The organism is Chitinophaga sp. (assembly GCF_039596135.1).
Lineage (GTDB): Bacteria > Bacteroidota > Bacteroidia > Chitinophagales > Chitinophagaceae > Chitinophaga.
The window spans coordinates 1-115,343 of record NZ_JBCNKH010000012.1; the positions used below are offsets into that span (position 1 = coordinate 1).

Consider the following 115,343-nt stretch of genomic DNA (forward strand, 5'->3'; position numbering starts at 1 on the left):
GGTCGCTGGAAGCAGGTACTGAAATAAGGTTACTGAAAGACAGGATCAGCTTTGACTTCACCTGGTATAAAAACAATAATTACCAACAATACATGGAGGTGCGCGCACCATCCGGCTCCGGGTATCTCTACTACTACCTGAACCTTGGCAATATCCAGAACAAAGGCGTGGAAGCCACTCTCACCGTTGTACCTGTACAACATAGTAGCCTGCGCTGGTCTACCACTGTCAACTGTACCGTAAACTGTAACAAGGTGGTTCAGCTGAGCAGCAATACCATTCCCGGCGCGGGGCCTGACAACTACTATATTCTTACTGACTTCAACACCAACATGTATGGTTCCTTCATCAAAGAAGGTGGTAGCTGGGGAGATATCTATACTAACAAGGAACTCTATAAAAACGAGAAAGGGCAGTATGTGATAGATGAACAGGGAAATCTTGTAACGAGAAATGTATTTAAAAAAGTAGGCAACCCTAATCCACGATTGATCACCGGGTGGAGTAATACCGTGGAGTACCGGCACTTTACGCTCAGTTGCCTTATAGATGGCCGCTTTGGTGGCGACGTGATGAGTGTGACCAGTTCTGTGCTGGACAATTACGGCGTAAGTGAACGTAGTGCAAAAGCGAGAGATAACGGCGGTGTGACCCTGAATGCCGTGTATGAAAATGGGACGCCGCTCACCGTACCATACGATGCCCGCAAGTACTTCTCCACCATTGGAGGCAGGGCCGGCATCGGGGAAATGTATATGTATAATGCTACCAATATAAGATTGAGAGAATTGTCATTGACTTATGAAGTACCGCTTAAGAACAAGTACATCAACCGCCTGCAGATAGGATTGCTGGGAAAGAACCTGTGCTTCTTCAAACTGAATGCACCGTTTGACCCTGAAGTGGCAATGAGCAGTGGAAATTCCCTGCAGGGCATAGATGTATTTGGGGTATCGGCTACAAGAAGTATAGGTATTCACGTGAAGGCTGCATTTTAAAATGATTCTATGCGTAACACAATTCTGATGTGTATGGTGGTTTTGCTGCTGACTGCCTGCACACGTAAATTTGAAGAAATCAACACGAATCCTTATGACCTGTATGACGATGAGCTGAAAGGAAATTTTAAACTGCTGGGCGATCCGCTTACACAATCCATGCTGAATATATTGTCCAGCAGCGATGTGAGCGTGGCACAATTACAGCAGAACCTGATGGGTGACGTGTTCTCCGGATACATGATGACACCCAATCCCTTTCAGGACAACAGGAACAATATGACATACGACCTGCTGGATAGCTGGAATGACGATGCATGGCTGACTGCCTATGGCAGTGTGATGCCTAATTGTAAGTTTGTAATGGACAATGCCCGGGGAAAGTATACGGACTTTTATGCATGGGCGCAGCTGTTGAAAGTGGTTGCCATGCACCGCATCTGTGATATTTATGGACCGGTAATTTATACACATTATGCTGTGATCAATGAAGACCATAGTATTGATTATGATTCACAGCAGGATGCTTATACTGCTTTCTTTCATGACCTGGATTCTGCGATTACCACACTCACCCATTTTGCAGATAGTACAGGTACGAGGCGGTTCGCTGACTTTGATCTGTCTTATAAAGGGGATTATACCAAATGGGTAAAGCTGGCAAATACATTGCGGTTGCGGCTGGCCATCCGCATTTCGAAAGTAGATCCTGTGAAAGCACAGGAGGAAGGTGAAGCGGCCCTCTCCCACCCTTATGGATTGATCAGCACAGTAGCAGATAATTTCAACATTGATATCAGTCCGGCCACACACCCTGTAAATGTGATCTGTAATTCATGGAACGATATCCGGATGGGGGCACCGATGGAATCTATCCTGACCGGGTATCATGATCCCCGGCTACCATTTTACTTTATTTCGACAGATGCAAACGATTCTGTTTATCATGGCATCAGGAATGGGATCGCGATTCCGGGCAAAGACATGTATACAGGCTTTTCAAAGCTGGCCTTGCTGCCTTCGCACATTCAGTTGCTGACAGCTGCAGAGGCTTATTTTTTAAAGGCAGAAGCAGCGTTGTATGGATGGAAAGGTGCTGGCGATGTACAAGATAATTATGAACAGGGAGTGTATCTCTCCTTTCAGCAGTATGGAATTACAGCAGCTTATCATGATTATATCCACAATAGTACTTACGTACCCAGGCGGTATGTTGATCCTCAAAATGCATTGAATAATGTTGACTCCGGCTTAAGTAAAATTACCATTCAGTGGGACCCTGGTGCAACTACTGCCTGTAAGCTGGAAAGGATTATTACACAGAAATGGATTGCGATGTTTCCTGACGGGCAGGAAGCGTGGTCTGAATTCCGGCGCACAGGGTATCCTAAGTTATTTCCCATTGTGGTGAATAATAGTGGTGGCAAGATACCGACGGAAACATTTATAAGACGGATCCCTTTTATACAGTTTGAATACACCACGAACCAGGCCGGAGTGAACAGGGCGGTAGCGACATTGAAGGGAGCGGATAATGGAGGCACGAGATTGTGGTGGGACAAACCTTAATTTGCGTCAGCAAAGCCGGCCGCAGGCCATCTGCCAAATTGAATTTTTCACATACCGAAGGCAGATGAAAATATTTTTTTCACTTACGATGGTACTATTTTAATTTCCGCACGACACCTCATTATGCACCTGAAAAAATCCTGTAGACACTAAGGGGGAATCAAATCAGGGCAGCACGTATTGAACATGTTAGTAAAGCATCACAATGGTATAGGTGAAATGCGTCCGTAATGGCGCACCGTATCACATCATTTCATTTCTGCTACACGGGCCCATAGCTGAAAAGATTATGTCATACTGCTTATCAACCAGAATCTAAAGTCGACAATCAAAATTCACTAACAGTTACGCTGGAATGCTTGGATGTACTACATCCACTGGCATTCCTATGGGAAACAACATCCATTAGGTCAATTTTTAAAGGCAGTATCTATGAAACGTACACTACGTTTGGCAAAAGCATGCAGTGCCGCAGGCATTGTGCTGGGCCTCATGCTCGCAAATGGCATACAAACCGCGTTTGCAGCTCCTTCTCTTTTAACTTATGCTGCAAGGCAACAAAGAGACATTACGGGTATTGTGCGCGATGCCCAGGGCAACCCTTTGCCCGGTGTGACCGTAACGCTCAAAAATAGTAATAAGGGTACTAAAACAGATGCCGGCGGAACTTACCGCATCGCTGCAGGTACAGGCGATGTACTGGTATTTTCTTACGTTGGCTATACCCCTAAGGAAATCACAGTAGGTCCTGAAACGACCGTCAACATTGTTCTGGAAGAAACTGTAAAAGGTCTCAACGAACTGGTGGTAACTGCACTGGGCATACGCAGGGAAGCCCGTAGCCAGGGTTATGCCGTATCCAAAGTACAAGGTGCAGATATGACCAAGGCACGCGAAATCAGCGTGGCCAATGCACTGGAAGGTCGTGTAGCCGGGGTAAACAGCGCTCCTCCTTCCACAGGTCCCGGTGGCTCTTCACGAGTGACCATCAGGGGTAACTCTTCTTTGAGTGGCAACAACCAGCCTCTCTATGTAATAGATGGCATTCCCATGAACAATGCAAACCTCGGTTCTGCTACCATGTGGGGAGGCGCTGACCTGGGCGATGGTATCTCCAGCATCAATCCTGATGACATCGAAGATATGACCATCCTGAAAGGCGCCGCTGCTTCTGCCCTCTATGGCCAGCGTGGTGTAAACGGGGTGATACTCATCACCACTAAATCAGGTAAAGCCGGTCAGCTGGCAGTAGAACTGAACAGCAACATTACGGTGGATAAAGTCAACGACTTCCTCGACTTCCAGGAAGTATACGGACAGGGCATCCAGGGTGCACACCCTACAGACAAAGCCTCAGCCCTGAACAGTGGTCTTTCCAGCTGGGGCACCAAACTGGATGGCTCCGCGGTGACCCTCTTCGACGGACAGACACATCCCTACTCCAAACAAGGTAACCATTTAAAAGATTTCTATAAAACAGGGAATACGCTCAGCAACACCATTTCTGTAGCAGGTGGTAATGATAAAACCACTTATCGCGTAGCACTCGGAGACCTGCGTAGCAACGGTATTTACCCGAATACGCAGTACATCCGCGACAACGTGAACCTGGATCTCAATTACAAAATGTCTGACAAATGGAGCGGGCAGACCAACATCACATACGCCAAGGAAGTGACCAACAACCGCTCTAACCTGAGTGACGCTCCCGGTAATGGTAACTATGCCATTGCCTTCCTGCCGGCCAATGTGAAGGCGTCTTACCTTGCACCAGGCTATGATGCGCAGGGCAATGAAACCGTATTTAGCAGTGACCTGTTCAGTACCAATCCCTACTTTGCAGCATACCGATTTATCAACAATACGAAGAAGGACCGCGTGATTGGTATGACCAGTCTGCGCTATGCGCCTACTTCCTGGTTATACATCCAGGGTCGTGTGGCAAATGACTTCTTTAGTTTCAATGCTACCTCCATTACGCCGACTGGTACCGCTTACCGCCCCGCGGGTAGCTTAGACCTGGAGCGTAACAGGCAGTTCAATGAAATGAATGCAGACGTGCTGATTGGTGTGAATAAAAATATCACCTCCAAACTGAGCATGAACCTGAATGCCGGTGCCAACCTTCTGCAAAAGACTGATAAGGTGAACGACGTGACTGCATCTAACTTCGCTTTCCCATTTGTATACAACCCATCTACTGCAGGTACCAAAAACAGCACCATCATAGAATACAAAAAAGAAGTTCACTCTGTGTATGGTGCACTGGAACTGGCTTACAGCAACATTCTCTACCTGAACCTGACAGATCGTAATGACTGGAGCAGTACCCTGCCTATGGCAAACAACTCCTACAATTATCCGTCTGCTACCATCTCTTATGTTTTCTCTGAAAATGTAAAAGCAAACTGGCTCAGCTTCGGTAAGCTCCGTGCGGGTTTTGCACAGGTAGGCGGCGATGCGGATGAGTATAAAACAGCGCTGTACTACAGCACACTGGGTAGCACCATCAACGGTGCCCCGATCGGAGACATTGATAACAAAATTCCAAATAAAGCGCTGAAACCACTGAAAGTAAAAGAACTGGAAGTGGGTGCTGAGTTCAAGCTGTTCAACAACCGCGTGTTTGGTGACTTCAGTTACTACAGCAAGAAAGCAACGAACGATATCGTGACTGCTACCGTATCGTTAGGATCTGGCTATACCAGTGCGCTGGTGAATGTAGGCGAATTGCAGAACCAGGGTATTGAAGTAATGATCGGTGGCACGCCTGTAAAATCTGGTGTGTTCACCTGGACCACGACCGTGAACCTTGCCAATAATAAAAACAAGGTCATCCAGCTGGCGCCGGGTCAGACTGAAATGGTGGTAGAAAACGGAGAATCCAGGACTCAGGCCGCCTTCATAGAACATGTGGTAGGTAAGCCGTATGCGCAGATCATGGTGTACGATTATAAGAAAGATGCCAAAGGTAACCTGGTGGTAAATGCTTCCGGTCTGCCTCAACGTACAGATGCACTGGTAAGTGCAGGCACGGGTGTAGCACCTTTGAGCGGAGGCTGGAGCAATGACTTTGCTTATAAACAATTCCATCTCTCCTTCCTCATCGACTTCAAATCAGGCGGCCATATTTACTCAGGTACCAATGCGAATGCTTACGGATATGGGCTGCAAAAAGAAACGCTGCCCGGCCGTGAAACAGGCATTTCTGTGACAGGTGTAAATGATGCAGGTGCACCGGTGACAACCAACATCAGTGCACAGACCTATTACAGCCAGCTGGCCACTATCTCTGCCCTGCATGTGTATAAGACAGACTTCATCAAGTTCCGTTCTGTAAGTCTCACGTACGACTTTAGCAGTGCAGCCCTGCACAACAAGCTGCATGGCCTGAGCGTATCGCTGGTAGGACGCAACCTGTTCTACTTCAAGAAGTCTACACCTAACATTGACCCTGAATCCAACTATAGCAATAGTAATGCACAGGGTCTTGAATATGCCGGTCTGCCTACAAGCAAATCCTTTGGCGTTAACCTGAATGTTAAATTCTAAAACCTGCTGCAATGAATGCCATATATAGAAAGATAATTGCTTTTTCATTTTCTGCTATCATGCTGTTGCCAGCTTGTACCAAAGATTTTGAAAGCATTAATACAGATAAAAATAAATCCAGCGAGAACAGCGGTGTGCCTGAGTACAACTTTACCCGTGCGCTGCTGGAATATACAGGCAACAGTGATTACAGTTACGATACCTGGCGTGTGAACATCATCTATTGTGCGATGATGATGCAACAGTTGTCAAACGTATCATGGTATGCAGGTGATAAGTATATACAAAATGATGCCTGGTCCAATGCCCTGTTTGATAAGGCATATACTGACCAGGTAAAATACATCGCGGATGTGGTACGCCTCACCAAAAATGATGAATACTATTCAAACCAGTACAACATGGCACGTATTGCCAGGGTACTGATCTTTCAGCGCCTGACAGATGTGTACGGAGATATTCCTTATTCTGAAGCAGGTGCAGGGTATAGTGATCAGAACTATGCACCTAAGTACGATGCCCAGCAGAACATTTATACCGATATGGTAAATGAACTGGATGCGGCGGCCAAAGCTTTGGATGCTACGAAAGCCATTCCAGGAAAGGGCGACCTCATTTACAATAAAGGGGGTAGCTCTACTGCCGAGGTAGTGGTGAAGAACTGGAAGAAACTGGCTTATTCACTGATGCTGAGAATAGGGATGCGCCTCACAAAAGTAGATGCAGCCACTGCACAACAGGTAGTAGAAAAGGCATATGCAGGTGGTGTAATTGCCGACAATAGTGAGAACGCTTATATCCTGCATGATGCAACAGGGGGCAGAACAACTGTGAACAGGAACAGTAATATCCTGTCTGGTGAGTGGAATGCGATTGGCAATGCAGGTGAGGCTAGTTTAGGAAAGACTTTCGTTGATTTTTTAAGAACTACAAACGATCCACGGCTGGCCTATATCGGTACAGTGCCAGCTACAGGTAGTACAGCAGCGGCAGATCAGCTGGGTATGCCGAATGGATTTGATACCAATGGAGAATCAAGTGCCACCGATATTACGAAGGCGCCCAATTATCCCGGTGATCTGAAAAAATATTCTGTACTGAACAAGAACGTGTTTCTGAAACTGGACGGACCTACTTTTTTAATTACTTATGCACAGGTAGAACTGCTGTTGGCAGAAGCCGCCAAAAGAGGCTGGAATGTGGGAGCAAATGCCGCGACACATTATGCCAACGGGGTGAGCGCTGCAATGGGTCAGCTGGCGCAGTACGATGCGTCAGCGGCCATCAGCAGTACCACTATTCAGACTTACCTGACAGCACATCCTTATGATGATGCTGATGGTTACAACCAAATTAATACACAGTATTGGGCTGCGAGTCTGCTGGATTGGTACGAGGCATGGGCGAACTGGAGGCGGAGTGGATACCCGGAATTAACGCCGGTGAACTATGTGGGGAATGCAACTGGTGGGCAGATTCCGAGGAGGATGTTGTACCCGGCTTCAGAGGCAGCGAGCAATGCAGCGAATTACCAGGAGGCGATTGGAAGGCAGGGAAGTAATTCGTTGATGACGAAAGTGTGGTGGGATAAATAAATTTTGTATAGCCATCTATACCGCTATAAAAAGCAGCAATAACAAGCCGGACCTGTTCAGGTCCGGCTTTTGTTTATTTATATCTTATATCCGCCCGCCACCGGGGTGGCGGGATATGAAATTATTTTAACAACCACATTGATCCATTGATATCATCACTGCCCAATCCCTGATTGTTTAAAGCTGCTTTCCAGTTCGCTCCATTCAGGTTCTGCTCAGTACTTGGGTACCCCCATCTTTTCGGAATCATTCCATTATTCCCGATACCAGTGCCTTCATCAAAAACAGGTACTCCTGTTCTGCGATAGTTAAAATAAGCCTCCCAACCAGAATTCTGGAACATAGCCAGGTATTTCTGTGTCAGGATCTGTTTCAGTCCTTCATCAGCACCAGCATACTTCACTGAAGACTGGGCTAAATAGGTGCTTAAATCGAATGTAAAGGGATAAGTAGTATAATCACCCAGCGAACTACCAAACTTCAGGAAATAAGCTGTATAACTGGTTTGTGAAGCAGTGATACCATAGAACTTAAATGACTCAGTGATACCGGTATTGTACCAGGTCTCTGCATCACCACCGATCCAGCCTCTGTTAATCGCCTCTGCGATGTTGAAACACATCTCTTTGTAACCTACCAATACATCCGGCTCACCGGTATAAGTATCATAATAACGCTTACGATTGATCAGGGAAATGTTACCTGCGATCGCATCAGAATACATGGTAGCAATAGATTCACCGGTGCTGGCACCTACAAATGAACGATAATCTACTGCGCTGTAACCTTTTGTAGCTATGATATTCCAGGCCGGTTCACAGGTGATGAACACGCGTGCATCATTCAGATTAGTCAGGTTATGCACATATGTATTTGCCATGTTGTAACGCTGTGCATCAGATCCGAAGTTGTTAGGACTCTGTGGATAAACGTTATAGGTTTCTACATATGTGAATTTGAAATCATCATCTACCGTGGTGAAAATTGGATAAGTAGAAGGGTTGTTGATGATAGTAGCAAATTGAGCAACGATATTCAACTCATTGTCCGTCGCTTTATTACTCAGGCTGAGCAGCACGCGCAGCTTGAAGGTATTCACCAGCTTACGCCATTTGGTGAGGTCACCGCCATAATAGATATCCTGTGTAGAATTGGAGATGGTATTATCACCATCATTGATCAGCTGGGTCAGGTGGTTATTCACAGTATCGAGTGTATTCAATACAAATTTGAATACATCTTTCTGCGATGCATAAGCCGGAGTCAGGTTGTCTGTCCCCTGCAGTGCCCCGTCCAAAGGAATATCACCCATCATGGAGGTCATATTGTAGTAGTAATAAGCACGTACAAATTTACCAATTGACTCATAGGGATTGATAGAATCCGCACCACGGCTGGCTGCTTCTTTCTCCATCTGTACTACGTTTTTCAGTACGATATAGCTGTCAAAGCTACCGCTTGCCCAACCATACTGGTTATCACCATAATATTCATAGTTGCGGCAATAGTACTGGTTCCAGCGTTGTACAGCACCCCATGCTCCATAACCCTCCAGCGAACCGTTGTCCTGCGTACCCGACATATCTGTCAGTATAGCGCCCAGCAGTAACTCTGCTGTTACACTACCCGGCTGATTTGGATTCGCCTGTAGTTCTTCAATTTTTTTATTACAAGCTGTCATGATCAGACAACTCAATGCGATGATTAATATATGTTGATATCTTCTCATTGTGTTCGGGTATTAAAAAGTGATATTCAGGTTCACACCATAGCTGCGTGTAGTAGGCGTTTGCAGGCCAGAACCACTATCCTGTGTGTATTGGTCTACGTCCATATCCTTGTAGCGGTTGGGGAAGAAATACAACAGGTTGCGACCTACAAAAGACACTGATGCGTTCTGGAATACCGCATGGCTGCCAAAGAGGTTGGAAGGCAAACGGTAAGTCAGCGTTACTTCTCTCAACTTGGCATATGTCTTCTTGATATTGTCCAGGTCATTGATAGAAGCCATCCTGGTTACATACTGCTGTACAGAAGTTTTGGTAGCATTCTTAGATATTGTCAGTTCTTTTTCGTTGACGATCCTGCCAGTGATTGGATCCAGCTGAATGGTACCACCCGTGAGGTTTACACCTTCACCTACGTAAGAGAAACCAGCAGCACCCAATGCATCGTTAGGACGTGCTTTACCAAAATTACCCTGTGTGCTTTCGATATGACGGCCACCCTGTAAAGATTTCTGACGTACATAGTCGTGTACCACACCACCTACCATACCATCGAATCTGAAGCGGAAGGAGAAGTTCTTATAACTGAAGGTATTGGTGATACCCCATTGCCAGTCAGGATCTGAGTGCCCATATACTTTCTTGGCGTTCACACCCAGGTCAGAATAGCGCAGCAGCAAACCTGAAGACTGGTCAATGACTAACTGGCCGCCAGATGTACGTACAAATGCATTGTCGTATACCAGGTCGGTACGGGTACCACTATGCAACCAGTTGTCACCACTTGGGTTATCTACCCATTTTCTTACGAATTTGAACCAGTTTACATTCACATCCCAGTTCAGGCCATTTTTGTTACGGATCGGGGAACCACCCAGGGTTATTTCCCAACCGTCATTCTGTGTCTTACCCTGGTTCTTGATCAACTTTGAATAACCGGTTGATTCAGATACATCTGCTGTATAAATCAGGTCATCTCTGTAACGATAGCGGGTTACATCCAGGCTCAGCCTGTTCTCGAGGAAACGTACATCCAGACCTGCCTCGTAAGCTTTTCTTTCAGCAGTTCTGATATTGTTACCCACCAGTGTATTGGTATAGGACGCACTGTTTTGATTGCTATAATAAGGCTGCAGGGTATAAGTCTGGGAGAAATCGTATCCCGGACCGTCGTATGGAGAATAGTAAGTATATCCATAACCACCACTTACCAGGTTAGATACATTTGGTGCAAAGTAAGTATCAGTACCACCTGACTTGCTGCTGGCAAATGAACCACGTACTTTCAGGAAGGAGATAACCTTTGGCAATTTCACATAGTCAGAGATCACAGTAGCCAGGTTGAAGGAAGGATAGAAATAGGTATTGTTTTCAGCCGGCAGTGTGGAAGACTTATCGAAACGACCGGTGATATTGGCAGTTACATAAGATTTATAACCCAGATCCAGGGAATAATAACCGCTCAGTACCAGCATTTCAGCATTGTAAGAAGATGCCTGTACAGAGTTGAGTGAGTTAGAGAAAGCATACACACCTGGTACGTTCAGGTAATTGGTGGTGGTATACTCTGAATTGAAACGGAAGTTTCTGGCGTTACCACCCAACATACCCTGTACATCGAGGAAACCAAGGATGGAGTTTTTGTGGTATTTAGCCTGGAACTCGACGTTCGATTCGAAGAGAGAGCGGTTGTCTACACGGTAGTCTCCTTTGTGCTCAGGTCTGTCGTATACTGTGGCAGAATAAGGCAGTTTCTCTGTATTGGTAAAGTTGTAGGTAGTTAAGCTGGGACGTAAAGTGAGGTCGATATTATTATTCACATTATAATTCAAAGCAGCATAACCGCTTACATTGTTTACATAGTGACCTCTCAGCCACTCGTAGCTCATGAACCAGGGGTTGTTGTAACGGTAGTATTCAGCATACTTTTGCTGAACTCCTACTTTGCCTGGCTGCCAGTAGTCGCGCATATCATCTACACTCCAGTCAGCACCACCCCACAGGATCATATTGTAGATGATACTGTTTGGACCATAGTTTACATCCGGGATATTTGGAGTTGACTGGCGGCTATAGTTAATATATGTACTGATAGAGAAACGCTTGGTAAATTTATAACCAATGCTGGCCGAAGCGTTGAAGTTGTTCAATTGTGTATTGGGAACAATACCTTTCTGGTAGCTGTTGCCCATAGAGAAACGGAGGTCAGCTTTGTCAGTAGAGGAGCTGAGTGCTACGCTGGTGCTGTTCAGGATACCTGTTTGCAAAAAGCGTTTCAGGTTATTTTTACCCCGGGCGGTCCAGGCTGTTGGTTTGATATGACCATTAAAGGTGGTACCGTCTTCGAATTTAGTAGTATAAGTAGTATTAGCATCGTATTCACCATCGTACTGTGGCAGCATACGGCCATCCAGCTTAGGGCCCCAGATGTCGTAGTCATAGTCGTTTACACCACCACCCTTACCATCGCCAAATGCATATTTACCATATTCACCAGCGCCATAGTCATCCTGGTATTTAGGGAGTGCTATGAAGCCGCCATTCCATTGGGTACTGTTGTTCACGTCAATGGAATAGCCACGTTTATTTTTAGTGCCTTTTTTAGTGTTGATGATAATCACCCCATTCTTACCTCTGAAACCATACAATGCTGCTGCACTTGGGCCTTTCAGCACGGTAAAGCTTTCAATATCATCCGGGTTGATGTTGTAAGTATCAGAGCTCAATGGAACACCATCTACCACATACATAGGGTTGCCGTCACCGCGCATAATGACACCGGGAGAGTGACCGATTTCAGGGGTGATATTGATAGAGAGACCAGCTACGTTTCCTTTCAGGGAGTTGAGTACACTGGGTTCACGGGCCTGGGTCAGGTCATTGGCTTTTACGTCCTGGATAGCGTATCCAAGGCGTTTTACCTCTTTCTTTACCCCGGTCGCGGTCACCACCACTTCATTGAGGTCTTTGGTGCTGGCATCTACAAGGATGGTGATGTCCTCACCATTTATAGTAAATTCCAAAGGTGTGATACCGAGGCCAGAAATAGCCAATATATTTCCTTTTTCAGCTTTGATAGCAAAGCTACCATCTACGCTGGTTACTGTTCCGTTTTTTGTGCCTTTTACAATCACAGTCGCACTGGGGATGGGCGTCTGATCTGATTTAGCCAGGATATGGCCGGTGATTAGTTTTTGCGCAAAGGAGGAAAAAGGCAACAATAGCATTACCATTAACATCCCTGCGAATGCGTTACATCTTTTTGGCATAACTGTTTTTTAGTTGATGAGAATTACTACTATAAAGCGATTTAATTGATTTAGAGTTCTTTTGACGGCTAGCTACTACAATCCCAATAATGGGTGCAAATATCTAAAAGGAGTTTTAACAATTTGTTTAGTATACCTTAACTAATTGTTAAGTATTTATAAATGAGGTTACTTTTTCTGTTTGGGTTAAACAAAAAAAATCGCTTTTGCCTTCGGCAAAAGCGATTTTTTTTAAAAGGGATCGGCTATTATTTATGCTGTTGCTGCATAGGGTTACCACCTGTGGAGGTACCTCTTACAGCCTGCTCACTGCGGAACAATTCAAACCTGGTAGGAGTCAGTGCCCTTGGCCAGCTGTTATTCGCTTCGTCTATATCACCTGTTTCTCGCAATGGATCCAGTTTAATAGCTACCACTTCCTTATCTTTCGCAAACACTTTGGTCACGTGATTCTCATCATGGCGCCAGATATATGCTGAAATACGATCTGTTTCTTTCGTACCATCTGCATATGTCCACTCAATAATCAGTGGCATTACCAGTCCGCCTACGTTGGTGAATGATACCTGGTAGAAATTCTTCTTACTGTCATACAACCTCTTCTCTTCAGGGCTCAGGTTTGCATAATAATTACCATAGGCCTGCTTATCTTCTTCACTTACATTAAAGCGATTCCATTTATAATAGAAATCCTGCAATGCTGTATCCTGTTCAGCCGCGAATTTCATGCCCTCAGCTTTGTTGCGTGCACGGGAAATATGGTCTGCATTGCGATCATATGCTGCTTTCGCTTCTGCCTTTGTTACCTGTGGTTCTTTTGTATCCAAACGGAACATCTTCACACTATCGATAGAGATATCCACCGGCTCAATACCATAGAACCATCCTCTCCAAAACCAATCCAGGTCTACTGCAGAAGCGTCTTCCATGGTACGGAAAAAGTCAGCAGGTGTAGGATGCTTAAATGCCCAGCGACGTGCATATTCACGGAACGCGAAGTCAAACAGTTCACGACCCATCACCGTTTCACGCAGGATGTTCAGCGCGGTAGATGGTTTTGCATAGGCATTCGGACCGAATTGCTCAATGTTTTCAGAGTTGGTCATGATAGGCTCCAGCTGATCTTTGGGCATGCGCATGTAATCTGCAATCTTGTAGGCAGGACCACGGTTGGAAGGGAAGTTGTTATCCCACTCCTGCTCTGCTAAGAACTGGCAGAAAGTATTCAGCCCTTCATCCATCCACGTCCACTGTCTTTCGTCAGAGTTTACAATCATGGGGAAGAAGTTGTGCCCTACTTCGTGGGTAATCACACCGATCATACCATTCTTCACTGCTTCTGAATAGGTACCGTCTTTTTCGGTACGGCCATAGTTAAAGCAGATCATCGGGTATTCCATACCATTGGCGGCTTCTACTGAAATCGCTACAGGGTAAGGGTAAGGAATGGTATGTTTGGAATACACTCTCAGGGTGTTTGCTACTACCTTGGTAGAGTAACGTTTCCACAGCGGGTATGCTTCCGGACCATAGTAAGACATGGCCATTACTTTCTTACCTTCTACATTCGTTGCCATTGCATCCCATACCAGTCTGCGGGAAGATACCAGTGCAAAATCACGTACGTTTTCTGCATTGTATACCCATGTTTTACGGGATGTGGCATGACTGGCCATGTTATTCTTCATCTCATCAGGCGTCACAATTTCCAGCGGTTCTTTGGCACTCTGTGCCTGTTGCCAGCGCTGGTATTGAGCACCTGTCAGCACTTCTTTATAGTTCTGGCATTCGCCGGTAGCACCTACAATGTGGTCAGCCGGTACATTCATGCTTACATGGAAGTTGCCGAATGTGAGTGCGAACTCACCACGACCGGTGAACTGGTGGTTCTGCCAGCCCTGGAAGTCAGAATACACTGCCAGGCGGGGGTACCATTGGGTAATGGTGTAGAGATAGTTTTTATCTTCCGGGAAATACTCGTATCCACCACGACCACCTTCGATCATACGATCAGAGATGTTGTACCACCACTCCACCCGGAACCGGAACTTCTGGCCTGGTTGCAGCGTTTGTGGCAGGTCCATACGCAGCATGGTCTGGTTAATGGTGTACGGAATATCCTTCCCGTTTTCGTCAGTGATCTTTACGATGTTGGTACCGAAACCAGGGCGTGGGCCGAGTATCTGGTTTACATCCCGCATCGTCATTCTGCTCTTAATGGCACTACCGTCAAAGCTGTTGTTATCGCTTTTGGGATTGTGCTCATTTTCATCCAGTTGTAACCAGATGTACGTCAGCGGATCGGGAGAGTTGTTGTAGTAGGTAACGGTCTCCTTCCCGGTCAGCTTTTGTTTGTCATCGTCCAGGGTAGCGGAGATGTCGTAATCGGCTCTTTGTTGCCAATACTTAGGTCCTGGTGCGCCGGATGCAGAACGGTATTCGTTAGGCGACTGGAGGATGGTACCTAATTGCTCAAACTTGTTGCCATGGTTAGAGCCGGTAGGTGGTAAGGATTGCGCGCTGGCCCCGGCTGTGATACAACAGGCCGCCAGAGCCAATTTGATTGCTTTTTTTCTCATAAGAAATCTACTGACAGTTGGTTGTCCCTGTCTATTTTATTATAAATTCTTTACATCTTTCAATAGTTATCAGGACGGCCACACCAAAGATGGCTGCAGAGAGGTATATATTCCAGTCTCTGCGCTTTACACCTGTAACATTTACGATAATACCGGCCAGTAATAATACTCCTGCCACGACCATCATCTGCCCTACTTCCAACCCCAGGTTGAAGGCCAGCAAGGGTTCAAGGATGTTTGCCTGTGTACCGATCAGGCTTTTCAGGTAGGCGGAAAAGGCCATGCCATGAACGAGGCCAAAAAACAATGCGAACAAATAGTTCAGTTGAACCTTTTGTGGCGACAGCTCCCTTTTAAACATGTTGAAAAGAGCGGTCACCCAGATAGTGATTGGTATAAGCAGCTCTATCAGGCTGCTGCGGATATATACGACGTTTGCGACACTTAAAGCCAGTGTGATTGCGTGACCGATGGTAAAAGCTGTGACAAGTACCAGCACTTTTCTCCAGTCCTGGAGCATATAAACAGCGGATAAGGCCATGATAAACAGGATATGATCGTAGCCATCCCAGGCAATAATATGCTGCCAGCCCATTTGAAAATACATCCCGAATTCGGTGCTCACAATTTCCTATTTTTGGTAATTATACAAGGATACTGCTAATATTTAAAATTTTTTAGGCAAGTGGGGTTAATATTATATAAATGGTTATTGCCGGCTTTTTTCGCCTTTCACCCATTCTATGTGAGTGTTACTGAAATCGAGCATGTAAAGGCTAAAAACGAGATCCAGGTCAGCTGCCGGATCTTTGCCGACGACCTGGAAAATGTACTGAAAAAGGAATCAAAACTCCCCCTGGACATCATCCACCCATCCAACAAGGCGCAAATGGATAGCCTGATCGCAGGTTACATCAATAAACACTTATACATCAATGTCGATGGGAAAGCGGTGAAACTCACCTATCTCGGCTATAAAATCGAAGAAGAAGCGGCCTGGTGCTTTCTGGTAGCCCAGCAGGTCACTCCTTTTAAACAGGTGAAAGTCAAAGACGATATCCTCTATAGCGAGCATCCCAACCAGATCAACATGATCCATGTGATCCGGGATGGTGTAAGAAAAAGCAATAAACTGGATAATCCAAAAGCCACCGTGGCGGTGAGCTTTTAACCGCGGTTATCCACAAACTTTACTGGTTTGCGCTGCCCTTCCGGCATTTGCATCTTCAGTATTTCCGTTTGCCCTACATACCTGATCTGAGGTATTACCCTCAGTTTGGCCTGTAAATAGGAACGGATCTTCCTGTCTATATCTTCTGATTCCTGTACCGGCCACAGATGGAGTAAAATCTCGTCTGTACCTATTTCGTTGGAGAATACTTCTACCACAAATTCGTTCACCTCTTCCATATCATTCAGCAGATCAAACAGTGCAGGTGGATACAAAGTAGTGCCCTTATACTTGATCATCTGCTTGCGACGTCCGATCACGGGTGATAAACGCTTTGTATGACGGCCACAGGAACAAGGCTCTTCAAAATAACGGCAGATGTCACCTGTCTTGTAGCGCAGTAATGGCATCCCTTCTACGCCCAATGTAGTAATCGTGACTTCGCCATCCTGGCCAGGGCCTACAGGTTGATTATTATCATCCAGCAGTTCCACATACAGCAATTCAGGATGATGGTGGCCACCGTGACCTGCATTACACTCCGTAAACGCCGTTTGCATTTCTGTGCTGGCATAGGTAGAATAGAGCTTGATATCCCATTGCTCTGTAATCTTCTTGCCCAATACATTGTAGGTGAAATCCGCATTACGGATATTCTCCCCTATACATACCGCCTTCTTTACAGAAGAGGCATTGATATCGATATGATGTTCCTTTGCAAATGCAATCAGCTTCACGATAAATGAAGGCACCGCTACAATTGTAGTAGGCTGTATACGCTGTATATTCTCCCATTGCAGAGAAGGTACACCCGGTCCCACACGCAGCACACCCGCACCTAACTTCCGGATACCATTGTAATACGCCATCCCTGCCATAAACTGCCTGTCCAGCGTGAGCATCAGCTGGAAAATGTCATTCTCTGTACCATCGGCACAGCAAAAAGAAATATATTCATTATACGCCAGGCGCTCCTGGTCTTTCTGTGTCAGTGCAATGATCACAGGTCTGCCCAGGGTGCCGGAGGTAGTGGTATATTCAGCAATCTTGCTCTTATCCACGCACAGGAATTCCCAATTTTGTTGTTGCAGGTGCTCCTTCGTGACAGGAGGAATACGCCAGAGGTCATCCAGCGATTTTACATCGGAGGGCTGTATGCCATGTTCGGCAAACCAATTCCGGTAAAAAGGTGAAAACTCCCGCAGGTAGCCCAGCAGGTGAAGGACTTCTTTTTCCTGAAATGCCCTGATGGAGGAAGAGGGCTGCAGTTCTATATTGGGTATGTACATGGTATCAGGTTTTCAGACTTCTATCATCACTGTGGCCACCGCGGTGGTGTTGATATGTGACAATGAAACCAGTATCTGTTTAATCTGTAGCTGTTCATAGCGGGAGCTGGCATTACCTGTCAGCCGTAACAATGGCTTACCGGTTGCATCATTGGTAATCTCTATTTCATTGAAATGTACACCGCCATGCATGTAACCGGTACCCAGTGCTTTCAATAGGGCTTCCTTGGCTGCAAACCGGGCGGCATAGTGCTCGTCGCTATGTACCTGTTGTTCACAATAGGCAATCTCGTGGGGAGTAAACACAAGCTCTTTAAAGCCATTTCCTTTGGCTATTTTGGCGCCTATGCGTGCCACATCCACGATATCTGTTCCTATGCCGTAGATCATGATTTTTTATTACACAATTCTATTTGTTTCCGGATATGGATCTCTTCTGATTTATTGGCAATCACTTTGGTGAGCGCTGCTTCATAGTATCCTTTTGCCGCCTTAAAGTTACCACGCCTGAACTCATAATCACCCGCCACTACATAAGCATGGTAAAACTGGGGATCCAGTGCTGGTATAAGTTGCGGATCGAGCTGCTGGCCTTCCAGTGCTGCTGCTTTTAAGTTACGGTATGCTTTGAAGTTAAAGAAAGCCTTTGTTTGCAGGAATGGATCAGGCGCTATCATACGGCTACTGTCGTACACCTCATGATCCGTTTGCAAACCGTGCATGCTAAAGATGGAATCCAGGTTGTAGCATACATACTCGCCCAGCTGCCAGGGCGCTGTCGACACCCATACCAGCTTCTTCTTCGGTTCGAATACTACGGAGTGATGTGCAATGAACTGGTTAATCGCTTTCTCATTACCTACGCCAATATCTTCGCCATGCAGACCAAAACGGTCACGCAGGATGTCTACAGTGTTTTGAACAGTATTTGGACCTTTCTCTTTCAGCAGTTCGGTCAGGCGCTCAAAGCGGTAACCCGAAGCTGTTTCATCTCTTTGTTTGATATTCTCAGGCGTTGCTTTAAAGTTCTCACCCTGGAAGTGATTAGTACAGGTGATGAAGTTCTTTTTAGGATCATACAGTTCCATGCTATCCGGTGTCTTTTCGATGATGGCTGCACGGTTGTCAAATGCAGAACCGATCAGGAAAGACTCAGATACGAACATTGTATGCTTCTTTGCGATGGCATATGCTTCGTCGATGTTCTTTGCATATTGCAGGATCTCTCTCGCTACCAGCGATACAGGAGTAGCTGAACCGGTAGGGATTTTACTCTTGTCTGCATTGATAGTCACTGTCAGACCAGCCTGGTTCATACCTGAAGCACAACCGGTGAAAGCAGCCCAAGTCACAATCATAAAGTTGAAACCTTTGTCAGGATGATAGAAGGCAATCACCTTGTCCTCTGCAAACTTATCACCTACATAGAAATCGAAATTACGGCCTATGATCAGGCTACTATCTGCAGAAGCATCATTCCAGGTAGCGAAGGAAGTACAACCTACCAGCGCCATATTCTGTAAAGCGTGACCAATGTCGTGCGCGGCATGGTAGTTGAGCAGGCGCTCATAGTTGGTACCAATGTAATCGTATTTATCAGAAGCCGAGAAAGAGATACCGTATATTTCTTCCTTGTTTTCCTCTTCAATATTCTTAGCCAGGTTACGGTTAAAGAAGCCTACAAAGTAGCGGAGAAACTTAAGATAAGACGGGGAAGGAATCATCCTTTTGATCTGATCCGTGAAGTTGTCTTCCTGTCTTTTCACCAGTTCTGCAGAAAGCTTGCCGTAAACCACCCCCCTGTCAAAAGGCTTTCCTTCTATATACATTTCATACAGGCCACTGTTACTTTTCCGAAACCAGTTATTACCAATGGTATAAGCAGTTGAATCCAGTTGTTTACGCTCTAGTTTCAGTGCACTCTTGTCAGCAATATCCGGTGGATTGATATGACCTACACTCACCACATAAATGATCAGCGCTATCAGCAGCAATAAAAAGCCGCCAACAATAAATAACAGCGCTCTCCCTAATTTGCGCCATCCGCTTCGTTTTTTCCCCTTGTTCATATTATAAATGTCTTAACTCCTGTTTATCTCTTCCACGATCGTTTCTATATCTACCAACCCTCCGCAGGTCAGCACCGCACTCATCGTCACGCCCAAAATACCATGCAAGTTCAGGTTTTGGCCTGTAAGATACAAATTAGGTAGCCTGGTAGCTGCGGGAATCATAGACTTTAACGGTTCTCTAGCATCTTTAACAATGCCGTACATGCTTCCTTCCGGAATATTCAGATAGTCGCGGTATGTAAGTGGTGTGGCCACATACATGGCATGGATACAGCTACGCAGGTGTGGATATTGTTGCGAGACCATATCCAGCAGCTTTTCAGCTTTCTCCTTTTTAAATTCCTGGTAACTGGCATCCCGTTCGTGTGGTTTGTCGTCGGTATTGAAGGTATCATGCCATTGCGCCACGTCTTCGTAACGCATATAGGTCATAATTGACAGGTTATCAGCATACTGCTCCTTACCGGTACCTGCAGATACGAACAGGGCGTAAGTCTGCGGCCAGTTGTCCGCAGTATAATTAATACCATCCCATGCATTGGATGTAGCATGATGATATACGTTGTGATTCAGGAACGGGAAAGTATTCGGCTTCAGTACCACATTGATCATGAAGGTACCCGGCGTATTTTCCAGTGAGTTAATGCGGGATTTGTAGGCATTTCGCAACCCGTCTCCCTTTACCATACTGATCGTACGGGCAGGGTGCAAACCAGAAATAAAATATTTCCCCTCTACTTCCCGCCCGTTTTCCAGCACGATATGGCTCACTTTACCATCCGTCTCTACTATTTCCTTTACTTCTGTATTGCGAATGATCTCGCCACCCTGTGCACGAATCGTTTTGTTCAGGCTACGGGCAATGATGGAACCACCGTCTATACATTTCCAGGCACTTTCTATATAGCTATGTTGTACCAGGGCGTGTACGTACAAGGGGGTTCTTTCAGGATAACCGGCATAGAGCATATTATTCCCTGCCAGTACATGCTGCAGGCGCTCATTGTTTGTAATGCTACGCAGAAATGAGGAGACCTCCTCTCCCATCACACTTTCCTTTTCAGCTGCACTGCCCATTCTCAGGTTGAAAAGCGGAAATTTACCACATACATCCTCAAGTTTATCCACATAGGCATGCAGGGCATCCTTTTCTTTTGGGAAAGCGGCTAACAGTTGCCGGATAAAATTATCACGTCCCTGGGCCATCCTGTATACCTGCGGCTCATTGCCGAAATGGATATGGTCGAAACCATCCATATCCATACGAAGCAGCTTCATGTTGTTCAGTACCCCCAGGTAACGGAACACTTTGTGAAGGGTTTGTCCGTCTTCCAGGCCACCCAGGTAGTGAACACCGGAATCGATAATTGCCTTGTCGCGCGAATAAGTTTGCAAACAACCACCTATCTGCCTGTTCTTTTCAAATAAACAAACGCGATAACCATACTTGCCGAGGATGGCGCCGCAAACTAAACTGCCCAGGCCACTTCCGATAATTATGACATCATATTGCTGCATCTTCAGGGGGTAACTTTTTGATGATAAAAATGACATTCGAGGTGTAACGCGTGTTATCAATTTTCTCCATCACCGCACCATTAGCTGCTACTATGCTGGCAATCGCCGATGAGGAGAAGAAAGACAAAGGTTTATCTTTTGTCTTGTTGAACCCGAGTAGTTTGGTAGAAAAGAACTCTGTGAGGCGGGTACCTTCATGCCTTTCGGTGAGGTCACTGTCTCCATCCCTCACTATGATCACACCGCCTGGTTCCAGTTGATTGATGCACGCTGACAGTACTTTTGCCTGCTCGTCCGCCTGCAGGTAGTGCAATACATCTGTGATTACAAATGCATCGTACCTGTCAAATGTATAATTGGTTACGTCTACGCATTCAAATGACAGCTGCTCCCCTTTCAGGTAGCCATGCTGTGCGGTGATGATTTTTTCTTCATCATAATCAATGCCCTTAATCACCCTGTCTGCCGACATCCAGTGGAGCATATAACTCAGGAATCCATATCCACACCCTACATCGAGTATACGGCCTTTCTTTGGCAACAGTTTATCGAACAGTTCATAATTGCCTTCCAGCTTTGTTTTGATACGCATGTACCATTCCAATACCGGGCCTTTGTAGATATAGTTATAGATCATCTGCTCACGATAGTAAGCAGGTGTTTCAATCGTTTGGCGCAGGGCCTCGTGCTCTGCTTTGAAGTAACGACTGATCTCCTTGGTACGCGCTGCATAGTTATCACCAGGCGCTATACGGGGCAGGTATTTCACAGTGATCCGGCCATCCTTGAGCAGGAAGTCATTCTTGCTCATTGTATAGCCTGTACCATGAATGATGATGGGTAAGATATCCAATCCTAACTGTTCTGCTATATAGAAAGCGCCTTTGTGGAAGCGTTTCATTTTGCCGTCAGGAGAGCGGGTGCCTTCTGGATAGACCACGATAGAGTAGCCATTGTTTACCTGCTCTCTCAGCTTCTCAATACTACCTTCCGCACCTTCTGCCACCGGGTAGTAATCCGCCATTCTTACCACCGCACCAAATACAGGTGAGTTCCAAACCCACTCACTGGTGAGCAGCACCACATTTGGATGCAGCATGGTAGACACCAGGATATCGAGGAATGACTGATGATTGCTGATGATGACCGCTGGCTTATCAAGCTTTTCACCCAAAGGATTAATGATCTTCTTTTTCACATTGCCCATGATGTATATCACAGACCATGTGTATTTTGACAATAAGCGATGATACAATCGCTTACCTACTTTTCTATTGAACGGATTGATACGGAGCAGGAACCATCCTATAACCGTCATGAGCAGACAACCAAATGTGAAGTAGCTGAAAGAGAATACTGACTTCAGCCATCCATGCAGTGTCCATGGCGCCCTGCCTTTACTGACCCTGTTTGTAATGAGCCAGTTGAACAGGAACGGAATCAGTACCTGCGATACCAGTACCACAGAGCTGATACCGATGATGGAGATCAATGCCAATGACTTCAGGGAAGGATGTTTTGCAAAGATCATCACACCCAGGCCGATAATAGTAGTGATAGCAGAAAGGAAGATGGAAGAACGGAAAGAAGAAAGGTTCTCTTCCTTACCCGTCTTGTACCGTTGCAATAATCCATCCATGGTAAAGATGCTGTAGTCGTCACCCAAACCAAAGATGAATGTACTGAGAATGATATTCACAATATTGAAACGGATACCAAACAGCCCCATAATACCCAATATCCACACCCAGCTGATCGCCATAGGAATAAAGGTGATGATGGTGAGTTCTATTCGGCCATAAGAAAGTAATAATGCAAAGAAGACCAGTAATGAAGTCATCCAGGCAATACTGCTGAACTCACTTTGTAATACGAATACCAATCGGTTCGTTACATATTGCTTATCGAGGATTGTAGTATTGGGATCGTGTTCCAGCTTTTCGTAGACTGTTTTTTTCTGGGCAGGATCTATTTTCAGCAGGGTAACGAGCGATACTTTACCGTGTTTTTCTGTAATAAAATCGCCTAATGTACCAGTACGCAAATCATGTAAAGTCGCATCCGGTATATGTTCAAAATCCTGTGTAAGCCAGTGTGCAAATGCATCGAAGGCAGCAGGTTTAAACCCGACAGCAGGACCATGCTGCTGCAGGTATGTAATGACCTTTTGTTTCTTTTCAGGTGTCCAGTAAGCATTCCATCGCTGAATGCGGCGCTGTTGTTCCTGGTTGGAGAGCAACAGTACATTTACACCCGTATACTTTTTCACAACACCCTGTTGTTGCAACTGGCTTACCTTTGGCAACAATGCTTCACTTCGTTGCAAGGCTGTTTCCAGGTCAGGGCCTTCCGTAATCACGTATACTGATTGTGCGGTGTAAGCATTGACCCTATTGAGGGTAGCTTCTGCTGCTTTCAGCTCAGGACGCATAAAGTTCATACGCATCATATCGCTTTCGAAAGCTACATTCTTCATGGTGAAGAAAAAGATCACTGTCAATATCAAAATACCACCTACCAGGTATTTATTCTTCTCCGGTTTATATGTAGAGATCTTATCTAACCAGGTATCATGATGCACAGTAATCTCTTCTTTCTTACCCAATACGATCAGGTGTGGCAGGAAGATCAGGGAGAACAATGCAGCGCCTATCAGGCTGAATGCAGCAAAGATACCCACATCCTGCAGGATAGGTGATTCTATAAACTGTAAACACAGAAAACCACCGATCGTTGTAAAACTCCCGATCGTCATCGGTGTCGCAAGATCATTGATCACTTCACGAATGTCAGGGAAATGCCGGTAGTGATTAAATACATGGAGGGAGTAGTTAATCGCAATACCTAATACCACAGCACCTACCCCCAATGCAATACCAGAGATACTACCCTGTACCAGCCAGATGCAGGCCAGTGAAAATAAGCCACCGAATATCACCGGCAGCATCAACAATACCGCCGCTCTCTTCTTACGGAAATACAGCGGTATCAATATCACAAACACAACAATAGTAATGCTTAGTGTCAGGATCAGATCTTTCTTTAACTGTATCGCATTGCCTGCTGATACAGCTGTGCCACCAAAATAAGAAGCGGTTGTAAAAGAATGATGACCTTGCAGCGAATCGATCTGGGCCTGTAATGCATCTAAAAACACTGTATTTTTTCCCGTTGCACTGGGCGGATATTTGGGCGTGATGAACAGCAGGATGTGCTGATGGTCCTTCGTCATGATGTAACCATCATACAGCTCAAAATGATCGTCGTATTGTAAGTGTTGTAATTTCTTGATACCCAGCCAGGACATACCGGTAGGATCTGTAGCTATTACCTTTTTCACCACCAATCCTGCTGGTGAGATCAGGGTGTTATAATTGTTTTGCAGTGATTGTTGTAAACGCTCTGGCGTGATGAGTGAATCGATGCGTTGGTAATCCTGTTCTTCCAGGAATACAGGTAAATGGTCCTGCATCACCTGCATCATATCCAACACTGTACTATCCTGTACCTGTGCCTGGATCTGGTTCATCCAGGGGGCCAGGCGTGCTTTTGCACTATCAGCCAGCTCTCCTGCAAAGGCAGTGAGACTATCCGGTTGGGCTATAGCCGTACTATCTTTTTGTGAAATAGTAATCACCAGCTTATCAGCAAAGTGCGAATCATTGAACACCTGCTGTAGCTTATCGAGGGTTTTATCCTGGGGCAGAATACGGGTAATATCCTCTTCCAGCCGGATCTGCCACGCCCCAATGCCTACCAGTACAAAACTGAATAGCATACAGGCCCAGCACCATGCTTTGTGACGATCAAAGAAATTGTATATGCCTACGAATAATTTGCCCATACTGATAATGCTTAACTAAATTGGCTGGTCTTGTTTTACAGGATCGTTCCTGAATATAGAAAGTAACGCATACACAATCAATCCCGCCAGCAAGCCAGCCACGATCGAAAGCGTAATGCTACCGTAGAGATATTGTTCAAGGTTCAACTTCACCGTTTCAACGCTCAGTTGCCTGCTGAAGTTAATGGTCATACTGCCGTTCTTCATCCAGAGCTTACCTGTTACAAAACTGGCAAAGATGATAAAAGGAATCATAGGCGGCACACTGATATTACATGCTATCAGTACCAAAGCCTTGTTCAGTTTAAACTTCGTTGCCAGCAGGTAAGCACTCAGCAGCTGAAAGCCCCAGATGGGGACAATGCCCAGGAACACGCCCAACCCGATGGCTGCCGCCTTCTTTGCATTGGATTCATTCCTGTTCAGGATATGATCATTCCAGATACTCTTCCAGTTCTCTCTCTTGAACAGGTAAAGTATAAAATCGCGGGGCTTGATATACAGAAAAGTAATCAGCACCAGTACCGTATTCAATACACTGATACGGGAAAAATCGCGCAGCGGGCGGAAGTGAGAAACCCTTTCATCTGCTGGCGGATAGTATACCTTCACAGGCGCCGAATCAATACCAATACCCCTCCAGGCACTGCGCACCATTACTTCTATTTCAAATTCATACTTTGTACACCAGAAGTGCATTCCCTTCATGGCATATACCGGGTACAGGCGATAACCGGACTGTGTGTCCGGCATTTTCAACCCTGTTTCCACATAAAACCAGAAGTTGGAAAACTTATTGGCAAAAGTGTTTTTGCCAGGCATATTCTCCTGTTGCAGGTTACGTGCACCAATTACAATAGACTTAGGATGCGTGCTCACTTTTTCCAACATCACCGGCAGGTCCGAGGCAAAGTGTTGACCGTCCGCATCCATCGTGATCACATAGTCATACCCCTGCTGTACAGCGTATTTAAAGCCCCTGCGCAGGGCAACACCCTTTCCCCTGTTAGGGGTGTACTCCACCCGTTGAATATGCGGAAACTCATCAAGAATAGCAGCGGTATTATCCGTGCTGCCATCATTCACCACGATGACGTGGTGGGTATAGGAAAATACATCCTGCAGCACACCTTTGAGCGTGCCGGCATTGTTGTAGGTAGGAATCAGTACGGCTACTTTGTGTGCCGAAAACTGATCGTTGTATGTTGGCTGGTCCGTCATGAAGCGGCTACAAATGTTCCCTGAAATTTCATAAATGTGAGCACCTCAAATTTCAGCGAGGCTGTCACCTTAATTTCTCCTTCCTGTTCCTTGTGCTGAATGGTCACATCTACCTGTGGGTTCGCATTAGGATCGATCATGTTCAGGAACTTCATCTGGCTGGCTTTTTTCAGCACCACTTTCTGCTGTAATTTGCTTTCCAGCAGTTCCTGGATGGTTTGCATCATCGTTACACCAGGTACCACAGGGCGACCGGGAAAATGACCTTCAAATACAGGATGCTGTGCATTCAGCACTATACGATAGGTGGCGCTGTCTGCTGCCTCCTGTAATGTCTGTTCCAGTGTATATAATTTTCCTGCTAACATTATTTCTGTACGCGTTGTAGTGAAATATTAAATTTGAATCCCTGATGCCTGATCAGGATAGTATCTGGCACACCGTTTTTATAATCCGTGAGCCAGGCCTTTACTACCGGTTTGCGGGAAGATGATTTCTCAATTCTTTCCAGCTTGGTACAGGCAGTATCGGTAATATAATAGTTGTTACCTTTTGCTGTAGGCACGACTACGTAGCGGAACCTATCCTCTTCCATCACCGTTGCCTTTTGCAGATCAGGATGTAATAATACCAGCTCAAAGTCGCCTCTCAGTGTCTTCACTACGGCCTTCTTATCCATCTTGTCCATCATGTAATGTTTGATGAACTGACCGTCTTTGGTAAACTCAAAGTCGAAGAACTTAAAACCCATCTCATTTGCAAACACCACACGCTGACTGCTGTCCGGCATTTGCTTAAAAAACAGCAGACCACTCAGGTGATGCTTCATCACATCTACCTGCGTACTGTACAGGGTATTGTCAAACTGTGGCCTGAACTGCGTGATGCAGGCAGGGTCGCCTGTTGTATGCCGCAGGTTCCTGTAAACGTTGGTACAGCTGGTCAGTATGCACAGTAGCAGCAGACTATTTAGCAGCAAAGGTCGCATCCGGTATATTTACATTCAGTTGTTTGTGCAGGAAGCTGATAGTGGTATTGTCGCCACCGGCTTCGTACATTTCAATCTTATTCACAGTCAGATCTTTCCTGTCTACCAGCAGTACGATGGTTTTAAAGTACTGTGCCAGCTGCTTGTTCACAGGTGTCATTTCCAGCAGGTAACCAGCGGTGTTTTCAAAGATGGTAGTTTTGAATTCTGCATTGTCCACTACATTGCCCTGTACACAATCCACGGTGATCTTGTTAATCTGCTCAAACAGTTTGTTGCCTTTGGTAGATACATGACTTTCTTTCTGGCCGTCTTTGGTCTTGATGTCTTTGCCATTCATCACCAGCAGGTAGTACGACGGAGTGGTGTACTCCATTCTTACCTTATTCTCTTTCTTGAACCAGAATTTGCCTTTGGAGGTAATCTTGTCTGCCAGCATGCTCAGGTTCTTTTCCTGCACAAAATCACATTGTATAGACTGTGTCTGACGGGAGGCAGTGGCAAACTGTTGTTTGAACCCAGCTACATCTGCTACCGGTTTGTATCCCGGATGCTGTTGGGCATTTGCCTGCACCACACCACACATCATTATCAATGCTATTATCCATCTACGCATATGCGGGTATATTTAGTAATTGATCAATTCTTTTGATAGTATATCCCTGTTCACGGATGTGCGCAATCAATGCCGGCAGTATTTCTACTGTGAGGGGGATTGAATCGTGCATGAGGATAACGGCTCCCGGTTTTAACGCAGCCGTAATCCTGTTCATGAGTTCATCTGCCTGTTTGGCCACTGTATCCAGCGAACGGATGTTCCAGCCAATGGCTGTGTATTTTCCTCTCTGTACAGCTCTGCGTACATTCGGGTTGGTCACACCGTAAGGTGGGCGAAAGAGGCGGGGCCTTTTGCCTGTCACCTGCTCGATGGCAGTGTCTACCTGTTTTAATTCTGCCAGCATCTTCGATGCGGGAAACAGGTCAAACCAGAAGTGATGTGAAAAGCTGTGATTGCCGATCACATGTCCTTCTGCATCTATTCTTTTCAGCAAAGTTTCCTGTCCTGCTATCCTGTTGCCAATGCAAAAGAAAGCCGCAGGTGCCTGTGCTTTGTGTAAAATATCAAGAATTTGCGGGGTAAATTCAGTGCGGGGGCCATCGTCAAATGTGAGGGCTACTACTTTCTCTGATGTATCTGCACCACATACTGCTTTCAGAAAAAAGCCCGACTGAATCCGCATAGCGCCCCATACCAGTGCGCCGGAATAAGGAATGAACAGCAATACAAATGCCCACCATGGCAATGACAGCCATAGAAACAGTGCAATAAGAGCGATCAGGGCGATATTTGTATTCCGGTGTGTCAGCATATAGATAAGAGGATCATCGAGTGATGCGAGGCATTATGATGATTGTACAACAAAACCTTTTTTATAGATGATGGTGCGTTTCCTTTGAATAATACAGCGGGTGTCACTTCCTGGCCGGCAATGATCCTGCCCGCCATCCAGGTACCGAATGCACTGGCAGTAGGATACTCTCCACATAAATGCTTAAAACGTGCAACAGGCACCCCTGCAAAAACATTGTTTTCCACATGCTCATACCACGCATCGCCCGCCGGGTCATCATTACGACCTGTAACCACCAGGTCTACATCTTCCTGGCTGCAATTGTGTGCAGCAAGGAACCCTACGATATCAGCTGCTACTTCTTCAAATGAACCCGGTTTATACAACACGGATACTCCTTTCAGTCTGGCAATAGCATTCGGTCCTTTCTCTGTGCTCAGCACAAAGCAGGCAGCGCCTTCACCTGCATGCGCATGTTTAAATAAATTGAAGCGGGAGAGGATATTGAAGCTGTGATTCGTCAGCTCATCCATGGCTCCTGCCAGTATATTTGATACCTTTCCCTCACGCAGCTGCATGATACCATCTAAGAGTGCATGTTCGAAAGAAAAGCCTTTGTGTACAAAAGTATTATTGTAAGCATGACATTCCAGGAGGAGGGCAATCTGTCCGGCCACTGTATTGTGGGTAGACTGAATGAATGCTGTTGGTGTGAGCATATCCTCATGCTGGTTAATCATTTTGGTGAGGAAAACGCCCGTATCGTCCAGGCAACCATACGCAGTGCCTGTAATGATGCCTTCCGGTTTGGATATACCCGCTTCCTGGAGGCTCAGTTGTGCTGCAGCTACGCCCATTTTAATGACACGGCTCATCCTGCGGATCATCTTGATGTCGATCCATTGTTTATAATCAGGTTCTACCGCTTTGAGACGGATATTATCGAAGAGAGGCGCGGCCGATGGCAAACGCCCTTCTACCGCTGTTTCCAGCGGCGATACACAACCCGTTCCGTTTATATAAATGTTCATAGTTCCTAACTATTTTCCTTCGAGAAGACAAGGCTGGAGCAGTTTCCGCCGAATCCAAAAGAATTTGACATGACATTGTTGATAACGTTGCCTTCAGAAAATGAGGTCACCGGCGAAAAGCTCAGTTCCTTCATCTGGTGGCTGAACTGCGCATTGGGATAAAGATAGCCTTCTTTTACAGCCAGTGCGGCAAATACGGCTTCTATACCCCCACTGGCACCCAATGTGTGACCAGTGAATGATTTGGTGCTGCTGGCCGGAGGCACGGCATTCCCAAATAAACGCTGGATGGCTGTACCTTCTGACAAATCGTTGTTGAGGGTACCTGTACCATGCAGGTTGATATAACTCATGTCTTCAGGGGTAATGCCGGCCATTTGCATAGCTTGCTGCATGGCCAGGTAGTTCCCTATACCATCTGGCGAAGAAGCCGTCTGGTGGTAGGCATCATTGGCATTGGCATACCCGGTCAGCTTACACCATGGGTGAATGTCCATCTTTTGTGCAATGGCATCGCTAACCATCACAATGTAGCCGGCGCCTTCGCCAAGGTTCAGACCAGTGCGGGTATCGTCGAACGGACGGCAGGCTTGCTGGTCGAGAATCATGAGGGTGTTAAATCCATTGAGGGTGAAACGGGTCAGGGCATCTGTACCACCTGCAATCACCACATCGACCAGGTGGTTTTTGAGCAACCTGGCGCCATACATAATAGCGTTTGCAGAAGAGGAACAGGCCGTGCTGATAGTAGATACATGATGGCGGATGCCCAGGGTATCGGCTACCAGCTCAGTGATGCTGCCGCACTCGTGGTTAACTACATCGCGTAGTCTGCCGGATTGGTTATCCTGCAGGTATTCGGCAAAGAAGTCTTCCGTTTTGTCCATACCGCCTACGGTGTTGGCAGAGACGAGGCCCACCCGGTATTCGCGGATATTGCCCAGCTTTGCGCTTTCCCAGGCTTCCTTCACAGCTATGGCACTGAGCAGTGCAGTTCTGCTGATGTGGGCAGGGAGTCCTGACTTTACAGCCAGGGTAGCGTTGTCAGCTTTTACTTCTACTACCGGAAAGCTGTCGCGATGTGCGGAGGTCAGGTATTGCATAGTGGTCATACCCGGCTTCATTTGCCGGAAAGCCGCAATGCACTCCGGTACGTTGTTACCAATACCGCATATGACGCCGCCACCTAATACCCAAACATCGTTTCCGCTCATGGTCTATTGATTTTGTTGCTGGTGTGCTGTGATGAAATTGGCAATTGAGCGTACGGAATGAAAGATTTCAGGTCCCTGCTCAGGATTGGCAATGCGGATACGATAGTGCTGTTGCAAAAGAACGATCAGTTCCAATGCATCGATGGAATCCAGGCCCAGTCCGTCTTTGAACAGGGGCATATCGTCACCGATATCCTCCGGTTTTACTTCCTGCAGGTTCAGTTGCTCTACGATCTGGGCTTTGAGTGTAGCCATCAAATTTTCCATGTGTTTGCTGTTTATTTATTTTTCGATCTGATGAAGGATCACTTCGTACTCACTACCCATCACCTCTACCCATCCACACAATACGGCACTCACCGCCCCTTCTGTCAGTAACTGTTTTGTATAATTCATGAGCAGCGTCTCATCATACCTATCCGAAGTAAAGAACACATTCTCTCCTTTAAATCCATGACGAATGCTGATCTCTCCCATCACTATGTTTGCCAGCGTGTACACAAACAACGCCGGACTGGGAAATTCCTTAATAGAATCAAAATAGCGCAGGTCTGTATCCAGACTGGCGCTACGATTGGCTAATACTAACCCGACTTCCTCAGGTGCATACCCGGTAAACGGTCGGTGCTGTAACAGGACCTCTGCCGCCAGCCACCCCAGCTTGCTGAGATGATCCATCTTATGAAATTTGGGATACTGCCCTGAAAAATGATCATACGCCGCCCGCAAAAAGTCGGGCAATGGCTGATCTTCTCCTGCCTCCCAGATCACTACATTGTTCCTGTAGATCCGGTTGTTCCGGATCGCAACACTTCCTGTAATATTTAGCCCGGTGCTATCCAAGTTCTTCGCTATTAAATGATACTATGCAAGGTTTTTATCTCCTTCCTCAATCTTTTCCATCAGCTCGATAGTACGTGCCAGACGTTGCAATCCCGTATCATGGTTCTTTACATACGGATTGGTTTCGTCCCATACGTAACCAGCCAGTACAGAACAAATCTGGTTCTTCACTTCCTGCTGAATCTTCTTTGCAAAGAAGATCTTATCCAGGGTACCCTCATACCATGCCATCACATACGAGCGGAAGGTATTCACACCCTGCATGGTGGGCTGCATGTATTCTTTTTCCCAATCTATATCTTCCCCTTTCAGCTTGCGGATCACCAGTTTAGATGCCGTCTGTGCAGACACACAGGCCAAAGTTACGCCAGATGAGAAAATTGGATCCAGGAATTCAGTCACATTGCCTGTCAGCACAAAACCTTCTCCATAAAACTTATCGGTGGTAGCAGACCAGGATTCCAGTACCCGTGGCTCAAATACCAGCTCTACGTCTTTGAAACGCTCCCTGGTATATGGTTCTGCGTCCAGCATGGCCCTAAATTGCTCTTCCGGAGTACCTGGAAACTCATCATGGAAAGATGGATCACTCACAAAACCTACTGACGTATTGCCGGAGCTAAATGGAATAATCCAGATCCAGGTACCCGGCCTGTGTACAACCGCTGTAATACGGTTAGGCTCGTCATATTTCAGTCGGTTTACATCCACAGTGTGGGCAAACAATGCCTTGCGTGGTTGTAAGTTAGAGTTCTTTTCCAGGTTAAAGAGACGTGGAATCACGCGGCCATAGCCACTTCCGTCCACTATAAAACGAGCTTCGATCTGGTACTGTCTGCCATTGGCATCTTCTACCGTGGTAACAGAATCGGAGCCATTGAATTCGATATTGGTCACAGTGGTATTGTAGCATACCGGCACCCCCATCGCTTCTACAGCATCTGCCAGTGCTTTATCGAAATCGGCCCTGGTTACCTGCCAGGTCCAATCCCAACCCTGTGTATGTTGTTCCTTAAAAGTGAAATCACAAATTGCATCGCCCTTGACGAACTTGGCGCCAAACTTCTGCTGGAAACCTTTCGCCGCTACTGCATCTATAAAGCCCGCTTCTGAAAGGGCTTCCATACTACGGGGCAACAGGCTCTCCCCAATCACAAATCGGGGGAATTGTAATTTCTCGACGATTTTTACAGAATAACCAGCCTGCCTGATAATAGAAGCAGCCACAGTTCCTGAAGGGCCGGCACCAATGACCAGCACGTCTACTTTTTCTCTCATTTTTTACACTTTAAGAGGGTATAGTTTAAGCCCATTTCGTTGTTTTCCTCTACGATACGCAAACCTGCATCTGCAATGCATTTGAAGAAATCATCAGTGTGGTACATCTGACTGTTTCCATTGGCCATTGCTGTAAAGTAAAGACTGGTCTGCTGCAGACTGAATGCTGCTGATTTGAAACGCTGCCTGTTCCAGAATGGTTCCAGGATATAGATAGTCCCGTTTTCTGTCAGCGCTTCCCGGCAACGTTTCAGGATAGATACAATTTGCGCTTCGGAGAAACAGTCCAGGAACTGGCTCATCCAGATCGCATCGAATCCCTGTGGGAAAGGCAGGCTCTCATCCAGGATATTCGCTTCGTGGAAGGATACGCGATCTGCTACACCTGCGTCCTTCATTTTCTGTGCCGCAATTTCAATTTCACCTGGCAGGTCGAACATAGTCACACGTACATCGGAGTCATGTTGTGTACAAGCCAGTGTCCATTTGCCGGTATTACCGCCAATGTCAAGCAACGTGCGTGGTTTATTGGCAAATACAATCTCTAATGCCTTTGGGAAGGCCAGATCGGAATAATAGTGGTCAAAGTCGAACCAGCTCTTGCCAATTTCTGGTGGCAGGAGTGGTAAACCGGGGTAAATGGTATCCCATGGCCCCAGTTCTTTCAGGCCCGCGGGACGGCCTTCCTGCAGGCTTTCCTTCAGGTGGTTCATACCCAGGTAACAGATATCCTGGGAGAAATCCATGTTGATACGGGTCAGCCTGTCATGTTGAATAAAGTAACCTGTTTTAGTCAGGGAATATTTCTTCTGTTCACTTACTATCAGCAATTCCATGCCCAGACCGGCCTCCAGCAATACACGTACAGCATAGCGAGACAGTTTTACTTTCTCTAAAACTTCTTCAATCGTCAAGCCCTCAGGACCACTGTTACTAATCACTTCCAATATGCCAAAGTCACGCAGTGCGCGGGTGGCCTGAAAGGCGATCGGTGCAAATGCCAGTCTCAGGGCTGCTTCCTGTGCCTGTAGGGCTGTCTTTGTTTCTTTACTAAAAAGCTCCATGCTGTGTGTATATCTATTTAGAAAATACCATCGCAGCATTACACCCTCCAAATCCCGACACTGTTTTCAGGAAATGCTGCATTGGTTTATGAGTTATCTGATTATTGATCATCACCGGCTGACTTACCCCCAGTGTTTCAAATCCTAATGTAGGGATAACCGTATCCTGCTGTAGCGCCTGCATACCAATGATTGCTTCTATCAGGCCGGCGGCGCCCAGGGTATGACCATAGTATCCTTTCAGACTGTTCACTGGCGTTTCCAGCAAACCAGCCAGGTGCAGGGCTTTAGACTCCATCTCATCATTGTACATAGTAGCAGTACCATGTGCGGATACAAACCCTATATCCGATGTCGTTAGTCCCGTTCCTTTCAGTGCCTGATGTATGGCATAACTTAGTTCTGCACCAGTACGACTTGGACCTGAAATGTGATTGGCATCGTTTGTTACAGCGCCTGCGCCGACACGAATGCCGGAAACCTTAGTAGTCAACAGCACAGTTGCGGCACCTTCACCCAGCGTTACACCTTTGCGCGCTGCATCAAAAGGGCGGCAGGGCTCAGGGCTCACTGCCTGGAATGACTGGAAGCCGGATAATACAAACTTCGTCAATACATCTGCTCCTGTTACAATCGCCTGATCATAACGACCTGACAGGATCAGTCTTCTGGCGGTGAGAATCGCCAGCAACCCGGAGATGCAGGCATTGCTCACCACAATCGGATCGGCAGTATACCCAAAATAGGTGGCTACCTTGCGGGCAGTATGAAACAGTTCCATTTCTGCCATCACAGGGTTTTCCTGTTCTTCCAGCAGTTCTATATTCCCTTTGGTAGTCGATACGATGAAAGCAGTACGCCCATCGTTGATATCAATATCGGTTCGATCCAATACCTGCTGTACAGACCGGATGAGCATCTGTTCAAAACGTGTAAGGGCAGGCATATTCAGCTTTCCGGGTGCAAACATGGCAGCATGAAAAGGACCCGGTGAAAAGGCCGGATCATCATGCAGGCGAATGCCGCTCTGCCCATTGCATACCTGTGCAAAATTTTCAGCTGTCGTACTACCCAGCGGAGAAAAGATATTATCTGCCGCTACATACACATTCCTCATATCCGCTCATTTATTTAGTTTGCTAGAGCTGACCATGCTCCCTTTTCCATTGCTCGAAAAAAGGAGGCATGGTCAGTTGCAATGAATTTGTCTCAATATCCAGGAATACCTGCATAGAACTGCCGTCTGCCACCAGCTCTCCGGTGGCAGCATTATATAGTTTATACTCAAACTTCAGTTTGGCTGCCCGGGTATTTACATAGGTGGTTTCCACAATGACACGGTCTCCATACCGTAAAGAGCGTTTGTAATTACAATCTACTTTTACAACCGGCACCGAATAACCGTGATTATATATATCGAGGTAACGGAATCCATACTTTTCTCCGAAAGCTTCACGGCCATCTTCAAAATAGCGTATGTAGTGACCATGCCATACTATTCCCAGCGGATCTGCTTCGTTAAACTTTACCAGTATATTGGCCTTTTCCGTTAGTGTCGGGTACATATATTCATCAGTTTTATCACGCTGCCTTCTTGCCTTTTTTAACGGCTTTCGGCTTCGCAGTATCAGCTTTGGGCGCTTCCGCTACCTTTTCTTCAGGAGCTGATGCAGCGGTTTTTGCCCAGTCTTTATATTTATCTGAACTAATTGTGTGCAGTACTTTGTAAACGGTATATGCCCAGTAGTTGCGGAAACCGAAACCCTGTGCCTTACCAGTTATTTTTTCTGTGAGCAGCACCTTCTTTGTGCTCAGGTTAATCAGGGTCGCATACATCGCTGCTTCCTTGTCGGTTTTGCTCATGCCATCCATGATGAATACCAACCCAATGCCCGTCTTGCCACTCAGGTCATACACCTTTACGTGCTTGCTGATATCATCGGGTGTCAGCTTACCCAGGTCGTTCACATTGTCTGTCTTCATCCCGGCCACATTAGCATTCTCATTCACTTTGTTTACCGCATCAGGGTAATTAATTACGGCCGCATCTCTTTTGAAAGAGCCGGCTATGTCATACTTTTTCGCCTCAGTAACAATAACAGAATTGATAGGTTCAAACTTTGTGCTGATTTCTGTAGGGGTAGCAGTCTCACCCTGAATCTTCGTCAATGAAAAGTCTACACCCAGGTAGGTCAGCGGAGTAGACGTGTTGGCGAAAAATTCTTTTAAAGATTGTGCATAACTGTGTATGCTTGCGCTACATAACAGGAACAATGTCAGCAGAAGAAAAGGTTGTTTTCTAACATGCGTCATAAAGAAAGGTTTTAGTGATTAGGGGTTTATAAATATTTTCAGCTCACACTGAGCCATCACTTTTCCGTTTAACTGAACTTTAGCAGCTACCATAGTAGCATTGAACACCTGGCTCACAATCTCCGTGGTGGTTTCAATAAAGGAGCCTGCAGGTGGAAACTCAAACACTTCAAAATCTTTTACCGCACCAATAAAACCGATGGGTACAGGGGTATTTTCCTGTTGCGCTACGTAACCTACTCTGGCTGCGGCAGTCTGTGCCATATTCTCCAGCAGACCAGGTGATTTCAGTACGCCATCTTCTACAAACAGGTTGTCCGGCGCTATCTGAAGGCCGGTGCGGGTAATATTATCTTTTACTTCCAGGATACCACTGATCATCACGATCGGCGTACGCTGAGGAATATATGTTGTAATGTCGTCTGTATGGATGAACATCTTCTTTAATTGTTTTTAGGCTGTTCCCAGAAATCGTAATAGTTAAACCATTGATCAGGATACTTTTTCACCATACCTTCCAGTTCCTGCACAAAGTCCTGTACAGCCAGTTCTACCCCCTGCCGGCGCCTGCCATGATATTCATGTGGTGGCGTAGCATAGAGGTGGTAATGGGTATTTGTCTCCTTAAATGCAAAAACCAGTGATACCGGTACCCTGAAGGTGGCTGCCAGCAGAAATGGTCCTGCCGGAAAACTGGCTTCCTGCCCCATAAAGGTAGCAGTCACCGTTTTGTTGCCTGCCAGAAACCGGTCTGCATGCATGCATACCAGCTCCTGATTGCTCAGCGCTTCATTGATGGCGTAAATGTGCGACAAATCATCCTTAATAACAATGATATTCACATTACGCTCTCCCGTTATACTGGATAAATACTTTTTGATCCGCTCATGCTCCCCGTCAAACATCACAATATTAATGCGGGTCTGCAGCCTGGTAAACAGGTGACCTGCTACCTCCCAGTTACCCAGGTGGGCACTGAGCATGATACCGCCTTTACCCGCAGTGGTAATCTCTCTGAGGTATTCCTCCCCCTCGAATTCAAAGGTAAATTTATTAGACAATCCGGACATGACAATGACCTTATCGATCAGTACCTGTCCGAATACATAGTAATTCCCGTACACACTCCACAACGACCTCCACCAGCCATAACCTACCTTCGTATGAAAATATTGAAAAATAGGGCGAGATGAACTATAGGAAAATAAGAAATAATATGCGGCTACAAACCTTAATAAAATGTAGGCAGGCAATACGCCTCCATAACGTAATGTCCCAATAAAGATGCTGTACCCCAGTTTATTCCCTTTAGACTTTCCCTCCCAGGAAGCCATTATACCAGTTCTTTTTGTTTAAGACGATTGGCTACATAGTCATAAAAATCCTGGAAGGTAATGATACCCTGGAAATCTTCAGGGTTTACCTTGAAGCCAAAATTATTCTCAATTACTACTACCAGGTCAATGTAGTCCAGGCTATCCAGGTCCAGGGTAGCCTTCAGGTTAGCATCAGGCGTCAGGGAGGCCAGATCAGCCTCAAATTCCTCCACGAGGAATGCATTCGTCGTTTGTATAATCTCTTTCTTATCCATAATCAAGTGTAACTAACTCAGATATAGGTTGTGATGTTTAAAAAAATTGGTTTGAAATAGTTCGCGTCACCTAATCGTCTTTAGTATTCCTTTATCTGTCTGTACCCTTCTTAATGTTGTGCGTTGATCTTTGCCTCAAAGTTATAATAAATACTCTAAAGTGCTGACAGTTAACAACAAGCTATCCATTATTCCACTTGCGGACTATCAGGGAAGAATTAGTTCCCCCAAATCCAAAAGAATTAGACAAAAATATATTAAAATCTTTATTAATGGTAGTATCAGCTATATTTAATCTGGCCGCCGCACCATCCGGATTTTCCAGGTTAATATTAGGCGCAATGAACCCGTTTTGCATCATCAGCATAGAGTACACAATCTCACTGGCACCCGCCATCCAGCACTCATGCCCCGTCATAGATTTGGTGGAGCTTACATAAGGTTTGCCCTCGCCAAATACCTGGTCGATGGCTGCCGCTTCGCTGGCATCACCGGCTATTGTACTGGTAGCATGGGCATTGATGTATTCCACTTCAGACGGTTTTAACCCGGCATCTTTCAGTGCAATCTCCAGCGAACGTACCGGCCCTTCGATAGTCGGGTTAGAGATGTGCGCACCATTGGAAGAGAATCCATAACCAATTACCTCACCCAGGATGGTTGCGCCCCGGCGCTGTGCCGATTCCAGGCTTTCCAGGATCACAGTAGCCCCGCCACCACTAGGTACCAGGCCATCCCTGTCTTTATCGAACGGACGGCTGGCCTTTGCAGGGTCATTTTCCCTGACTGAAAAGGCGGCAATACCGTCAAAGTTGCCCATGGAGTAAATATTGATTTCCTGTGCACCACCACAGATTACACAATCCTGCATGCCATTGCGGATGAACATATAACCCAGTCCAATGGCATGAGAACCACTGGCACAAGCCGCACTCACACTGAAGTTGATACCTTTCAGCTTGAAAATAGTGGCCAGGTTCATATTGATCGTAGAATTCATGGTCTGGAACACAGAACCGGAACCTACCAGCATGGTGTCTTTCTTTTCACGCATGATGTCGGTCGCCTCTATCACAGGTTTCGAAGAACTATCATTCCCAAACAATAGCCCTACTTCCTTCTTTTCCAGGTAATCCTGGTCTAACCCTGCCATAGCCAGTGCTTCGCGGGTACTCATATAGGCAAACTCCGCCTGCTCCGGCATCATGAGGCGGGCACGGCGATCCAGCATCCCCTTCAGGTCCGGCCGGTCTACATAACCAGTCAACCCTGAGCGATACCCAAACTCTTTCCTGGCAGGATCCAGGATAATCCCGGACTTACCTTTATATAATGAGTCTCTTACAGCTTCCAGGTTTTTTCCAATACAGGAATAAATACCTAATCCGGTAATCACAACTCTGTTCATGATAGCAAATTTTTAGAGCAGCCTACATGCGAAAATATAAAAGTACACGGGGATTCTACCCGTTTTGCAGGCAGGAGGTAAATGTGTGGATGTGTGACAGTTAGGTGCATTGGTTTACAATGAATTATACTTTATCAGGTGTACAGACCACCATTGATGGACAGTACTTCACCTGTGATATAAGCAGACGCTTTGCCGGCAAAAAATGCCACTGCTTCTGCTACTTCCTCGGGGGTTCCGAACCTGTTCATAGGTACCTGGGCGGCCAGTTCCTTTTCGTTCAGTTCAGCTGTCATATCAGTTTTAATAAAACCGGGCGCTACCGCATTCACCGTCACGCCACGTTTGGCTACTTCCTGAGCCAGGGCCTTGGTAGCACCGATCACACCTGCTTTGGCAGCAGAGTAATTGGTCTGACCAGGCAATCCTTTAATACCTGACAGGGATACAATATTAATGATACGTCCGTAACGTTTCATCAACATGTTGTTCAATACCTGCTTGGTTACATAGAAGAATCCATCCAGGCTTGTGCTCACCACATTCCGCCATTGGGTGGAGTTCATCCAGAACAGGAGATTATCTTCACGGATACCGGCGTTGTTCACCAGTACTTCGATTTGTTTTTCTTTATTGGCTTCTACCCATCCGCCCAGTACAACCTGTACTTCCTGCTCATTGGCTACGTCAAACTGTAAAGTTTCTCCGTTACTTCCCTTCGCACGTACCGCTTCCAGTGTTTCATTGGCAGCAGCTTCGTTTCCTTTATAGTTAACAATTACATAATAGCCCATTTCGGCCATCTTCACACATATCGCTCTGCCTATGCCCCTGGAGCCACCTGTTATTAAAGCACATTTCATCCTTTAGTATTTTAATCCTTTTAGATATTCACTTTTGGTTCGTGCTGTACCAGGTAATCCTTAATCCTTTTAGCATCCTTGTATTTAGGGCTGTCCTGGATAAATTTAGGGAAAATTGCCCTTACTTCCTGGTAGATCAGGTGTGAGAAGGAGGACAGCTTATCCTGGCAATTCAGGTAATCCACCGCCTGCAGCATCGTCATCACCTGGATGGCCAGTACCTCGAAGGTATTCTCAATCACCTTCTGGGTCAGGAGCGCTGAGTTGGTACCCATGCTCACAATATCCTGGTTATCATTATTGTTAGGAATACTGTGCACATACATCGGGAATGACAACGTCTGATTCTCAGCCACAGTAGAAGTAGCTGTGAACTGGATACCCTGCATACCGAAGTTGAGCCCCAGCTTGCCCAGGTTCATGAACGGCGGGAACTTGTGATTGAGCTTTTCGTTCATCAGGTAGTTCAGCTGCCTTTCAGAGAGCATAGACAGTTTGGTAATTGCGATCTTCACCTTGTCCATTTCCAGGGAGATGTAGTCACCGTGGAAGTTACCACCATGAAATACGTTTTGCTGGTGATGATCCACTACCGGGTTGTCACTCACAGAATTCAGTTCCTGTACCACGATCTGCTCAGCATGTGCCAGCGTGTCGTATACCGGGCCCAGTACCTGTGGTACACAGCGCAGGGAGTAGTACTCCTGTACTTTATCTTTAAAGATCTCTTCTTCCAGTTCTTTGTAGAAGTGGTCCGGACGGTGCCTTACCATTTTGCTATCCTTCAGAATGTCGCGCATAGCGGCAGCTACTTTGTTCTGACCGGCATGTTTCTTTACGGCATTCAGTTCGGCAGAGAGGTGGTCGTCAAATGCTTCCACGATCTCATTGATCATAGAAGACAGGATCAGGCTCCATCCCAGCAGTTTCTTTGCCTGGATGATGTTTACCAGGCCAATACCTGTCATGGTAGAGGTACCGTTTATCACTGCCAGCCCTTCCCGTACATGCACACCTATTGGCTTAATGCCGAGTTGTGCATACACTTCTGCTGTAGGGCGCAGCTGGCCCTCGTATACTACCTCTCCTTCGCCGATCAGCACCAGTGCCAGGTGAGCCAGCTGTACCAGGTCACCACTCGCACCTACCCCACCATGCTCATATACACAGGGATATACATTTTTATTGATCAGGTCCCGCAGTAATAAAACAAGCTCAGGATGCACCCCCGAATGAGCCTGCATAAAACTGCTGAGACGAGCTATCATCAGGCCTTTGGTCAGTACAGGATTCAGGTAGTTACCGGCCCCCGAGCTATGGCTGCGAATCAGATTGTATTGCAGCTGATGTGTATCGCTTTCGCTGATGCGGTATTGTGCCATTGGGCCAAAACCGGTATTGATACCATAGATCAGTTTTTTGGCGGAAAACTGCTGTAAGAATTTAAAATTCTCCTCTACCTGTTGTAAAGCCGCTGCATCAAGGGACAATTCCTCCCCATTGAACAAGACCCGGTGCACTTCTTCCAAAGAAAGCTCTTTACTTCCTAATACGACCATTGTATTGTGTTAAATTAAATTATTTACTTATGTAAAAGTGAGAGCAAAATTAATAAATTCACTCAATTATCCCTCCCCAGGGAGTTAACTCATTTTTGCATGTTGGTTATCCTTCCTCCACCTCCGGCGACGGGGCTACTACAAGTACTTTATCAATTCTGTGGGCATCCATGTCGACTATTTCAAAGGTAAACCCCCTCCACTCGAATTTCTCCCCTACTTTCGGAATGTGCTCCTGGTGATGCAGGATAAAGCCGGCCATCGTATCGAATTCCTGCTCAAATTCCGTCATCCACCCCTCTTTGTCAAACTTGCTGAGGAAGTCATAAAATGGAATCTGGGCATCTACCAGGTAGCTGCCATCCTCGCGCTGTACAATCTCCCAGTCATCGTCCTGACCTGTTTCCGGCATGTCGCCCACGATCGCCTCCAGGATATCGTTCAGGGTGATCATACCCAGGAAGGTACCGTATTCATCTACAATAAAGGCAGCACGGCTTTGGGTTTCCTTAAACTTTTCCAATACCTGGTAAGCAGAGTTGTTCTCGGGAACAAACAGGGGCTTTCTCAGAATGGTACTCAGGGAATAATTGTTGGAAGCGGCAGCCATGTAGAGATCCTTAATCTTAATAATACCTACGATGTGGTCTACCTGTCCTTCGCATACGGGGTATACGGAGTGGGGGCTGTCAAATATTTTCTTCCTCACTACCTCTTTATTATCATGAATGTCCAGCCATTCAATATCTGTACGGTGGGTCATGAGAGAGGTAATATTCCGGTCACCGAGATGGAATACACGCTCGATGATCTCCTGCTCGGTTTCTTCAATAGCGTCTGATTCTGTAATCAGGGCTTTGATCTCGTCTTCAGTGAGGTTATTGTCAGATGGCTTCACATTGAAGATCTTTACCAGCAGGCTGGTAGAGATTCCCAGGAGCCAAATAAAAGGATACGTAATTCTGGACAGCAGGATCATCGGCCTGGCCACGCTCTTCGCAATGCCTTCCGGGCGCGCCATCCCTACCCTTTTGGGCAGTAGCTCTCCCAGTACGAGCGTTACATACGTCACCACCACCACAATGATGGTAATGGCAATGCCATTGCTGTATGGGCTGAGCAGTGGTGATCTGGAAATAATGTCGACGAGTGTCGCTCTGAGGAAAATACCGGATAGAAGTCCAATAGCAATACTTGTCAGGGTAATGCCAACCTGTACCGTAGACAGAAACCTGTCCTGGTTGTTTGCGAGCTTTAATGCTGCTTTTGCTTTTTCATCCCCTTTATTGGCAAGGTATTCCAGCCTGGCCTTCCTCGCATATTCCATAGCTATTTCCGCCATGGAGAAGAGACCGTTTAGTAAAATAAGGATGAAGATAATGACGACGACTTCCATATTAAAAGCCTAAAAATAAAGAATTATTCAAATATTAAAGTAAGAAATGCTAAAAGGAGACCTGCCAATATGGCCAACACCTTGCGCTTGCTCAATTCATGATGACGTGTACCACTTTCGTAGAAAATGGTGGTGGATATATGTAAAAAAGCTCCGATCACCAACGCTACCAGGTAAACGATAATGTTCGTGATATATACGGAGTGACTGCCAAGAACGGAAGCCAGTATAGCGGCAGCCGGAGTGACGGCCGAAAAGATAAGAAGAATACGCCATAGTTTCGCGCCATGCTGATGACTATGTATCATGACAGTGATCAAGGTCATGGCCTCCGGTAGCTTATGTGCAGCTACCCCTATCACGAGCGAAGACAGGGTAGCAGGGTCTGCGAACTGGAAACCCAGTGGAATCCCCTCCATAAACGCATGTACGGAAAGCCCCAGCAACAACGGGATAATAGACACATGATCATGATCTCCCTGTGGCAGGTGAGTATGTCCATGCTCTGCACCGTGCGATAATTGTTGTAAAGCTACCTGCAAAAAAAAGCCGGCTACGATGTAAATACCTGCCCGATGGCCCAGTTCATGGTACACCTCCGGTACCAGGTGCAAAATAGTGATGCCGAAGAGGCAGGCGCCAGACATTGCCAGCAGATAAATGGGCAGGTTGGGATTTGCCTTCCTGACCACCATTGGAATAATACCACCACCTACGGTAGCAGCAAATATGATGATTAATAAAAGCCAGTTCATGTTGTTAGTTCAGATTCCAGTCGGATACGGCGCTGAAAAAAGCCGCCGCTCATTACTCCTAAAAATATCCCTAATATGGCACCGCCAGCTACATCAAACGGGTAATGCACCCCCACGTATACCTGCGCATAGCTGATAGCAATCGCCCACAGGAAAAACAGGGAAGCAAACCATTTGTTGATATGACGAAAAGTTAAAAAACAAAAAGTACCCAGGGCAAAGTGGTTGGCGGCATGGTTGGAAGTGAAACTGCCACTCTGTGGGCAATAACTCACCAGGATACGCACTGTACCGGCCAGATCAGGGTTACGGCAGGGTCGTATCCTGTCGAAAAAGTCCTTGATATGCAGGCTGCTCTGGTCAGCAAGGCCAAAGGTGAGCAGGAAAAAAGCCAGCCACCAGAATCCCCTCCAGCCAAAGTTGATAGTGACAAATACAGCAAGAAAAAGGTATAATGGCGCCCACATGAAGGGTTCCCTTAGCATGGGAATGAAGGCATCCATCCACGGCGTATGCCATTGGCCATTAATCAGGTTGAATAACTGATGGTCCAGGTGAAGCAATGCTTGTTTCATGTCTAAGGTTTTGTGGCAATAATGATCAGTCTGGGTGACAATTGCTCATTGAAGGCATTGAAATGGTAATCACCAAAGACCTCTGTTATCTGTAAACCCTGACGGGCAAACATCTCTTCAAAGTCTGCTAAGGTATAGGCGCATACGCTTTCAGTAAAAGAAGCGCGCTGCAGGCGGGCACGATCCAGGATATTAATCTGCTTATGGAAATGACCATCTACCAGCTCACGCTGTATGTCGAAGACAACATCATCCTTTTCTTTTACCTCGCTGCCTACCAGGTGTTGCCCCACATAAGTACTGTTCAGGTAGTCCAGAACAAGTTTACCTCCCCCTTTGAGGGAGTTCTTCAGGGTGCGGAGCGCATTGTCGTTTTCCCTTTGCGACTCGAAGTAGCCAAAGCTGGTGAAGAAGTTGAAAACCAGGTCGAAGTAGTTGACCCGGAATGGGAGGCGCATATCGTGCTGGAAAAAGCTCAGGTGATCGTTTTCCAGTTTTTTGGCAATATTGATACTGTTGATAGACAAATCGATACCCGTAACGAAGTATCCTTTGTCCGCCAGGTAGCGGGAATGGCGGCCACGGCCACAGGCTACATCCAGCATGGTGGCACCGGCGGGTGGTTGCAGGTATTCCAGCAACTTGTCGATAAATGAGGCAGCTTCTTTATTATCCCTGTTATTGTACAGCAGGTAATAATAGGGAGAATTGAACCAATCTTTGAACCACTGTTTTTGTACTTCCACGTCCGTATCGTTATATGCTTCTATTATCATAATCGGGAGTGCAAGATACTAAATATCCCATTGGAGTTTGCTTTCGCAAACTCCAATGGGATATTCTATTTAGCGTTCGGCTTCTTATTGTTAAACATCAGGTACCTCGTACTCTCATACATCGCCCTCGCCAGCCGATCCAGGCTCTTTGCCGTATCCGGCAGCTCTTTCACTACATTCTTCATCGGATCTTTGGATTTCAGGTCGTACAGCGCTGGTACCCCGGTTTTCATATTTATTTCATACTGGTATTGATCACCAATTACGGCCATATGGGTCATCAGGTTCTTGGCATATACACTGAGTGTATACCTGGTGGTAATAGTAGAATCCAGCATATCCCTGCCCATAGTGTAGTTCTTCACTGGCATACCTACCAGCTTCGCCATGGTTGGGTATATATCCACCAGGCTCACCGGGTATTTGATCACCCCAGGCCGTACCGTACCCGGCGCATAAATGAAACAGGTCGCATGTACCCCCCCACTTCCCAGTTCATATTCCGGTACCGGCATGAAGTGGTAGGGATTGAGGCTACAGTTATGGTCGCCAAACATGATAAAGATGGTATTGTCCAGGTAGCCGTTTTTACGCGCCTGATCTATCAGGTGGCCTACATTGTAATCTTCATAACGAAGGGCATTGAACTGATCGATGGACACAAAACCGGCCTCTTTGAACTTCGCCATGTCTATATCCTTCTCCGTCACCTTTTTAAATCCCCCACCACCAGAAGTGGTAGTATAAGGAGGATGATTATCAGCCAGTTGCAGGAAAGCGATGAATGGCTGCTTCCTGTCATTGGCATTTTTAAACAATTTATCGGCTTCGTTTACCAGGTCATAGTCAGCAATTCCCCATACATCGGCCTTTGGCGCACTGTACATTCCTTCTTCATACACTTTTACCCCCTCCACATTGTTGGTAAACACGGCACGTATATTCGCCCAGTTCGTATTTCCACCCAGCAGGTAATATTTTTCATACCCCTTGAACTGGTCCATGATCACCCGCTGGTCTACCATCTGTGGATGGCGGCTGGCAGTTTGGGTAATTGTCACATCCGGCACACCGGTAGTCACCCCGTACACAGTACGGGCGGTGCTGATAGCTGGTACATAAAAATGATTGAAGAGGATCCCACTGTCAGCCAGCGCCTTCATGTTGGGCGTAGCCTGCATCGGATTGCCGTACATACTAGTAATACAAGCCCCTGTCGATTCCAGCATGACCAGTACCACGTTCATTTTCTTCTTCTCGTCCGATCCGGGAATTTCCCGCTCAAAGTTCAGCGTATTCACATCCGGGTGGTCAATACCCAGGTAGTCCACAATAGTCGGGTAGTATTCCTTCGTTTTTTTCTCGTCAAATGTATCGGCCTGTACACTCAGGTTTGAAACGTAGTATAGAACCGGGTTCAGACCTAAACTGGTAATACCATTGTCCCTGCTGAACATGGCCTGGCTCCAGCGCAGCGGAAAGTAAGCCACATTGCCATACATACCGGCAGCAAACAACAGGATGGTACCCACCGTCCAGCTGGTATAACGGCCAGCCTTCAGGTAAACAGGCGACTCTTTAGACAGGCGATGGTATAAACCCTTGTACTGGCGCCTCATCAGCCACATAAAGAGGCCAACGGCAATCACCACTCTTACAATGGGATAAGTCTCCCACAGCATAGTAGCATTATCTCCTCTCTCCCCGTCAGACAGGAAGCGCATCACGGATGGTTCGATTCTGAGACCCAGGTAGGCATAATGCCCCAGGTCAAAGATGTACAGCCATATCAGCACGAAATAGATAATAAAAAGGTAGACAAACGTAAATCTCCTTATCCAGTTCTTTGTAAAAAAGGCGTTCCGGAAGATCAGGGCTATGATCAGCAGCGGCGCCATGACATAGAGGGCGAGGCGCAGGTCGAAACGCGCACCAAAATTCCAGGCTTTAGCAATGGCTCCATTATCGTGAACGGTTGATTTAAAAAAGAAAAAATAAAATATCAACCGAAACAGCAATGTGAAAAGGTAAAGGAATATGGCCTGAACAATCACATACCGAATATACCTTGGTATATTCTTCCAAAATGATTTCATGTAATGTGGTGCTATTTTAGTACTTGAGAATGTTCAAATTCTTAACAATAATTTAAACAGGGGGCAAATATACCAAATTCCCAATGTGATGCCCGAAGGATAAGTTTAAAATCCCATTAAAAGGTAAAAACCAATTACATAAGTATTAAAACCTGCTGAGTATGCTAAAATGAGCAAAAATTGATGAAATATTACCTTATATATATAATATGTACAGGCGCAAAGCGAGAATTCTGCCAGCTGACTGATACAATTTTTGTACACTTTACAAAAATTCCTTGTATATACGCAAAGGGTTGGAAATATGGAATTTGTCATTTGAGAATTGGAACTTTATCTTTGCCCTTCTCTAATAAAATTGAAATTCGTGGCACTGATCAAATCGATTTCTGGTATTCGCGGAACCATCGGAGGAAAACCCGGCGAAGGGCTTTCTCCTCTTGATGTGGTAAAATTTACAGCAGCATTCGGGACATGGCTCACACAACAATCTGACAACAAAAAAGTAGTTATTGGCCGTGACGGACGTATCTCCGGCGAAATGGTCAAGCAACTGGTTGTTGCCACCCTGAATGGTTTGGGACTGGACGTGGTAGACCTCGACCTTTCCACTACCCCTACGGTAGAAATTGCGGTAAAACAGGAAAATGCTGCCGGAGGTATCATCCTGACTGCCAGCCATAACCCAAAGGAATGGAACGCCCTGAAGCTGCTGAACAGCGATGGCGAATTCATTTCCGGCGAGGATGGAGCAGTAGTATTGGACCTTGCAGCCCGCGAAGACTTTACCTTTGCTGATGTCACCAGGCTGGGTACTTATGAAAAGAACGATACCTATATGCAAAAGCATATAGATATGGTCCTGAATTACCCGCTGGTAGACGTTGCGGCTATCAAAGCGCGCAACTTTAAAGTAGTGGTGGATGCGGTAAACTCTACTGGTGCTACCTTCATCCCGGCTTTGCTGAAAGCCCTGGGTGTGGAAGATGTAACAGTACTGTTTGGTGAAGTGAATGGCCGGTTCAGTCATAACCCGGAGCCTCTGCCGGAAAACCTGACTGCACTGAGCAACGAAGTAAACAAGTCACAGGCTGACCTGGGTATCGCCGTAGATCCGGATGTGGATCGTCTTTGCTTTGTATGTGAAGATGGCAGCATGTTCGGCGAAGAGTACACCCTGGTAGCAGTTGCTGACTATATCCTGAAGCACCGGAAAGGCAATACCGTTTCCAACCTGTCTTCTACACAGGCACTAAAAGATGTGACCCTGAAGGCTGGCGGTGAATACCATCCTTCAGCTGTGGGCGAGGTAAATGTAGTGCGGAAGATGAAGGAGGTGAATGCCGTAATTGGTGGCGAAGGTAATGGCGGTATCATCGTTCCGGACCTGCACTATGGTCGCGATGCGCTCATTGGTATCGGTTTGTTCCTGAGCCATGTGGCACAGACAAAGAAGAACCTGAAGGCAATCAGAAATAGTTATCCTGATTATTTCATTTCAAAGAATAAAATTGAGCTGGATAAGGGTGTGGATGTGAAGACTATCTTTGAAAAGATCAAGGGTAAGTATAAAAACCAGCCGGTAAATACGGAAGATGGTTTGAAGATCGAGTTCGACAAAGATTGGGTACACCTCAGAACTTCCAACACAGAACCGATTATCAGGATTTATTCTGAAAGCCAGAATGAAACCACTGCAGATAACATTGCCAAAAGAATAATGCAGGATATCAGGGAATTTATGCATTAAAATAGTGCTACAGGCAATCGCCAGTCGCCCTAAAAACGCTTTTGCCTACGGCAAAAGCGTTTTTTTTGCCAGGTAATCGATGCTATTTTATTAAAAAAAGTTGGACATTTGTACCCGCCAACGGCGATTTATCAGATCAAAAACCACCTAACCACCTTGAAAAGAATTTATTTTGACAACGCAGCAACCACGCCGCTTGACCAGGATGTGCTGGACGTGATGCTGCCTTTCATGACGGAAAAGTTTGGAAATCCATCTTCCATCTATTCCTATGGCCGGGAGTCACGCCTCGCCATTGAGAATGCGCGCAAGTCGGTAGCCAAAATACTAAATGCCCATCCGGGAGAAATTTTCTTTACCTCAGGCGGCACGGAATCCAGCAATACCGCTATCAACGCAGCCATCCACAACCTTGGCTGCCGGCACATCATCAGTTCTGAAATAGAACACCATGCTACCCTCCACTCCGTAGAGCACCTGCATGTGCGCGACAATATCAAACTGAGCTATGTAAAGCTGCTGCCAAACGGACATGTAGATATGAACCACCTGCGGGAACTCCTCTCTACCTCCAAAGAGCGCTGCCTGGTTACCCTTATGCATGCGAACAACGAGATCGGCAACCTGCTGGATCTGCATGCCGTAGGTAACCTCTGCAAAGAGTTTGACGCCATCTTCCACTCAGATACAGTACAAACAGTAGGTCACTACCCTTTTGACCTGCGTAATACCCCTGTTCACTTTATCAATGGTGCAGGACACAAGTTTCATGGCCCTAAAGGCGTAGGTATCCTGTATATCAATGAAAATGTGAAGATTACCCCGTTCATACAGGGTGGTTCGCAGGAAAGAAATATGCGTGCCGGTACAGAAAACCTGTATGGCATCGTAGGCTTTGCCAGGGCGCTGGAACTGGCTACTGCCCATCATGAGGAACATAAGGAATACATCAACGGGCTCCGTATGTATATGGCTGAAAAGCTGAAAGCTGAGATTCCGGGTGTAGACTTCAATGGCGATCTGTATGGCCGTAGCCTGTATACAGTACTGAATGTAGGCTTCCCAAAAACAGAAAAGAGCGAGATGCTGCTGTTTAACCTGGATATTAATGGTATTTGTGCTTCTGGTGGTAGTGCGTGTACATCCGGTGCGGATGCAGGCTCTCATGTGATCCGTGCCATTAGCAGCAACCCGAACAAGGTAGCGGTAAGGTTCTCTTTTAGCAAGCAGAATACGAAGGAGGAAGTGGACGAGGTGATAGCTAAGCTGAAGGAGATTATATAAATCAACAAAAAAGCTGATGCCGCTGGCATCAGCTTTTTTGTTGATTTTATTTTCTAACCCATTCAAACAAATGGACCAATTTTTATCGATAAAATCTGCCAATCCATATATTTGTTTTGCTCAGGCCGGCGAGCGATACTACATTCATGTTAAGCCAACTAAACCGAAAAGAAACCATTAGGTCAAGTTTTGTTATTTTGTAACCCATCCCTCTTGGTGTTGAAGATGTTGCCTTTCTAAGTCACCCGTTAGAAAGTTATGTGCAAGTTTTAATACAGGACCAGGCTTCATGAGAAACATTCTTTTTATCAAAAGATTAAACCCTTAATTATGCAACAATTATCGTCGTAGATATTTATTGTTCAGTTCCCGTTTTATTTATAGGTTAATCCATTACAGTGCTTCCACCTAAGCACAAGGGTTAGTATAACCTTGTGAAGCATAGGGTATATGCTTATGGCATATGGGAACCAATATGCCTATTCATGAAAAAAATTTCACACTATTATTTGCATGTAAAGCATGTAAGGAATTTTATTGTCTATTCATTAAGATGAAACATTCTGATTCAAGCTGGATTGTATACACTTTCCTTAGGGGAGAGGTATGCCTGCCAGCTTATCCTAAGCTGCTTTTTTTTCAATTTAAAACCATAAACAAAATGAAAAAGTTGTTTTTTTCAGCCGCTCTGGCTTTAGGAGCATTATTTAGTTTTCAGGCGAATGCGCAAAACTATTTTGTTGTTGAAGAGGGACAGAATACGTTTGCAACTATCAGCGCCAATAATTTTACAATTTCAGCTACGCAGTCAGGTACTACTTACACGACTAATCCTCCAAGTGGCGGATATTCAGATATAAATGGGCCTTTGTTAGCTGTTCAGTACGGCACAACTCCTTCTATCATTAATGTCCTGTACATAAATGTTGCTGCCGGTAAAACATTAAAAATAGTCAATAATTACAATGCTACACAGTCATATGCTGTACGCCTGGATTTTTACACGCTCACCAATGGTCAGCAAACGTCCAGTACTTTTAGGGGTGCTGCTGTTAATGTTGGTGGAGGTCAAACGGCTACCCTTTCTATTCCGACAGTTACCAACTTCCAATACACGAGTGCGCTTCCTACGTATTATGACACTTATCAAGGCTATCCGGTTATCATTAAATTAACTATTGAGACCCAAAGCTGATTGCTATATTTTAATGACATTGTTAAGAAATATTATACCTCTTTTCTTTTTGCTGTCCGCAGTCTTCACGGCTGTCGGGCAGCAAAAAGGTTTGGTATTGGGACAATTAAGCGACACTACTACTCATCAATTGCTGAAAGATGCTTTTATTACATTCAACAAAACGAGTGATAGTACCGTTCAAAAAACCATATTTTCCGGAGAGGATGGCCATTTCGCCTGTTCACAGCTGCCCATGGGGCACTATTATTTAAAAATTAATTTCCAGGGGTTTTCAACAGTCACTCTTCCTTTTGTCCTGGACAAATCACAGGTAGACCTTGGGACATTGTATATGTATCCTAAAGTGAAAATGTTAGATACTATTGTTGTATTGGAGTCTGCTGTAATTGTAAAAAAGGATACAACTGAATTCAATGCCAGCCGTTTTCCTACCCCCGACTATGCTTCTCTTGATGCGCTGCTTGCATTACTACCTGGCATTCAATTAAATAATGGAGTTATTACTGTAAATGGTCAGGAAGTAGATCATATCCTGATAGATGGCAAACCATTCTTTGATGGAAGTCCGCGTATGGCACTTGAACACCTGCCCGCTGACATCATTAAAAAGATACAGGTATATGCCAGCAAGGATAAAAATAACATAGGGTTTCCCTCTCTACCTGGATTGCCAGGAAATAAAACGCTAAATATCTTACTTAAGGATGATAAAAAGAAAGGAAACTTTGGAAAAATACTTGCCGGCGCTGGCACCAGTGGTACTTATACTGCCAATGCGGACCTGAACCATATGAATGGAGGTCAACAATTATCCATTATCAGTAAGGCGACCAACGTTACGCCTGAAAGCAGGATAAGTAACACTTCCAATGGGATTACCAGACAGATCGAGGGGGGCATAAACTACCGGGATAGCCGAGACGATAAGGTAAGTATAAATGGTAGTGTGCAAACCAATGATATGCGTAATGAAAGCACCCGGCGTTCACACCTGCTCAATATTTACTCTGGTGATTCTTCTACCGTCAAGAACATGAATGTAAAAGCCATTTCAGATTCCCGTATAAGTTTGGTTAATGCTACCATAGAATATAAACCGGATGAACAGGACGTCATATCTATTCAGCCGAGGGTCTCTTTGCAACAAGGCAATACCAGCTCCGGCCAGGATGGGTATCACCAATATGCATCTTCAAAAGACACTATATATAAAACTAATGGGAATAATTATTCCAACAGCAATAATACTGCTGCATCTTCACTATTACAATACACACACAATTGGAAACAACCGGGGAAGATCCTTATAGCAAGTTTAAATATTGCCGGCAATACCAATCACAGGAGTGTTACGGCTTTTACTCAGACAAATACCTCCTCTCAAATTAATGAGCAGCACCAGCATAATACAAATTCAGAAAGCATACTTGGAATTGATCCTTCCGTAACATATACAATGCCTATAAGGGATAAATTAATGCTTAATTTACAAGGAAAATATTCATATAAATACGATGCAATGTCTTATAAAGTATATTCTTACAATGAAGAAGGCAAATACTTTGATATTATTGACACATCAAACAGTAATGACTACCTCAGCATTTATCAGACAGGAATGATACAGGCAACTTTAAGCAGGCAGTGGAAACTAATTTCCCTGCAGGCAGGAACTGGCGTAGAATCTGACTGGCTCCTTGGCAACAACCAGACTGAAAATAAACAAACTTCCAGAAAATTTTTAAATGTGCTTCCTGAAGTCATGCTCGGTTTTAATGTAGGAAAAGACAGAAATGTACTGCTTAGTTATTCCGGTAAACCAATATCGGTGGACGTACAGCAATTACAGCCAGTATCTGTTACAACAGATTCATTGTACATAACGGAGGGTAATCCTGATCTGTTACAACCATATATTCATACAATAAGTTTTTCATATTCAGCAATTACCAGTCATTCAGGATCTTTTTCAGCTTCCTTTAGCGCTAATTCCACCAGGCACTCCATACAACAATCCCTTACCCTGAAAGATAATGGAGTACAGGTGAGCAAACCGGTGAATTTAAATGGGGCGCAGGATTTCAGTTTACAGCTGAATTATTCAATTCCCGCCATCAATAGAAAATCCAGCTATGGATTTTCGACGAATAACAGGTATTCAAAGACACCTGTGATTAGTAATGGCATTCGTAACGATAGCAGGATCTATAATTTATCTGCAGGTTTTACATATAGCTATATTCAAAAGGATGGGGTGAATTTTTCTTTTTCCACTACACCGGGTTATAGTGCCATACAAACTATAAATGGCACTAACAGTCAATACTTTACAACCAGTTTCAACAGCACCTTAAGTTATTTCTGGCAATATTGGTCAGGTGCCTTTACAGCTTATTATACCTATAATAATAGTCTTCCTTCCAGTTATCGTACAAAGTATCCTACTGCGATCACCTCTATAACTTATCGTTTTTTGAAACATAAGCAGGCGGAGCTTAAATTTTCTATCATAGATCTGTTTAACCAGCAATCAGGGGTTTCCAGGAGTATTACGGCATCAGTTATTTCAGATAGCTGGACACAAACACGTGGTAGATATTTTCAAGGTACGATATCTTATAATTTCAGAAAGTTTGGAACTAAAAAATAGGTCGTCTTAATGGATGAAGGAGAGGTAGGGTGGACTGACTTTTTCTAAACGAAACTAAGCTTGTATAAAAAAGCTGATGCCTGCAGGCATCAGCTTTTTTAAAGATTTAACTATTTCTATTAATCACATCATAGAACTTCTCCCTATACCCATCACTGATCGGAATACTCTGGTTCGCAATCATTACCGTATTCTTTTCCACAGAATTGATCTTATTCAACGATACCACATAAGAGCGGTGTACCCGGATAAACTTGTCCGAAGGCAGTCTTGTCTCAAACGACTTCAAACTACGTAATGTCAATACCGGCTGATAAGGTGTATAAATTTTCGTATAATCTTTCAGTGCTTCTATAAAGAGAATATCTTCCAGGTTGATCTTAATGATCTTATACTCAGTCTTGATGAAGATATAATCGTTTACGTGATTATTATTGTTGTCATTATTCTTCTGTTGCGACATGGTCCGCAGTTCCAGCGCCTTGGTAGCCGCTCTCAGGAATCGCTCGAATGGTACCGGCTTAAGCAGGTAATCCACTACTTCCAGGTCAAAGCCTTCCAGCGCATACTCTCCATACGCCGTTGTGAACACCACCATAGGCGGATACTTCAACGACTTCATGAATTGTATACCCGTAATGTCAGGCATTTTAATATCCAGGAATACCAGGTCTACCCGCTCTTCCTGTAAAAAGCGTAATGCCTCAGTAGCATTTTCAAATGTAGCCACCAGCTGAAGAAAGGGTACTTTCTTCGCAAAGTCTGTTATAATTTCCAATGCCAGTGGTTCATCATCCACCGCTATACACCTGATCATTTTTCAACACGATTTTAAGATCAACAATAAATTGGTTTTCAGCTTCTGTTATTTCAAGCTCGTGGTCTTCAGTATAGAGTAAGTCCAATCTCTTTTTCACATTCTGTAACCCTATCCCCCCTTTTTCGGCCACCCGCTGCCTGAAAACCGCATTTTCCACCACCAGCCGTACCTGGTTCCTTTCAATCGCCACCGCAATGGCAATAAAAGATGGCTCAGCATAACTGATACCGTGCTTAAATGCGTTCTCTACGAATGGGACCAGGAGCATGGGTTCAATGCGCAATCCAGCCGGATTGCCCTGTACTGCATAATCCACGACGATATCCTCAGGCAGCCTAAGTCTCTGAATATCAATATAGTCTTCCAGATATTGCAGTTCCTGTTGTAGCTGTACCTTGTCCTCATTTGACTCATAAATCATGTACCGCATAATGGTCGAGAGCTTAATTATAGCATGCTCGGTCTGTGCAGAATGTTTATGTGCCAGTGAGTAGATAGTGTTTAGACAGTTAAAAAGGAAGTGAGGATTAATCTGGGACTTTAAAAATTTTAATTCAGCGTTTAAATTCTCCAGTTTAAGGGCTTCACGCTGCTGTTCAGACTTAAACCACTCCTGTGCAATCTTGATAAAACCACTCATAAATAGCATGAGCAGGGCAGCAAAAACAGTTTTTCGTAGTATTTCTGGAAACAAAATATAGTCCAGAAAGGTTGGAATCTTCCCTTTTACCGGCCCATCGTCAAAGGCCAGCGGGGTTCTTTCTCTGAAATCGACCCCACCATGGGGCCGGTCATGATAAAAATGGTACATAGGTGGAGGCATAAACCCCTCCTGCCCCGGCTGATGCATCGCCATTTCCTCCTTCGCATATACTTTCCAGAACAGGTATTCCGACACTGCCTGCTGCATAATCACAAAAACCAGTACCATGACCACGAAAGACAGGTAGTAGACAATCTTCTTGACAGTGAAAAAGCGGGGGATAAGGAAATAGAAATTGAGATAAAAAACTCCTATCAGAAAGAGGTTATCCACAATTTCACGTGCAAAGAACCATGGATGCTGAATCCTGATCCTATAGATAAAAAAGGGAAAGAACAGGAAACAGGTCCATACTGCAATATGCAAACCAATATTGAACAGTCGGTTCCTATAGAGTTGTTTTAAATTTATCATGTGCCAAAAAGCGCGATAAACTTACACTCAATTCCTGTAAAATCTGCTAAGTGTGCTGAAAAGAATAGTTAAAATTTGGGGGATAGGAATAGCCATGTGGCCATATACAGTACTGCGGCCAGTATTAATATAAGTTTCCATATGTCTGCAAAACTGTTCTCAGCGCTCAGTTTGCCTTATTTTTTAAGGAAAACCGACCTGCGGGACAAGCCGGTTTTCTTTAAAGGTGATTATTTCACACCTGCAATATGCATTTCCAACAGTTCCTGACGGGTAATGTCAGGGAAACCTGTATGCTGTGTTCTCATTTTCTGCGCCATATTCTCTCCAACCTTCAAAGCATCCTCTTTGGTTGCAAAGGGTATACGACCCAGTATAACAGGAATGATATCCTGGTGAATGCGGGTTTTGGGTCCGACCTTAATATCGAAGCCCCAGCCACCGCCTTCTGGTTGAAACGGCACTACCGTAATGTCCTCTTCAGGCATTACGGTAGCGTTTATAGTATCTCTGCTTTTCAGTCTGTTATCGCCGGAATGGCCTTTGTTCTCCTGACAAGCAACAACCCCTGCAGCCAATAAAGCTACGAGCGATAATTGCTTAGTTGTCATTCGTATCGTTTTCTGCATTTGGATCAAATACACGAAGATCATCCAGACCTGTAGAATTGTTAGCACCTGTAGCCACATAACCGTTACCTTTTACAGTAAAACCTACAGCACCGGTACGGGTGGTACCGTCAAATGCAGTTTTCTCTTCCCAACGGTCAGTAACCGGGTTGTACTCCCATGTGTTCGGTAAAGTACCTGTAGCTAAATAAGCTTTGTTGTTGATGGTGAAAGCAACAGCCTGTGTACGCGCAAGGGTGGTATAATCATCATCGTAAGAGTAATCGGTCGCGTTCCTGATCTGGCTCTTTTCTCTCCACTCATCCTTGCTTCTGTCATATACATACATGTAGTAAGCGCTGCTTCCAGAAGAACCGGTACCGGATACTACGTATGCACTGTCATTAATCACGAAAGAAACTGCATTCTTTCTTTTATCTTTCAGAGAAGTGATTACATCCCATTTGTCATTGGTTGGGTCATATCTGTAGAAGTCACTCAAAATAGTACCGGTAGACCCAGTAGTACCTGTACCTATGTAACCGGAATCACCAATTGCGAAACCTACTGCATAATAACGTGCTACACCCGGGAAGGCTGCTTTTGAACTCCAGGAGTTAGCAGTCGGATCGTAAGCCCAGGTATCATTCAGAGAGTTGAATGAGCTGTCGCAACCGGTTACTACATATCCTTTACCAGCTACTGCAAATGCCGAAGCACCAGTACGGCCCAGGTTTTTGAAAGGATCAGTAGGATCCTGCATCGAAGCAATTACTGTCCAGTTGTCTTTGTTTGGATCATATTTATAGAATGTACTTAATCTAGCACCTTTGCTCGGTCCTCCATAACCAGTTCCTACATACGCTGTATCTCCGATCACGAAAGCCACAGCTTCATACCTTGCATCACCTGCATAGTCAGCTTTTTTAATCCAGTTGCCTAGCTTTGTTGAATCATCGCTCGATGAACAGGAGGCTAACATCAAGACGGCGGCTAAACCCAGAAAACATACATTTAAATAGCGCATAGATAATTTTTACTTTTTATAATAGCTGCCAAAATTATCTGCCTTTGTTTTGGCGTAATCGGAAAATAGACTATTCCAGTAGTTTTACCAGACGAATCCAACTATTTTGTCTACCAACTGGAATTTTAGCTTACCAAAAGGGCCGCTACCCCAGCAGTAGAATAGAGACCTTCATCGAGCATTCGTCGATAAAATATGCCAATTGGCATATTAAATAACCGGGAAGTTGGCCGTCTGTCTAAAATTGCGCTCCATGAATAAAAATATCCGTGCCAAAATGGCTTATAAATACCTGGTTTGTGCAATTTTAGTGGCAGGCGCAGCAGCTTGTGACAAGGAGGGCTTTAATTATAGTAATGAAGTTGAAACCAGTGGTACAGAGTACCTGGTAACGGATTCTATTACAATGAATGTAAGCACGGCTTATATTGACTCCATTCCTACTTCCGATCAGAGCGTAGCCCTCGTAGGTACCGCTGTTGATCCTTATTTCGGTACCATCTCTTCCAGCACCTACTTCAGGGTGAAAGCATTAACAAGCTCTACTAACCTGGAAGACCTTGCAATATATGACTCCCTGGTATTGGTGGTACATCCCAAGACCTATTATTATGGAGATACCACCGGTTCTCAGCACTGGGAAGTATACAAAGTGACCCAGGCCATCGAGAAAACGACTGGGACCTCCTATTATTATAGTAATATGTCATTTGCCACCGACCCGACCCCGATCGGTTCCCTGCAGATCGCTCATATCCGACCTACCCTGGATAGCGTTTACGGTATTAAAATCGATGATGCGATCGGTCAGGACTTCTTTAATAAGGTAAACAATAAACTGCCTACTATCACCCAGCAGGCCCAGTTCGACCAATGGTTCCCGGGCCTTTGCATCAGACCAGGTGCCAACAGCAAGGTAATTACACCGCTCAGGGCTGACGACTCCCTGTCGCTTCGCTTATATTATCACGTGAACTCTTCTACTTATGAGTGGAAATCTGTGGATTTTGCAATGTATGATGCGACTTCCCAGTTCAATCACGTAGATTTTACCCGTCCATCAGGTTCTGCACTGGCTAATCTGACGCCTAACTCAGATCTGAGCACTAATAAGTTACTGGCCGAAAATGCCAATAACCAGACTTATGTTCAACCACTTACCAACCTGGTGACCAGAATTGATTTCCCCTACCTGAGACAATTCTCCAATACGGCTAAGTTCTATAAGATCATGCGGGCTACACTGTCAGTGAAACCCGTTATCACCACTTATGTATACCCGTACGAACTGCCGTCTAAACTGACACTGGTAAGACTGAACCATGGTAACGCAGTTACTGACTCTGTAACGAACCCAAGCACCGGTGCTGTACAAACAGGCAGCCTGGTCACCGATTACGTATATAACCTTGGCACTGAATATACTTACGATGTAACCAACTATGTGATCAACGAGATTACCAGCACTGACAATACAACCAGGGCTTTGGGTCTTATGACGCCAGGTGCTACGGGCCTGACTCACTTCGATCGACTCGTACTGGGCGGACCTTACCATAAGTCCAACCCGATCGAACTGAAGGTATATTATCTGCTGTATAAATAATGCAAGCTAGAACAGACTACATGAAGCGAATAAAATATACAACAGGCTTATGCGGCTTAATGATGCTTTTGATGGGAACAAAGGCACTGGCACAGCATGGCATTAATTCCCTTTACTCGGCATACGCCATTGGCGATCTGGAAGAAAGGGACTATAGCCGAAATTTTGGTGTAGGTAGCACTGGTATCGCCCGCCGCTCAGACTATTTTCTGAACGAGCTGAACCCAGCCTCCTATTCCGCCATCCCACGGCAGCATTTTATGTTCGACGTGTCCCTCAGGGGCCAGATCGTTGGCTATAAAAACAACAGCAGTCTGAACCAGACTGCCGGAGACCTCTCTGTAAGACGCCTCGCTATTGGTTTTAAAGCAAATAACCGCTGGGGTATCAGCGCAGGCTTCTCTCCTTTCAGCTCTGTGAATTACAAATTAATCTCCACCACCTATGTAGACAACAGTGGCCAGACCACTACCACTACCGGCGATGGGGGTATCAATAAAGCATATATCACCAACTCAGTAAGACTGACCAAGAACTTTTCTGTTGGGGTAGCTACCAATTTCCTTTTTGGACCTATCAATACCGTTGAAAACGTAGGAGGCGATACCGTCTCCACCAAGCTGCAACGCTACGCTTTCAATGTAAACTTCAATACCGGTATTCAATATGCCGGTAGAATCGGCTCCAAATGGGTATTAGGTCTCGGGGCTACTTACCGCTTCAAGACCAATATGAACTTCGATAAGAAGCTGATTATACAGAACAGCAGTGAAACCACCGTTTACTCATACGACCTGTCTAAGGAAAAATATACCTTACCGGAAATGTATGCAGGTGGTATCTCCATCAGCAACGGTACATTCACCTGGCTGGGAGACTGGAAACACCAGAAATGGAGCCAGTACGGACAGAAGGGTACACACTACCAGCTGGTAGATGCAGACCGCTACTCTACCGGTCTGGAATATGCTTTCAGACGTACTTATGGCGATATGCGTGTAGAAGGTATCGTGGTACAGGCCGGTTTTGTGTATAACAATTCTTACCTGCAGCTGTATGGCCAGCAAATGAAAGATGTATCAGGTACTGCCGGTATCTCTATCCCAAGTAAGAGTGGTGCTATCCGCTACTACATTGGCCTGGAAGCCGGACAGCGGGGTACGCTGAGCAGTGGGCTGATTAAGGAAACGTATATGAATGCGGTATTCCACTTCTCACTGAGAGATATCTGGTTCATTCGCAGAACTTACGATTGATCGCAAAACAAATGGTTTGATATTATTGAGGTCGTTCCTTTGGGAACGACCTTTTTTTATTTATCGTGCAGGAAGTCCTGGAACCATAAACCCGAATCTTTCAGGGTACGTACCTGTGTGTCGAGATCTACATGTGCCAGTCCGAAACGGGCCCGGTAACCTTCCGCCCACTCAAAATTGTCAGTCAGCGTCCACACAAAGTAGCCATCCAGTGGTACCCCCTCATTTTTCGCTTTCAGGATAGCCTCCAGGTAAGTGATAAAGTAGTTGATCCTGTCTGCGTCGTGAATTCGTCCCTCCGTCAATACATCGTTGAAAGCAGCGCCATTTTCAGTGACGATCAGCCGGGGAATATTCGGATAAGCAGCAAACTGCTTCAGGATGCTATACATCCCTTCTCCGCTGATTTCCCAACCCAATGCTGTCACAGGTACCTTGCGGTAGCGGGGCTTCACTTCCGATACCCCAACGATAGGCATAAACGGGTTGCGACGGATCACCAGGGGAAAGTAATTCTGTACCCCTATAAAATCATAGTCGAAAGACAGGGAATCCCTATCCCGCCAGAGGGCATAGCGGCGTTCTATTTTGGCCAGTAAGGGAAAATCCTTCACAGGATATCCCATGCCCAAAATAGGCTCCAGAAATATGCGGTTGAATAATGCATCTGCCTTGCGGGCAGCCTGGATGTCTGCCTGGCTTTGAGTATTGGGTACTATATAGGAACAGGATAAAGCAATGCCGATATTCGCCCCTTTGACCATTTCACGGATTACCTTAGCACCGGCAGCCTGCGCCAGCAAGGCATGGTGCACTGCCGGGAAGAAATATGACAATCCAAATTTACCCGGAGCGTGTACCCCCAGCATATAGCCCAGCGATGTAAAGCCAAATGGCTCATTCATCACAATCCAGTTTTTTACTTTCTCTCCGTAAGCAGCTACACAGATCCGCACATATTCTTCAAAGGCAAAGATGATACCCCTATGGCACCAGCCGCCTTTATGCTCCAATGCCAGTGGCAGGTCCCAGTGATATAGCGTTACATAAGGAACCATATCCAGTTCCAGGCAGGTATCGATGATGCGGTGGTAAAAATCAATACCAGCCTGGTTCACAGCTCCCGTACCGGTGGGAAGAATACGGGGCCAGGCAATAGAAAAGCGGAATATTTTAAATCCCATGGATTTAGCGAGCAAAATGTCTTCCCGGTATCTGTTGTAGAAATCGGTGGTGACCTGTGCATGGGTGCCGTCTTTGATTTTGCCCTTACGTGCGGTAAAATCGTCCCAGATGGAAGCGCCTTTTCCGTCATGATCATGTGCGCCTTCATTCTGAAATGCAGAAATAGTGACGCCCCAGAGGAAATGCTCTCCAAAATCGTGGCGGTGGAAGGGTGCTGAAAATTGTTCCATATGTAAAGCTGATGCAGTTTACAACAGTTTCGCCGGAGTGACGATTATTTTAGTGTTAATTTTTATCATATGATTTCAGCAAAATAATATGCCACCTTCCCTGCTGCCGCAGGCCAATATTTTATGAAATAATTCCGAACTTGTGAGATATGTATCGTTATATGCCACTCTACCTGCTGGCAGGAGCCATATCGCTCAATGCCTGCCAAAGCAGTGAAAAGAAAATCTCCAGCAAAGACAGTGTGCTGGCTACGACGGCGGATACCGCCAACCATATGATATTGATACCCGGCGGCACTTTTATAATGGGTGCCAACGATGCGGAAGCCCGCCAGGATGAGCAACCCAGGCACAGTGTCACTGTCGATAGCTTCTGGATAGATGAACATGAAGTAACCAACGCCGAGTTTGCCGCCTTTGTAGCAGCTACCGGTTACATCACTACGGCCGAAAAACCTATCAGCAAAGAAGAGTTGATGCAGCAATTGCCTGCCGGCTCACCGGAGCCCGACAGCAGCATGCTGCTTCCCGGTGCCCTGGTATTCACCCCTCCTGATCATGCCGTACCGCTGAACGATGTATCTCAATGGTGGACGTTCATGCAGGGGGCCAGCTGGCGACATCCCCAAGGCCCGGGCAGTGATCTTACAGGTAAAGACAACCTGCCTGTAGTACAGGTGTCATGGGATGATGCACAGGCTTATGCACGCTGGGCAGGTAAGCGCCTGCCTACAGAAGCAGAATGGGAATTTGCTGCCAGGGGCGGGTTGAATGATCAACCTTACACCTGGGGCAGTGATCCGATTACTTCCGGCAAGCCCAAAGCCAATACATGGAGCGGGCATTTCCCCTATCAGAATACAGGGGTAGATGGATTTACAGGGTTAGCACCGGTGAGGTCTTTTCCTCCTAACGGGTACGGCCTGTATGATATGGCAGGAAATGTATGGGAATGGGTAGCTGACTGGTATGATGTGGATTATTACAAACATGCAGATCATGCACATAATCCGAAAGGGCCGGAAAAAGGAAATGATCCGGATGATCCTTCGGTGGCGAAGCATACCATCAGGGGTGGTTCATTTATGTGTACAGATCAGTATTGTTCAGGATATAGGGTGACAGCGAGAATGAAGTCATCACCGGAGTCAGGGTTAGAGAATCTTGGTTTCAGGTGTGTAAGATAAAAAGAAGCCTCCTTTTCACAGGAGGCTTTCTTTTTATACGATTATTAATGCGTTAGTTTTTACCATCTTTTGATTCGACGACTATCCTGGTTCCTTCCATTTTTTTCACATCAGCTTTCAGCGTCATTTTGCCCGGGTCCTGTGGTCCATCATAATCTTTAGTGTAAATAAACATTACGCCATTCTTTCGGGCCTCTTCTCCATATTCAGCCGGAACACTGTCCCCTTTCCATACAAATACAGATTGTATATTATCCACATCCCGTGAGTCATCAGGCATTGTTCTGCCCTTGTATACATTGTTTACGTATACGATTGGGTGCCCGTTCAGCTTCACAGGACCATGGTCGCTTACCGTACGAAAGACCATTGTGTGATTAGAATCCGGAACTGGTGGTGGAGGTGGCGGAGGAGGAGGTACGGGCGCTGGGGCACCTACCGGCTGGGGTAATGGAGCCGGAGATGGTGCCGGATTAGGTGGCGGCGGCGGTGGTGGTGTCTTTACATCCACTCTGACTATCGGTGCCAGTCTTCCCTGAGGGCTTTCGGGTGCTGGTGGAGCCAGCGGTGATGTGGGCGGTGGAGCCTCTTTACCATCGGGTACTACCTGTGCCAGGGGTTCCTGAGGTTCTGCCGGCGGCGGCGGTGGAGGGGTCACTGTAGTATCTGCCCGCAGCACTTTCTTTACAGTAACAGTGATAGCTGCACGGGTGTAATTCAGCGATACAAGCACAATCAGCATGATGCTCCCCAACACAAAGTACCTCACCAGGTTATATTTTGATGACCGTTGTTTATTCATCATCATAATCCTTTGTTTTAAGTGTGAAAAATTGAAATTGTTTGCGATGGCCGTCGCATATGGGATCCCACTTACTTTTAAAAGGCTGTATTGATAAGCTTTGATGTCTGCACCCTGGCGTAGCATATACCTGTCGGTGATGAACTCAAGGTTTTCCCTGATGGCAATGCTGATGAGCCATGCGCCGGGGTTAAACCAGTAAAAGATCTTGTTTATTTCACCCAGCAGTACATCCAGGGAATGCCATTGCCGCACATGCACCTGCTCGTGCCGCATAATGGCGGAAAGTTCTGCAGGACTGTGTATGGCAGGGTTGATGTATATATTATGTAAGAATGAAAAAGGTTGTAATGATTTGTCAGTGACCCTTACCTGCTGATCAAAGAGCTTATCCTTGCTCGTGGTTCTGTGCAGTGCCCAGAGAGAACTGAGTTGCAGGAGCATCCGCAATGCCATCACGATCACACCCGCCCAGAAGAGATATATAAGCACCACATTGATCCAGGGAGTAGCCGGCTGGCGGAGGTCATTGAAGTCAATGACGTAGGCGATAGCTGCACCTGTCAGTGGACGGTTGTGCCGGAAGATGGTTTCCGGGTTGATGAATGGGCAAACAGCGGCACAGATGATGGCCAGCAGGAGAAAGGCGCGGTTTAAGGTATAGAAAGTGAGGCGGCGCAGACCAAAACGGTATGCCAGGTAGAATAAGGTGAGGGCTATATTAGCCTTGAGCAGAAAGAGCAACATAACTATTGATTTTTCTCGATCATTTTTACGATTTCCTTAAGTTCTTCAGGGCTGATCTTTTTCTCTTTGGCGAAAAAGGTGACAAGGTTTTTATATGAGTTTTCAAAGTAGTCTTTTACAAAGCCACTCATAAATTTTTGCTTATACTCGTTTTCGGGTATGATCGGTTGATATTCATATACATTACCAATCTTTCGGCTTTGGAGGTACCCCTTCTTTTCCAGGTTTTTGACTGTAGAAGCAAGGGTGGTATATGGCGGCTGAGGAGCCGGGTGGGCTTCGAGAAAGTCTTTCACGAATCCGCCGGATGTTTTCCAGATGGCAAGCATGGCGGTCTCCTCCTGTTGCGTTAGTTTTTCCATATCTACGATTGTTTCGTAAATCTACGAAAGTTTCGTAAATAACCAAATTTATTTATTTAAAAGCGAAAAGGGGGATTTTGCCTTCCGGCAAAATCCCCCTTTTCGCGGCCGCGAGATTTGGTGGCGGCGAAGCCCGCCACCAAATCTCGCTTATTTTATAACTTCTTCGAGTTTCTTTTCCAATGCATCTCCCCGCAAATTCTTCGCAATAATCACCCCCTTCGGATCCAGCAACAAATTCTGCGGAATCGCCCTAATCCCATACTGCTCTGCCACCGCATTCTTCCATCCCTTCAAATCACTCACATGCGTCCAGGGCAGGTTATCTGCCTGCACTGCCGCCAGCCACTTCTCCTTCTTATCATCCAGGCTCACCCCTAAAATATCAAAACCTTTATCTTTATACTTACTATAAGCCTTCACCACATTCGGATTCTCCGCCCTGCAAGGCCCACACCAACTTGCCCAGAAATCTACCAACACATACTTCCCTTTATAAGAAGCAAGGCTCACCTGCTTACCATCAGCATCAGGCAAACTAAACTCCATAGCTGGCTGTCCAATCGCCGTCTTACGGGCAGACTCCAGTCTTGTTGCAAATTCTTTTCCGGAAGGACTATTGCGCAATGTCTTACCCAGCTTATTGTATATAGGCGTAATCTCGGTAGGGTTTATTTCATAACCAGCATACTGGTTCAATACAAACAATGCTATCGGGGAACTACTATGACCTTTGAGGTAATCACCCAGAATCGTCTTCTGATTAGCTTCCAGTTCATCAAATTTAGGCTCCAGCTTCTTCATTCCCTCCTCATCCTTCGCCATATACAACTGGCGGTACTGCTGCTGTAAATCCTGCATCTGGCTGCTCACATCTTTCAGGAGCTCGTTCAGCTGTTTAAAATCGTCGTTCGCTTTGGAACCTGTCACCGTCGCTTTACTGATAGAATCCTGCGTAGCGATATTGATCTTTCCCTTATCCAGGAATATGGTCAGGATATCTTTCTTCACCGGTCCTGTGAGCTCGGGTGCCGACGGATCCTGTACTTTCAGCAGCAGGCTGGCCATCATTGGCTCTTCCAGGCTACCCGCAAAGGAGAATTTACCGTCTTTTACCTCAGTACTATCCAGTTTATTCTTACTGGAATTGCGAATGCTCAAATAAACTTTAGCTGGCTTTTGCAGTTGCGCAACAGATCCCTCAATGGTAAAGGGTTGCTCATTTTTCTTGTCCTGCGCAAACAAGACCACGGGCGACAAAAGCGCCGCGGCCAGTATTACTGACTTCATTAGTTTCTGATTTTATAACAAAAATCCCGATTACCATCAGGATAATCAAAGGGATTGTGATAAGCGGCCTAAAAACGCAAAAAGCCCGCAGGGCGGGCTTCAGCTAATATTTTCTTACTTACTTCAGTACCTGGGCGAGCTTCGCCTCCAATGCCGGCCCCCTCAGGTTGCGGGCTATGATGCGCCCTTTCGGGTCTATCAGTAGGTTCGCCGGAATGCCGTTGATGTTGTACAAGCGGGCAGCCTCGTTCCCCCACCCTTTCAGATCCGATACCTGCGTCCAGTCCAGGTTGTCATGTTTGATAGCTGCTACCCAACGCTCTTTCTCCTGGTCCAGGGATACACCCAGTATAGTGAAGTTCTTGTCTTTGAATTTGTTATACGCTTTTACCACATTTGGGTTTTCCTGGCGGCAAGGTCCGCACCAGCTGGCCCAGAAATCTACCAACACATATTTACCCCTGAAGGAAGATAATTTTACTTTGTTCCCATTCACATCGGTCTGCTCAAAGTCTTCTGCCTCAACCACTTCTGTCTCGCCCTTCAGATCGCGCAGGTACTTACCCGCTGATTTGCCATACTTAGTTTCTTTCAGCCCGGTGTCGAGAGAAGTATATAATGCTTCAAATTCTTCAGGAGATAAACGGCTACGCAGCTCATTCATCAATACCCAGATGCTGGCTATTTCCTTCGGATGATCTTTTACCAGTTTCTTCCCGGTGGCAGATACCTCATCGCTGAATTTACCTGCTTTGTCACGGAAAGCCTGCTTGGCCGTTTCATCTTCAGGATTAATGCCTTTGGCCTCTGCATTTAGTTCTCCTGCACGTTTCAGCAAAGGGGCAAAGGCCTTCTGGTATTCCTGCATAGCTTTGTCGTCCGCACTGCCTTTCATAGAAGCAGCAATCGGGAAGTCAGCAGCTGTCAGTACATAAGAAGTCTTCTCCTTGCCTGTTACAAACAGCAGGGGATTATTCACAGATTCCAGTACCAGGGCATTCACCGCCGGGCCTTTGGTAGCATCGGTATTAAAGGAAAACCTGCCATCTTCTTTAATGACGAGGGAATCCTTAGGGTTGTTGTCGTCATCACTATAGAGGTAGAGCTTTTTGCCCTCCGCTCCCTTCAGGGAACCGGATACCTGCTGTGCAGTGATGGAAAGTGAGCATAGTACGCCTGCGGCGCAGATAACAGTAAGTCTTTTCACACCCTAATATATGAAATATTTGTATTACTTATGTCTTTCCTGCAATACCCCCAGTACGTCAGACAATTGGTAGCCTTTGGCACTGAGCAGAACCAGGTAATGGAAAAGCAGGTCTGCTGATTCGTTCAGGAACAGCTCTTCACTGTCATCTTTTGCTTCGATCACCACTTCTACCGCTTCTTCCCCTACTTTCTGGGCAATCTTGTTGATGCCTTTGGCAAAGAGTTTAGAGGTGTAAGAGGTGTCTGAAGGGTTGTTCTTACGGTCATTGATGACGGTTTCCAGTTTGGACAGAAAATCATTGGAGATATTCTTTTCATCCCAGCAGGTGTCTGCACCTGTATGGCATACCACGCCCGCAGGGTTTACCTTGATGAGGAGAGTATCTTTGTCGCAGTCTACCCGGAGGTCTACCAGCGTGAGGAAATTACCGCTCTCTTCACCTTTTGTCCACAACCGCTGTTTGGAACGGCTATAGAAGGTCACTCTTCCTTCCTGCAGGGTTTTGTCCAGGGATTCCTGGTTCATGTAGCCCAGCATCAGAACTTTGTGGGTAGCGGCATCCTGAATGATGGCGGGTACCAGTCCGTCTGCTGATTTTTGAAAGTCTATCTGCTTGTAGTTATACATTTGGTGCGCTCTTTAAATTGACTTTAGCAGTGCAAAAGTAGCTATTTAATTCTTGCGAAATACCCGCTTCTGCCTTCGGCATAAGCAGGCGGTTTAGGCTCCGGCCGGGTTTGCCCGTTAAAACCTGATATTTACACCTTTTTGATAAAGGTATGTCTTCAACTCAGGGATCTCAATTTCCTTGTAGTGGAAAATACTTGCCGCCAGTGCTGCATCGGCCTGGGCATTTTCGAACACATCCATAAAGTGCTCCATGGTACCTGCGCCACCGGAGGCAATCACCGGCACATTCAGGTTTTGAGACAGCTTGCCGGTGATATCCAATGCAAAGCCCTGCTTGGTACCATCATTGTTCATAGAAGTGAGCAGAATCTCGCCCGCTCCCCTGGATACCGCTTCCTTTGCCCAGTCATAGCATTTTACATCCGTTTTCACGCGGCCGCCATTCAGGTACACATACCAATCCCCGTCTTCAAAACGGGTATCGATCGCCAGTACCACACACTGGCTACCAAACTCCCGGGCCAGCTCATCGACCAGCTCAGGACGCTTGAAAGCAGAAGTATTTACAGAAATCTTATCAGCCCCATTCTGCAGCAATACACTCACATCTTCTACTGATGAGATGCCCCCTCCTACTGTAAACGGGATATTCACATGCCTGGCAATACTTCTTACCAGTTCAGACAGGGTTTTTCGACGCTCGTTGGTAGCAGTAATGTCCAGGAATACCAGTTCATCCGCTCCCTGTTGCGCATACAGGGCACCCAATTCAATCGGATCCCCCGCATCGCGGATATTTTCAAAGTTCACCCCTTTTACTGTACGGCCATCTTTGATGTCCAGGCAAGGTATGATACGTTTTGTCAACATGGCTTGTGTTGTTTACTTCATTAATTGTTTCAACTCTTCCATTGAGATCTTTCCTTCGTAAATCGCTTTCCCCACGATCACCCCATTGCAACCGGCCTCCTGCAGCGCATAGATATCGTCGATATTGCTCACACCACCGCTGGCTACAAAGTTAATGCCGGGGAAATGCTCCAGGATCTTTTTATACAGCGGGATGGAAGGTCCCTGCAGCAAACCGTCTTTAGCAATATCCGTACAGAAGATGTGGTGCACCCCCGCTTTGATATTAGATGCCAGGAAATCGTAGATAGTCAGGTCAGTCGTTTCCAGCCAACCGCCCACCGCGATCTTTTCGTCCTTTACATCTGCGCCCAGAAAAATCTTGTCTGCACCATACTTTTTTACCCAGCTGAAAAACAGTTCCGGCTCTTTTACGGCAATAGAACCAATGGTAGCCAGGGCTGCCCCGTTTTCATATACTATGCGGAGGTCATCTTCTTTCTTGATACCTCCTCCAAAATCTACTACCAGGCTGGTATGGCCAGCGATTGCTTCCAGCACTTTCCAGTTCACCACACTGCCCTTCTTAGCCCCATCCAGGTCTACCAGGTGCAGGCGGGTCACGCCAATGCTTTCAAACTCTTTCGCCACTTCCAGCGGATGTTCATTATACACTTTCTTCTGTGCATAATCTCCCTGCGTGAGGCGTACGCATTTACCATCTATTATATCGATTGCCGGAATCACGCTGAATTGCTGTGCGGATGTCTGACCCAGTTCAATTTTCATCTTGCGAAATGTATTATTTCCTTTTTTAAAAGGCGCACTGTCGTATACATAGCCTCTCTTTTCATAGAAGCCAAATGCAGAATCGCGGGCATCGCACCACAGTGACGGAATGCGTTCCCTGCGGCAAAAGTCTTCCACGTGTGATAACAGTATGCTGCCGTAACTTTTTCCCTGGCAGGCCGGGGTAATGGCCAGCTTGCGGAAACGGGCACTTGCCCGCTCTAAGAACAAAGAAATGACACCAACCAGTGCAGATTGTTCAAACAATCCAAAGTGCAGACCATCGTCATCACCTTCCACCTTCACAGATTCCAGCGACTGACCAGGATATAACACATCCCTGCGCAGGATGAGTGTATCGACTGTATTGATTCTTCTTACCTGCATTGTTTATTGAATCTTCAGGAAGTTTTCCAGAATTTGCTGTCCTGCATCGGCTGACTTTTCCGGGTGGAACTGTACCGCATAGAAATTATCTTTCTGCAGGGCACTGCTGTAGTTGATCACATAGTTTGTAGTAGCTACAGTATCCGCGCTCAGGGCCGCATAGTAGCTGTGTACAAAGTACATGTAACTGTTCTCTGGCACATGTTCAAAGATGGCGCTGTACAATCCTGTAATATTATTCCAGCCGATCTGTGGGATCTTCAGCAGGTTGTCTACCGGCGACTGGAATTTCTTTACTTCCACATCGAAGATGCCGAGGCAGGGTGTATCATTTTCTTCTGAATGTTTGCACATCAGCTGCATACCCAGGCAAATACCCAGTGTAGGTTGCTTCAGATCTTTGATGAGGAGGTCGAGCTTTCTTTCTTTCAGGTAGTTCATGGCGGTGCTCGCCTCTCCTACCCCTGGAAAGATCACCCTGTCGGCAGCACGGATTTCCTCCGGGTTATCTGTTACCACACCTTCCACACCAATGCGGTCCAGTGCAAATAATACAGAGCGGATATTGCCGGCGTTGTACTTGATGATTACCGTTTTCATAAAAACTATTTTACACTGCTGATAAAATCTTTGACAGCAGTGTCGATGTTGGTCGCATTTTCGATAGCGCGGATAAAGGCAGTACCTATAATTGCACCATTGCTGTGTGCACAGGCCGCCGCAAAGGTAGCTTTATCTTTGACACCAAACCCGATCAATACCGGGTTCTTTAACTGCAACTTTTCAAGTCTTTCGAAATAAGCCTGCTGCTGGCCCATATTCTTGTCTGTACCGGTGGTAGAAGAAGAAGATACCGCGTAAATAAATCCTTTGCTCAGGTTGTCGATCTTACGGATGCGTGCTTCGCTCGTTTCTGGTGTCACCAGGAAAATCAGGTGCAGACCATAATGTTCGAAGATGGCTTTATATTCATTTTCGTACTCGTCCATCGGCAGGTCAGGCAGGATCAGGCCATCTACCCCTACTTCCGCACATTTCTGGCAAAAAGCTTCGATGCCGTACAGCAATACCGGGTTCAGGTAACCCATGAGGATCACCGGTACATGAATGGTTTTCCTGAATTCTTTCAATTGCTCAAACAATACCCGGAGGCCCATGCCATTTTTGATAGCGCGGGTACTGCTCTCCTGTATGACCGGACCATCGGCCAAAGGATCGGAAAAAGGCATGCCCAGTTCTATCAGGTCTGCACCATGCTGTTGCAGCGCCGTCATCACGGGCAGTGTATCGTTCAATTCCGGGAAACCCGCTGTGCAGTATATATTGAGAATGCCTGTCTTTTTGCTGGCAAATAACTGATCTATACGATTGCTCATAAAATAATTTATTTATTGGGCAGATTACGAATATATGTTTCCATATCCTTGTCACCACGACCACTCAGACATACCACTACCACGTCTGATGGTTTGAACGGAATTTCACCCAGTTTTGCCAGTGCGTGAGAAGATTCCAGTGCAGGGATAATGCCTTCCAGCCTGGTCAGCTCGTAAGCTGCCTGCAGGGCTTCATCATCGGTTGCAGCCAGGAATGTACCACGGCCGGTCTCATACAAGTGTGCATGCAATGGACCAATACCCGGATAATCCAGACCTGCGGAAATAGAATATGGTTCGGTGATCTGTCCATCGTCAGTCTGCATCAGCAGTGTTTTTGCTGCATGGATGATACCCAGTTTACCCAGCTGGGTAGTAGCTGCTGAGTGGCCGGAATGTACCCCTTTGCCTGCAGCTTCCACCGCTACAATCTTTACATCCGGCTCATTCAGGAAGTGGTAATAGGTACCGGCAGCATTGCTGCCACCACCTATACAGGCCACTACATAATTCGGATTCGGGTTGCCTGTTTTCTCTTCCAACTGTTTGCGAATCTCTTCGCTGATTACTGACTGGAAACGGGTCACCATATCAGGATATGGGTGCGGGCCTGCGGCTGTACCCAATATGTAATGGGTAGTGACAGGGTTATTGATCCAGTCACGGATGGCTTCGTTACACGCATCTTTCAGCGTCTGACTACCACTGGTAGCTGCTACCACTGTAGCACCCAGCATTTTCATACGTGCTACATTCGGCGCCTGGCGCTGAATGTCGATGCTACCCATGTAGATCACACATTCCATATTCATCAGTGCACACACAGTAGCTGTCGCTACCCCGTGCTGGCCAGCACCGGTTTCAGCGATGATGCGGGTTTTGCCCAGTCGCTTTGCCAGCAGGATCTGACCGATTGTATTGTTTACCTTGTGTGCACCGGTATGGTTCAGGTCTTCCCTTTTCAGGTAGATCTGTGCCCCATACTTTTCTGAAAGGCGCTTTGCAAAATATAAAGGAGAAGGACGGCCTACATAATCCCGCAACAGTTGTTCAAACTCCTGCTGAAAGCCGGGCTCGCGCATAATTTCCAGGTACCTGGTCTGTAATTCTTCTACATTGGGATAGAGCATCTCCGGCACATAGGCACCGCCAAAGCGGCCGTAGAAACCTCTTTCATCTACATGATAGGGTAAGCCCAGCGTATTGTCAGCAATCTTCATGCTTGATTATTTTAAATAAGTTTATAAAATCTTTGTGGAGAACTGCTGCACTTTGTTCATATCCTTCACACCAGGCGCAGTCTCAAATTTACTGTTCACATCAGCTGCAAACAATGCCGGATGTTCAAATGCCAGCAGGTCTTCCAGCTGTTCAGGGCCAATGCCGCCACTGAGGAAAAACGGATGGTCGAACGGATAGGTGCTCAGCAACTCCCAGTTGAATAGCTTGCCTGTGCCACCATAAGCCTTACCCGCTGCAGTGTCGAACAGGAAGTAGTTAGTCACGGGTACATACGCTGCCAGTGCATCCCAGTTCACGTCTTCACCGATTCTGAAAGCCCTGATCACCGGTACCAACGACTGCAAAGCTGCACAGTATGCAGGATCTTCATCGCCATGCAGTTGTACCAGGTGCAGCCCATAACTGCTGATGTGCTGCTTCACCTGCTCCAGTGGCGCATTTACAAACACACCTACCTTCAGGATCCCTTTCGTTTCCCGTACAGTACGGGCATCCAGTTTATTCCCTACAAAGCGGGGCGATTTCTCATAAAAGATAAAGCCGGCATAGTGAACGCCCAGTTCTACCAGCTTTTCCAGGTCTTCTTTCCGGGTGATACCGCATACTTTCAGTTGCATCATTTATCCTTTCAGTTTACCGGACAGCTCCGTTACAAAGTTTTCAAATGCCCTTGCAGGATTTTCTGTCTTCATGAAGTGTTCCCCAATCAGGAAACCGTTGAAGCCTGCTTTTTTCAGCGTCACAATATTATCCGTGTTGCTGATGCCGCTCTCCGCTACCTTACATTTACCGGCAGGGATCTGTGGCGCCAGTTCGCAACTGCGGTTGAAATCTACCTTGAAAGTAGTGAGGTCGCGGTTGTTCACTCCCACGTTCTGGATATGATCCGTTACCTTATCCAGCTGATCACCACTGTGCACTTCCAGCAATACCTCCAATCCTAAGTTATGGGCAAAGGCAGCTAATCGCGCTACTTCTGCTTTTGTGAGACATTCTGCAATGAGTAGAATCACATCTGCGCCAATTGCCTTTGCTTCCAGTATCTGGTATTCATCGATCACAAAGTCCTTTCTCAGCACAGGAATGTTATTCACTGCACGTGCCTGCACCAGGTCGTCGGAGCTACCGCCAAAGAACTGTTCATCTGTCAATACAGACAGACCAGAAGCCCCGTAGCGGGTATAGGCCATGGTTACATCCTGTACGGTAGCAGTGCCATTGATCAGCCCCTTTGATGGAGACTTTCTCTTGAATTCTGCGATGATACCTGTTTTCTCAGGGTTCAGCAGAAAACTTGACAAGGACAAAGGCACCCGCTTGAAAGCAGATGACTGTTCCAGCTCGGCTACCGGGCGTTGCTGTTTACGTGCGGCTACTTCCACGTGTTTATGTGCGACTATTTCAGTAAGGATATTTTTCATGACTGCAAACTTATCAACTTCTTAAACGCATTGTGTGCGGCACCGGATTCCAGGGATTCAACGGCTGCCAGGAAACATTCTTCGTAGGAGGGGTACTTGCCCATGCAATGCAATCCCATGGCGGCATTCGCCATTACTACTGCATTCTGTGCCCAGGTCCCTTCGCCCTTTAAAATTTTCATAAAGATTTTGGCGGCTTCTTCAATAGAGTTTCCGCCGTAGATATCTTCAGGGAAAACCTTGCGCTTACCCAGCTGCTCAGGGGTCCAGTCACGCTCACCTTTGTTTGTGATGACACGGGTATCTGAAGTAAGCGAAATTTCGTCGTACCCATCCAGGCTATGCACAATAGCATATTGCTTGTCCGTTTGCTGGAAAAGGTAGTTATACACCCGGGCCAGTTCCAGGCTATATACACCAATCAACTGGTGCTGTGCAAAAGCCGGGTTCACCAATGGACCGAGTACGTTGAAGAAGGTGCGTACCCCCAGCTGCCGACGTACACCGGCCACATTTTTCAGTGCGGGGTGGAACAGGGGCGCATGCAGGAAACAAACACCGGATTCTTCCAGTTCTGTACGCAGCTTTGCATCATCGTTCTTGAATTTATAACCGGCAGACTCCATCAGGTTAGAAGCCCCGCTGATCGTAGATACACCTACGTTACCATGCTTGGCCACCTTGCCACCTGCACCTGCCACGATGAAGCAGGAGAGGGTGCTGATGTTAAAAGAGTTTTTGCCATCGCCGCCTGTACCCACAATGTCCAGTACATCATAGCCATTCAGGTTTACAGGGATGCAGAGTTCCAGCAGGGCATCGCGGAAGCCCAGTAGTTCCTCTACAGTAATGCTGCGCATGAGGTATACGGTCATGAAAGCAGCGAGTTCGCTTTCATTGTACATACCTTTGGAAATACCGATCAGGATTTCCTTGGCTGCGCTGCGGGTGAATGTTTTATGTTCAAAAAGGTAATTCAGTATCTTTTTCATAATCCCGGGATTTATGCATTTAACCAGTTACGGATGATCTTTTCCCCTTCTGGTGTAAGTACGCTTTCAGGGTGAAACTGTACGCCGCTCACATCATATTGCTGATGTTGCAGTGCCATGATATAGCCGTTGTCGTCCTTTGCAGTCACGGTAAGGCTGGATGGCAATGTTTTTTCATCTACTACCCAGGAGTGGTATCTGCCTACTTCGAGTTGATCGGGGAGGCCGTTGAATAATCTGCCTTCCCTGCTGATGATGTTTACAGTAGTAGCTACCCCGTGGTACACCTCTTTCAGGTTGATCAGGCTGGCGCCGAAAGCTTCGCCAATGGCCTGCTGGCCAAGGCATACGCCGAATATGGATTTGGTAGGTGCATATTCTTTGATCAGCGGCAGCAACAATCCTGCTTCTTCCGGTATACCAGGACCGGGAGAAAGGATGATCTTGTCATAGTCTTTTACTTTTTCCAATGGAATTTCATCATTACGAAATACACTGACTTTGCCGTTAATGATCTTCTCCACCAGGTGTACCAGGTTGTATGTAAAAGAGTCGTAGTTATCAAACACAAGAATGTTCATGTCAGATTTTTTGTGCCAGCAGAATGGCCTGTTTTAATGCATTCAGTTTATTGTTCACTTCATCTTTTTCCGATTCGGCCACGGACTTTGCTACCACACCGGCACCTGCCTGATAATACAGGGTATTGGATTTGCTCAGGATACTGCGGATCATGATCGCATGGTTAAAGTCGCCGTTGAAACCTACGGAGCCTATACATCCACCATAGAAACCACGTTGTGTAGGCTCATACTCGTCAATGATCTGCATGGCCCTGTATTTTGGTGCGCCGGAAAGCGTACCTGCAGGGAAGGTGGCTGCCAGCAGGGAGAAAGGATTGCCCTTCTGTACCTTGCCGGATACTTCGCTTACCAGGTGAATGACGTGTGAGTAATATTGGATATTGCGGTAAGAATCTACCACTACATCAGTAGCGAGGCGGCTCAGATCATTGCGTGCCAGGTCTACCAGCATCACATGTTCTGCATTTTCTTTTGGATCTTCCAGCAGCAGTTTCGCCAGTCTGCGATCTTCCTCATCATTGCCGGTACGGCGGAAAGTGCCTGCTATCGGGTGAATGGTGGCTTTACCATCTTTGATGATGAGCTGGGCTTCGGGAGAAGAACCCATTAATTTATAATCGCCATAATCGAAGAAGAAGAGATAGGGAGAAGGGTTGATGGAGCGGAGTGCACGGTACACGTTGAATTCGTCGCCTTTGAAAGATTGGTTGAAGGCCCTGGATAATACTACCTGGAATACATCGCCCCGAAAGCAGTGTTGTTTACCTTTTTCAACAATTTCCATGTACTGCGCATCGGTCATATTACTCTGCTCATCCCCGGTAGTGGTGAAGGAGTAGCTCGGTACATCCTTCGAGCGGATCAGTGATTCTATCAGTTCGAATTCGCTGTCCAGGCCATCTACACTGTTTTCGCAGAGATACAGTTCATCTTTGAAGTGGTTGATGACGATCACGTATTGATAGAAACGATAGCGCATGAGGGGGATGGTATTCCCGTTTGCTTTATTCTTATTGAATTCTATTGTTTCAAAGAATTGTACGGAGTCGAAAGTACTGTATCCGAATAAGCTGTGAACGACGGGCAGCACTGGCTTGTCAGCGAAAGAGAAGTTGCCGAGAAACTTCTGGAGCTCGTCGAGCACGCTCTGGCGGCTTTTGAGTTGTTTCCTTTCTGGCGGCAGGTTCGGATACTTGAATTCAAAGTCGGTGGTGCTGGTGACTTCGATACCTGCAATTGGTTTGATACAGATAAAGGAATAGCTGTTCTCACTGGCACGGTAGTCGGTACTTTCCAGTAGTACGGAGCCAGGGAACCGGTCACGAAGACGCAGGTAGATGCCCACGGGGGTGAATACATCTGCCAGCATTTGCTTTGATCTTGATTTTACTTGAATACTACCCATTTGATTTTGATTAGGTATTAAAACGAAGAAGGCCCGCTGTGTAACAGCGAGCCTTCGAATTATATATGATCACTACGGATCATGGCACTGTAACACATTATCAGGAACTGATATTGTGCCACCACCAATGATTGTTTGTAATGATTGAGTTCATGTTTTGTTTTATTTACGGAACAAATATCCGGGGAATTTTTCAAAAATGCAAATGTTTTTTGGAGAATTACATCTGCCTTCGGCAGAAGATTTTTCGAAAGGGTGGGCGCGCGCTGGCGCGCAAGCCTCCCCGGGAGCGTTTGATGATCCGGCGGTAGCCGGATCATCAAACGCGACAAATATTAAAGCAAACCCTTTGTACTTGGCAATTGCATATTAGATGGATTTCGCTTTACCGCCATCTTAATAGCCTTCGCAAAAACCTTAAAAATCGCCTCTATCTTATGATGCTCATTCTCCCCCTCTGCCTTAATATTCAAATTACTCTTCGAAGCATCTGAAAAAGACTTAAAGAAATGAAAGAACATCTCCGTAGGCATCTCCCCTATTTTCTCCCTATTAAATTTAGCATCCCAAACAATCCAGTTCCTTCCCCCAAAATCAATCGCCGCCTGCGCCAGACAATCATCCATTGGTAAGCAATAACCATATCGCTCTATCCCTCTCTTATCTCCCAATCCCTGTGCTACCGCCTCACCCAATGCAATACCCACATCCTCAATAGTATGATGCTCATCAATATGCAAATCACCTTTCGCCCTGATAGTAAGATCAATACTGCCATGACGCGCTATCTGGTCCAGCATATGATCAAAGAAACCCAAACCAGTGTGGATATCTGCTTTTCCAGTACCATCCAGGTTCAGTTCAATATGAATATCAGTTTCTTTAGTGGTACGTGTATGAGATACCTGCCGCAATCCCAGTTTCAGGAACTCATAAATCTTTTCCCAATCAGTAGATTCCAAAGCAATCACCGGTTCCAGCGCCTTCGCATCGGCACTCACTTCCGCACCACCCAGACCTGTTCCCTCATTCATCCAGATCGCTTTCGCCCCCAGGTTCTTCGCCAACTGTACATCCGTAATACGATCCCCGATCACAAATGAATTAGCCAGATCATAATCAGCCGTAAAGTACTGCGTCAGCATACCCGTACCCGGCTTACGCGTAGGCGCGTTTTCGTGGGGAAAGCTACGATCTATATGATACGCTTTAAAAATTACACCTTCATTCTCAAACGCACGAACAATGAAGTTCTGCGCCGGCCAGAATGTATCTTCCGGAAAACTCTGCGTTCCTAATCCATCCTGGTTCGTGACCATCACCAATTCAAAATCCAGCTCCGCTGCTATACGCGTGAGCCAGGTAAACACCTTCGGATAAAATTCAATCTTATCCAATGAATCAATCTGGTAAGTAGGTGGCACCTCTTTTATCAAAGTACCATCGCGATCTATGAAGAGAACTCTTTTCATTTATTTAAAATTGTTTATAGCTTTTACCAATGTCACATTCTCTTCCGGCGTACCCACTGTAATACGCAAACATCCGCCACACAATTCTACTTTAGAGCGATCGCGCACGATAATACCCTGGTCTACCAAATTATTGTAAATACCCTTTGCATCTGTCGTCTTTGCCAGCAAAAAGTTGGCATCACTTGGATACACATACTCTACCTGTGGCAATGCTTCCAGCGATGCAGCGAGTTTATCTCTCTCCACCACTGCATCTCTGATCCACTCATTCACCTGCCCGATATTGTTCAGTGCCTCCAATACGAGGTCCTGTGCAGACTGGTTGATGTTGTAAGGCGCTTTCACCTTGTTCAGTACATTGATAATATCATCTCCTGCAAATGCCATCCCCACGCGCAGCGCCGCCAGTCCCCATGCTTTGGAGAGTGTTTGCATCACTACGAGATTGGGATATTCAGTCAGCTCAGAGATAAAAGTCTTTTGACGTGCATAATTGATATACGCCTCATCTATCACTACAATACCATCAAAATTGTTCAGGATCATTTCGATGTCTGAACGGTCAATGGAATTGCCAGTTGGATTGTTCGGAGAACAGATGAAGATCAGCTTCGTATTCTCGTCCACTGCTTCCTGCAGCGCCGGCATATCCAGCTGGAAAGTATCCGGGGTGAGGGATACTTTGCGTACGATCACATCATTGATATTCGCACTTACTTCATACATACCATAGGTAGGTGGAAACAGTACAACATTGTCAATACCCGGACGGCAGAATGAACGATACAATACGTCGATCACTTCATCACTCCCATTGCCCAGGAAAATATTCTGTGGTGGTACCCCCTTGATATCCGCCAGTTTGTACTTTACCTTCCACTGCATAGGATCAGGATAGCGGTTATAATTCACCGGCAAAGGGGAACCATAACTATTTTCATTTGCATCCAGGAAAATGGATGCTTCACCTTTGAACTCATCTCTCGCTGTAGAATAAGGAACAAGGCGTTTTATATTGTCGCGTAATAAGCTATTTAAATCGAACATACAATAAGATTAAAATTATTTCAGACGGAGGGTCACCGCATTTTTGTGCGCATCCAACCCTTCTGCAGCTGCCATGATTTCGATGGTACTACCTATATTTTGCAAGCCTTCTTTGGTCAGGCGCTGGTAGGTGATCTTCTTCACAAAACTATCCAGCGATACACCACTGTAAGCAGTGGCATAACCATTTGTAGGCAGGGTATGGTTGGTACCCGAAGCATAGTCGCCCGCGCTCTCAGGAGAGTAGTTCCCCAGGAATACAGAACCTGCATTCACCACCGCATCTGCAATGGCAATATCATCTTTGCAGGCTACAATCAGGTGTTCAGGTGCATATGCATTCAGCAGTTCCATTGCTTCTTCATTGTCGCGCACCAGTATGATACGGCTGTTTTCCAATGCCTTTGCAGCTATGTCTTTGCGTGGTAATTGCGCCAGCTGTGCCGCTACCTGTTCCTGTACTGGTTTGATAATGTCAGCAGTGGTAGTCACCAGCAATACCTGGCTATCAGGGCCATGTTCTGCCTGCGACAGCAAATCGGCTGCTACGAAGGCCGGTACACAGGTTTCATCGGCCAGTACTGCTACCTCCGAAGGGCCAGCCGGCATATCGATGGCCACACCATCTTTGTTGATGAGTTGTTTGGCACAGGTTACATACTGATTGCCCGGGCCAAAGATCTTGTGCACGCGGGGAATGCTTTCTGTACCATACGCCATGGCAGCAATGGCCTGCACACCGCCTATCTTATATACGCGATCCAGTCCTATCTGCTCTGCTGCATACAGCACCGCAGGGTGTACTTCACCTTTTGCATTGGAAGGCGTGCAGAGAATGATTTCCTTACAGCCTGCTATCACTGCCGGGATACCCAGCATGAGGATGGTAGAAAACAGCGGTGCGGAACCACCCGGAATATATAATCCTACTTTCTCTATCGCCACCGGTTTGCGCCAGCATTGTACCCCAGGCATGGTTTCGATCACCTTGCCGGATTCATGCTGTGCTTTGTGGAAGACTTCTATATTTTGTTTCGCCTGTAAAATGGCTTTTTTTAGTGCGGGATCGAGGGTAGCAGCTGCCTGTGCAAACTCCGCAGGTGTTACTGCGAGTGCATCCAGCTGTACCTTGTCAAATTGCTGCGCATACTTGCGAACGGCTGTATCTCCATTCTGGCGCACATCTGCGAGAATATTGCCTACACTGGTTTCCAGTGCAGTGTTGTCAAACACCGGGCGGCGCAGCAGCTCCCCCCATTGTGAACGTTCTGGATATTCGAATACCAACATAATGACAGCGATATTAAATGATCATCTTTTCAATTGGAACCACCAGTATACCCTGGGCACCGGCGTCTTTCAGGCTTTCAATGATATCCCAGAAATCATTTTCATCCAGCACTGAGTGTACAGAACTCCAGCCTTCTTCTGCCAGTGGCAATACGGTCGGACTCTTCATACCTGGCAGCAGGGAGATGATTTCTTTCAGTTTATCGTTCGGTGCATTCAGCAGAATGTACTTGTTGTTCTTTGCTTTCTTCACTGCCTGAATGCGGAACTGGAGTTTGCGGAGAATGGCCTCCTGCTCCGGGGTAAGACTACCGTTGGAGATCAGTACTGCTTCAGATTTCAGGATCACTTCTACTTCTTTCAGACCGTTCATAAACAGGGTGGAACCACTGCTTACCAGGTCACAGATAGCGTCTGCCAGACCGATACCGGGAGCAATTTCCACGGAACCACTTATTTCATGAATATCTGCGGTCAGGCCATGTTCCTGCAGGAACTTTTCGAGGATCACCGGGTAGCTGGTCGCGATGCGCAGCTTGTCCATGTCTTTTACGCCATTGTATTCCACTGATTTGGAAACAGCGAGAGAAAGGCGGCATTTGCCAAACCCCAGTTTCTCTACTGTTCTTACAGGGCGGTTCTTTTCCAGTACCACATTTTCACCTACGATGCCGAGGTCAGCTACGCCATCTTCCACGTATTGCGGAATATCATCGTCGCGCAGGAAGAATACTTCCAGCGGAAAGTTACTGGCTTCTGTTTTCAGCTTGTTAACCCCGTTGTTGATGTCGATACCGCATTCTTTCAACAGCTTGATGGAATCGTCGTGTAAACGTCCTGATTTCTGAATGGCAATTCTCAGTTTCATGTTCTTGTTAATGTTCCGTGAAAACAAAAAAGGGGCTTACCGTTTGGTAAGCCCCTGATGATGTTCTAATATCCTGATAGTACATATAGTCATCCCAGCCTACCTGCGTGGTAAGAAATGATGGTGATGATGTGTATGTACGTTTGCGTTCATGTTCGTTTGAATAACGGTGCGAAGGTAGGAAGTATTTTTTAAAATAAAATTAAAATTTTAAGGCGGTTATTGAATCATTTCAAAGATAGCCTGACCAGATGGGTAAACCGACCCTTTCCCGGAGGTAAGCCGTAGATATCCCGTACCTCTATAGATACGGGATATCTACGGCTTACCTCCGGGTTATATACGGGATATCTACGGGTTACCTCCTTTTTTTGCCTAAGTTGACACTATAGAAAAGGGCTGGCCAAATACCGGCCAGCCCTTTTAAATTATATTTTTCAGTATTTTATTAAGGTATTAATGCGAAGTCTGCAGACTGTGTATCACGGCTGTTGCCACCTACAAATACAGAGAAGTCACCTGGCTCAGCCACATATTTCAGATCTTTATTATAGAATTTCAGGTCATTTACGCTCAGTTCAAAGGTCACTGTCTGGGTTTCGCCCTTCTTCAGGGAGATCTTTTTGAAGTTTTTCAGCTCTTTTACCGGGCGGGTCACACTTGATACCTTGTCACGGATGTACAGCTGTACTACCTCTTCCCCATCATAATTACCACTGTTGGTCACTGCTACGCTTACTTTCAGATTGCCGGTTGCGGATTGCTTCAGCTGGTTTTTGTCAATCTGTACAGGGCCATAGGTAAATTTAGTATAGCTCAGGCCATAACCAAATGGATACAGCGGTTCGTTGGAGATATCCAGGTATTTGGAAGAATATTTATTACTTGGATCTTCCGGACGACCGGTATTCTTATGGTTGTAGTAGATAGGAATCTGGCCTACGCTGCGTGGGAAGGTCATAGTCAGCTTACCGGCTGGGTTGTAATCACCAAACAGTACATCGGCAATGGAATTACCTGCTTCTGTACCCAGGAACCATGTTTCCACGATAGCGGGAATATGGGCGTCTTCCCATTCCAGTGTGAGCGGACGACCATTCATCAGTACCAGTACAACTGGTTTGCCGGTAGCATATACAGCCCGCAGCAGTTTTTCCTGGTTTTCAGGAATGCTGATGTCGGAACGGCTGGCAGCTTCACCACTCATACCGTAAGATTCACCCAGTGCCAGTACCACGATGTCTGATTGTTGTGCCAGGGCGACTGCATCCGCCAGCATACCGGCGCTGTTAGCCGTATCTTCGGCTGTCAATACCGCTTTTTGTAAGGCTCTTTTCAGCAGGGTTGTGTCGCTGGTATAGTGGGCACCACGTAGGTAAGTTACATTGCCCGCGCCGGAGAGTTTCTGTTTGATACCTTCCAGCAAGGTTACAGATTTGGTGTAATCACCAGCGGCAGACCAGTTGCCGATCATATCCCGCTTGCTGTCTGCCAGCGGGCCGATCAGGGCAATTTTCGCTTCTTTCTTCAGCGGCAGCAGTTGTTGCTGGTTTTTCAGGAGTACGATAGAGCGGGCGCCGATTTCGCGTGCAGTGGCACGGTTTTCAGGCGTCAGGATTTCCCTGGCAGCCCGGTCGTTGTCGCAATATAAATAAGGGTCTTTGAAGAGGCCCAGGTCATACTTGGCAGAGAGCACACGGTATACGCAGGTATCGATCTGTGCAATGGTGAGCTTCTTGTCGGCTACCAGCTTTGCCAGCTGCCTGGTATATATGCTGCCCTGCATGTCCATGTCTACGCCAGCCTTCAGCGCCAGTTCACCTACTTCGTATTCGTCTTTACCTACACCGTGTGCCATCATTTCGGTGATAGAAGTATAGTCTGTTACCACGAAGCCTTTGAAACCCCATTGCTTGCGCAGCAGGTCAGTCAGCAGCCATTTGTTGCCAGTGGCAGGGATACCGTCTATTTCGTTGAAAGAAGACATTACAGTGGCTACACCGGCATCGATCGCAGCTTTGTAAGGAGGCAGGTAGTACTCGTACATCTTCTGGCGGCTCATGTCTACGGTGTTGTAGTCACGACCGGCTTCCACAGCGCCATAAAGAGCGAAGTGTTTTACACAGGCCAGGATAGTATTGTTCAGAGAGAGGTCGGTACCCTGATAGCCTTTTACTTTCGCTTTGGCTACCTGTGTGCCATACCAGGTATCTTCACCTACCCCTTCGGCTACACGGCCCCAGCGGGGATCACGTGCAATGTCGACCATTGGGGAATACGTCCATTGCAGACCGTCTGCACTGGCTTCTACAGCAGAGATGCGGGCGCTCTTTTCCATGAGAGCCATGTCCCAGGTACAGGCTTCTCCCAATGGAATAGGGAAGATGGTCTTGTGACCATGAATGACGTCGTATCCGAATAATAAAGGAATTTTAAGACGGGTTTTCATTGCCATATCCTGTAACTGGCGAACATACTGCGGGGTGTAGGCATTGAAGATAGAGCCACAGCGGCCGGCTTCGATGTCTTTTTTATATCCCGCATTCATGAACGGGCCGGTAACGTCCATGTCGCTGGTGAGCAGGTTTAATTGCCCGATTTTCTCTTCCAGCGTCATTTTTTTGATCAGGTTATTAATAAACACCTGTTTACCATTCTGATTTGTCTTAATCTGTGCAGTTGTACCGCCTGCTATGCTAAGGGCAAGCAGGCCGGCAAGGATTCGTTTACGGCTATTCATAACATGTGTGTTTTTGTTCGTATCAGAGGGGCGAAGATACAAAAATGAGATTGGTCTTATTATGATAAAAATTAGGAAAAAGCATAACGGGGCACTTCCGCCTTCGGCAGAAGTACCCCGTTATACATGTGGGCGTGTGGCCTTAGAGTGCCAGCACTACGGGTTTTAATTTTTTGCCCCGGTATTTTTCCACATTATCTACTAATATGATAAATCCCTTTTCTTTAAAATTCCAACTGACGGTGATCAGGTGTCCATGATAGGGAATGTTCGATAACTGAAACCATTTCCATGGCACCATGGGGTCAATGGTTACCTTATTACCCAATGATGGCCGGATGCCCACCAGGTCATTAATCACGAGATCACAAAAGCCGGAATGGTTGTAATAACTACTACGGGGATTATCTCCCTTTAACCAATATCCGTTTTTCTCATCCTGGTACTCTCCCAGGTAAGGTGCGCCATTTTTCTGGTGAGAACGGGCATAGGTTTTCAACATTTCATAATATATAACAGGGGTCATGCCGCCTTTATATTTATAATCACGCAGCAAATTGGATAAGCCTTTCAATGTTTGTGTGGTAGCAAACGGCCACAGCGCGCCATCCCACTCACAGCCTCCTGTGCCATGACTACGAAATGCCGGATGTCTTCTCTCTGCCGTTGTAATGCCCCAGGGTGCATTAAAACCGGCTGTATCTATCAATTGCTGCCATGCACGGGCATAGTTTGCCCGATCGTCAGGCAAATTAAAATACCAGGGAATAAAACCAATTTCCTCCCGCGCATCAGATAAGCCTCCTTTTGCTAACCGCACTTTAAAAAACGCTGCCTGGCTATCCCACATACTATCTTCTGTCAGTGATTTGATTTTAACGGCATCCGCAGCATATCTTTCCGAGAGCGTATCATTTCCGGCCAGCTTCGCCATTGCTGCCATAGCAATCGCATTGCCATACATATAGCTGTTAATGGTAGGCCGGATATTCTTCTCTTTCCTGCCGCCACTGATAGATTCTTCCATACCATCTTTTACATCAAACTGCCAGAATAGTCCACCAGGAAGGCGTTTTTCTTTTTCCCATAAACGATAATCAGCATCCATATATGGGAGTAGGCTCACAGCCATAGCAACATCACCACTCACCTTGATCCTTTCATACACGGCCCATTCCGCCCAGCTGCTAAACTGGTGAAACTTTGGCGCTTTCTGCTGCGCATCTGCCATAAACCAATACCTGATATCCTGGTTGATGTACTGGGTATCCCGCAGCCACCGGCCTTCATTAATATGATGTCCTAATGCACAACTCAGTGCATTGTACCTGCCTGCATGTTTTACAGGCAAAATAAACTCGGTAAATATGAAACCATCCGGGGTTTCCTTCAGGTGCTTTCTGAAAGTCCACCAACGATAATAGTAGGTTTTTTCTATTATACTATCCGGGCATTCCAGTAAAGGAATGTTTTTATTGAGCCATTCATAAGCCTGTGCATTATTCACATAGTTCTGCACGGTTTCACTGTCTGCAGCATTGAACTGGTTCACATAATGCTGCAGGGTACCCTGCGCAAATGCACATTGCATTCCAAAAAGACAAAATATTATAATCAGCGTCGTTCGGTTGGATCCCACGCGTTCAAAATTTTAGTGATTGTAATGGCTTTCGCCTCCTGCTTACTCAGTTGTTTAGACCAGCTCACCCGCTGGCTGGTGCCCGCCCCCGGGCCATTATTGTTATACTCCCTGTACCTGGCTGTCTGTTCATTTTCGACCTTATCCCAGTTATGCCAGCCCACAGGCAGAATATGTTTTCCTAACGTGCAATCCATAAACAATGTAGCGGCATAAGGCCGCCATGGACGCCCCAGGTACACTTTTGTAGCCGTATCTGCAGCGAACAGGTTGCAATGAATAAATACAAAACCATATGGCTGATTCACAGTCGTAGAAGCCGCTGTGATATAAGAGTTTCTTTTACTAAAAATGTTGCAGTCCTTAAATACCACCGTAGCTGCACCAAAAATGAAATCAGTTGTACCCTCTATATAGCAACTATCATAATACTGCCGGCTATCTTCCTTACCGGCATACAATGTATCCTGGTTGCCCAGCAACCTGCAATTCAGAAATATACACCTGTCTCCTTCCACATGCAGTGCTACTGCCTGTCCTACCTGGCCGGATGCATTTTCAATGGTCAGATTCCGGAGTACCACATCATTCCCCTGTACCAATACAGTATAAGAAGTAAATGTGCCGAACTTGTCCCTGCCATTTATATCCCGTCCACCAGGATAAGGTTTCCCTGAAAAATCACTATTGGTAATAATGGTACTGTCCCTGGATTCGCCAATCAAAGTAATCCCCGTTTTCCAGGAAGGAATGACCAGCTTTTCATGATAAGTTCCCTTCTTAATAAAAATGGTTACCCGCCAGTATTGAAAATCCCTTACGGCATTTACTGCATCCTGGATATTGGAAAAATCTCCGCTTCCATCGTGGGCGACTACCAGCAACTTTTTCTCCTGGGCGGAGAGTGAAACAGTAAAAAATAGCAGGCATAAATAAACAAGGTGCTTCATAACAGGAATTTATAGCAGGCGGAAGCTATAAAAATCCGTTTATTTACCGAAGGTTTATTTACGCAATCGTTACCGGAAAAAAATACAGTCTTTTGTGTAATTTTATCGTCGATGCACCACTCTGACGACATAGCACTGGTGAACAAGTTGGCGGGCAATGATGAAGTAGCCTTTGAGGCCCTTTTTCATAAGTATAAAGATAAATTATATTCATTCCTCCTACACCTTGGCAATTCTCCTACAGCAGCAGAAGACGTACTACAGGACGTGTTTATGAAGCTATGGACACACCGTACCCAATTGGGTGATGTGGGCAATTTCAACGCATATTTATTCCGCATGGCGGCCAACCAGGCCATCAACCTGATGCGCAGGCAGAGCCGGGAAATTAAGATTCTCGATGAGCTACAATTGTATACCATCGATGAAAACGGTACCGCCCAGGCCATGTCGGAGAAGGAAGTGCAGGAAGTACTGGCAAAAGCGCTTGCTACCCTGCCACAGCAACAATATAAAGTGTTTATGCTCAGTCGTGAACACGGACTCAGGTACGAAGAGATAGCGGCTGAAATGGGCATCTCTGCCGCCACGGTACGCAACCATATGGTACAGGCGCTCAAAAAAATAAGGGTTTACCTGGAGGCTTCACATATTATTAGTATAATTTACCTGTATATCATATTAGCAGAAAAAATTAAGTAAGCCGGCTGCAAAGCCATTTAATATTCCACTTATCGGCGGGAAAGCTCGTAAACCAATAGCCAAAAAAATATTTAAAAAAAATTTTCGGGTCGACTAGACCGAAAGCCTCATTTATTTGTCTTATACGTAAGGGGACGAACTTTTTGTAAAGAAAATCAACCACATGTCGATAGACAGGATCACAGCATTATTGGAGAAATTAACATCCGGCACCTGCACCTGGCAGGAGAAAAAAGAGCTATTCTCACTCATTGACCAGGTAGATGATCCGCAGCTAAAAGCTGTGCTGGAAACTGCATGGCTACAATATAACCAGCCAATTCATAACCTATCTGACACCACTTCAAGAGTTATTCTAGACAACATTTTACAACGGAACCAGCCAACGAGGGTTCTATTTATCCGTAAATGGCGCGTTGCGGCTGTTGCGGCCGCAGCTGCGCTATTCATCGGCATCAGCATTTACAAATTTACGGGCACGCCCACTACGACACAGGCACCTGTTGCTATCGCATCAAACATCAAAGCCCCTGCTACCCACAAAGCCACCATCACATTATCTAATGGACAACTGGTGCCGGCAGACAGTATTACCAACGGCCAACTGGTTATGCAGGGTCAAACCAAAGTAGTCAGACTCGCCAGCGGGGAAATCGTTTACCAACCACAGGGACAACACAACGAAGTTTTATTTAATACGCTTACAAATCCAAAAGGAAGCCAGGTGACGAGTATCACATTGTCTGACGGATCGCATGTATGGCTCAATGCAGGCTCTTCTTTAACTTATCCGGTTGCCTTTTCAGGCAGGGAAAGAAGGATCACCGTAACGGGTGAAGCCTATTTTGAAGTAGCATCTGCCGGAGACCATACCATACCTTTTCTCGTAAATATTAAAACCAACCAAAGAGATAGCAGCCTTGTTACTGTGCTGGGCACACATTTTAATATTAAAGCTTATGAAGATGAACCTGATACCAGGGTTACGCTCCTTCAGGGCAGTGTTCAGGTGGATCATCAGCGACAGGGCATCCGGATTGTTCCGGGACAACAGGCTGCCTATGCCATGGGCCAGCCTATTAACATCAGTACACCTGCTACCGACCAGGTGGTAGCATGGAAAGAAGGGCTGTTTGCTTATCAAAGCAGCAGTATCGCCCAGGTTTTGCGCGATGCAGCCCGTTGGTATGATATAGAGGTAGTATATGCCGGAAAGGTCCCTGGTGACACTTTTACGGGTAGTATACCACGCACGGCAACGCTTACAGAGCTATTGTCTATCCTGCAGATGAGCCGGGTTCGCTTCCGGCTGGAAAACAGACAATTGACTGTACTGGATTAATTCCTTTACCGGGATCATGTGATTTCAGAAAAAACGCCCCGAATGGGGGTTCGGGGCGCGAAGACCTGAGTCACTTATCATAAATAGTCAAGCCAGACTAACTTATTTTTTTACCGTCAGAACGGAGTTCATCCGGGATGACTCAAATCCAGCCAAATCTATGCTGTTAAATGCAAACGGCAAAACATTGCCGTGTCTGTCAACCAAAATTCTGTTGACTATGAAGTTCACAGTATTGCTTGTATTGGTGGCCTGTTTGCAGGTGAGAGCCGCCACTTACGCACAAAATGTCAGTCTGAATGTTCGAAACGCTCCTCTTTCACAGGTATTAGCAGAAATTAAAAAACAGAGCGGCTACAATTTCTTTTACAATGATGCAATGGTTCGTACAGGAATACCTGTGACTATTGACGTAAAATCTATGCCTATTGAAGATGTTTTAAAGCAGGCGCTGCTCAATCAGCCGCTTACCTTTTCCATCGTCGACAGAACAGTGGTCCTGAAAGATAAGATGGCACAGCCGGACTTTACTTCTCTGCCAGCGCCACCGGAAGATCTGCATGGCCGTGTGGCCGATTCCCTGGGGAATATGCTGATTGGCGCCACTGTTCGTGTGAAAGGGACGAAAGAAGTAGTGATTACTGATGGCAATGGTAATTTTGTTCTCAAAAATGTAGATGACAAACAGGTCCTGATCGTTTCCTTTACAGGCTATGTTACAAAAGAAGTACCTGTTAAAGAAGGTAGCAACAGGGTTTACCTGATCAAATTGTCCCGCTCCAACAACCCGCTGGATGAAGTACAGGTAATCGCTTATGGTACTAATACCAGACGTTACAACGTAGGTAATGTGGCGACTTTGACTTCGGCAGATATCAAAAGTTCAGGTGCTACCAATATCACGAATGCCCTCAATGGTCGTGTACCTGGTCTGGAAGTAAATGTTTTCAGTGGTGTTCCGGGAGCAAGACAAACGTTTCAGTCCAGGGGACAGAATACACTGTCAAGCTCCGCAACTGCAATCGCATTCGATCAACCCCTTATTATTGTAGACGGTATTCCGCTGCCTTCGCAGAATAACGACATTTCGATGTTGCTTAACAGTTTCAACTCCGGTAACGGCGCCAGTGGTTTTAGTGCATTGAATGGCCTGAACCCTTCAGATATTGAGAGTATCAGTGTACTGAAAGATGCAGATGCTACTTCTATCTATGGTTCACAGGGTGCGAATGGTGTAGTGGTGATCACTACCAAAAAAGGCAGGCCAGGCAGAAGCCGGGTGAATGTAAGTGTGGTTACTGGTCCCAGCAAGATTTCCCGCGGCTTGGATATGATGGATACACAGCAGTACCTGCGTATGCGTCATCAGGCAATCACCCTGGATAGTATTACTACTTTCCCCGCAGATCAGAGTTATTTCAAAGACCTGTTTGTATATGATACTACAAAGTACACCGACTTTGTACAGAAATATTATGGTGGTACTGCCAACAGTACTGATGCACACCTCAGCATGTCTGGTGGTTCCTTTAACAGCACTTATATGGTGTCTGCAGGTTATACCAGGCAGTCCTATAACCTGCCTGGCGACTTTGCAGATAAGCGATACACTTTGCACAGTGCATTGGGTACCCACTCTTCAAATAACAGGATAAGGGCTGATTTTGGCAGTGATGTATCCTATGAAACCAACAACTCTTCAGGCAGCACCTCACTGGGTAAAGCAATGATGACAGTACCGGACCATCCGGATATGCTGGATGCAAAAGGCAACCTGGTATGGACGTACAAGGGGCAGGATGTAAGTGGCGATCAGTTGCTGGCAGAATTAAAAAAGCCATTCAACCTCAACAGCTACCTGTTCAATAACTATCTCCGCCTGGGTTATGAAGTTATTCCCGGTCTGAACATCGCAGTAAATGCTGGTTGGGCCATGAATATGACCAAACAGTATAGTGCAACGCCGCTGGCTGCTGCGAACCCGACCACTGGTGCCACTGCAGGTGCCAATTTTGGTCAGAGCAATAACCAGAACCTTAACGTAGAACCACAACTCGATTATAAAAAGACGATTGGTGATGGTGAACTGCAGGTATTGCTGGGTGGTACTTACAGGAAAGCAACCAACAGCTTTAGCCAGCAGCTGGGTACCGGTTACACTGACGATGGATTACTGGGAACCATCATGGCAGCAACCGCTATAACCAATTCAGATGGTGCCAGTATCTATAAATATGCAGGTGGATTCGGCCGTATTAACTATGTCTATAAAGATAAATATATCATGAACCTGACCGGCCGTCGTGATGGTTCCAGCAACTTTGGCCCCGGCCACCGCTTTGGTAATTTCGGTGCTATAGGTTTGGGATGGATCATCTCTGAAGAACCATTCATGAAGCCATTGAAAAAAATACTCAGCTTTGCGAAAATTTCCGGCAACTACGGTACCAATGGTTCTGACGGTAATGCACCTTATAAGTACCAGCCATACTGGAAAGTGGCTTCCATCAGCAGTACCCAATCTTTTGACGGTACCCGTCCTTATGTTGCTAATAACCTTTATAATCCGACCTATAGCTGGGCTTCTAAACACTCCATTAACCTGGGACTGGACCTGGGTTTCATCGAAGATAAAATCCTGGTGAACCTGGCATATTATCGCGCCAGAACCGGCAACCAGCTGACCGCCTATACATTGCCTACGCAAACCGGTTTTAGCAGTGTCGTAAAGAATATGGATGCGGTGCTGCAGGATGCAGGTCTTGAGCTGTCTATAGCTACCCGCAATATTACTACCAAAGATTTCAGGTGGACTACGAACTTCAATATTTCCGGAAACAGGAATAAACTGGTTGCATTCCCTGGTTTAGCCACATCTGCATATGCAGCTACCTATTCAATTGGTAAATCAACCAGCCTGGTATATGGATTCAAATATGCAGGTATCAACGATACCACCGGTGTATTTCAGTATTACAAGGGCAATGGAACCATCACTTCTTTACCAAGCTATTCCAACGTTGCAAAAGGTGGAGACATGCAGGCGATCGCCAATGCCCAGACAGATTTCTATGGTGGTCTGAACAACACCTTCACTTACAAAAACTGGAACCTGAGTTTGTTCTTCAAATTCAGCAAGGCCATGGCCAAAAACTACCTGAATGGAATCCAGTACGCTTCTCCGCTGCCAGGTGGCCAGATCAACCTGCCTGTATTTATGCAGGATATGTTCTGGACCAAACCAGGTGATAATGCAACATTACAGCGCCTGACCACCGGCTATTATGGTGCTGCTAAAAACGGTACCCTGGCACAACGTGCAGGCAGTTACTTCAGCAGCTCTTCTGCAGTGTATAGCGACAACACTTACCTGCGTCTGAAAAGTGTGGCGGTGTCCTATTCACTGCCTGCATCTTCAGTGAAAAAACTGGGCATTCAGAGCTGCGCATTCAATGTAACTGCACAGAACCTGTTCACTATTACCAACTATAAGTTTGGTGATCCTGAAATGCCGGGTACACTTTATACCATACCAATGCAGCTGATCGTAACTGGTGGTTTCAACCTGGAGTTCTAATTGTTTAAATTCTTATCTATCATGAAAAAAAATCTTGCTCTATATATCGTTGCTGCAGTAGGCTTGTTTGCTGTTTCCTGCAACAAGCTGGTTGATATTCCGGATCATCCGATTGATCAGATCTCAGAAGGTACCGTATTCAGTGACAGTGCCGATATCATGTCTGCTGTAACAGGTGTGTATTCCAACTTTAAAGCCAATACTTCCGGAGGTTCCATTGGCGCTACCCTGGTGACTGTGAATATGGGACAGGCAGCTGACGAGCTGACTTACGCCTATAGTACCACTTATATCAACAACGCTTATACAGCAGACGATGGAGCTGTCTCCAGCTTATGGAGTACTGCCTACTCCAACCTTTACCAGATGAATGCCTGCATTGCCGGCATCAGCACTACATCTGCCATTAGTGAGGCCCGCAAAAAAGCGCTGGTAGCTGAGATGAAATTTGACCGTGCCTTTTATTATTTCCAGCTGGTGAACCTGTTTGGAGGTGTGCCATTGGTGACTGTTACTGATTACAATGTGACAGCAACACAGCCAAGAGCATCTGTAGACGAAGTATATCAATTGATTCAGGCTGATCTGGCAGAAGCCCGCTCGGTGCTGACCGCAACCTATCCTTCTTCTTCAGGTAGCAAAATCCGTCCAAACCTATACACAGCAATGGCACTTTCTGCCAAGGTGTTCTTATATCGCCAGCAGTGGGATAGCGCAGCGATGATGGTGAACCAGATTTTAGCGTCCGGTCTTTATACAATGGCATCTACTCCATCCACCGTATTTCTTCAGACAAGCAATGAAGTCATCTGGAACCTGCCGGGTAGTGTAGTCAGCACTTCCAACTGGCAGACAGGTGAAGGGTATGCACTACTGCCATCCTCCATATATACGGCACCTGCTTACCAGATAAACGCGCTGCTGTTAAATTCATTTGAAGCAAATGACCTCCGTAAGACAGCCTGGATACTGCAATCAACATTGTATGGATCCACATACTATTACCCGGCAAAATACAAGAACAGAACATTTAGTGCTTCACCAACAGAGTACTATGTAATGTTCCGCCTGGCAGATATGTACCTCGTACTGGCAGAAGCAGAGGCACACCTGGGTCAGACAGGAAATGCGATCACCCACCTGAACATCGTACGTTCAAGGGCTGGCCTGGCAGGTTATGCAGGCAGCGACCAGGACCTGCTCACGGCTATCTACCACGAACGCCGTATCGAAATGGCTTTCGAATGGGGTAACCGCTGGTATGATCTGAAACGTACCGGTACCATCGATGCAGTATTAAGCGCCGGGAAAACAACCTGGCAGCCCCGTGCAGCATTGTTACCGATTCCAACCAGTCAGCTGACTGCCAATGTATATCTCACACAAAATGAAGGTTATTAATAATTTATAAACGAGAATCATGTTAAAACGCCAACGTTCAACGTTAGCCATTGCCATAGGAATTTCCCTTATGGCAACGGCCACCGTTCAGGGTCAGATCTTTAAACACAAGAAAAAAGCACAACCCGCCACTCAGAAAAGCGCCACACCGTCCGACACTACGAAAAAGCCAGCTACTACACCCGTCAAACCTTACAAGGATGTCATCACGGCTGACATGAAAACCAGCAAAGGCTTCATTACTGTACATCAGAAAGAAGAGAAGTACTTCTTCGAAGTACCCAACAAAATGATGGGCAGAGACATCCTGATCGTGAGCCGTATTTCAAAAGCATCTGCCGAAATGCGCAATGGTAGCGCAGGTTACTCCGGCGACCAGATTGGTGAAACCGTATTCCGGTTCGAACTGGGCCCTTCCAAAAAATTGCTGCTCCGTCGTATCTCCTTCAGGGAATATAGCGATGACAGTACCAAAGCAATGTTTGCCAGCGTACAGAAAAACAATGTGCAGGCTATTGCGATGGCTTTCCCAATCGCTGCTTACGCCCCCGATTCCAGCGGTGTCGTATTCGACGCGACTGAGTTTGTAAACAGCGACAACGAAGTATTGTACTTCCAGAAAAAGCAATTCAAAGACAGGGCAGGTATGGGTGCACAGGTCAACGACCGCAGCTTTGTAGACTATGTACGTGCATTTGCTTCTAATGTAGAAGTACATGCAGTGAAGACTTACAATGCGGGGCTGAACCCAACCTCTTCTTCCTATACTGTAGAACTGAACTCCTCCCTGGTGCTACTGCCTGAAAAGCCAATGCGGCCACGTGCGATGGACGCCCGTGTAGGTTACTTCGCCGTAGGTCATATTGACTTCGACGCAGATCCGCAGGGTGTAAAACAACAGATCTACGTGAAACGCTGGAGACTGGAACCTAAGCCTGAAGATGTAGAGAAATACAAACGCGGTGAAATGGTAGAACCAGCAAAGCCAATTGTATACTATATCGATCCTACCACTCCTAAGAAATGGGTACCTTACCTGATGCAGGGTGTGAACGACTGGCAGAAAGCCTTCGAAAAAATTGGTTTCAAAAATGCGGTGTATGCGCGCATTGCGCCTACCAAAGAAGAAGACAGCACCTGGAGCATTGACGATGCTACCCACTCTGCTATCATCTACCGTCCATCTGTGATTGCCAATGCCATGGGACCAAGCGTATCTGACCCTCGTAGCGGTGAGATCATTGAGAGCCACATCTTCTGGTACCACAATGTGATGAACCTGCTGCAAAGCTGGTACATGGCACAATGTGGCGCTGTTGATCCGCGTGCACTCCACACAGAACTGCCGGATTCCCTGATGGGTCAGCTGATCCGTTTTGTATCTTCTCACGAAGTAGGTCATACATTGGGCTTGCTGCACAACTTCGGCAGCAGCTCTACAGTGCCTGTTGAAAAACTGCGCGACAAGGCGTGGGTAGAAGCACACGGTCATACACCTTCTATCATGGATTACGCACGTTTCAACTATGTAGCACAGCCTGAAGATCATATTGGTGAAGCGGGCTTGTTCCCACGTATTAATGACTACGACTTTTGGGCCATTAAGTGGGGATATGACATGCACACGGACTATAAAACTGCTGAAGAGGAGAAAAAAGCCCTGGCTAAAATCGTAAGTGATAGCCTTGCTGCCAACCATCGCCTGTACTTTGGCAGTGAAATCAACTTCACAGATGCCCGTTGTCAGAATGAAGACCTGGGTGACGATGCAGTGAAAGCCGGTGAATACGGTATCAAAAACCTGAAAAGGGTTATGCCGGGTATTCTGAGTTGGGCAGGAGTAAAAGGGGAAGATTTTGATAAACCAATGGACCAGGTAAAAACAGTATATAGCCAGTTTTTGATGTACATAGGGCATGCCATGTCAAATATCGGTAGTGTATACGTGACTGAAAATATGGTAGGCGATGCTGCGAATAGCAACGTAGAACCAGCTCCATATGAGAAGCAGAAAGCAGCGATGGCATTTATCACCAAACATTTGCTTGAAACGCCCACCTGGTTGAATAATGAGCTGCTCAACAGAACTACGCTGAACTTTGCCAATGAGCTCAACGCTGCACAACGCGAAATGCTGAGTGCTATCCTGAGCCGTGGACGTTTCAGCCGTCTCTTGTGGTCTGAGCAGGTATATGCAGCAGAGAAGCACGTAAAAGTGTACACACTGACTGAAATGTTCGATGATCTGAACAAAGGCATCTTTACAGAAGCTTATGCGGGTAAGAATGTAGATATGTACCGCCGTGGTTTGCAGAAAGGATATGTAGCAAGATTGATACAGCAGGTATTTACAAATGCAGGTGAAGGTAACATCAGCGACCAGGTCCAGCCATTTGGCTACAACTTTGATAAATCAGATGAAAGAGCTATTCTGAAAGACAACCTGATGACCGTATTAGCCTTATGTAAAAAGCAGGTAGCGAATGCAGGGCTGGACAAGCTGACCAGATTGCACTATGATGATTTGGTTGTTAAAATAAACGCGCAGTTAGCTGCGGAAAAAACAGGATTGATAAAGTAAAGATAAAATGAACGTAACCCAACTATCCCTGAAACCCTATGTAAAAAAAGGTCTGCTTTCGCAGACCTTTTTTTATTTCCATTCATCATTCTGAGTCAGGTTCCTGTTCGCATCCAGTTCATTCTGTGGCAGTGGCCAGATGTAATATTTCGTTGTGAAAGTAACACCCTGAATATTTGCTTTGCTGGTTGCATCTACAAATATATTGTTTGGCAGATCATACATCATGTGTGTACGCTGGATATCGAAGTAGGCTTTATCTTCGAAAGCCAGTTCATGATAACGTTCTTTCCACACCTGCTGGCGAAAGTCATCCTTGCTCAGACCTGATAGTGGTGCCAGGTTAGCCCTTGCACGGACGGCATTGATCTGAGTATATGCTGCGGCAGTAGGTCCGCTCACCTCGTTGCTGGCTTCTGCGTAGATCAACATGATTTCAGGCAGGCGGAACAGGGTCCAGTTTTCATCGGAGTTAGCATCGCCGGTGGTTGGATTTGCTGCTTCTTCCAGCCAGTATTTATAGAGTGCATATTCCCCGAAATCCCTGCCATTGTAATTAGTAAAGAAGAATTGCTTTTCTTCTGTACGCTTATCACCTGTTTCGTAGGAGTCTACAAACTGGTTGTAGGGCATGAGTGCACCATATTCATCGCCGAACTTGGAGATACCGATTTTTTCCGGAATGATTAAGCGGGCAATATTGTTGGAAATGATACTTCCGGAATACTGCACCTGCAAGATGAATTCACTCCCATTTTTATGTGCCCTGTCGTGCAGGTAAGCATAACTGGTAAACAGCTGATAGTTACCGCTGTTGATTACTTCGGCAGACTTATCCGCAGCCAGCTGATAATAGGCAGCACCTTTCTGCAAAGGGTATCCTGCCATAGTCAGGTACACACTGGATAGTAAAGATTTTACTGCCATGATAGATGCACGGCCTGTTGCATCGGTAGTCGGCAATGAAGAAGCTTCTGCCAGCTGCAGGTCTTTTACAATCTGGTCGTATACATCAGCAGCGGACGTACGGCTGGGATACAGCTCGGGGCTATTGGCACTTACGGCTGTCAGTACCAGCGGTACATCACCATACAATCTTACCAGGTGGTAATAGTAGAAGGCACGCAGAAAATATAACTGGCCCATCAGGTTGCTCTTCTGGGCGTCATCCATATTTACATCCGGAATGTGCTGGATGGCCACATTACAGTTGGCAATACCATTATAAAATCCTTTCCATACAGACATGAATACAGGATCGCTGGTACCAGCTGTATGCTTGATCATGCTACTGTTGTAAGTACTTTGGCCCAGTGTCTTGGCGTGTCCTACCAGCATTTCCATAGAGATCCAGGGTGTTTCGCCATAACCATCGCTATTCTGGAATACTCTCAGCTGTTCATAAGCACCATCCACGGCTGACTGTGCCTGGGTAGCATTTTTATAATAATTATCCGTTGTAATGGAGGATGGATTCTTTTCTTCCAGGAATTTACTACAGCCTGTCATTCCCATCAGGGAGAGGCTTAATAATACTATTATACTGCGGTTCATAATGTACATTTAAAAGGTCTGTGATTAGAAAGTTACATTCAGTCCCAGCATGACAGTTCTCGCTTTGGGATAGTCATGGAACTGCATACCCTGTGCAAAGGTGTCGTCCCATGTGGTCGTTTCCGGATCATAACCTGTGTATTTGGTAATCAGGAAGAAGTTCTGTGCAGCTACATATACACGGGCATTGGTTATACCCAGCTTCTTGCTGGTGGCTGCAGCAAGGTTATAACCCAGGGAAATATTCTTGCCCCTGAGGAAGGAACCATTTTCCACTTTATGATTATCCAGCTTACTGGTGTAACCGGCAGCAGTAGGCCTGATCTGAGCGATAGGCGTATTCTGGTGCTCAGGTGTCCATGCATTCAGCACGGTAGCAAAGCTGTTTGCAATACCGGTTCTGTCTTCAGAAGAGTGTTCTGACAGTTTGAATACATCATTGCCATAGGAATATTGTAATTCCAGCAGCAGGTCAAATTGTTTGTAACGGAAAGTGTTGGACAGTGTACCATACCAGTCAGGAATACCTTTACCGATGATGGTGCGGTCCTGGCTGTTGATCTGGCCATCGCCGTTCATGTCTTTGAACTTCAGGTCACCTGGTTTACTACCATATTTAGCAGCCTCTGTTTCTTCGGCTGTGCTCCAGGTACCTTCGCGTACATAGCCATAGAAGGAACTTACAGATTTACCCACACGCAGGATGTTGGTATAATCCAGGAAGTTAGGGTTCATGTAAATGTCTTCGTTGTTGCTACCCAGCGCGGTGATTTTATTCTTCAGTGTGGAGAAGTTGAGCGTAGTACTCCACGAGAAATTCTTACGATCGATGTTCACGGAATTCACGCTGAATTCAAAACCTGAGTTCTGCAGGCTACCGATGTTGCGGGTAAGCGTGGCATAACCGCTGGAAGCAGGCACTGGTGCATCGAGCAGCAGGTCTTTGGTATTCTTTTTATAATAGTCGGCAGCAATGTTCAGTCGGCTGTCAAAGAGGGAGAGGTCAAAGCCCACATCCACCTGCCTGGTTTTTTCCCATTTCAGGTCCGGGTTCGCCATGGTGCTGATCACTGTACCGGCAGCGCGGGTACCGTTGAAGATCAGGGTATTTGAAGTCATGTTTGCCAGTGACTTGTATTGACCAATTTCGGAGTTACCAGTCAGACCATAACTGGCACGCAGTTTCAGGTTGTTGACAGTTGGATTGTTTTTCAGGAAAGGCTCTTCAGACACACGCCAGCCCAATGCCGCAGATGGGAAGAAGGCAAACTTATTGTCTGCACCAAAACGGGAGCTACCATCATAACGGCCCGTGAATGTAACCAGGTAACGATCTTTGTATGCATAATTGGCCCTGGCAAAGAAGGAAGCCATTGCCCAGGTATACGCCTCAGACGATGGTGTATTTACCGTAGAAGCAGAACCCAGGTTATTCCATTCGTAGTAGTCGTCACTCAGGCTTTGTACAGCCACCACGTATTTCAGGTAGTCTAATTTCTGTATTTCCTGACCTGCGGTAGCACTGATGCGGTGGTCTTTACCGATTGTCTTGTCATATGAGAAGTGGTTTTCCCACTGGTAGAAGGTAGAGCGGTAAGAGGTGATTTCAGCATAGTTTTTACCATATTCATTGGCCAGGTTAGACTGGGTACTGTTGAAATAAGGATCGTATTCATCACGCACGTTGGCACCCACGGTACTGGTAAATGTGAGGTCCTTGTACAGCCTGATATTGGCATATGCGTTGCCGTTAAATACGTTATTATTATAGAGGCGTTTGTCTTCGTACAGCTGGGACAGCGGGTTATCGCCTGATTCCATGCCCTCATAGTCTCCTCTTCTACCATACGTGCCATCAGGATATTTATAAGGAACGATCGGGATCATTTCAATCATCTGGCGGGTTACGTTGTTACCACCAGTGGTAGCATCCTGTCTTTTTTCCCTGTTTACAACATAGCCGATGGTACCACCTACTTTCAGCCAGTCGTTCATTTGACGGTCAATGGTAGCGCGGGCGGTATATCTTTTTGCATAAGAATTTTTAATCACCCCCTGCTCATCGTTATAACCAAGATATAAGCCGTAAGTAGATTTTTCATCGCCGCCGGTGAAAGACAGGTTGTGTCCCTGGCTGATAGCGGTACGTGTTACGGCATCCTGCCAGTCTACGTCATAGAGCGGGTTAAGGTTGTCGTCGAAGAGTGTACCGATATATTGCGCACGCTTTACTTTAGGATCTTTGTAAGCACCGTTGGCAAAGCCGGTAGGGTCGTATTTAGCAGCATTGGCATAAGCCAGGTCTTCTGTAGCGAGGAACTCTTTTGAATTCAGTACATCCTGTTTGCGGGCCATTCTACCTGCGCTTACGTAACCATTGTAGCTTACTACTCCGCCTTTTCTGTTACCTTTTTTAGTAGTGATCATGATTACACCGTTTGCACCGCGGGTACCATAGATAGCGGTAGCAGATGCATCTTTGAGGATGTCCATGCTTTCGATATCGTTCGGGTTGATGGTAGAGATATCAGCGGGATATACGATACCATCTACTACATACAGCGGATCGTTGGTAGCCTTGATAGAACCGAAACCGCGGATGCGTACGCTGGTACGGCCACCGGGGCGGCCGGAGTTGGTATTTACGTTTACACCGGCTACTTTACCTGCCATGGCTTGTTGCAGGGTGAGCGATGGTCTTTCCATCAGTTCATCGGCGTTTACGCTACCCACACTACCTGTGAGGTCCTGACGTTTGGTAGTACCGTAACCGACTACTACCACTTCGTTCAGATCACTGGCGGATGAGGTGAGTACGATATTAAGGTTTGTCTGATCCCCTACAGGGACTTCTTTTGTTTCCATGCCTACATAGCGTACTACCAGTACAGCGCTGGAATTGGGCACTGTGATAGAGAACTGTCCTTTGTCGTCTGTGTATGCACCAATGGTAGTGCCTTTTATCTGCACTGATACATTTGTGAGAGGGCCTTCCTTACCTGATACCTGCCCTGTGACCTTTTTTTGCTGGGCCATGAGGGTGTGGAAATGCAGCATCGTTAACAGGAATAGCCATCCTGTACAACGCATGAAATGGTTGTTTCTTTTCATCATGGAACTATTTAGTATGTGATCTGATTACTCTATTATGGACATATGCAATTGCCCTGAACACTGGTCAGCGCCCGGGTCAATAAGTAAATCGTTTTAGTTTAGTTAAACAAAGATGGTTGCTACGTTTCTTTCTGGTTTCTACAATAAGTTTTAAGTGAAAAAATTAACAAATGGATTAATCAATAACTATACACTGGATTAATCAATAAATGCCATAACGTGATCTTGTGTTACACAAGGTTGAGCGACAAATCTAAAAATTTTTTATTAACAAGGGCTAACTTTTTATATTTTTTTTAACAATGCTTCGGAATTAATAAACTGAAAATATGTATTCACCTGAACTTATTTTGATGATGGCTCTGCCGTCTTCATAGTGTGTGGGTTTAATTTTTCTCCCATTTTCAGTAATGTTTTGGGTAGGGGTGGCAGGAATTTTTATATGCGCGATTGTGTTTGATGGAATGCTTACATGTAATGTAAAATGTTGATCTTTTAATTCCCATTCGCTGCGTATGGTACCATCAGGAATGTGATAAGTAGCTTTTACGTGGGTGATATCGCCAACCACTTCGGGGCGGATGATGATATCGCGATAGGCTACAGAGGTTTCGGATTGCTGGATGCCGGCGAGGCCATTGTAGAACCATTCCATGATATGGCCGAGCATGAGGTGATTGTTGGAGACTTCGGCAAGGGCAGGCCAGGATTCGGTGAGGGCAGTGGCACCTTTGGCGATCTGATAACCATAACCGGGCACGTCGTTACGATAGTTCATATCGTAGATAAGTTGGGAGGCACCGCCTTGCTGCAGGGCCTGGATGAGGAAGTGAAAACCGATATCGCCGGCAGTGAGTGTACGATTGCCGGCGTTGATGCTATCTACCAGGTTTTTAAAAACTTCTTTCCTGTTTTCTTCGGCTACGAGGCCGGTGCATAGCGGCATGGCCATGGAGGTCTGACTACCGGTGGCGTATACTTTAGTTTGTTTGTTGAAGAATTTATTGTTGAAAGATTGTTTGATGTTGTTGGCTTGCTGGCGGTAGCTATTGGCTTCTTTCTTTTTTAAAATAGTGGCCATGTCTGCAAGGAGCCTGCAATCATAATAGTAGATAGCAGTGGCGGTGAGGTCTTTGGGGGTGAGTTGTGCCACACCGGGGCGGGCAGGACCATAGTCGAACCAGTCACCAAGGCCGTAGGATAAGATATGATTGTCTGACTTGTTTGCCAGGTAAGCAATGTAACGTTGCATCATGGGGTAGGCAGTCTGCATGGTTTCGGTATCACCATACCATTTGTAAAGGAGCCAGGGCAGGATTACGCAGGCACTTCCCCATTCAGGAGAGTCGCGGAAGCCGAAACCTTTATCATCGAAGAAGACATATTCAGGGGCGATGTCTGGAACAAGTCCTTCAGGAGTTTGTGCATCGATCATGTCGTTGACTAATTTCTGATAGAGCAGGCGGATGTCGTAGTTGAACTGGATGGAATTGCCCATGAGGTAATCCTGTTCCAGCCAACCGAGTTTTTCACGGTGCGGGCAGTCGGTGGCTACGCTTTGGAGGTTGCTTTTGATGGCCCATTTGATCAGGTTGTAGATTTGGTTGAATAAGGGATTAGAGCAGGTGAAGGTGCCGTTTTCAGGAGATGAATTTCGGATGTGTAGTAACTTCAAATCGAGGATCTGATCAGGAGTGGCGCCTTCTACCTGTATATAGCGAAAGCCGTAGTAAGTGAAACGGGGATGCCATTCTTCTATTCCGTTACCTTTTAATGTATAGCTATAGTAGTACGGTTTGCCGGTGGCACGTTGGTTAGAAAGGCCGGCGGGGGTTAATAGTTCGGCGGGGGTGAGTTTGATGGTCTGGCCTTTGTGGCCTTTTATTTTTAGGGAGATGATGCCGGCCGCGTTCTGACCGAAATCGTAGATGGTATTGTTGATGGATTTTACAGGAATGGTTTCGGCAATGGTGACCGGGTAGTCTTTTTCCTCTTCCAGTTTGCCAGCAGGCGCTTGTACCAATAGCGCGTTTTTCCAGTTGCTGTCGTCAAAGCCGGGGCAGTCCCAGCCATCCTGTTCCAGCCTGGCATCGTAGTCCTCACCGCCGTAGATGCTGGTGAAGGTGATGGGTGAAGGGGATGTTTTCCAGCTTTGATCAGATACGATGTTGAAGGAGCTCCCGTCAGTATAGGTTATTTGTAACTGGCAGTACATTTTTGGGTAGCCGAAAGCAGTAAGCAGTTTATGATATCTTTCTTTGTTGATGTAGTAGAAGCCATTGCCGACGATGACACCGAGGGTGTTTTCGCCGTTGCGGAGGTAACTGGTTACATCATAGGTGTTGTATAAAACACGTTTATCATAGTTTGTCCAGCCGGGGGCGAGGAAAGAATTGCCGGGTTTCTTTCCGTTGATAGTGAGTTCATAATGACCGAGACCGGTGATGGTGAGTTGGGCGGTTTTTATGGGTTTGGTGGTGGTAAAGGATTTACGGAATAAGGGGGTGACGGCGCGTTGTTGCGCTTTGGTTTTATGATCGGGCAGACCGGGAACGAGTCTTAAACTGTCAGGCATTTCTTCATAGCCGATCCATTGGGGGGGACGGACATTAAAATTTATCTCTGCTGGCTGTAGGTTTGGGCTGGTGGCAATGAGGCGGATGGCGCCGGGTGTTTTGCCAGCTTTGATGATGACAAGGGCACGACCACGGAAGGCTTTTCTATATGATACCTGATTGCTCTCCAGACTGCGGGGATCAGCATTGCCTACCCCTACGATAGTAGCCGGGCCTTCTAATTTAAAATTGATTAACGAGGTATCGTCTGGATTACGATAACCTGCACTGTCCAGTAAATTGACAGTGATATAAGCGAGGTCCTGATTATTAGGTGCGAGTTGTAATGTATCAGCCTGTAACTGCAGGCGAACAGCCGGACCAGTGGTAGACAGCGATACTTTCTTTTTGCCGCCTACGGCAGTGAGGGTACCTTTTGTGTATGGCACCTGCCAGCTAACGGAATGATCTTTTACAACTTTCTTACCCAGTGATTTACCATTGAGGAATAACTCTACCTGCTCATAAGAGCTATAGGCAACTACTTCCAGTGGTTTTCCTTCATGGCCCTGCCAGTTCCAGCTATCGGTAACATCCTGCCATTCCCAACGGCTCCACTCTACTTTGTCTGGATTGAGTGGATAAGTAGGTTGCGGCGGGTGCACAAAGAGAGATAGCTGATTGGGCATCCAGAGGGCGTCGCGGTAATATGACTGCGGGCGTTTCCAGCCACAAATATCTATATCTCCGCAATAAGCGAGGTTCCATGGATAGAAACCCTGATGTTGCATATATCCTAACCAGCCAATGCTGGCTTCGCCAATGTAGTCAAAGGCTGTCCAGACGAAATCACCGATTACCCAGGGATGTTTGATCACACCTTCCCAGTATGCGCCGGCATCCAGTGGGAAAGATTCTGTTGCCATGATGACACGATCGGGTACACGGGCATGGTCGGGTTCGTATTTATCCAAAGCATAATTATAGCCTGCTACGTCGAGGGCAGAGAGGAAAGTGTCTTTATCAGGGGCAATGCCATTTACGCCACAGGTAATGAGGCGGGTGCTATCCAGTTGCAACAGGTAGTGGCGCAGGGTATGTGCTACAGCGGCTACTGCTGGTTTTTCCCGGTGCGGAATTTCGTTGCCGATGCTCCACATGATGACTGATGGATGATTTCGATCCCGGTTCACCATGCTTTCTATATCACGCTGCCACCAGTCATTGAAGAATACGTGGTAATCTTCCGGGTTTTTACCGTCTTTCCAGGTGTCAAATGCTTCGTCGATGACTAACATGCCGAGACGGTCACAAGCGTCTAAAAAAGCCGGAGAAGGGGGATTATGGGCACAGCGGGTGGCGTTGTATCCACTTGCTTTTAGTAAGGCGACTTTTCGTTCTTCTGCCCGGTCGTATGCTTTGGCACCGAGGGGCCCATTGTCGTGATGGACGCAGCCACCTTTTAGTTTGATGGGGAGGTCATTCAGGCGGGCGCCGTTTATGGCATCGGCGGTGAATGTGCGGATGCCGAAGGTTGTTTTTATTGTGTCGCTGTCGATAATGGTGACGGCGGTGTATAGGTTGGGGGTGTCTACGGACCAGAGGGAGGGGGTGGAGATTTGGAATTGCTGATTGGTAGAAAGTGCAGAAGAGTTAGAAGAATTGACTGAACTAGATGAGTTGACTGAATTGGATGAGTTAAATAAGTTAGATGAATTAGAATTAGATTTTGATGAGTTAGTAGCCGTAATTGGTGTTGTAACCAGTATTCCTTTTTGATTGTAAATACGGGTAGTACCTGGTTTCTCTGTATAAATAGCAACAGTAGCCAAATTCCTATTTACAACTGGCGTAGTGATAGCAATCTTGTATTGATTACTTTTTAACCATACATGCCTGTAAATACCTGATCCGGCATACCAACGGCTGTTTTCTCCTTCATTTCGTACAAGTACAGCTAAGACATTCTCTTTTCCCGGAATGACCTGATCAGTGATATCAAAACTAAACGTGGTGTAACCGTAAGGATGTTTACCTAGTTTTTTACCATTGAGCCATACGGTCGCATTCATGTAAACTCCATCAAATTGCAGGATAATAGGTTTTTGATTTGAAGCAACCGTGAAATGTTTGCGATACCAACCGGTACCACCGGTGGTAAAACCACCACTTACCTGGCTGATTGCTGCAGGGCTAAAGGGAGAGTTTGTACAGGGAAGGTCTTCTATACTCCAATCATGTGGCAGGTCTACTTTTCTCCATGCTTCATCATTGAATGCGGGATTTTCCGCGCCTTGTGCATTCCCTCTGTAAAACAGCCAGTCATCGTCAAATAGTTGCTGCGCGCTGGCTGGAAATATGAAACCTAAACATATGCTGATGAGAAAGATCCGGATCATGATAAAAACCAATTAAGAATCAACAAAGAATTTATTTAAGAATTCATTCCAGCAATCCGTTTACGGATTCAATTTAGTAATTCAGTTTACTTTTCCCTTTATCTACTGACGTAGCCACCGCAATGCCTCTATGCCCTGCTTTGTCTACCGCACAATAAAAATGATATACTACACCCTTCCATTTCACAACAAAAGATTTATGTGCAAACAGGTCATCGTAGGATTCAGAAGAATTAATCAGGTCAGGCCCTTTCCAGTCTGTCCAATGCACAAGATCGTACGAGCAGGCAAAACGGTTAAACGCTTCTTTCGGTTTGTCTTTCCAGAATGCGCCATAATAGAACATCACATAGAGACTATCCATTTGCTGTATAACCGCATCACCTGTAATACCTGTATAATGATCCAGTAAAGGATCTTTGCCCCAGCGTGACCAATGCTCCATATCGTCAGATACCGCCATACCAATACGTTCTTTACCCCGTTTTGGTTTCAGACTATCTCCTTTTGCATTGTAATACATCACGAAGGAGTGACCGGTTAGTTTTTTACCATCACGAATGATGGAACTTTTGTAAATGGTGTTATTTTCCCACCAACCGGCATCTGTATCAGTAGCTTTCAAAACTGGTTTTGGGAGTCGCCGCCATTCATGTGGTTTAGTAATATCTTTGTCTGTGTAAGCAATACCAATAGATAACAACCCGGCTTCATATCCTGTACTTACACCACCAAAGTAAGATAACCAATGTTTCCCTTTATAGGGTGTCCATTCATAATTACCGCCCCATTTATAGTTCTGCAGTGCGGTATAGCCAGCTTTCTGATTTGCATCCCAGGTAGTACTGTCAGAGAAGGACATCATTTTTCCAAGGGTTTGCCAGTTCAGCAGATCTTTACTTTTGGCCAGCCAGGTTTCGTAACCACGCCCATCAAAGACGATGTAGACCATGTACCACAGGTTGTTTTTCCTGAAGATGCCGGGACAGTCCATTTTGAGCGTATCATTCGCAGGCACCATCACAAGGCCGTATTTGTAAGGTGTTTTGACTTCGTTGTATACGCGTTCCATCACCGTATCTGCTACCTGATAATCAGTAAGCAGTTTTACAGGACCTAATAAACCTGCGGGCAGCAAGTGATTACCGGCTTGCTTATCTGAAAAAATACTATAGGTTTCTTTAGGTTGAGTTCTGTCACCGATAATGCGGTTTGCCCAGGTATTAGTGACAGCAATATCTATCTTATTGAGCCCGGGATGTATGGCTTTAGAAATATCCACGCTATAAGGCGGTGTCCAGATGATACCACAGTCAATATCATTGACCTTTACAGCGGCAATATTGGCGATATTGCCGGCATCTAACAGGATCGTAGGTGGAGGATCAGGTAGTTGAATATTTTGGATATAATGAGCAGTACCCGAGAAGTATTTAATTTTCGCTGATGCGTGCTGACTCCAATCAGTGAGTTTTTCAAATAATACAGTATCGTTGGGCGCAAAGCTTACCTTCCATGGATTATCTAATGTCTGGAAGGGTGCATAATTTGTTTGTTTATGCACATTTTCCATGGGCTTGTCTGTGAATAAAACAAACATAGAGCCGTTTGGAGGAAGTGACAATGCCAATTCTGTTCGGTTAGCATTGGCTTTCCACGCTTCCGGTTGTAGATAAGCATCATTCACAGCATCGTATAATACAGGTATTTTATTTTGCACCCGGAAAGATAATTGCAGGTGGCGCTCCTTTTCCTGTTGATTAGAAACAAAATAGATCTCCTTATCAGGTGCTGAACGATGTGTCCATGCAATACCAGGTTCTCCTGAAATGAAATCAGGAGGAATATGAATGTGCTTTAAAGTATCTGTGAGCCTGAGCGACACGCGGTACCTGGTACTGTCACTTAACTTATTATAAGAGTCATAAGCATATCCATGCAAAGGATCTATCCAGTCTTCTGCTTTAGAAATATTCGCACTGGCAGTGACACCGGCAGGCATTTCTCTTGTAGGTTCGCCTACATTTGCCAACCTTCTTTTTTCCCTTTGTACAGTACTATCCCCAAATAACCCTGGTAATAAGGGTACCAGGCGCTCTGGCAAAACAGCTCTTTTAGGTAGATTATCGCCCGTATACACACCAATATCCACAACCGGCTTTCCCTGTTGTAATAAGTATTGGCAGCGAGTCACATAATTCACCATTGCTGATACATAGGGCCACCAGGTCTGATCACGTTGAAAATAAAGGCCGATCCCATTCAGGGTCATTCCCGGCTTTTTATCCATCCACGGGTTGTGTGCAAATACATGAAAGACTAACTTATTGATACCTAATGCAAAGTTGCGATCTATACCTGTTTTCAACATACCAGGATATTCGTCCCAGTTATTACGCAGTTCTGTAAATGCTTCTGCCTGAATGATTTGTTTATCATACACATGTGCGCCTGAAATAGCGTCCAGCATATCATTGGGCTTATCGTGGGTCGGGCTGCGAAGCCAGAATTCACCCATCGGATAATCGACTGCATGGTAATGCTCCATACCATCTCCCGTGATCATAGGCGCGGTACTTTCTGCGCTGAAAGCAACCCCATTGGCATGGGCTAATGCACTTAAAGTGTCGTAGAAATTAACCTGAATTAAGTTATTGATTGTACGACGAATATCTAACAAGAATCGCTCTGAGGCAGCACTGTTATTCACAGGAATACCTGCCATTGCAGGCAACCATTTTACCAGGTCATAACCATGTTGCTTTTTGAAAGCATCTCTGAATATGGGTGACCAGTTTTGACTGCCACATTCCCAGCTATCCACATGCAATACACTTAATCTGGCCCGCTTAAGCGCCTCCCCATACCAATGATCGAATTGCAAGCGTACTGCGGCGGGGTTGAATTTATCACATTCCAATCCGGCACCCGCGCCACCTGTTACATTCTTATGCCCGGTGGAAGTATGACCTATACGCAGGATGGTCCAGTCGCCCCTCGGCGCTTTCCATTGAAGATGGCCATGAGAATCAATTTTAGCTGTCAGATCAATAATCTGATCCTGGGCAATTGCCAGATCTGTATTGGCATGATTGCTATTGGTAATAGTCTGATCTGTATTAGTAACCGTGTTGCTGATCCGCCAAACGGCACCACTCTTCCCTTCATATTGGTCAATGCGTGGCTGGTTGGATAAATGAATCCCTGTAATCTTCAAACTCTGTTTCCACTTAGCATTGTCCAGATCTTCTGCACCGGGTTCTGAACCTACCTTATTGTAATCAAAACGGAAGTAACGACTGGTTGTCACCGGAATGGAATATGTGTGATCTGCATCTGAATCCAGCCAGCCATGACGGGGAGCTGTCATTTGCAACACTTCGTGAAAGTGTGTGCCATCGTCACTCACAGACAACTTCAGGCGCTGTGCCTGGTAGTTATTGCCACGGATAGTGATGGAGCGACAGGTGAATGGCGCGGCGTAAGTATATTGAATCCAGCAGGGATCCGTACTTTTTATATTTTCTTTATTCTCTTTGCTGGCCAGTATTTGTGCATTTACATTGGGAAGGCTCGTAGTCACTACCGGGCTGGATTTGTCATCTTTGATAAAAGGAAAAGCCAGTACTGCAATGTCTTCATAATAGCCTTCGTTCGTAGTAGGTTGTGGTAAGGTGCCATTGAAATTCCCATTGACCGCTGTAGTTGTCCACACTACTTTTTGCATGCTGAGGGCAGGTGTAATCCAGGGCCCCCCTCCTACTGCAAATCCATCACAAAAGTGCATGCCCAATTGCAACCCGAGGCTATCTGCCTGCTGAGAAGCATAATGAACAAGGTCCCACCAGGCAGGCGTCAGTTGTTCTGCTACAGGCGTATAAGTCGTTTTGCCATTGATGGGCATGAGGTAAGCACCTCCTAAGCCCGCTTCTTTCATGGCTACCAGGTCTGCATGGATACCGGGTTGAGACACAGCTGCATACATCCAGTACCAGAACACCCATGGTTTGGCATTCTGTTGTGCATGTAAGGTAATGTTCAATAATAAAAGGAAACAAATAAGTATCCTACGCATGGAATATCGATTTCAGGTAAGCAGCATTTGCGCTAAAGTTCTTTTTTACATTCTTAGGGTCGTTTGCATCGCGGGAGCGCTCTATCACTAACCAGCCACTCCAGCCCATATCGTCCAATGTTTTCTTTACGGCAGGCATATTGATTTTAGGATCCTTCTCCAACCATACGCCATCTGCATTGGTACAATGAATCTGGCAGATGCGCTGCCGGCCCAGGGTACGTAGTTCCTGTTGTAAGTCCCGCCCTTCTTTGATTGCATTAGAGAAGTTGAAGTAACTCCGGATATGTTTTGAATTAATTTCGTCCAGTAACTTTACCTCTTCAGCAGCTGACAGTGCGGTTTCTATACCGATGATCACACCCGCCTTTTTTGCCTTTGCACCTGCTTCTTTGAGCCGCTGCACGATTTGTGGGCGTAATTCAGGATGCTGTATCAGATCACCTTTTACACCCAGTGGCAAAAAGGCGATCTTTACTTTCATTGCTACCATAGTATCGATACAGTCCTGCACCAGGTCCGGCGTTTCTGTTCTTTCTGCAAAGGATTGTGCATAGAAACCAGACATGGCGATTGAGCTGATGGCAATATTCAGTTCTTTGGCTTTGTCCAGGAATTGCTGGCGGGTGGCGGCATCCCGGAGTTTATTATCAAATGCAGGACGGTCTCCCAGGCCGCCCATATCGAGTTCCAGTCCGTCGGCACCTATTTCTTTGGTCAACTGAAAAGCCCCCAGTTTCTGGCGTTTCAGGATCATCCAGTCACATACAGCGATGCGATAACGGGGTTCTTTCCACATGCCTGCGAGTGAATCAGGCATAAACTCTCCTGCAACGAGTGAATGGGGCATAGCTTCTCCTTCAGTGAGTGAACGTGTGGCAAAGTCTCCTGCTGCAAGTGACCGTGGTGCTAAGATCCTTGCTACAAGCGAATGTGGCATAAGCGCTCCTGCCGCGAGTAATGCTGATTGCACTATAAACCTGCGTCTGCTGTTTTCCATATATCGTTGTTTATGGGTGTGAGTTCCAGCTGCCGGGGATCAATCTTCACATACCTGATCCTTTGCCGGCGCCATGTGTATACAATGTGAATATATCCGTCTGCTGACTGGATGACTGCGGGATAAGAGTATTGGCTCACAGGTGAATCTTCCAGTACCAATGCCGCCGACCAGTGAATACCATCTTTGCTCAGTGAAACATTCAGTGGTGTACGCTTACCTTTGCCGGCGCCTTTTGGTGTACTGACATGGTTATACACAATCAGCTGCCGGCCATCCTGCAATGTGACAGCATCTGTGCCGGAATTATTATTAGGTAAGGTGTTTAATGAAAGCGGTGACCAGGTTTTGCCACTATCCTGTGACCATGATTGCACGATATTACCACCTTTATTGCGGCAAAGGATCTGCATTTTTCCATTACCATATTGCAAAATGCTGGGTTGAATCGCATTGATGGTACTGTCTTTTTGCAAAGGCCCAATCATCGTCCAGGTTTTGCCGGTATCGGAGGTGATTTCAAAATGAATGTTCCAGCCATGCCCTTCTGTACTACCTGGGCAAAGGAGTTTTCCACCTGCTAATAAGATGGGTTTATTCTTTACAGGGCCTAAGAAACCATCGGGTAATTGCCTGGCAGTGGACCAGCTGATACCACCATCTTTAGAGGTTTTCATGTATCCTTTCCAACCTCCTACATTGGGACCTACTTTGTAAAAGAGCAATAAATCGCCACCCGGCACCTGGAACAATACGGGGTTCCAGCAGGCGTAGCGTAATGTATCATTTTGTATACCATTCGCCACTTCTACAGGCGCCGTCCATTTTCCGGCCACCTGACGACTGATCCAGATGCCTACATCCGGGTTTCTTTCTTTGGTACCACCAAACCATGCAGCGACAAGACCATTGCTGGTTTCAGCAATGGTAGCAGCATGTGATTCAGGAAAGGGTGCAGTGGTGAAGATGTCTTCATCTACGACTATTCCTTTTTTCCATCGATCTGGTTGTGATATGTGGATATTGTAATCACCAGCACCTATTTCGAATACGATCTGGTTATTTTCAGTTTTGATGAATTTTGCATCATTACCTAAACCACTTATTTGCCGCTGGTCATTGGCAGGCAGATAGATAGTAGCAGTTGTATTTGCAGGAGTAGTGATTTGCCAGTCAAAAGCTTCAAACGTTTTTTTCCAGTGTGAACGAACAAGGCCATACATGGATTGATAACTGGCGTTCACTTCTTCCAGCCCCGGTACGGGTTGCGGATTCATTATAATGTGTTTGAACCCGTTTTCTCCTTTTATACCAGCAAGGCTTTGATAGAACCAGGCGATCAGGTCACCCAGAAGCATGATATGATTTTGCGAGTTCATGTTAGGCGCAGCTTTATCCCCATTCCACAATTCCCATATGGTCGTAGCGCCCTGGTTGATCATATAACCCCAGCCGGGATAATCCCTGTCTGCAGCAATGAGATAAGCCAGATCAGGACGACCATTTTCTGTAAGGCCACGCATCAGGAATTGCGTACCGATTACACCTGTGGAGAGGTGATCCCCATTCTGATGAATGGTATCGACTATGTTTTTAAATACCTGTTGCCGTTCATTTTCAGGGACCATACCGAAGTACAGGGGCAGCAGATTGGCGGTGAGCGTATTGTTGCTGTTACCAAAGTGCTGATTGAATGATTGTTTTACCCGGGCAGCCTGTTGTGCAAACAAAGCCTGGTCAGCTTCCATGTGTAGAATGCCTGCAAAGGTATCCATGATAGTGAGCAGGCGATAATACATAGCGGTAGCTATCAGCCTGCCATCTGTTGGTTTAGGGGCGCACCAGTCTCCGTATTTATCTTTCGTCATGATGCCATCTACGAAGTACTTTTCACGCATATAGGTGAGCCATCGCTTCATAGACGGGTAATGTTTACGCATGGGTGCTACATCACCAAACTGATCGTAGAGATAACCAGCAATGAGAATATAAGCAGCAGGCCAGGTCATATTATCAGAATAATATCGCCAGTAGGCAGGTGCTACGTCAGGGATTGCACCGGCTTCGGTTTGTGCATCTTCAATATCATCCAGCCACTTTGCATATAGCTTACTATTGTCAAAGATGAAGCTTTCTCCTAAGGCGCCAGTTGCCCGGTCTCCTAACCAGGGCATTCTTTCATTGCGCTGCGGACAGTCTACCGGCATACCTTTGTAGTTGGAACGAATACCCCATACCGCATTTTGGTAAATTTTATTGATTGTGGGATCAGAAGTTTCAAATGTGCCAATGGTGGTAAGGTCATCATTGACCACCTGCCCTTCTATGTCGTCAGGAAGGATGCCACTGATCTCTACATAGCGGAAGCCATGGTATACAAAGGTAGGATGCCATGTTTCAATGCCTTCCCCTTTGAGGGTATAAATATCAGTGACCCTGGCATCGCGGAGGTTAGCGACGTGCAGACTTCCGTCTTTTTGCAGGCTCTCTGCAAAGCGCATAGTTACCTGCCGGCCCCGCTGGCCCTGTACTTTTATTTGTAACCAACCGGCAAAGTTCTGCCCCATATCAACGATCCATTTATCTTTTAAGGGTTTTATTGATATGGGTTTTATGGTGCCGGTGATGCGTTGTGGTTCATTTAACTGTGCCCTGAGTTTTCCACCGGGTGCAGGTACGATATCCACCGGCTGCCAGTTATGCGCCTTGAATGCGGGTGTATTCCATCCGTACATTTCCTTTCTGGCATCGTACTCCTCCCCATCGTATTCGTTGTTGGTACGAATAGGTCCATCTGCTGTTAACTGCCAGCTTTTATCACTGGCAATGATTTGCTTTTTGCCATTTTCATATTCCAATTCTAATTGTAGCAATAACCGGGGATACCCGAAGGTGTTTATTTTGGCAGGCTTGTAATTCTGGCGCATGGTGAAATAACGGCCATTACCCAGGGTTACGCCAATCGTATTATCACCTTTGTGCATAAGGTTAGTTACATCATAAGTATTGTATCGCACAGTCTTTCTATAATCAGTAGGTGATTGCGCTAAGACCTGTGTACCTATACGACTGCCATTCATAAAGCCTTCATACAGACCGGGACCGGCGATATATAAGGTGGCTTTCTTTATGGGTTGCTGACAAGTGAAATCCTTTCGGTAATAACGGGCAGAGAGCCTTGAAAACTGGGTATGTGCACTATCCCAGGCAAAGGAAGTATCCACTCCAATCCATTTGCCTTTCCAGTCAGCAGAATGTAATAATCCCATACTCCAGTGGGCCGGTTTGCTCCATTCACTTTCGCCTTTGTTTGTCCAGACTTTTACTTTCCAATAGCAACCCTGCCTGCTTTTCAGGGTGCTGCCATTGTAGGCAATCTGGATAGATTGATTACTAATCACTTTCCCTGAGTTCCAGAGATCGCCTTCATTCTCAGCCAACTTTTCCGGCGTAGATGCTACCAG

Annotated in this window: 83 protein-coding genes and 1 pseudogene (1 of these 84 running past the window's edge); 17 read left to right on the forward strand and 67 right to left on the reverse strand. The window is 46.1% G+C overall.

Going from position 1 to position 115,343, the window contains the following annotated elements; all coding sequences use genetic code 11:
- From ABDW16_RS10515 to ABDW16_RS10530, 4 genes and pseudogenes are all read left to right on the forward strand, one after another.
- Positions 1-998: pseudogene (locus ABDW16_RS10515) on the forward strand (SusC/RagA family TonB-linked outer membrane protein); the annotation flags it as partial.
- A gap of 9 nt (positions 999-1,007) precedes the next feature.
- Entirely contained in the window at positions 1,008-2,567 is a 1,560-nt protein-coding gene (locus ABDW16_RS10520; RefSeq protein WP_343669585.1) for a RagB/SusD family nutrient uptake outer membrane protein, read from the forward strand.
- A 432-nt stretch (positions 2,568-2,999) separates the two neighbouring features.
- Positions 3,000-6,119: a SusC/RagA family TonB-linked outer membrane protein gene (locus tag ABDW16_RS10525; RefSeq protein WP_343669587.1), complete on the forward strand. Its 3,120-nt coding sequence runs from the start codon at positions 3,000-3,002 to the stop codon at positions 6,117-6,119.
- Positions 6,120-6,130: 11 nt separating this feature from the next.
- On the forward strand, positions 6,131-7,714 hold the full coding sequence (locus ABDW16_RS10530; protein ID WP_343669588.1) for a SusD/RagB family nutrient-binding outer membrane lipoprotein: 1,584 nt from the start codon (positions 6,131-6,133) through the stop codon (positions 7,712-7,714).
- Between the two features lie 121 nt (positions 7,715-7,835).
- Here ABDW16_RS10530 and ABDW16_RS10535 read toward each other — a convergent pair whose 3' ends face one another.
- The 4 genes from ABDW16_RS10535 to ABDW16_RS10550 form a co-directional block, all read right to left on the reverse strand.
- On the reverse strand, positions 7,836-9,443 hold the full coding sequence (locus ABDW16_RS10535; RefSeq protein WP_343669589.1) for a SusD/RagB family nutrient-binding outer membrane lipoprotein: 1,608 nt from the start codon (positions 9,441-9,443) through the stop codon (positions 7,836-7,838).
- 12 nt (positions 9,444-9,455) lie between these two features.
- Positions 9,456-12,710: a SusC/RagA family TonB-linked outer membrane protein gene (locus ABDW16_RS10540; protein WP_343669590.1), complete on the reverse strand. Its 3,255-nt coding sequence runs from the start codon at positions 12,708-12,710 to the stop codon at positions 9,456-9,458.
- A 248-nt stretch (positions 12,711-12,958) separates the two neighbouring features.
- A complete protein-coding gene (locus ABDW16_RS10545) occupies positions 12,959-15,289 on the reverse strand; it encodes a M1 family metallopeptidase (RefSeq protein ID WP_343669591.1) in 2,331 nt (776 codons plus the stop codon).
- 31 nt (positions 15,290-15,320) lie between these two features.
- The gene (locus ABDW16_RS10550) at positions 15,321-15,914 is read right to left on the reverse strand and encodes a HupE/UreJ family protein (protein WP_343669592.1); all 594 of its coding nucleotides are present in this window, start codon (positions 15,912-15,914) and stop codon (positions 15,321-15,323) included.
- A gap of 60 nt (positions 15,915-15,974) precedes the next feature.
- Between ABDW16_RS10550 and ABDW16_RS10555 the strand changes: the two genes are divergently transcribed.
- Positions 15,975-16,460 carry a DUF6702 family protein gene (locus ABDW16_RS10555; RefSeq protein WP_343669593.1) on the forward strand — a complete coding sequence of 162 codons (486 nt, stop codon included), beginning with the start codon at positions 15,975-15,977 and terminating at the stop codon, positions 16,458-16,460.
- On the opposite strand, the gene ABDW16_RS10560 is transcribed toward ABDW16_RS10555, so the two are convergent.
- The 30 genes from ABDW16_RS10560 to ABDW16_RS10705 form a co-directional block, all read right to left on the reverse strand.
- Positions 16,457-17,749, reverse strand: a complete 1,293-nt coding sequence (locus ABDW16_RS10560; protein ID WP_343669594.1) for an AMP-binding protein — start codon at positions 17,747-17,749, stop codon at positions 16,457-16,459. The two genes, ABDW16_RS10555 and ABDW16_RS10560, sit on opposite strands and share 4 nt — an antisense overlap.
- 12 nt (positions 17,750-17,761) lie before the next feature.
- Positions 17,762-18,139 (reverse strand): holo-ACP synthase, encoded by a 378-nt coding sequence (gene acpS, locus ABDW16_RS10565; RefSeq protein WP_343669595.1) that lies wholly within the window; start codon positions 18,137-18,139, stop codon positions 17,762-17,764.
- Positions 18,136-19,818 carry a C45 family peptidase gene (locus tag ABDW16_RS10570; RefSeq protein WP_343669596.1) on the reverse strand — a complete coding sequence of 561 codons (1,683 nt, stop codon included), beginning with the start codon at positions 19,816-19,818 and terminating at the stop codon, positions 18,136-18,138. Before ABDW16_RS10570 ends, acpS begins: the two co-directional genes overlap by 4 nt.
- A gap of 12 nt (positions 19,819-19,830) precedes the next feature.
- Entirely contained in the window at positions 19,831-21,339 is a 1,509-nt protein-coding gene (locus tag ABDW16_RS10575) for an NAD(P)/FAD-dependent oxidoreductase (protein ID WP_343669597.1), read from the reverse strand.
- Positions 21,326-25,183 (reverse strand): 1-acyl-sn-glycerol-3-phosphate acyltransferase, encoded by a 3,858-nt coding sequence (locus tag ABDW16_RS10580; protein ID WP_343669598.1) that lies wholly within the window; start codon positions 25,181-25,183, stop codon positions 21,326-21,328. The genes ABDW16_RS10575 and ABDW16_RS10580 overlap by 14 nt, the downstream gene beginning before the upstream one ends.
- 15 nt (positions 25,184-25,198) lie before the next feature.
- Positions 25,199-26,404, reverse strand: a complete 1,206-nt coding sequence (locus tag ABDW16_RS10585; protein WP_343669599.1) for a DUF2062 domain-containing protein — start codon at positions 26,402-26,404, stop codon at positions 25,199-25,201.
- A complete protein-coding gene (locus ABDW16_RS10590; protein ID WP_343669600.1) occupies positions 26,401-26,772 on the reverse strand; it encodes a 3-hydroxyacyl-ACP dehydratase in 372 nt (123 codons plus the stop codon). The genes ABDW16_RS10585 and ABDW16_RS10590 overlap by 4 nt, the downstream gene beginning before the upstream one ends.
- On the reverse strand, positions 26,772-27,392 hold the full coding sequence (locus ABDW16_RS10595; RefSeq protein WP_343669601.1) for a hypothetical protein: 621 nt from the start codon (positions 27,390-27,392) through the stop codon (positions 26,772-26,774). The genes ABDW16_RS10590 and ABDW16_RS10595 overlap by 1 nt, the downstream gene beginning before the upstream one ends.
- Positions 27,370-28,008 (reverse strand): outer membrane lipoprotein carrier protein LolA, encoded by a 639-nt coding sequence (locus tag ABDW16_RS10600; RefSeq protein WP_343669602.1) that lies wholly within the window; start codon positions 28,006-28,008, stop codon positions 27,370-27,372. The genes ABDW16_RS10595 and ABDW16_RS10600 overlap by 23 nt, the downstream gene beginning before the upstream one ends.
- Positions 28,001-28,762, reverse strand: a complete 762-nt coding sequence (locus tag ABDW16_RS10605) for a polysaccharide deacetylase family protein (protein WP_343669603.1) — start codon at positions 28,760-28,762, stop codon at positions 28,001-28,003. The genes ABDW16_RS10600 and ABDW16_RS10605 overlap by 8 nt, the downstream gene beginning before the upstream one ends.
- Positions 28,756-29,775, reverse strand: a complete 1,020-nt coding sequence (locus ABDW16_RS10610) for a beta-ketoacyl synthase chain length factor (RefSeq protein WP_343669604.1) — start codon at positions 29,773-29,775, stop codon at positions 28,756-28,758. Before ABDW16_RS10610 ends, ABDW16_RS10605 begins: the two co-directional genes overlap by 7 nt.
- 5 nt (positions 29,776-29,780) lie before the next feature.
- On the reverse strand, positions 29,781-30,989 hold the full coding sequence (locus ABDW16_RS10615) for a beta-ketoacyl-[acyl-carrier-protein] synthase family protein (protein ID WP_343669605.1): 1,209 nt from the start codon (positions 30,987-30,989) through the stop codon (positions 29,781-29,783).
- Between the two features lie 3 nt (positions 30,990-30,992).
- Complete coding sequence (locus ABDW16_RS10620; protein WP_343669606.1) at positions 30,993-31,256, reverse strand: phosphopantetheine-binding protein; 264 nt, start codon at positions 31,254-31,256, stop codon at positions 30,993-30,995.
- Positions 31,257-31,271: 15 nt separating this feature from the next.
- A complete protein-coding gene (locus ABDW16_RS10625; protein ID WP_343669607.1) occupies positions 31,272-31,832 on the reverse strand; it encodes a hypothetical protein in 561 nt (186 codons plus the stop codon).
- A 21-nt stretch (positions 31,833-31,853) separates the two neighbouring features.
- Complete coding sequence (locus ABDW16_RS10630) at positions 31,854-33,110, reverse strand: NAD(P)/FAD-dependent oxidoreductase (RefSeq protein ID WP_343669608.1); 1,257 nt, start codon at positions 33,108-33,110, stop codon at positions 31,854-31,856.
- Positions 33,107-34,174 (reverse strand): methyltransferase, encoded by a 1,068-nt coding sequence (locus ABDW16_RS10635; RefSeq protein ID WP_343669609.1) that lies wholly within the window; start codon positions 34,172-34,174, stop codon positions 33,107-33,109. The genes ABDW16_RS10630 and ABDW16_RS10635 overlap by 4 nt, the downstream gene beginning before the upstream one ends.
- 13 nt (positions 34,175-34,187) lie before the next feature.
- Positions 34,188-35,291 (reverse strand): beta-ketoacyl synthase N-terminal-like domain-containing protein, encoded by a 1,104-nt coding sequence (locus ABDW16_RS10640; RefSeq protein ID WP_343669610.1) that lies wholly within the window; start codon positions 35,289-35,291, stop codon positions 34,188-34,190.
- Positions 35,292-35,313: 22 nt separating this feature from the next.
- Positions 35,314-35,739, reverse strand: a complete 426-nt coding sequence (locus ABDW16_RS10645; RefSeq protein WP_343669611.1) for an acyl-CoA thioesterase — start codon at positions 35,737-35,739, stop codon at positions 35,314-35,316.
- Between the two features lie 16 nt (positions 35,740-35,755).
- Entirely contained in the window at positions 35,756-36,487 is a 732-nt protein-coding gene (locus ABDW16_RS10650) for a hypothetical protein (protein ID WP_343669612.1), read from the reverse strand.
- Positions 36,488-36,505: 18 nt separating this feature from the next.
- Positions 36,506-36,925, reverse strand: coding sequence for a 3-hydroxyacyl-ACP dehydratase (locus ABDW16_RS10655; RefSeq protein WP_343669613.1), 420 nt, complete (start codon positions 36,923-36,925; stop codon positions 36,506-36,508).
- A 5-nt stretch (positions 36,926-36,930) separates the two neighbouring features.
- Positions 36,931-37,821 (reverse strand): lipid A biosynthesis acyltransferase, encoded by an 891-nt coding sequence (locus tag ABDW16_RS10660; RefSeq protein ID WP_343669614.1) that lies wholly within the window; start codon positions 37,819-37,821, stop codon positions 36,931-36,933.
- Positions 37,821-38,078: a phosphopantetheine-binding protein gene (locus tag ABDW16_RS10665; protein WP_072360041.1), complete on the reverse strand. Its 258-nt coding sequence runs from the start codon at positions 38,076-38,078 to the stop codon at positions 37,821-37,823. Before ABDW16_RS10665 ends, ABDW16_RS10660 begins: the two co-directional genes overlap by 1 nt.
- A gap of 181 nt (positions 38,079-38,259) precedes the next feature.
- A complete protein-coding gene (locus ABDW16_RS10670; RefSeq protein WP_343669615.1) occupies positions 38,260-39,486 on the reverse strand; it encodes a beta-ketoacyl-[acyl-carrier-protein] synthase family protein in 1,227 nt (408 codons plus the stop codon).
- Positions 39,487-39,620: 134 nt separating this feature from the next.
- Positions 39,621-40,349 (reverse strand): 3-oxoacyl-ACP reductase FabG, encoded by a 729-nt coding sequence (fabG, locus tag ABDW16_RS10675; RefSeq protein WP_343669616.1) that lies wholly within the window; start codon positions 40,347-40,349, stop codon positions 39,621-39,623.
- 20 nt (positions 40,350-40,369) lie between these two features.
- The gene (locus ABDW16_RS10680; protein WP_343669618.1) at positions 40,370-41,908 is read right to left on the reverse strand and encodes an aromatic amino acid ammonia-lyase; all 1,539 of its coding nucleotides are present in this window, start codon (positions 41,906-41,908) and stop codon (positions 40,370-40,372) included.
- Between the two features lie 106 nt (positions 41,909-42,014).
- Positions 42,015-43,304, reverse strand: a complete 1,290-nt coding sequence (locus tag ABDW16_RS10685; protein ID WP_343669619.1) for a hemolysin family protein — start codon at positions 43,302-43,304, stop codon at positions 42,015-42,017.
- Between the two features lie 23 nt (positions 43,305-43,327).
- Entirely contained in the window at positions 43,328-44,059 is a 732-nt protein-coding gene (locus tag ABDW16_RS10690) for a ZIP family metal transporter (RefSeq protein WP_343669621.1), read from the reverse strand.
- Positions 44,056-44,634 (reverse strand): phosphatase PAP2 family protein, encoded by a 579-nt coding sequence (locus ABDW16_RS10695; RefSeq protein WP_343669623.1) that lies wholly within the window; start codon positions 44,632-44,634, stop codon positions 44,056-44,058. Before ABDW16_RS10695 ends, ABDW16_RS10690 begins: the two co-directional genes overlap by 4 nt.
- A 2-nt stretch (positions 44,635-44,636) precedes the next feature.
- Entirely contained in the window at positions 44,637-45,410 is a 774-nt protein-coding gene (locus tag ABDW16_RS10700; protein WP_343669625.1) for a class I SAM-dependent methyltransferase, read from the reverse strand.
- 65 nt (positions 45,411-45,475) lie between these two features.
- Entirely contained in the window at positions 45,476-47,506 is a 2,031-nt protein-coding gene (locus ABDW16_RS10705) for a sulfatase-like hydrolase/transferase (protein ID WP_343669627.1), read from the reverse strand.
- A 367-nt stretch (positions 47,507-47,873) separates the two neighbouring features.
- Between ABDW16_RS10705 and glmM the strand changes: the two genes are divergently transcribed.
- The 4 genes from glmM (at position 47,874) to ABDW16_RS10725 (ending at position 54,388) form a co-directional block, all read left to right on the forward strand.
- Entirely contained in the window at positions 47,874-49,256 is a 1,383-nt protein-coding gene (glmM, locus tag ABDW16_RS10710) for a phosphoglucosamine mutase (protein WP_343669628.1), read from the forward strand.
- 156 nt (positions 49,257-49,412) lie between these two features.
- A complete protein-coding gene (locus ABDW16_RS10715; protein ID WP_343669629.1) occupies positions 49,413-50,540 on the forward strand; it encodes a cysteine desulfurase family protein in 1,128 nt (375 codons plus the stop codon).
- A gap of 661 nt (positions 50,541-51,201) precedes the next feature.
- Positions 51,202-51,735, forward strand: coding sequence for a hypothetical protein (locus ABDW16_RS10720; protein ID WP_343669630.1), 534 nt, complete (start codon positions 51,202-51,204; stop codon positions 51,733-51,735).
- Positions 51,736-51,784: 49 nt separating this feature from the next.
- Positions 51,785-54,388, forward strand: a complete 2,604-nt coding sequence (locus ABDW16_RS10725; RefSeq protein WP_343669632.1) for an outer membrane beta-barrel protein — start codon at positions 51,785-51,787, stop codon at positions 54,386-54,388.
- Positions 54,389-54,494: 106 nt separating this feature from the next.
- Here ABDW16_RS10725 and ABDW16_RS10730 read toward each other — a convergent pair whose 3' ends face one another.
- From ABDW16_RS10730 to ABDW16_RS10745, 4 genes are all read right to left on the reverse strand, one after another.
- Positions 54,495-55,205, reverse strand: coding sequence for a LytTR family DNA-binding domain-containing protein (locus ABDW16_RS10730; RefSeq protein WP_343669634.1), 711 nt, complete (start codon positions 55,203-55,205; stop codon positions 54,495-54,497).
- On the reverse strand, positions 55,180-56,385 hold the full coding sequence (locus ABDW16_RS10735; protein WP_343669636.1) for a histidine kinase: 1,206 nt from the start codon (positions 56,383-56,385) through the stop codon (positions 55,180-55,182). The genes ABDW16_RS10730 and ABDW16_RS10735 overlap by 26 nt, the downstream gene beginning before the upstream one ends.
- A gap of 230 nt (positions 56,386-56,615) precedes the next feature.
- Positions 56,616-56,996 carry a DUF4907 domain-containing protein gene (locus tag ABDW16_RS10740; RefSeq protein WP_343669640.1) on the reverse strand — a complete coding sequence of 127 codons (381 nt, stop codon included), beginning with the start codon at positions 56,994-56,996 and terminating at the stop codon, positions 56,616-56,618.
- Positions 56,986-58,020 (reverse strand): kelch repeat-containing protein, encoded by a 1,035-nt coding sequence (locus ABDW16_RS10745; protein ID WP_343669641.1) that lies wholly within the window; start codon positions 58,018-58,020, stop codon positions 56,986-56,988. The genes ABDW16_RS10740 and ABDW16_RS10745 overlap by 11 nt, the downstream gene beginning before the upstream one ends.
- 253 nt (positions 58,021-58,273) lie before the next feature.
- On the opposite strand from ABDW16_RS10745, the gene ABDW16_RS10750 reads away from it, so the two are divergent.
- Together ABDW16_RS10750 and ABDW16_RS10755 are read left to right on the forward strand one after the other, a co-directional pair.
- Positions 58,274-59,626, forward strand: a complete 1,353-nt coding sequence (locus tag ABDW16_RS10750) for a DUF4270 family protein (RefSeq protein WP_343669642.1) — start codon at positions 58,274-58,276, stop codon at positions 59,624-59,626.
- A gap of 20 nt (positions 59,627-59,646) precedes the next feature.
- A complete protein-coding gene (locus ABDW16_RS10755) occupies positions 59,647-60,882 on the forward strand; it encodes a hypothetical protein (protein ID WP_343669643.1) in 1,236 nt (411 codons plus the stop codon).
- Between the two features lie 56 nt (positions 60,883-60,938).
- Here ABDW16_RS10755 and ABDW16_RS10760 read toward each other — a convergent pair whose 3' ends face one another.
- Positions 60,939-62,297 (reverse strand): GH1 family beta-glucosidase, encoded by a 1,359-nt coding sequence (locus tag ABDW16_RS10760; RefSeq protein ID WP_343669644.1) that lies wholly within the window; start codon positions 62,295-62,297, stop codon positions 60,939-60,941.
- Between the two features lie 149 nt (positions 62,298-62,446).
- Here ABDW16_RS10760 and ABDW16_RS10765 point away from each other — a divergent pair, with 149 nt between their 5' ends.
- Positions 62,447-63,484, forward strand: coding sequence for a formylglycine-generating enzyme family protein (locus tag ABDW16_RS10765; protein WP_343669646.1), 1,038 nt, complete (start codon positions 62,447-62,449; stop codon positions 63,482-63,484).
- 52 nt (positions 63,485-63,536) lie between these two features.
- On the opposite strand, the gene ABDW16_RS10770 is transcribed toward ABDW16_RS10765, so the two are convergent.
- The 22 genes from ABDW16_RS10770 to ABDW16_RS10875 form a co-directional block, all read right to left on the reverse strand.
- Positions 63,537-65,033 (reverse strand): M56 family metallopeptidase, encoded by a 1,497-nt coding sequence (locus tag ABDW16_RS10770; RefSeq protein WP_343669647.1) that lies wholly within the window; start codon positions 65,031-65,033, stop codon positions 63,537-63,539.
- A gap of 2 nt (positions 65,034-65,035) precedes the next feature.
- Positions 65,036-65,395 (reverse strand): BlaI/MecI/CopY family transcriptional regulator, encoded by a 360-nt coding sequence (locus ABDW16_RS10775; protein WP_343669648.1) that lies wholly within the window; start codon positions 65,393-65,395, stop codon positions 65,036-65,038.
- A gap of 150 nt (positions 65,396-65,545) precedes the next feature.
- Positions 65,546-66,685, reverse strand: coding sequence for a TlpA disulfide reductase family protein (locus tag ABDW16_RS10780; RefSeq protein WP_343669649.1), 1,140 nt, complete (start codon positions 66,683-66,685; stop codon positions 65,546-65,548).
- 118 nt (positions 66,686-66,803) lie between these two features.
- Positions 66,804-67,892, reverse strand: a complete 1,089-nt coding sequence (locus ABDW16_RS10785) for a TlpA disulfide reductase family protein (RefSeq protein WP_343669650.1) — start codon at positions 67,890-67,892, stop codon at positions 66,804-66,806.
- A 24-nt stretch (positions 67,893-67,916) separates the two neighbouring features.
- Positions 67,917-68,522 carry a bifunctional phosphoribosyl-AMP cyclohydrolase/phosphoribosyl-ATP diphosphatase HisIE gene (gene hisIE, locus ABDW16_RS10790; protein WP_343669651.1) on the reverse strand — a complete coding sequence of 202 codons (606 nt, stop codon included), beginning with the start codon at positions 68,520-68,522 and terminating at the stop codon, positions 67,917-67,919.
- Positions 68,523-68,639: 117 nt separating this feature from the next.
- The gene (gene hisF, locus ABDW16_RS10795) at positions 68,640-69,395 is read right to left on the reverse strand and encodes an imidazole glycerol phosphate synthase subunit HisF (protein WP_343669652.1); all 756 of its coding nucleotides are present in this window, start codon (positions 69,393-69,395) and stop codon (positions 68,640-68,642) included.
- Between the two features lie 12 nt (positions 69,396-69,407).
- Positions 69,408-70,550 carry a 1-(5-phosphoribosyl)-5-[(5-phosphoribosylamino)methylideneamino]imidazole-4-carboxamide isomerase gene (gene hisA, locus ABDW16_RS10800; protein ID WP_343669653.1) on the reverse strand — a complete coding sequence of 381 codons (1,143 nt, stop codon included), beginning with the start codon at positions 70,548-70,550 and terminating at the stop codon, positions 69,408-69,410.
- Between the two features lie 3 nt (positions 70,551-70,553).
- Positions 70,554-71,150, reverse strand: a complete 597-nt coding sequence (gene hisH, locus ABDW16_RS10805; RefSeq protein WP_343669654.1) for an imidazole glycerol phosphate synthase subunit HisH — start codon at positions 71,148-71,150, stop codon at positions 70,554-70,556.
- 5 nt (positions 71,151-71,155) lie between these two features.
- Entirely contained in the window at positions 71,156-71,926 is a 771-nt protein-coding gene (trpA, locus tag ABDW16_RS10810) for a tryptophan synthase subunit alpha (RefSeq protein WP_343669655.1), read from the reverse strand.
- Between the two features lie 8 nt (positions 71,927-71,934).
- Positions 71,935-73,146, reverse strand: coding sequence for a tryptophan synthase subunit beta (gene trpB / locus ABDW16_RS10815; RefSeq protein ID WP_343669656.1), 1,212 nt, complete (start codon positions 73,144-73,146; stop codon positions 71,935-71,937).
- Positions 73,147-73,167: 21 nt separating this feature from the next.
- Complete coding sequence (locus ABDW16_RS10820) at positions 73,168-73,788, reverse strand: phosphoribosylanthranilate isomerase (RefSeq protein ID WP_343669658.1); 621 nt, start codon at positions 73,786-73,788, stop codon at positions 73,168-73,170.
- Positions 73,789-74,589 carry an indole-3-glycerol phosphate synthase TrpC gene (trpC, locus tag ABDW16_RS10825; RefSeq protein WP_343669659.1) on the reverse strand — a complete coding sequence of 267 codons (801 nt, stop codon included), beginning with the start codon at positions 74,587-74,589 and terminating at the stop codon, positions 73,789-73,791.
- The gene (gene trpD / locus ABDW16_RS10830) at positions 74,586-75,581 is read right to left on the reverse strand and encodes an anthranilate phosphoribosyltransferase (RefSeq protein ID WP_343669660.1); all 996 of its coding nucleotides are present in this window, start codon (positions 75,579-75,581) and stop codon (positions 74,586-74,588) included. Before trpD ends, trpC begins: the two co-directional genes overlap by 4 nt.
- An 11-nt stretch (positions 75,582-75,592) precedes the next feature.
- Positions 75,593-76,162 carry an aminodeoxychorismate/anthranilate synthase component II gene (locus ABDW16_RS10835; RefSeq protein WP_343669661.1) on the reverse strand — a complete coding sequence of 190 codons (570 nt, stop codon included), beginning with the start codon at positions 76,160-76,162 and terminating at the stop codon, positions 75,593-75,595.
- 1 nt (position 76,163) lies between these two features.
- Positions 76,164-77,570 carry an anthranilate synthase component I family protein gene (locus ABDW16_RS10840; protein WP_343669662.1) on the reverse strand — a complete coding sequence of 469 codons (1,407 nt, stop codon included), beginning with the start codon at positions 77,568-77,570 and terminating at the stop codon, positions 76,164-76,166.
- Between the two features lie 335 nt (positions 77,571-77,905).
- A complete protein-coding gene (hisB, locus tag ABDW16_RS10845; RefSeq protein ID WP_343669663.1) occupies positions 77,906-79,042 on the reverse strand; it encodes a bifunctional histidinol-phosphatase/imidazoleglycerol-phosphate dehydratase HisB in 1,137 nt (378 codons plus the stop codon).
- Positions 79,043-80,092: a histidinol-phosphate transaminase gene (gene hisC / locus ABDW16_RS10850; protein ID WP_343669665.1), complete on the reverse strand. Its 1,050-nt coding sequence runs from the start codon at positions 80,090-80,092 to the stop codon at positions 79,043-79,045.
- A 15-nt stretch (positions 80,093-80,107) separates the two neighbouring features.
- The gene (gene hisD, locus ABDW16_RS10855; RefSeq protein ID WP_343669667.1) at positions 80,108-81,382 is read right to left on the reverse strand and encodes a histidinol dehydrogenase; all 1,275 of its coding nucleotides are present in this window, start codon (positions 81,380-81,382) and stop codon (positions 80,108-80,110) included.
- Between the two features lie 13 nt (positions 81,383-81,395).
- Positions 81,396-82,250 carry an ATP phosphoribosyltransferase gene (gene hisG / locus ABDW16_RS10860; RefSeq protein WP_343669668.1) on the reverse strand — a complete coding sequence of 285 codons (855 nt, stop codon included), beginning with the start codon at positions 82,248-82,250 and terminating at the stop codon, positions 81,396-81,398.
- A gap of 448 nt (positions 82,251-82,698) precedes the next feature.
- Entirely contained in the window at positions 82,699-84,990 is a 2,292-nt protein-coding gene (gene bglX, locus ABDW16_RS10865; RefSeq protein ID WP_343669670.1) for a beta-glucosidase BglX, read from the reverse strand.
- 142 nt (positions 84,991-85,132) lie between these two features.
- On the reverse strand, positions 85,133-86,581 hold the full coding sequence (locus tag ABDW16_RS10870) for a glycoside hydrolase (RefSeq protein ID WP_343669672.1): 1,449 nt from the start codon (positions 86,579-86,581) through the stop codon (positions 85,133-85,135).
- A gap of 23 nt (positions 86,582-86,604) precedes the next feature.
- Positions 86,605-87,579, reverse strand: a complete 975-nt coding sequence (locus tag ABDW16_RS10875) for a pectinesterase family protein (RefSeq protein WP_343669674.1) — start codon at positions 87,577-87,579, stop codon at positions 86,605-86,607.
- 111 nt (positions 87,580-87,690) lie between these two features.
- Between ABDW16_RS10875 and ABDW16_RS10880 the strand changes: the two genes are divergently transcribed.
- From ABDW16_RS10880 to ABDW16_RS10900, 5 genes are all read left to right on the forward strand, one after another.
- Positions 87,691-88,281, forward strand: a complete 591-nt coding sequence (locus ABDW16_RS10880; protein WP_343669676.1) for an RNA polymerase sigma-70 factor — start codon at positions 87,691-87,693, stop codon at positions 88,279-88,281.
- A gap of 163 nt (positions 88,282-88,444) precedes the next feature.
- Entirely contained in the window at positions 88,445-89,623 is a 1,179-nt protein-coding gene (locus ABDW16_RS10885) for a FecR domain-containing protein (protein ID WP_343669677.1), read from the forward strand.
- Between the two features lie 220 nt (positions 89,624-89,843).
- Positions 89,844-93,200 carry a SusC/RagA family TonB-linked outer membrane protein gene (locus ABDW16_RS10890; protein ID WP_343669679.1) on the forward strand — a complete coding sequence of 1,119 codons (3,357 nt, stop codon included), beginning with the start codon at positions 89,844-89,846 and terminating at the stop codon, positions 93,198-93,200.
- Positions 93,201-93,221: 21 nt separating this feature from the next.
- Positions 93,222-94,601, forward strand: coding sequence for a RagB/SusD family nutrient uptake outer membrane protein (locus tag ABDW16_RS10895; RefSeq protein ID WP_343669680.1), 1,380 nt, complete (start codon positions 93,222-93,224; stop codon positions 94,599-94,601).
- A gap of 19 nt (positions 94,602-94,620) precedes the next feature.
- On the forward strand, positions 94,621-97,182 hold the full coding sequence (locus ABDW16_RS10900) for a zinc-dependent metalloprotease (RefSeq protein ID WP_343669682.1): 2,562 nt from the start codon (positions 94,621-94,623) through the stop codon (positions 97,180-97,182).
- Positions 97,183-97,254: 72 nt separating this feature from the next.
- Here the strand turns inward: ABDW16_RS10900 and ABDW16_RS10905 are convergent, their stop codons facing one another.
- From ABDW16_RS10905 to ABDW16_RS10930, 6 genes are all read right to left on the reverse strand, one after another.
- Positions 97,255-98,736, reverse strand: coding sequence for a RagB/SusD family nutrient uptake outer membrane protein (locus ABDW16_RS10905; protein ID WP_343669684.1), 1,482 nt, complete (start codon positions 98,734-98,736; stop codon positions 97,255-97,257).
- Positions 98,737-98,760: 24 nt separating this feature from the next.
- Positions 98,761-101,850: a TonB-dependent receptor gene (locus ABDW16_RS10910; RefSeq protein ID WP_343669685.1), complete on the reverse strand. Its 3,090-nt coding sequence runs from the start codon at positions 101,848-101,850 to the stop codon at positions 98,761-98,763.
- 313 nt (positions 101,851-102,163) lie between these two features.
- Complete coding sequence (locus ABDW16_RS10915; RefSeq protein ID WP_343669686.1) at positions 102,164-106,804, reverse strand: family 78 glycoside hydrolase catalytic domain; 4,641 nt, start codon at positions 106,802-106,804, stop codon at positions 102,164-102,166.
- Between the two features lie 73 nt (positions 106,805-106,877).
- Positions 106,878-110,879: a glycosyl hydrolase gene (locus ABDW16_RS10920; RefSeq protein ID WP_343669687.1), complete on the reverse strand. Its 4,002-nt coding sequence runs from the start codon at positions 110,877-110,879 to the stop codon at positions 106,878-106,880.
- Positions 110,872-111,879, reverse strand: coding sequence for a sugar phosphate isomerase/epimerase family protein (locus ABDW16_RS10925; protein WP_343669688.1), 1,008 nt, complete (start codon positions 111,877-111,879; stop codon positions 110,872-110,874). Before ABDW16_RS10925 ends, ABDW16_RS10920 begins: the two co-directional genes overlap by 8 nt.
- Positions 111,852-115,343, reverse strand: the 3' portion of a protein-coding gene (locus tag ABDW16_RS10930; RefSeq protein ID WP_343669690.1) for a family 78 glycoside hydrolase catalytic domain. 144 nt of this gene lie beyond the right edge of the window; the window shows 3,492 of its 3,636 coding nt (coding positions 145-3,636); its start codon lies beyond the right edge, outside the window; it ends in the stop codon at positions 111,852-111,854. Before ABDW16_RS10930 ends, ABDW16_RS10925 begins: the two co-directional genes overlap by 28 nt.

What these genes read in the sequence shown, in the direction of transcription:
- ABDW16_RS10540 (WP_343669590.1), bottom strand. Translation starts at nt 12,710, where the DNA reads ATGCCAAAAAGATGTAACGCATTCGCAGGGATGTTAATGGTAATGCTA.
- ABDW16_RS10575 (WP_343669597.1), bottom strand. Translation starts at nt 21,339, where the DNA reads ATGCAGCAATATGATGTCATAATTATCGGAAGTGGCCTGGGCAGTTTA.
- fabG (WP_343669616.1), bottom strand. Translation starts at nt 40,349, where the DNA reads ATGAAATGTGCTTTAATAACAGGTGGCTCCAGGGGCATAGGCAGAGCG.
- ABDW16_RS10660 (WP_343669614.1), bottom strand. Translation starts at nt 37,821, where the DNA reads ATGGCTTCCTGGGAGGGAAAGTCTAAAGGGAATAAACTGGGGTACAGC.
- ABDW16_RS10730 (WP_343669634.1), bottom strand. Translation starts at nt 55,205, where the DNA reads ATGATCAGGTGTATAGCGGTGGATGATGAACCACTGGCATTGGAAATT.
- ABDW16_RS10880 (WP_343669676.1), top strand. Translation starts at nt 87,691, where the DNA reads ATGCACCACTCTGACGACATAGCACTGGTGAACAAGTTGGCGGGCAAT.
- ABDW16_RS10560 (WP_343669594.1), bottom strand. Translation starts at nt 17,749, where the DNA reads ATGTACATACCCAATATAGAACTGCAGCCCTCTTCCTCCATCAGGGCA.
- hisB (WP_343669663.1), bottom strand. Translation starts at nt 79,042, where the DNA reads ATGAAAAGAGTTCTCTTCATAGATCGCGATGGTACTTTGATAAAAGAG.
- ABDW16_RS10525 (WP_343669587.1), top strand. Translation starts at nt 3,000, where the DNA reads ATGAAACGTACACTACGTTTGGCAAAAGCATGCAGTGCCGCAGGCATT.
- trpA (WP_343669655.1), bottom strand. Translation starts at nt 71,926, where the DNA reads ATGAGCAATCGTATAGATCAGTTATTTGCCAGCAAAAAGACAGGCATT.
- ABDW16_RS10665 (WP_072360041.1), bottom strand. Translation starts at nt 38,078, where the DNA reads ATGGATAAGAAAGAGATTATACAAACGACGAATGCATTCCTCGTGGAG.
- ABDW16_RS10875 (WP_343669674.1), bottom strand. Translation starts at nt 87,579, where the DNA reads ATGAAGCACCTTGTTTATTTATGCCTGCTATTTTTTACTGTTTCACTC.
- ABDW16_RS10535 (WP_343669589.1), bottom strand. Translation starts at nt 9,443, where the DNA reads ATGAGAAGATATCAACATATATTAATCATCGCATTGAGTTGTCTGATC.
- ABDW16_RS10600 (WP_343669602.1), bottom strand. Translation starts at nt 28,008, where the DNA reads ATGCGTAGATGGATAATAGCATTGATAATGATGTGTGGTGTGGTGCAG.
- ABDW16_RS10870 (WP_343669672.1), bottom strand. Translation starts at nt 86,581, where the DNA reads ATGCAATGTGCATTTGCGCAGGGTACCCTGCAGCATTATGTGAACCAG.
- ABDW16_RS10840 (WP_343669662.1), bottom strand. Translation starts at nt 77,570, where the DNA reads ATGGGTAGTATTCAAGTAAAATCAAGATCAAAGCAAATGCTGGCAGAT.
- ABDW16_RS10900 (WP_343669682.1), top strand. Translation starts at nt 94,621, where the DNA reads ATGTTAAAACGCCAACGTTCAACGTTAGCCATTGCCATAGGAATTTCC.
- hisC (WP_343669665.1), bottom strand. Translation starts at nt 80,092, where the DNA reads ATGTTCGATTTAAATAGCTTATTACGCGACAATATAAAACGCCTTGTT.
- acpS (WP_343669595.1), bottom strand. Translation starts at nt 18,139, where the DNA reads ATGATCTACGGCATAGGAACAGATATCGTGGATGTGGCACGCATAGGC.
- ABDW16_RS10915 (WP_343669686.1), bottom strand. Translation starts at nt 106,804, where the DNA reads ATGATCCGGATCTTTCTCATCAGCATATGTTTAGGTTTCATATTTCCA.
- ABDW16_RS10760 (WP_343669644.1), bottom strand. Translation starts at nt 62,297, where the DNA reads ATGGAACAATTTTCAGCACCCTTCCACCGCCACGATTTTGGAGAGCAT.
- ABDW16_RS10605 (WP_343669603.1), bottom strand. Translation starts at nt 28,762, where the DNA reads ATGCTGACACACCGGAATACAAATATCGCCCTGATCGCTCTTATTGCA.
- ABDW16_RS10580 (WP_343669598.1), bottom strand. Translation starts at nt 25,183, where the DNA reads ATGGGCAAATTATTCGTAGGCATATACAATTTCTTTGATCGTCACAAA.
- ABDW16_RS10685 (WP_343669619.1), bottom strand. Translation starts at nt 43,304, where the DNA reads ATGGAAGTCGTCGTCATTATCTTCATCCTTATTTTACTAAACGGTCTC.
- hisH (WP_343669654.1), bottom strand. Translation starts at nt 71,150, where the DNA reads ATGAAAACGGTAATCATCAAGTACAACGCCGGCAATATCCGCTCTGTA.
- ABDW16_RS10820 (WP_343669658.1), bottom strand. Translation starts at nt 73,788, where the DNA reads ATGATGCAACTGAAAGTATGCGGTATCACCCGGAAAGAAGACCTGGAA.
- ABDW16_RS10750 (WP_343669642.1), top strand. Translation starts at nt 58,274, where the DNA reads ATGAATAAAAATATCCGTGCCAAAATGGCTTATAAATACCTGGTTTGT.
- ABDW16_RS10680 (WP_343669618.1), bottom strand. Translation starts at nt 41,908, where the DNA reads ATGGTCGTATTAGGAAGTAAAGAGCTTTCTTTGGAAGAAGTGCACCGG.
- trpB (WP_343669656.1), bottom strand. Translation starts at nt 73,146, where the DNA reads ATGAAGATTGCTGACAATACGCTGGGCTTACCCTATCATGTAGATGAA.
- ABDW16_RS10910 (WP_343669685.1), bottom strand. Translation starts at nt 101,850, where the DNA reads ATGATGAAAAGAAACAACCATTTCATGCGTTGTACAGGATGGCTATTC.
- bglX (WP_343669670.1), bottom strand. Translation starts at nt 84,990, where the DNA reads ATGAATAGCCGTAAACGAATCCTTGCCGGCCTGCTTGCCCTTAGCATA.
- ABDW16_RS10610 (WP_343669604.1), bottom strand. Translation starts at nt 29,775, where the DNA reads ATGAACATTTATATAAACGGAACGGGTTGTGTATCGCCGCTGGAAACA.
- ABDW16_RS10695 (WP_343669623.1), bottom strand. Translation starts at nt 44,634, where the DNA reads ATGAAACAAGCATTGCTTCACCTGGACCATCAGTTATTCAACCTGATT.
- ABDW16_RS10745 (WP_343669641.1), bottom strand. Translation starts at nt 58,020, where the DNA reads ATGCGCTATTTAAATGTATGTTTTCTGGGTTTAGCCGCCGTCTTGATG.
- ABDW16_RS10615 (WP_343669605.1), bottom strand. Translation starts at nt 30,989, where the DNA reads ATGAGCGGAAACGATGTTTGGGTATTAGGTGGCGGCGTCATATGCGGT.
- ABDW16_RS10780 (WP_343669649.1), bottom strand. Translation starts at nt 66,685, where the DNA reads ATGAAGTCAGTAATACTGGCCGCGGCGCTTTTGTCGCCCGTGGTCTTG.
- ABDW16_RS10885 (WP_343669677.1), top strand. Translation starts at nt 88,445, where the DNA reads ATGTCGATAGACAGGATCACAGCATTATTGGAGAAATTAACATCCGGC.
- hisG (WP_343669668.1), bottom strand. Translation starts at nt 82,250, where the DNA reads ATGAAACTGAGAATTGCCATTCAGAAATCAGGACGTTTACACGACGAT.
- ABDW16_RS10705 (WP_343669627.1), bottom strand. Translation starts at nt 47,506, where the DNA reads ATGAAATCATTTTGGAAGAATATACCAAGGTATATTCGGTATGTGATT.
- ABDW16_RS10635 (WP_343669609.1), bottom strand. Translation starts at nt 34,174, where the DNA reads ATGGAGCTTTTTAGTAAAGAAACAAAGACAGCCCTACAGGCACAGGAA.
- ABDW16_RS10720 (WP_343669630.1), top strand. Translation starts at nt 51,202, where the DNA reads ATGAAAAAGTTGTTTTTTTCAGCCGCTCTGGCTTTAGGAGCATTATTT.
- ABDW16_RS10530 (WP_343669588.1), top strand. Translation starts at nt 6,131, where the DNA reads ATGAATGCCATATATAGAAAGATAATTGCTTTTTCATTTTCTGCTATC.
- ABDW16_RS10890 (WP_343669679.1), top strand. Translation starts at nt 89,844, where the DNA reads ATGAAGTTCACAGTATTGCTTGTATTGGTGGCCTGTTTGCAGGTGAGA.
- ABDW16_RS10640 (WP_343669610.1), bottom strand. Translation starts at nt 35,291, where the DNA reads ATGAGGAATGTGTATGTAGCGGCAGATAATATCTTTTCTCCGCTGGGT.
- ABDW16_RS10740 (WP_343669640.1), bottom strand. Translation starts at nt 56,996, where the DNA reads ATGACAACTAAGCAATTATCGCTCGTAGCTTTATTGGCTGCAGGGGTT.
- ABDW16_RS10755 (WP_343669643.1), top strand. Translation starts at nt 59,647, where the DNA reads ATGAAGCGAATAAAATATACAACAGGCTTATGCGGCTTAATGATGCTT.
- ABDW16_RS10585 (WP_343669599.1), bottom strand. Translation starts at nt 26,404, where the DNA reads ATGACGGACCAGCCAACATACAACGATCAGTTTTCGGCACACAAAGTA.
- hisF (WP_343669652.1), bottom strand. Translation starts at nt 69,395, where the DNA reads ATGTTGACAAAACGTATCATACCTTGCCTGGACATCAAAGATGGCCGT.
- hisA (WP_343669653.1), bottom strand. Translation starts at nt 70,550, where the DNA reads ATGCAGGTAAGAAGAATCAATACAGTCGATACACTCATCCTGCGCAGG.
- ABDW16_RS10775 (WP_343669648.1), bottom strand. Translation starts at nt 65,395, where the DNA reads ATGGAAAAACTAACGCAACAGGAGGAGACCGCCATGCTTGCCATCTGG.
- ABDW16_RS10690 (WP_343669621.1), bottom strand. Translation starts at nt 44,059, where the DNA reads ATGAACTGGCTTTTATTAATCATCATATTTGCTGCTACCGTAGGTGGT.
- ABDW16_RS10645 (WP_343669611.1), bottom strand. Translation starts at nt 35,739, where the DNA reads ATGTACCCGACACTAACGGAAAAGGCCAATATACTGGTAAAGTTTAAC.
- ABDW16_RS10520 (WP_343669585.1), top strand. Translation starts at nt 1,008, where the DNA reads ATGCGTAACACAATTCTGATGTGTATGGTGGTTTTGCTGCTGACTGCC.
- ABDW16_RS10620 (WP_343669606.1), bottom strand. Translation starts at nt 31,256, where the DNA reads ATGGAAAATTTGATGGCTACACTCAAAGCCCAGATCGTAGAGCAACTG.
- ABDW16_RS10920 (WP_343669687.1), bottom strand. Translation starts at nt 110,879, where the DNA reads ATGCGTAGGATACTTATTTGTTTCCTTTTATTATTGAACATTACCTTA.
- ABDW16_RS10650 (WP_343669612.1), bottom strand. Translation starts at nt 36,487, where the DNA reads ATGACGCATGTTAGAAAACAACCTTTTCTTCTGCTGACATTGTTCCTG.
- ABDW16_RS10905 (WP_343669684.1), bottom strand. Translation starts at nt 98,736, where the DNA reads ATGAACCGCAGTATAATAGTATTATTAAGCCTCTCCCTGATGGGAATG.
- ABDW16_RS10765 (WP_343669646.1), top strand. Translation starts at nt 62,447, where the DNA reads ATGTATCGTTATATGCCACTCTACCTGCTGGCAGGAGCCATATCGCTC.
- ABDW16_RS10595 (WP_343669601.1), bottom strand. Translation starts at nt 27,392, where the DNA reads ATGCGACCTTTGCTGCTAAATAGTCTGCTGCTACTGTGCATACTGACC.
- ABDW16_RS10590 (WP_343669600.1), bottom strand. Translation starts at nt 26,772, where the DNA reads ATGTTAGCAGGAAAATTATATACACTGGAACAGACATTACAGGAGGCA.
- ABDW16_RS10835 (WP_343669661.1), bottom strand. Translation starts at nt 76,162, where the DNA reads ATGAACATTCTTGTGTTTGATAACTACGACTCTTTTACATACAACCTG.
- ABDW16_RS10655 (WP_343669613.1), bottom strand. Translation starts at nt 36,925, where the DNA reads ATGTTCATCCATACAGACGACATTACAACATATATTCCTCAGCGTACG.
- ABDW16_RS10570 (WP_343669596.1), bottom strand. Translation starts at nt 19,818, where the DNA reads ATGAACAAGGGGAAAAAACGAAGCGGATGGCGCAAATTAGGGAGAGCG.
- ABDW16_RS10895 (WP_343669680.1), top strand. Translation starts at nt 93,222, where the DNA reads ATGAAAAAAAATCTTGCTCTATATATCGTTGCTGCAGTAGGCTTGTTT.
- ABDW16_RS10545 (WP_343669591.1), bottom strand. Translation starts at nt 15,289, where the DNA reads ATGAGAAAAAAAGCAATCAAATTGGCTCTGGCGGCCTGTTGTATCACA.
- trpC (WP_343669659.1), bottom strand. Translation starts at nt 74,589, where the DNA reads ATGAAAAATATCCTTACTGAAATAGTCGCACATAAACACGTGGAAGTA.
- ABDW16_RS10700 (WP_343669625.1), bottom strand. Translation starts at nt 45,410, where the DNA reads ATGATAATAGAAGCATATAACGATACGGACGTGGAAGTACAAAAACAG.
- ABDW16_RS10925 (WP_343669688.1), bottom strand. Translation starts at nt 111,879, where the DNA reads ATGGAAAACAGCAGACGCAGGTTTATAGTGCAATCAGCATTACTCGCG.
- ABDW16_RS10630 (WP_343669608.1), bottom strand. Translation starts at nt 33,110, where the DNA reads ATGAGAGAAAAAGTAGACGTGCTGGTCATTGGTGCCGGCCCTTCAGGA.
- trpD (WP_343669660.1), bottom strand. Translation starts at nt 75,581, where the DNA reads ATGAAAAAGATACTGAATTACCTTTTTGAACATAAAACATTCACCCGC.
- hisD (WP_343669667.1), bottom strand. Translation starts at nt 81,382, where the DNA reads ATGTTGGTATTCGAATATCCAGAACGTTCACAATGGGGGGAGCTGCTG.
- ABDW16_RS10770 (WP_343669647.1), bottom strand. Translation starts at nt 65,033, where the DNA reads ATGTTGCTCTTTCTGCTCAAGGCTAATATAGCCCTCACCTTATTCTAC.
- hisIE (WP_343669651.1), bottom strand. Translation starts at nt 68,522, where the DNA reads ATGTATAACTACAAGCAGATAGACTTTCAAAAATCAGCAGACGGACTG.
- ABDW16_RS10670 (WP_343669615.1), bottom strand. Translation starts at nt 39,486, where the DNA reads ATGAACAGAGTTGTGATTACCGGATTAGGTATTTATTCCTGTATTGGA.
- ABDW16_RS10735 (WP_343669636.1), bottom strand. Translation starts at nt 56,385, where the DNA reads ATGATAAATTTAAAACAACTCTATAGGAACCGACTGTTCAATATTGGT.